Here is a 115343-nt window from a genome sequence, read left to right as displayed (position 1 = left end):
AGGTAGTCCGTGAGCAGACCATATCAAACGATAAATCGTTCGAGCAGACCAAGATTGACGACAAACAGTACAGCGTGCCACAAAATAGGCTCCTTTCATATATGAGCGTGTAATATAAATTGCTTATTTCACATCATACGATCCATGTAGGATAAAAGTTCCAATTTTAAAAAACATGTAGAATAAATGCTTGTATTAGGGTAAGGACAAAGGTACGTCATTTTATTCCACTAAGGGGGATTTTACATGCGCGCCGTAACGTACCAAGGAACAAAAGATGTTCAAGTCAAACAAGTACAGGATCCATCGATTGATAAAAACGATGACATCATCGTAAAGATCACCTCGACTGCAATTTGTGGTTCGGATCTACACATTTATCAAGGGAATATGCCGGCTCACAAAGACTATGTCATTGGTCATGAACCGATGGGCATCGTTGAAGAAGTTGGACCAGGAGTGACGAAGGTCAAACGGGGAGACCGCGTCGTGTTACCGTTTAACGTTGCTTGCGGTCACTGTTTCTTTTGCGAACATGATATGGAAAGTCAATGTGATAACTCAAACGGAAATCCGCATGTCGATACAGGTGGATATTTTGGTTTTACAGAAGAGTTTGGTGGACATCCCGGTGGTCAGGCGGAATATTTAAAAGTACCATTTGGAAATTTCATGCCGCTCGTAATTCCTGAATCGTGTGAACTAGAAGATGAAGCGTTGTTGTTCTTATCTGACGTTTTACCTACAGCATATTGGAGTGTCCTGCATGCTGGTGTGAAAAAAGGGGACACGGTCGTCGTACTCGGATCGGGACCTGTCGGACTGATGACACAAAAATTCGCATGGATGCAAGGTGCGAAACGGGTCATTGCGGTGGATGATCAAGTCTATCGATTAAATCACGCCAAAGTGACGAATAAAGTCGAGACAGTGAACTTCTCGGACCACGCCGAAAGTGGTGCCTACATCAAAGAATTGACACAGGGTGGGGCAGACGTCGTCATTGATTGCGTCGGTTTTGACGGAAAGATGTCCGCCGTAGAAAAAATTGAACAAAAGATTGGTCTGCAAGGGGGAACGTTGAGCGCCATTGATATTGCGAAGGATGCTGTCCGGAAGTTTGGTACCGTACAGTTGACGGGTGTCTATGCAAAAAAATATAATCAATTTCCACTCGGCGACTTTTTCACTCGGAATATCACACTGAAAATGGGACAAGCACCCGTCGTCCATTTGATGCCGGAACTGTTCCAGAAAATCATCAATAAGGAATTTGATCCGACGGACATCGTGACGCATCGAGTGGCACTCGATGATGCTGCTGCAGCCTATCAAACCTTCAATGATCGAACAGATGGATGCATCAAGGTCGTTCTAAAACCATAAGTCACTTCACATGCAAACAACCCATCCAAAATCGGATGGGTTGTTTGCATTAAAAGAAGAAAACTGGCCACAAGATACCTACAGCTAAACCGAGTAAGAGACCAACGAATACTTGAAACTCAGTGTGACCGACGAGTTCATTCAGAAGAGGGGTCTCATGACGAATTCCCTTAAAATAATCATTGAGTAATTTTGCCTGAACACCAACAGCTTGTCTGACACCCGTCGCGTCATACATGATGATTGTGGCAAATATGGCAGCTAGTGCGAAGAGCGAAGATGAGAAGCCTTCCTGAAAACCGATGACCACGGCTAACGCGACGACAGTCGAGCTATGTGAACTAGGCATACCACCGGAAGCAAACATGATCTCCAGGTCGAACTTTCGGGTCCGTACCAAACTCGTAACAAGCTTCGCTGCTTGAGCGATGAACCATGCCGTGATGGCTGCAAAAAGGGGATGATTCCATTCCATACATTTTACCTCCTACGATTGACGATATGTATTGATTCCCCATTTTTATCGCTTTTACACGAATGATCAAGAGGGATTCATCGTCTCCTTTAAAGATTATGTAAAGAAACAGCAGAAAGATTTGTGATTTTCCAGTAAAAGTCGGTAAGATGAAGACAGACGAAGCGGATTCCACGGAATTCCTCATTCGAAAGAACGAAACTTGAGGGGGATGCAAGGTTTGAAAGATAAAATTATCGTGGTAGATGATGAATTGTCGATTGCAACACTATTGAAGTTTAATTTAGAGCAGGCTGGTTTTGTCGTCGAAACGGCACATGATGGAATGTCAGGTTTGAAATTAGCGGAAAAACAAGATGCCGCACTGATCGTACTGGATCTTATGTTGCCGGAACTCGATGGTCTGGAAGTATGTAAACGACTACGTCAACAGAAAATCAATACACCGATCTTGATGCTGACGGCAAAGGATGATGAGTTTGATAAGGTGCTCGGTCTAGAACTCGGTGCGGACGATTACCTGACAAAACCGTTTAGCCCACGCGAAGTCGTTGCCCGTGTAAAAGCGATTTTACGACGGATGAGTCATCAGACAGCATCCCCGGATGAGGTCACGGACGGAACGATTCTGATTGGTGACGTCAAAATCGTTCCGGATAACTACGAAGCTTTCAAAGCAGAAGAACGTCTTGAACTTACTCCTAAGGAATTCGAATTGCTCGTATATCTCGCTAAAAATAAAGGACGTGTCTTGACACGAGATCAACTGTTATCCGCGATTTGGAATTACGATTTCGTCGGCGATACGCGTATCGTGGATGTGCATATCAGTCACGTCCGTGAAAAAATCGAACCGAATACGAAAAAACCGATTTATATCAAAACGATTCGCGGTCTCGGGTATAAGATGGAGGAGCCGAAACCAGAATGAGTAAGTATCGGAAACGGTTCATCTTTAAAATGATTTCTTTCATTAGTTTGGTGCTTGTTGCACTCGGTTTTCTACTTGGACAATCATTTAAGGAATTCTATGTTCAAAATGAAAAAGAAAAACTGATGGATGAAACCTCGCTTGTCGAGACGATCCTACAAGGGCGCGAAGTTTCTGATATGGCACAGTACGTGAATCAATTGTATGCCGAATCCAACTTTGACATGATCTTATTTAACGGACGTGGGGAAATCATCGCAGGTACCCCTGTTGATGTCACGAAACTGAAAGTAGCAACGCTCAATTTCTCAGCGATTCCCAAAGATGGCACGTTTGAATCGAAGACGGATGACAGTGTCGTCCAGTTCACGAAGCCTGTTCCAACAGCAGATGGTGGAGAAGTGTACGTCAGTTTCATTCGTTATGCTAAAGATTTGAATATTATCTATTCACGGATTTGGACGGTCATTTTCTTCTCACTCCTTGCTTCGCTCGTAATCATCTTTTTGACAATCTATCGATCAACGAAACGGTTCCTACGACCAATCGCGGAGGCGACCGATGTGTTGCACGAACTGTCACATGGGAATTACAAGTCACGCGTCTACGAGTTAGCGGCGCCAGATGAATCACGTGATTTAGGACGCTCGATCAATCTCCTCGCACGAAATCTAGAGAATGCATCATCCGGTGAAGCGATGCAACGGGCACGACTCGAATCCTTGATCGAATATATGGGAGCCGGTCTCATGCTGATTGATGAAAAGGGTTATGTACTACTTGTTAACCGTACCTATCGGGAGATGTTCCATATTCACGAACCATCTAGTGGAAAATTATATTACCGTGTGCTTCCGAACGAAAAGATGAGTCAGGTGATTGAAGATGTCTATCTGACAGAAAAACCGAATCGCAAACAATCGAGTGTCCGTTTCGGCATCAACAGCCGGACGTTTATGGTCAGTGCCGCACCGATTTTTGATAAGAACGGTCGCGTGCAAGGAACGACCGTTGTCTTCAACGATATTACGGAAATTAAAAAGCTGGAACAGATGCGCAAAGACTTCGTTGCGAATGTCAGCCACGAATTAAAAACACCACTGACGTCCATCAAGGGGTTTGCAGAAACGTTACTCGATGGTGCGCAAGATGTTCCGGAAATCCGGGAACAATTTTTGCGGATCATTCATGATGAATCAGAACGAATGCAGTCATTGGTCGAAGACTTGCTCGAACTATCGCGACTGGAACAAGACAACTATCAGCTTGAGACAGCAATCGTTGATGTGACGAGTCTCGTTCGCGAAACCGCAGAGCTGTTGCATCGACGAGCAGCGGAAAAAGAGATGATGATTCATATCGAAACGGAAGAGGAAGTCTTCATCCGGGCAGATTTGAATCGGTTGAAACAAGTCGTAGTCAACTTAGTTGCGAATGCGTTAAACTACACGCCGAACGGTGGTAACGTCTGGATTCAACTCGAGGATGGAGAAGAGTCTGTCCAACTCATCATCAAAGATGATGGGATTGGTATTCATCCGAAGGAGACGCAGCGTATCTTCGAACGGTTCTATCGTGTCGATAAGGCGCGAAGCCGTAATTCAGGTGGAACGGGTCTCGGGCTGGCCATTGTTAAACACATCGTTGATCTTCACCATGGAGAAATTGATGTCGAATCGGCGGAGCAACAAGGAACGACGTTTACGATTCGTTTACCAAAACATGGCTGAATTTCACAGTGGATTCACAATTCCTTAATAGGTGTATCTTATGATGAAAGTACCTTCTTCATCATCTGTATGGCGACTGGATCAGCTCCCATGTCGTCATGCCCTTGGCGGTTGACTCTCCGTGAGTCAATCGTCTTTTTTTGGTCATTTTTAGCGAACAAATGTGTGCAGAGTGATACAATAGGGACAGAAAATCGATTAAAGGGGCGTAGATGATGGAAAATAAATTGTTATTGATTGATGGGAACTCATTGACTTATCGGGCGTTTTTCGCTTTACCACCAATGACGGACGCGCAAGGACGAAATACGAACGCAGCCTATGGCTTTACGATGATGTTATTGAAGTTGCTTGAAGAAGAACAACCGACACATATGCTCGTTGCCTTTGATGCTTCGAGTGAAACGTTCCGTCACGATGTCTATCAGGAGTATAAAGGAAGTCGAGAAAAGACACCGTCCGAACTACGGGAACAATTCCCGATCGTCCGAGACATCTGTGAAGCACTCGGTATTCAAATGATGGAACTCCATCGCTATGAGGCAGATGATTTGATTGGTACGCTCGCACGGACGATGCCAACGGATCGGACGCGGATTGTCACAGGAGACAAAGATTTACTTCAACTTGTCACGGATAAGGTCGAAGTCTTGATCACGAAGCGTGGGATCACGGACGTCCAGTGCATGACAGAGGAACTGTTTGCTGAGACGTATGGTGGTCTAAAGCCGATTCAAATGATTGATTTGAAGGGGTTGATGGGTGATAAATCGGATAATATTCCAGGGATTCCTGGGATTGGTGAAAAGACGGCTGTTAAATTGATTTCGGCATATGGTTCTGTTGAAGGACTGTACGAACATGTCGAGGATTTAAAAGGGAAGCAGAAAGAAAAAGTCATCGCGAACGAAGAGCTCGCACGACTGTCGAAAGAACTCGCGACAATCAAGGTGGATGTCCCGCTTGAGACGACGCTAGATGATTTGCAAATTCGCAATGTCGATACCCAAGTTCCTTATTCGTTGTTCCAGTCACTTGGCTTCAAGTCATTGACGAATCGATTCGCCCCTGTCGTCAAAGAAGAGGATAAAGAACAATTAAACGTCGTGACGATCACTTCACTTCCTAAAGACGTCACGGATGCCGTATTGATTGCAGAACAGCTTCGAGAAGATTACATGGAAGAAGACATCATTGGATTTGCGATAGCAACGCCTGACACGATCTATGTTGCTGCTCCGACGCTCGTCGAGGATCCAGCATTCCGTCAATGGATCGAGTCGGAACATCAAAAGATTTGTCTCGATGCGAAACAAGTCGCATTTGCATTGCGTAAACACGGCTTGACATTGAACGGGTACGAAGATCTGTTATTAGCAGGCTATTTGTTAAACTTAAGTGGCGGTACAACACTCGCTTCGATCGCTGGTCATTATGCATTAATGGCGCCGAATGAGGAAGCAGTACTCGGTAAGGGGGCGAAACGTCTCGCGCCAGAAGATGAAGCTCTTCATCCTTATTTAGCTGAGAAAGCACGGATGGTTGAATTGCTGTTCCCAAAAGTCCGAGAAGAACTGAAGGCGAATCAACAATACGAGTTATATGAAACGTTAGAGCGTCCACTATCAGGTGTCCTCGCTGAGATGGAATGGACTGGGATTCGCGTAGACGTCGCGACGCTCCAAGAGATGCAAGCGGATCTTGCTGGGCGTTTAACAGAACTTGAGACATTGGTCTTTGAAGCAGCAGGTGAGTCGTTCAATATTAATTCTCCGAAACAACTCGGTGTAATTTTGTTTGAAAAACTCGAACTCCCTGCCTTTAAGAAAACAAAGACGGGCTACTCGACTGCCGCAGATGTCCTTGAAAAACTGCGCCCGCTGCACCCAGTCATCGATCACATCATGCTTTATCGAGAACTGCAAAAGTTGCAGTCGACGTATGTTGAAGGATTGCAAAAAGTCATCAAGGAAGATGGAAAAATCCATACTCGTTTTGCTCAGACAATCGCTCAAACAGGTCGTTTAAGTTCGGTCAATCCGAACCTTCAGAATATCCCGATCCGGATTGAAGAAGGACGGAAGATTCGAAAAGCCTTCGTTCCGAGTCAAACAGGCTGGTCATTGTACGCTGCTGATTATTCACAAATTGAATTACGTGTCATGGCCGATATGTCGCAGGATCAGACGCTTGTCGATGCGTTCCTCCATGATGAGGATATTCATACTCAAACGGCAAGTAGTGTCTTCGGTGTCGAACCGGAAGATGTCACAGGAAACATGCGGCGTCAGGCGAAAGCCGTCAACTTTGGAATCATTTACGGAATCAGCGATTATGGATTGTCTCAAAACTTGAACATCACACGCAAAGAAGCGCAATCATTCATCGATCGTTATTTCGAGTTGTTCCCGCAAATCAAACAGTTCATGGATACAGCGATCGAGACGGCACGAGCAAATGGATTCGTCGAAACGTTGATGAACCGTCGCCGCAATATTCCGGATATCAATTCGAAAAACTTTAACTTACGCGGTTTTGCTGAACGTACTGCGATCAATACACCGATTCAAGGTTCGGCTGCAGATATCATTAAAAAAGCAATGCTTGATGTTCATGCTGCTTTGAAAGCATCTAATCTTAAGGCACGCTTGTTATTACAAGTACACGATGAATTAATTTTTGAAGCACCAGACGAAGAACTCGACGCTTTACAAGCACTTGTCAAACAAGCGATGGAGCAGACCGTCGAACTATCCGTACCGCTACGCGTCGATGGGGGCGCAGGGCATACGTGGTACGAAACGAAGTAAGCAAGGAGGAATAGATGTGCCTGAATTACCTGAAGTCGAGACCGTTCGCCGCAGTTTAGAACGTTCGGTCTCTGGAAAGACAGTCTCTTCCGTCAAAGTCTACCATCCGAAAATGATTCGGGGGATGGAAGTGGCGCCATTTGCAGATGCCTTACATCAAGAAAGGATTGAACGCGTCGAACGTCGCGGAAAGTTCCTGCTCTTTGATTTTGATCGTTTTTATCTCGTCAGCCATTTGCGGATGGAAGGAAAGTACTTCCCGTATCCACAACCGGTTGAACGGGATAAACATACGCATGTCGTCTTCCGTTTCACGGATGGTTCGGAACTTCACTATAATGATGTTCGGAAGTTCGGAACAATGGAATTACGTGATAAGGAAACAGCGATGCAGACTGCTCCACTGGCACAACTGGAGCGTGAACCATTTGATCCGGAATTTACAGCAGAAGTGTTAGCGGAGAATTTAATTCGTAAAAAGAGAAGTCCAATCAAAACGGCACTGCTCGACCAGTCCATCTTCCTTGGTCTCGGTAACATCTATGTCGATGAGACCCTTCATGCTGCACGCGTCCACCCGTTGACGAAAGCCGGCGCCTTGACACTCGACGATATCTCACGCATTCATCAAGCCGGTGTCAACGTTTTACGACAAGCGGTGGAAGCAGGGGGAAGTACGATCCGGAGTTATGTCTCGCCGTCAGGAAAAGGTGAATTCCAGCTTCAACTTGCGGTATATGGTCAAAAAGGGGAACCGTGTCCTCGTTGTGGTACAGCCATCGAAAAAATCAAAGTCGGTGGACGGGGAACACATTTCTGTCCGACGTGCCAACAGGTTGCCTTATGAGAGTCGGTCTGACAGGGAGTATCGCAACCGGTAAAAGTACGGTTTCTAGCTATTTAAAACAAAAAGGAATAGCGGTCATCGATGCGGATCTCATTGCGCGAGAAGTCGTTGAGCCGGGAGGGCGAGCATATGACGCAGTCCAACTGGCATTCCCAGAGGCGTTTGAAAAAGGACTTCTTGTCCGTCCAAAGCTCGGACAAATCATTTTTCAAGATAGTGAAAAACGACAACAATTGAATCAGTTGATGCACCCGAGTATTCGACAACAGATGCTCGAAGCAGCAGATGCCTATGAACGTTCAGGACATTCTCTTGTCGTATTTGATATTCCGTTACTGCTAGAAGGGGATTGGCGAAACCTGTTCGAACGCGTCGTTGTCGTCTATTGCCCAGAAGATATTCAGTTAAGAAGATTGATGCAACGTAATGATTTATCAGAAGCAGAAGCGTATGCACGTATCCATGCGCAACTCGGCATCGAACAGAAAAAAGAGCTTGCAGATGATGTATTCTTCAATGACGGTAGTATTGATTCGTTATACCAACAAATCGATGAGTGGTTAAGTCGGTATGGTGATTGATGCAAATGATGACAAGTTATGAAAAACATGAAGTGAGAGAAGTTTCCATCTTCTCTCACTTTTTTTAGAGAACATAATGAAATCGCTTACATTTCATGATATAGTTCTATCTGTAAACGGAGCTACATCCGTCACATTGAAGGGGGATCCGCACATGGGAGTCAAGGTGGCAGTCAATGGTTTTGGTCGAATTGGTCGAATGGTCTTTCGACGTCTGATCGCTGAGGGGAAAAGCGAAGTCGTAGCAATTAATGCGAGTTATCCAGTCGAAACACTCGCGCATTTAATCAAGTATGATACGGTACACGGAAAATTCAATTATCCGGTCGACATCATCGATGGGGCGTTGATAGTTGACGGAAAAGAGATTCAAATCGTCAGTGAACGCAATCCTGAGCTATTGCCGTGGGGGGAACTCGGCATCGATATCGTCGTCGAAGCAACAGGGAAGTTCAATTCGGATACGGGCGCTGCGAAGCATTTAGTGGCAGGAGCAAAAAAGGTCGTCATCACGGCACCTGCTAAAGGGGATGTTCGGACGATCGTCATGGGTGTCAATGATGACATGTATGATCATGAAACGGATGATATCGTTTCGAACGCATCGTGTACGACGAACTGTCTCGCACCTGTCGTACAAGTCATCGACCGTGCATTCGGAATCGAATCCGGTCTCGTCACGACGGTTCATGCGTTTACGAACGATCAAAATAACATTGATAACCCGCATAAGGATTTACGGCGCGCCCGGGCATGCGGCTCATCGATCATTCCGACGTCGACAGGCGCGGCAAAGGCGATTGCGCTCGTCTTGCCACATTTGGAAGGGAAATTAAATGGACTCGCGCTTCGTGTTCCGACACCGAACGTATCACTCGTCGATCTCGTCGTCGAAGTCAGTCGGGATACGACGGTTGCTGAAGTGAACGAAGCCTTCACGAAAGCAGCGGACGGTGCGCTTGAGGGCATTCTCGGAATGACGATGGAACCGCTCGTCTCAATCGACTTTAACGGAGAAGAACGTTCGACGGTCGTCGATGGGCTCTCGACGATGGTCATGGGTGGTCGTCAGGTGAAGGTCCTCGCTTGGTACGATAATGAGTGGGGTTACTCATGCCGCGTCGTCGATCTCGTACACCTCGTCTCGGCACACTTAGAGGCGATGGGAACCGTTGAAAAAGAACTTGAATTGAATTAATTATAACGGGCAGATCCCAGCAATGACGGGGGCTGTCCCGTTTTTTTTCTTAAAATATATTAATTTTTGAAATTTATCCTTGTGTATCTTTTTGATACTCGCTATAATTCAAATCGTGAACTTCAATCGGTCTGGCAATCGCAGCTTAAAGGGTTAGGACCTCTCTGGACTAACTTTCCCCCGTGGGTGCGAACGACTCAGGCGCAAAGTAAGTGATCAACTACTTTGAAGACCATTGAATGTAGGGGGGATCCACAAATGGATACTATGGGAAGACACATTATTGCAGAACTTTGGGATTGTAATCCTGAAAAATTGAACGACATGGAATTCGTTGAACGACTTTTCGTTGACGCAGCACTTCAAGCAGGTGCAGAAGTACGAGAAGTAGCATTCCACAAGTTTGCACCACACGGCGTCAGTGGCGTCGTCATTATCTCTGAATCGCACTTAACGATTCACAGTTTCCCAGAGCACGGGTATGCATCGGTTGATGTCTTTACTTGTGGGGATCGGATCGATCCAGCCATCGCAGCGAACTACATTGCTGAAAAGCTCGATGCGAAAATCCGTGAAAATGTCGAAATTCCACGTGGTATGGGACCTGTTCAAGTTCCAGCGGCTACTGTCCAGCACGTCAACTGACAATACACACGAATTCGTCAAGCCCTCGTCGTTCAGACGAGGGCTTTTTAATATGTCTGACGTCTGTTATTCTTAATAGTAGAAGAAACAAAGAAAAGAGGATGACCATGGGACTGAAGGAACGTTTGCAAAAACAGCTAGAGACATCCGATACACATAAAAACGAAAACCTACGCACACACTACTACGCAGCAACTGTGGAGATGTTATTTGCTGGTTTAAAAAATATCTTAAAGCAAGATGGCGGAACGGTTCGTCGTGTTGACGCGGAACGTGGAGAACTCGCTTTTACCTTAAAAGAAGTCGATGGACTTGCGACAGTCATCATGGTGGCAGGCGGACGTACTGCCGTCGATCTCTTCTTACACCGTGAAAGTCTTCTCGGACCTGATCTCGAGAAACAAATTGAGCGAATCTATGCATCACTTGATGCAGGGTATCGATTAAAGATGATTGGAACAAAAGAAATCACGTGAACGGAGGTACGGCATGCGCTGTCCAGCCTGTAATTTTAACGGAACAAAAGTACTGGATTCAAGACCAGTCCAGGATTTCGGTTCGATTCGAAGAAGACGTGAATGTGAGTCTTGTGGCTATCGTTTTACGACATTCGAAATGGTCGAGCAGACCCCTTTAATCATCGTAAAGAAAGACGGAACACGTGACGAGTTCAATCGCGAGAAAATTCTACGTGGATTAGTGCGTGCCTGTGAAAAACGACCGATTTCGATTGAACAGCTAGAAACAGTCGTCAGTCGGGTCGAAAAGGCATTACGAGCGACAGCTCAGCATGAGATTCCAAGTGAGCAGGTCGGACGTCTCGTATTAAATGAACTAGCATCCGTTGACGAAGTGGCATATGTCCGCTTTGCGAGTGTTTATAAACAATTTAAGGACATCAATGTCTTTTTCCAAGAGCTCTCTGAACTGATGGAGCGACATCAGGAAAATGACCGTGAGAATTGAACGTGATATAAGAGAGGTCGTCTGTCCGGTCAGCGCACCTCTCTTTTTCTCCCTAAGGAAAGGACGAGTCAGATGGTAGAACGTGAACTTTCCGGTACCGACCTTTGCTTAGTGATGAGCAATGGTGTCGTCGACCGTGAAGCTTATCAATCTTTATATTATTTATACCAGCCGATTATCGGTGTTAAAGCGCTTGGGCTCTATCAAACGTTTTGGAGTGAGATGATCCCAGGGAAAACGAAATCCCAGTATATTTCCCATGCGGAACTCGGAACACTACTCGGGTTTTCCGTCGATGAGTTCAAGGAAGAGTTATTTAAGCTAGAAGGGATCGGGTTGATTCGAACGTTCGAAGCGCGCCAAGCCGCTTATCGTTACATTTATCAAATCCGGGTTCCGCTCGCGCCGAACACCTTCTTGAATGACGGGGTGTTATCGAGTCTGCTGTTCTATCGCGTCGGTGAAATCCGGTTCCGGTCGTTACAGCATCGTTTTCGGACGGAGCCGCTTCCGAAGAACATTGTTGATCGGACGGTTCGATTTGATCAAGTGTTCGACGTAAAAGCTGGTCTTGCTTCCGCTCATCAGCCGAAAGCTTATGCGAAACAGGAACGTGCGGTATATGAATTCGACTATTCGTTTGATCTAGAAGAGATGAAGCGACAGACCGATCGTTTCCTGCCACGAACATTTTACTCAAAGGCAATCGATCATCTGCTCGTGAAGCTTGCTTACGTCACGCAGTCGAATGAAGCATTGATGGCGGAACTGTTGAATGCCCGTTTCCGTCACGAAGCGTATTTGCCGATGACCGATGCTGAGAAGCAAGAACGCTGCAAACAGATGATGTTGTCAGCGAAACAAAAACTCAGCCGGGAGAAAAAAGCGAAGGTCGCCTCACTAGACACGATCGAGGTCGGAGACATCGAAGCGACGGAGACGATGGAAAGCACCCATCCGAAGCATTATGTAGCGAAGTTGCGAAAGGTCAAAGCGTTGTCTGAACGGGATGAAGAATTGATCCAACAATTGATCATCGATTATGAGATGTCGTCTGGGATCGTCAATGCTGCGTACTACTATGCGCTCGTCATCAAAAAAGATAATCGCTTCAGCAAGAACTTCCTCTTATCGATCGTTGATGATTGGAAACAGAAGGGATACGTGACGGCATCCGAGGCACTAGCGAAGACGCAGGAGCAGGATGAGTTGATTTCAAAAAAGCAGGAGCAAAAACAAGAACGTGCGCGTCAAACTGTTGGTGGTCGCCGGGGACGGACAAGCAACACGAATGGCGGTCCGAATCCGAAGTGGTTGCAAGAAGAGAAAGCAAAACAGCAGCAGTACGAAGCCTCTAAAAAAGCGAGTTTCGAAGCAGATGTTCCAGATGATGAAGAAATGGAACGGATCTTACGAGAACTGAAGGGGAACTAAAGGAGTCGAGACATGGAACATATCCAATCATCTATCGAAAAAATATTAAGTCGACCGGACGTCGCAGAATCGGTTCGAGCGATTCAACAACGAGTGTTGTCTCATCCAGGTGTCATCATGTTCTTGCGGACACATCCGGAGATCGATCAACGGATGATCGAGCGGGGCATGCTCAAATTGAATGAATACGCGGAACAGATGGACGGAAATCGACTGATCGAAAGTAAGGCAGTCATCGAAGGGTACCAGCCGATCCTGCACGTCGAAAAAGGACAGATCGTCGTCTCGTATGAGAAGTCGCAAGCGTTAAAAGACCGAGAGGATGAACGCGCGCTTGAGAAGAAATTTAAGAGCCTGTTCCTGCCGGATGAAGTCCGCGATGCGAACTTCAGTGATTTTGACTTGTCGACGACGGACCGTAAGCTTGCCTTACGTGCGGCGTCTCAGTTCCTCAATCATCTCCGTTCGAAGGAGACGGTCAAGGGATTATACCTTCATGGTAGCTTTGGTGTCGGGAAAACATACCTTTTGGCTGCGATCGGGAATGCTTTGAAAAAAGAACGGATTGCAACGATTCTTGTCCATGCCCCGGGGTTTGTCGCTGAAGCGAAACGGCGGATTCGATCTGACTCATTCGATACATTCCTCGAAGGATTTCAAACGATTCCAGTCTTGTTGATTGACGATATCGGTGCTGAATCGATCAGTCCGTGGGTACGAGATGAATTGTTCGGGATCATTTTACAGTATCGCATGATGCATCGTCTGCCGACATTATTCAGCTCGAACTTATCTTATGATGAACTCGAGCTCCATTTCGGGATCACGAACGATCAAGGCGATAAATTAAAGGCTGCACGACTGATGGAACGGATCCGGACGACGACGCAACCAATCGAGTTCCTTGGTGAAAATCGACGTCGCTACTAATTTTCCTTGTCAAGGAAGCAACGGATTCGTTATACTAATGACACGTCAATAAACGATGCAACGATTGAGGATATGGAGTATGAAATGAACCAAACTAGCGAGAGAAGAACGGTGGAAGCTTCTCATGGCATCATTCATGTCTTTACTCCCTCATAGCACGAACGGGGCTAATCCGTTTGCGTCTCACGCCCGTTAACGCGTGTTCGAGCCGAACCAGTACATGGTCCGGGAACGAGGGTGGTACCACGAGATTAAGACTCGTCCCTTTTTAGGGATGAGTCTTTTTTATTTTGTAAAAGGGGGAAACAGTCATGTCAAACATCGCACTTACATTTCCAGACGGCGCCGTAAAGGAATTTGCAGCCGGCACGACAGCTGAAGAAGTGGCAGCTTCGATCAGCCCAGGTCTTCGTAAAAAAGCCTTTGCTGCTAAACTGAACGGGCACGCCATCGATTACCGTCGTCCAATCGAAGAGGACGGTACAATTGAATTGATCATGCCGGATTCAGAAGAAGGGCTCGACTTGATTCGTCACTCTTCAGCTCATTTGATGGCACAAGCCATCAAACGTCTGTATCCGGATGAAACGATTCATCTTGGAATTGGACCGACAATCGAGAATGGTTTTTACTATGACATCGATATGGAACGTCGTCTGACAGAAGAGGACCTTACAGAAATCGAGAAGATGATGAATAAAATCGCCGGTGAAAACTTGCCGATCGAACGAGAAGTCGTCTCGCGTGACGAGGCACTCGCCATCTATAAAGAACTCAATGATCCGTTGAAGATTGAATTGATCGAGTCGATTCCTGCTGATCAGGATTTGACGATTTACCGTCAAGGCGAATTCTTCGATCTCTGCCGTGGACCACACGTTCCAGCGACAGCGAAGCTACAAGTCTTCAAATTGATGAGCATTGCTGGTGCTTACTGGCGTGGTGATTCGAAAAACAAGATGTTACAACGGATTTACGGTACAGCATGGGCAACAAAAGATCAGTTGAAACAACACCTCCACTTCCTCGCTGAAGCAAAAGAACGGGATCACCGGAAACTCGGGAAGGAACTTGGTTTATTCTTCACTTCTCAAGAAGTCGGTCAAGGACTTCCGATGTGGTTACCAAAAGGAGCAGCCATCCGTCGGACAGTCGAGCGTTATATCGTCGATAAAGAACTCGAACTTGGGTATGAGCACGTCTATACACCGGTCCTCGGTTCAGTCGATCTATACAAGACATCGGGGCACTGGGATCACTATCAAGATGACATGTTCCCGAAAATGGAGATGGACAATGAAGAACTTGTTCTTCGCCCGATGAACTGTCCACACCATATGATGGTCTATAAGAACGAACCACGTTCGTACCGTGATTTACCACTTCGTGTCGCGGAGCTTGGTGGCATGCACCGTTACGAAATGTCTGGTGCCTTGACTGGTCTTCAACGCGTTCGTTACATGGTTCTTAACGATGGACATACGTTCGTCCGTCCTGACCAAATGAAAGATGAGTTTAAAGCCATCGTTCATCTCATTCAAGAAGTCTATGCTGATTTCGGGATCACAGATTACAAGTTCCGTCTTTCATACCGTGACCCAGCGGACAAAGAGAAGTACTTCGACAACGATGCGATCTGGGAAATGGCGCAACGTGAGTTGAAAGAAACAATGGATGAACTCGAACTCGAATACTTCGAAGCAGAAGGCGAAGCCGCATTCTACGGACCAAAGCTTGACGTTCAAGTTCGGACAGCGCTTGGTAAAGATGAGACGCTCTCAACAGTCCAACTCGACTTCCTCTTACCAGAGCGATTCGAATTGACATACAAAGGGAACGACGGACAAGATCACCGTCCAGTCGTCTTACACCGAGGTGTCGTATCAACGATGGAACGATTCGTTGCTTACTTGATCGAAGAATACAAAGGCGCATTCCCAACATGGCTCGCACCCGTTCAGGTGAAATTGATTCCGGTTTCCGGTGTTCATGAAGACTATGCCCGTGAAATCAAAGCGATCCTGTTGAAAAAGGGAATCCGCGTCGAAACAGATTTCCGTGACGAGAAACTCGGTTATCGTATTCGTGAAGCACAAGTCAATAAAGTACCGGTCATGCTCGTTTTAGGTGACAAAGAAGTTGAATCACGCGAAGTCAACATTCGTCGTTACGGTTCAAAAGACTCGAGTAATGCATCACTCGAACAATTCGTTGCAGATTTAGAGCAAGAAATCGCAAATCGTTCAAAATAATTCATGTATACAAAAACAATCCGCCCTGCTGATGTAGGGCGGATTGTTTTTGTGATGGGATGCTTGAAAGAAACCAATTTCATACCGATGAAACAGGTAGAACATCCAACTGAATCTATCTAAAATGACCAAATGTCATTTTTCCTTTAATTGGATAAATGCTATAATAGACCTTCAGTGGATGAAATGTTTTGAAGAATGGGAAGGAAGTTACAGATTGAAGAAAACAACCCTCGCTGTATTCATCGCTTCTTCACTTTTAATCGGTATTCATCCGAGCGAAGCGAAGGCGACAACGATTAAAAAAACATACCGGATTACACCGAAAACAGAAGCGATTGACCCAGCAATCCGTAAATATACGACCTATAATGCAAAGACACGCAATCATTATACGATGCGTTCTTATTTGGAACGACTTGAAAAAGAAGGGGGAGGCACCCTCGTTCTAACAAAGGGAACGTATCTGTCCCCGTTACGTGTTGGTATCCCGTCCAATACGACGGTGATCCTAGAGGATGGTGTCATCATCAAAAAGACGACAGAGACAGGGACGACAAAGATTAGTTCGACGACGAGTGTCTTTGATTTCGTTGCGCCATCGGTTTTGCGTCTGAATAAAAAAGTTGGCAAATATAACGGTTCACAGAACGTTAAACTCATCGGTAAGGGGAATGCACAGATCGACTTGAATCGATATGCGCGTGGTTCGGCTTTCGCTATTGCCCATAATCAAAACTTATATATCGGCGGCATCACAGTACGGAATCAAAAGGGTTCACATGCGATGGAACTTGATGCGACGAAGAAGGCAGTCATCGAAAACATGAAATTCGTCGATGCCGTCATGATACCGAATACAGGTCCGAATGAATCGATTAATCTCGATACCCCAGATCCAATCACGAAGGGCTTCAACTGGAAGTGGTCGAATCAAGATGGCACTCCAAATGAAGACATCACGATTCGTAATAACTTGTTCCGTAACATCAATGTGGCAATCGGCACACATCAATACACGGAAAACAAATTACACACGAATGTCCGGATTGAAAAAAACACGATTGACGGAACGAAGGATTATGCGATTTCGATGATGAACTGGGAGAATCCAACGGTCCGCTACAATACGATCCGAAACGTGCATCGAGCAGATGGAAAAGCGATGACGATTCTCGGTAGAGGAGTTGTCGGAGGGACAATTCGCTACAATCGATTGGAAGACGCGGATCGCGCGATTCAAATGCAACCGTTCCAAAGTAACGGCTATGCTCCAATCTATAATACGTTTACAGCAGATCAAAAACGGTACATGCAACAAAATACGGTCAAGCAGGTTGGACTCGACCAAATCGTCTTATTCAAAAAACTGAACGAGTTCACGTATAAAACGGCAGAGCGTTACGATTTTATTCCATACTAAGACACAAACAAGCACCCAAGACTAGTGTCGAGGGTGCTCGTTTTGCGTTATGAACGCATTTGTTGCAGGAACGGTTCGATATTGACTTGAAGCGCTTCTGATAGCTTCTGACCGAGTGATGCATCAGCACGATAGAAGTTACAGATTGCGAGCAGGACCGTATTTTCATGACGGACTTGCTGAAGGTCATTGACGAGGTTCTTCAAGAGAGCTGCTTGCTCTTCTTCTGTCAGGCGACGGTATACTTCTCCGGCTTGACCAAAGTTATTCGTCTTCTCGATTTCGAGACGACCGTGTTTATCATCAAGCAACGGTTGATTTTCTTCCGTATACTCGGGTGTTTCTTTTGGTTCTTCTTGATAACGGTTCGGTTCGTAGTTGACCGGACTCGTTTGCTGACCGACCGGCATTGCACCGTCACGTTGGTAGTTGTTCACTTGTGCAAACGGACAGTTGATTGGAAGTTGTTGATAATTCGTGCCAATACGGTAGCGTTGTGTATCTGAGTAAGAGAACAAGCGACCTTGTAGTAACTTATCTTCAGATGGCAACATCCCTGGAATCAAGACACCTGGGTTAAAACCAACCGATTCTGTTTCAGCAAAGTAGTTGTCGACATTTTTGTTCAATGTCATTGTACCAACGTGTTGGAACGGAATGACATCCTCAAACCAATCTTTTGTCGCGTCGAGCGGATCGAAATCGAACTGATCGACGTCAGCCGGATCAAGTACCTGTACGAACAGATCCCATTCCGGGTAATCGCCATCTTCAATCGCTTGGAACGTATCGTTTGAAGCATGGTTGAAATCTTTTCCTTGAATCTCTGTTGCTTCTTCAGCTGAGAGATTATGAACACCAGCTTTTGGTACCCAGCGTAGTTTCACATAAACCGTATTACCGTGTGCATTCACCCATTTGAACGAGTGAACGGAAGAACCACGCATTTTACGGTAGCTTGCAGGAATACCCTCATCCGTGAAAAGGTGCATGAGCATGTTCGTCGATTCCGGACGAAGTGTCATGAAGTCCCAGTAACGGTCAGGATCTTGAATATTCGTGCGTGGATCTGGTTTGAGAGAATGGACCATATCCGGGAATTTCATGGCGTCACGAATGAAGAAGACAGGAAGGTTGTTCCCGACGAAATCCCAGTTTCCTTCTTCTGTATAGAACTTGACAGAGAATCCACGTGGATCGCGGAGCGTCTCTGGAGAATGCGTGCCGTGAATAACAGTCGAGAAGCGGGCGAAAACAGGAACTTCTGTCCCTTCTTCTTGTAAAAACGCAGCTTTCGTGTACTTTTTCATCGAATTTTTGACAGTGAAGACACCGTGAGCACCAAAGCCACGAGCATGTACGACGCGCTCAGGTACACGTTCCCGATCGAAATGGGCCATCTTTTCAATTAATTGATAGTCTTCTAATAAAGTTGGTCCGCGACGTCCAGCCGTACGTGAATTCTGGTTGTCTCCGATTGGTACACCTTGATTGGTCGTTAATCGTTTTTCAGTCATCTGTTATTCTCCCCTTTATGTAAGATTAAATTAATTATAAAACAATAATCATTCTAAATAAACAGTTTTGCTTGCGAATGTTCTGAATCTTTTTTCATGTTATGAATGTACCCGTGAAAAACAGGTTAGAAACTTCTTGCTTATCCGTAAAAGGATTGCTATTATAATCAAGTATGTGAGCAACGTTCTGTAAGAACATAGAAAGCGGCTTGACATCACGGGAAAACAAGTGCTATGATAGCAAAGTGAAATGACAACAAAGCAGAAGCATCCCGCTTCTCACCATGTATGATAACTCGTACTGGTTCATCATGAAGATACGCAATGTATAGCAAATGCTGTGCCTTGGCGTTCCTTATGAGTGTGGGCGGGAAAAACTGCCGACGCTTTTTTTATAGCGTTTTCTATCATTCATTTTTCGTGCAATGCACGATGGAGGTGCTAACCATTAGCAAAGATCTGTTAATCAATGAAAGCATCCGTGCCCGGGAAGTTCGTCTTATCGGAGCGGATGGTGCTCAACTAGGTGTCCAATCACGCAACGAAGCGCTACGTCTCGCAGAGGAAGCGGAACTTGACCTCGTCATGGTCGCTCCACAAGCGACACCGCCAGTTTGTAAGATCATGGACTATGGTAAATACCGTTTCGAGATGCAAAAGAAGGACAAAGAAACTCGGAAGAATCAGAAAGTGATTCAGATGAAAGAAGTTCGTCTTAGCCCGACGATCGAGGAGAACGACTTCCAAACGAAATTCCGTAATGCGAAGAAATTCTTGGAGAATGGTAACAAAGTGAAAGCGAGTATTCGTTTCCGCGGTCGTGCCATCACTCACTCGGAAATCGGTAGACGCGTTCTCGAACGCCTCGCAACGGATTTAAGTGAGTTCGGTGTTGTGGAACAGAGACCGAAGATGGAAGGACGCAGCATGTTCCTCGTGCTTGCTCCTAAGAAAGAAGACTAATCGAATCGAAGTAGGAGGGAATCTCTCATGCCTAAAATGAAATCGCACCGCGGTGCTTCTAAACGTTTCAAACGTACTGCTTCTGGCAAATTGAAACGTGGTCGTGCTTACACAAGCCACTTGTTCGGTAACAAATCAACAAAAGCGAAACGTAAATTACGTAAAGCTAGCATGGTATCTACGGGTGACTTCAAACGCATCCGTCACATGATCGCGAAGTAATTTATCCAATCGTATACAGATTTAGGAGGGAATTTATATGCCACGCGTAAAAGGCGGATATACGACTCGTCAACGTCGTAAAAAACAACTCAAATTAGCTAAGGGCTACTACGGCTCGAAACATACACTCTTCAAGGTTGCGAAACAGCAAGTCATGAAATCTCTCATGTACGCTTACCGTGACCGTCGTCAAAAGAAACGTGACTTCCGTCGCCTCTGGATCACTCGGATCAATGCGGCAGCACGTATCAACGGTCTTTCTTACAGCCGCATGATGCATGGTCTTAAATTAGCAGGTATCGACGTTAACCGTAAGATGCTCGCTGACCTCGCAGTTACAGATGCAACTGCATTTGCTTCACTTGCTGACACAGCAAAAGCAAAATTGAACGCTTAAGTTCTACAATTCGTCGGGGAATTTAATTCTCCGACGTTTTTTTCGATTTAATGATAAAATAAGAAGGCACGTCGATGAGACGGTCATATGATTTTTTTAGATAGAAGGAGAATTAAAGATGGATTGGTTGACACTTTTTGAGATGCAAGAACAGTTGGATAAACGGATTCAGTCAGAACATCAATTAACAGGCAATCAATTCGACGAGCGTCTGCTTGCCTTATTGGTCGAACTCGGTGAACTTGCGAACGAGACACGTTGCTTTAAGTTCTGGTCGAACAAGGGACCATCCGCTCAAGTCACAATTCTTGAGGAATATGTCGATGGCGTCCATTTTCTACTCTCACTAGGTCTAGCGCTTGAGTACAAGAAGAGTCATTTTACAGAAGGTGACTTCTATTTGACAGCAACAGATGCTTTTTTAGACGTCTATAACAAAACGAACGTCTTTGCGATTTCGCGGACGGAACAAAGTTATGATGTTCTGATTGGTGCATACCTTGCATTAGGTGCTACACTAGGCTTTACACAGGATATGATTTTCAAGGCTTACATTTCTAAAAATGAAGCAAACCATGTGCGACAAGACAACGGTTACTAAGGAGGAAATCAGATGAACGAACAATTACATATGCTAAAACGTCTCACGGACGCAACAGGTGTACCGGGAAACGAAAAAGAAGTCCGGAGCCTCATGCGTGAATATTTAGAACCTCATGCAGAAGCATTCCACCAGGATGGTCTCGGTAGTCTGTTTGCTGAACATAAAGGCGCAGGCGAAGATGCACCACGTGTATTGATTGCTGGTCACATGGATGAAGTCGGATTCATGGTCACGAAGATCGATGAAAAAGGATTCCTTCGTTTCCAACCACTCGGCGGTTGGTGGGGTCAAGTCCTCTTGGCACAGCGTATGAACATTGTAACGTCATCTGGTGAAGTCATTCCAGGTGTAATCGGTGCAAAACCACCTCATGTTTTACCACCGGAAGCGCGCAATAAGCCGGTCGACATTAAAGATATGTTCATCGATATCGGTGCTTCATCAAAAGAAGAAGTCGACGGTTGGGGAATTCGTCCGGGTGATACGGTCGTTCCACATTGCGAATTTACTGTGATGAAAAATGAGAACTTCTTGATGGCAAAAGCGTGGGACAACCGGATTGGTTGTGCCATCGCAATCGAAGCAATCAAACGCTTAAAAGCAGACGGTCATCCGAACACGATTTTCGCAGGAGCGACTGTTCAGGAAGAAGTCGGGTTACGTGGGGCTCAAACCGTCGCACACCTGCTGAAACCATCAATCGCCTTTGCAGTCGATACAGGTATCCCAGGTGATACGCCAGGAATGACCGATCGTGAAGCATTGTCTAAATTAGGTGAAGGCGTTCAAGTCATCATGTTCGATGCAACGATGATCGCACATCGTGGATTGATCGATTTCGTGACGAAAGTCGCAACAGAAGAAAATATCAAGTATCAACTGGACTTAACGCCAGGTGGCGGAACGGATGCAGCAAAATTCCATTTGTCTAATACAGGTGTTCCATCACTTGCATTGACTGTACCGATCCGTTACTTGCACACGAACGTCTCAATCATGCATAAAGCCGATTTCGAGGCAGCCGTCGATTTAGTCGTTGCTGTCACAAAACGTCTTGATGCGGAGACCGTCCAAGCGATCTACGAGGGGTAATAAAATAATGAAGCACATCGCATCAGCAAAGAACGAAATCGTTAAACAATGGAAAAAACTCTTAACGAAAAAAGGACGTCTGCAGACGAACCGTTTCTTGATCGAAGGAGAACACTTGATTGAAGAGGCGGTTCGCGCTGGAATCGTCAAGGAATTGATCGTGCGTGAATCGTACCAAGTACCAGGTTCTTGGAAAAGAAATGCCGATGTCTTTACGATCGATGAAGCCGTCATCAAAGTACTGGCTGAGACGGAAACGTCGCAAGGCATCTTCGCTGTCTGTGAGATGAAACAAGCTTCGGCACAATTAGAACGAGGACGCTATTTGTTGCTCGATCGTCTACAAGATCCAGGGAACGTCGGGACGATGATTCGGACAGCTGACGCAGCTGGATTCGATGGTGTCGTCGTCGGACCGGGAACAGTTGACGTCTATAACGGAAAAGTCATCCGTGCGACCCAAGGATCGCTGTTCCACCTACCTGTCATCTCCATGCCGCTCGAAGAGGCAGTCAATGCACTGCACGAGCAAGGAATTGCGGTAATCGGCACGGCGTTAGAAGGAGCAACGTCTTATCAAACGATCGCACCGATGGATGCACTCGGTTTGATCATCGGGAACGAAGCACAAGGCGTTGCGCCAGAATTGCTCTCTTACTGTGATGAGCGTGCCTACATCCCGATCCGCGGTAAAGCGGAGTCATTGAATGCGGCAGTAGCGGCTGGCATTTTGCTCTATCATTTTGCAAGCGTGGATTGAAACCGACAAGCGTTCATGCTAAAGTGAACATCAGGAATACATCATGGACGTTGATGGAACAGAGTACGTTAGGGAATGATTCAATCAGGGAGAAGCGGTCGTAGACTGAAAACTGCTTCGTGAATCTGCTAACCGAATTCACTCCGGAGTCGCACGAGAGATCGTGACGGGATGCGCCCGTTATCGCGCAACTGGAGGACTTTTCGATTGAAAAGTCAAACAAGGGTGGTACCACGGTGTTTACATCGTCCCTTCGGCATTTGCCGGAGGGACGTTTTTTTATATCTTCAACTAAAGGAGTGGGAAAGATGCGCGAGCAATTAGAAGCATTACGCGATGAAGCGTTGACATTAGTCGATCAGGCAAGAACACAAAAAGATCTTAATGACGTCCGAGTCAAGTATCTCGGGAAAAAGGGACCAATTACGGAAGTATTACGAGGAATGGGAAAGTTATCAGCGGAAGAACGACCAGTCGTCGGTGAGATCGCTAATACGGTCCGTCAAGCGATCCAAGAGCAACTCGAACAACGTCTGACAGCTGTCAAACAACAAGAAATGGATGCGAAACTGGCAGCGGAAGCAATTGACGTCACTTTACCAGGTCGTCCGAAAAAGGTCGGTCATGCGCACCTCTTGCAACAAGTGACGGATGAGATCGAAGACATCTTTGTCGGACTCGGTTATACGATTGCTGAAGGACCAGAAGTCGAGCAAGATCTTTTCAACTTCGAGATGTTGAATCTGCCGAAGGATCACCCAGCACGTGATATGCAAGATTCATTCTACATCACGGAAGAAATCTTGATGCGAACGCATACGTCGCCGGTCCAAGCACGGACGATGCTCGCTTCTAAAGGTGAACCGATCCGCATTCTTTGCCCAGGTAAAGTCTATCGTCGAGACGAAGATGATGCGACGCACTCGCATCAATTCATGCAAGTCGAAGGACTAGTCGTCGGAGAATCGATTTCGATGGCAGACTTAAAAGGAACGCTTGAAGCCTTCGCGAAGCAGATGTTCGGTGAAGCACGTGAAGTCCGCTTACGTCCAAGTTTCTTCCCGTTCACGGAGCCGTCCGTCGAAGTCGACGTTTCGTGTTTCAAATGTGGCGGTAAAGGATGCAACATCTGTAAACAGACGGGTTGGATTGAAATTCTAGGTGCTGGAATGGTTCATCCTCACGTTCTCGAAATGGCCGAATATGATAGCACGAAAATGTCAGGTTTTGCATTCGGAATGGGCATCGAACGGATTGCCATGTTGAAATACGGTGTCGATGATATTCGCCACTTCTATACGAATGACGTTCGCTTCAGCGAACAGTTTTAAGGAGGAACGCAGATGTTAGTCTCAAAACAATGGTTGAACGAATATGTGGATGTCAGTCATACATCAGGACAAGACCTGGCTGATTTGATTACTAAGAGTGGAATCGAAGTCGAAGGCGTCGATGTCCGGGATGAAGCGTTAAACAACATCGTCGTCGGACGTGTGTTAACGAAAGAAAAACATCCAGAAGCAGATAAATTGAACGTCACGACGGTCGACATCGGACAAGACGAACCGGTCCAAATCGTATGTGGTGCACCGAACGTCGAAGCCGGACAAGATGTCATCGTCGCACGCGTTGGAGCTCGCTTACCGGGTATTAAGATTAAACGTGCCAAATTGCGCGGTGTCGTCTCGGAAGGGATGATCTGTTCACTTGAAGAACTCGGATTCGAAAAGAAATATATCCGAGAAGATGAGCAAGATGGTATCCATACGTTCCGTGAACCGGTCACACCAGGACAAGACGTCTTGGAATTACTCGGTCTTCGCGACGAAATCCTCGAACTTGGCTTAACACCGAACCGTTCGGACTGTCTCAGCATGTATGGTGTCGCACACGAAGTGGCCGCGCTTTATGACACGACACCGACTTTCCCGGTCGTTGAAGTCAACGAAGCAGAGCCAGCGACGACAGTAGAAGTGACGCTTGATTCAGAAGACTGCTCGTTCTACGCGGCACGAGAAATCCAAGGGGTGACGATTCAAGAATCACCGACTTGGTTAAAAAACCGCTTGATCGCGAACGGCATTCGTCCGATCAACAACGTCGTCGACGTCACGAACTTCGTTTTACTTGAAACAGGTCAGCCGCTTCATTCATTCGATGCCGAAAAACTCGGGAAACAAATCGTCGTGCGTCAAGCACGTGCAGGGGAGTCATTCACGACGCTCGACGAAGTCGAGCGGACACTTGATTCTTCGATGCTCGTCATCACAGACGGTGAACGCCCGGTCGCGCTTGCTGGAGTCATGGGTGGAGCAAATACCGAAGTGGACGGTAATACGACATCGATCATTTTAGAGTCTGCTTATTTCGCACCGATTTCTGTCCGGAAGACGAGCCGTGTTCTTGGACTCCGTTCTGACTCGAGTGCGCGTTTTGAAAAAGGTGTCGACCCACGTCGTGTCTTGTTAGCACTCGATCGTGCTGCAGCTTTGATTGCTGAACTCTCGGGTGGAACGGTTCAAGCCGGTGTCGCTCAAGCCGGAACGCTCGAGCTTGACGATCATTTGATTGAAGCGAGTGTCTCGTACATCAATCATCGTCTTGGTATGGAAATTGAAGGAACGGTCATGCAAACGTTACTCGAACGTCTTGGTCTCGGTGTTGAATTATCGGGGGATGCCTTGACGGTCAGCGTACCGACTCGCCGCCAAGATTTGAAAATTCCGGCTGATTTAGCGGAAGAGGTCGCACGTCTCTATGGATATGATGCACTGACTTCAAGCTTACCGTCTGAAGCGAGCCGTGGTTTCTTACCAAAACGGAACATCCATCGTCGTCATTTACGTCGGACATTGCAGGGAGCGGGTCTCTCACAAGCGATCACGTATTCATTGACGAGCGAGCAACGCGCGATGCAATTCAATGAACGGGAAGATCTGCATCCAGTCAAACTGGCGATGCCAATCAGTGAAGCACGTTCGACATTGCGGACATCACTCATTCCGGGACTCCTTGAAGTCGCACAACATAACGTCGCTCGACAGCATGCAGATGTCGCATTCTATGAACTCGGTAGTGTTTATCTACAACGAGATGCTTCACTTGAGACACTTCCAATCGAACAAGAAATGATTGGTGGCGTCGCAGTTGGTGTATCAGAACAACACCGTGCTCATGGCACACTTGTTAAAACAGATTTCTTCGTCATGAAAGGAATCGTCGAGACACTCGCATCTGCGTCTGGTATCACGTTGACGTTTGAGGCAGCGAGCATTCCATCGATGCACCCAGGGCGGACGGCACGTATTCTGTTTGATGGAGAAGCAATCGGATTCGTCGGTCAAGTGCATCCTGGTCTGTCAAAAGAACAGTATGGTCTAAAAGAAGTGTACGTCTTCGAGTTAGAGGCAATGGTATTGCGTTCGAAGGAAGAACAGGTCTACTCGGAAATCTCACGTTTCCCATCGATGACACGTGACTTAGCAATCGTCGTTGAGCGATCAGTGACGGCACAATCAATCGTCGATGTCATGACGGAGGCGGCCGGTCCACTTCTACAGGCAATCGAATTATTCGATGTCTATACGGGAGAGAACGTTGGAGAACATGAAAAATCGTTCGCCTTCTCTCTTCGTTACCAAAACAAAGAACGGACGCTCGTCGACGAAGAGATTACGACAGCGCAACAGCGAGTCGTTGATGCAGTGAAAGAAACTTTCAATGCGGAACTTCGTGCATAATCAGTTCGTGCATAATCAGAATGAAAAAAACAGCCGCTTTCCTCTTAGAGGAAGGTGGCTGTTTTCGTTTGACGAGATAGATTTAAGAAGCTAGTTCTTCTGCTTCAGATGATGTAGCTTGTCGTTTCGTAAAGATAAAGTACAGTAGACCACTTACGAGAACGATTAGACTACAGGATAAGAACATATTCGAATAGCCGATACCGCTTGCGACTGTGGCGAGAATCAAGGCACCGATTCCGAAGCCCGTGTCGTAAGCAAGGAAAAAGGTCGAGATGGCTTTCCCTTTCTGTGCGGGAGGTGCGAAATTCAAGAGGACGGTTTGAAGACCCGGGAAGATAGACGCCGAACCGACACCAATGATGACGGCAGCAGTCAATAAACCGGCAAAAGAAGGATACATGCCGAGAATGACAAAGCCAATCATATAAAGAACAAACGATGGCAATAACACGAATGCGGCACCCCGCTGGTCGAACAGTTTTCCGGCAATTGGTCGAATCCCGACCATTCCAAGAGCAACTAACGCATAAAAATAAGAAGCATATGCCACATGTCCGATCGAGTCCGTATACAGTGAAATGAACGCTGAAGTACTAGAAATTGCAACGCCTGCCAAAAGGGTCGCTACTAACAAAAGTGGACGCGATAAAAAGAGAGACTGGCTTAAACGAAATGCGGATGTGCTTGGAATATGTTGGCTTGTTAGTGGCAAACGCATCATTAACAATAAGGCGATGATGGCTAGGGCAGCAACCGTGACGAAATAAAGAGCAAAGGCTTTTTCTTGAATAAAGGTTAGACCGATGACAGGACCAAGAACGGATGCCAAGTTCATCGATAGTACAAAATATCCCATACCTTCGCCTTGACGTGTTTTTGGGATCAATGTCGTGACAGCGAGACTGATTGAAGAAGACAACATCCCAAAACTAAAACCATGAATGATACGGATGATGATCAAATAGAAGAATGATTCCAGTGGTAGGACGAGCAGGTAACAAATGCTCATCATTGTAAAGAGAGTCGCAGAGATCATCAAGACGCGCTTCAAATCGTAACGATCCAACCAGTGACCAATCAATGGACGAGAACAGACCGTTGCCAGGATGAAGCTAGTCACAATCCATCCGAGTGCTGAAGCAGAGACTGGAAACTGCTTAGCAGCCAGTAAAGGCAGTGAGGCATTGAGTAGGTAAAACGTGATGAAGAGCAATAGATTGATGACCAACGTCATGACGTAATGACGTGAAAATAATCGAGTGGTCATGAGGATTCCTCCTGTCGATGTAGAGTGAGTAAGTGTGTCATCCATTCACCGAGTTGTTGCTGATCGGCAAGGGGGAAGGTGGCAAGTAATCGTTGATGTGTCTCTTGGACAGCAGCGTCGATTTGGTCGAACCGTTCGATGGCTAAAGGTGTCAACGAGACGAAGTGTGTTCGTCCTTCTTTCGTTCGAGTGATGAATCCGAGTGTCTCAAGACGTGAAACGGTTTTTGTCACAGCTGGTTTTTCGATGATCAAATAATGTGCCAATTGAACTTGTGAAACAGGTTGGAATAACGCAACTGCTTTCAATAGCGCCCATTGACCCGTATGTAAGGAATATGGAGCTAAGGTAGCATCAACTTCTCGTTTGACGAGACGTGATACTTTGGATAATTGTCCGAGGACATCTTCTTGGGTATAAAGCATTTTTATTTCTCCTTTAGTTAACTAGTTAACCTTAAGAGTGTATCAAAGCTGGGTGAGAGGTGCAAGATGAAAAAACTTCGTGCATGTATTAACAGGAATGAGGTTCTTAAATGAAAAAGATTAAGCAATGCTCGAACGGGGTATGTTCCGTAAAAGGGTATTTGTTCAACTTAAAACATCGAGTGCTTACTCTTACGATAAGTTGACTGTACTATTTGGACATAGAGAGAAGAAAGGAAGAGTACATCATGAATCGACTAGCGAAGCTTCTGACTGAATTATTGCCAATTCCTATAAATGAAGCAATCAATCCATTGATCACGAATATCGCCACCGATTCACGTCAAATCAAACCGAATGGACTGTTTATTTGTATCAACGGTTACACCGTTGATGGTCATGATTATATCAATCAAGCAATCGAAAATGGAGCTGTGGCAATTTTGGCTGAACGGCCGTTTCCCGACTGTCCAGTTCCTATCATCATCGTATCGGATACAAAACGACTTGCGGGTCAAGTCGCGAATCGCTTTTATAATCAACCGAGTCAAAAAATGCGTGTTTATGGTGTAACAGGAACGAACGGAAAAACGACGACAACGAAATTAGCGTACGATCTCTTTCGGGCGACTGGTGTGAAAGCCGGCATGATCAGCACGGTCGGTGCACGGATCGATGAAGAACTCATCGAGACGCCAAATACGACGCCCGAAGCGATCATTCTGCATCGATTATTGTTCGAGATGGTTGAACAAGGCGTGACGGATTGTATTATTGAAGTGTCTTCTCATGCGCTCGCTGAAGGGAGAGTCGAGGGAGTTTCCTTCCATTCGGCAGCCTTTACGAATTTATCGCATGATCATCTTGATTATCATCATTCGATGGAAGAGTACGCCAAGACGAAAGCTTTGTTGTTTCAACAAGTTGCTGCGTCAAACGGACAGACCATCGTCTTAAATCGAGAAGACGGTTGGAGTCGTGTCATGCGAGATGCCGCACCTTTGCAACCAGTTATTTGGTATACGACGCAACCACACCGGACGTCACAAATCGCAGTCGAATGGCTGACCGACACCATCAATGTCCGGATCGATGAGACGACGACACGTGTACCGACAGCTTTACTTGGTGAATTCAATGCGGCGAATTTAGCGGCAGCAATGGGATTATTGCGGGCAGGCAATGCCAATCTGTATGCACTGATTCGTCATATTCCAGAACTGGAGTTACCGAAAGGACGACTTGAACGACTGGAATGGACTTCTTGCGAAATCTATCTCGATTATGCGCATACCCCAGATGGTCTAGAAAAATGTTTACAGGCACTTACTTATATAGGCGAGTCGCTATCGATTGTCTTGAGTGCAGCTGGAGAGCGTGACCGATCAAAACGAGCGGAGATGGGACGAATCGCAAGTAAATATTGCGAACATATCATAGCAACTGTTCATGATGCGAGATCAGAGGCTCCGAATCAGATCATCGATGAGTTAATTGTTGATGTTCCGAAAGAGCGGTTAATTGGGTGTCACACGTCTCGTCATGAAGCACTCGTACAAGCCGCGCATCTCGCGCATCGAGGGCAACGCGTCGTCATTGTCGGAAAAGGGCATGATGAGGTGGAACGAATCGGAACTAAAACGATTCCTTTTAATGAAAAACATATACTGCTTGCGGAACTAGAACGGCTGTCTGAAGGAGAATCCGTCATTTAAAAACCGACCATTCCGCAAGGGTCATGGTCGGTTTCGTTTCGTAGCTAATTGTTGTGCCTTTTTTGTATTCGCAAAATGAGCTTTCGTCCAGTCACGCAGTTTGTCAGAGCCATAACGTAAAATCAGTGAAGCCGCGACTTGGTCAACCTTGGCGCCAGCACCTTTAGGAATGACGACACCTGTTGACTCACTTAACTTGTCCATTTCCTTGAGAAAAATCGCACGAGCGATGATGGATGAAGCAGCGACGGCGACATGAAGTTGTTCCGCTTTAGTCGAGAAGTAGACATTTTCTCGAACAGGATTCACGACACCAGCTAGGTATTTATAATAGACACTTTTTTCGGCGAACTGATCAATTAAAATCGCTTCTGGTTTCGTCTCCAGTTGGTCAAGAAGCCGCTCGATTACATCATTATGCATCAGGGCAGTCATCTTTCCTTGAGTCATCGACCGTTGCATCTGATTGTATTCTGGATTATGTAGAATACGATATGTGTACGGAATAACAGCATGGAGATCGCGAGCAATTCGACGAATCTCGATATCGTTCAAATGTTTGGAGTCTCGGACACCGAGTTCGTGAAGAAGTGCAATCTGCTTTCGATCAACAAAGGAAGCGGCGACGACGAGTGGACCGAAGAAATCGCCTTTCCCGACTTCGTCACTACCAACGACGGACCATTCCGAAAAACCATTCGGTAACGTTGAAACAAGTGGTTCTTTCGACTTAGTCGGCGAAGCCGTACCGAAACGTGTAGCGATAGCTTCGGCTTGCGGTCCTTGAAACATCACTTTTCCAGAATTATAAATCGTGATGACACAACCAGGAATCTTAGCAGCAAAACGGGCATACGGAGGAGACTTCGTCTCGTTCTGTTTGAAGTTCTGTATGACTAAGTCCTGTTTTTCTTTAGATAAGCGTAAAACGGTCGTTCCCATAGGCTAACCTCCCTTTCCGGGATTAAGCATACCATCCTTAAGACCGATGGGGGACTTCTTTTCCTAAAACGAAAATGATGGTACTATATGAAAGAAGCAAAGTATGAGGAGGACAGAAAAATGGCTGATTCAGAAGGGTTGAACCGGACGACGATTCATATCGCAGGCAATGATTATACGATTGTCGGAACGGAGTCGCCAGAACACGTACGCGAAGTGGGTCTCCTCGTAGATACGAAGATTCGAGAAATCCGAGAACAAGCACCACAACTCGACGTTCGTCAAATCGCCGTCCTAGCGGCGCTTAATATTGGTAGTGATTATGTAAAAATTAAAAAGAATTTGGGTGAACTATAAACTATGATTTCTCTCGTTATCTTATTACTTCTCGCCTTAGGTGTCATGACAGGGGTCCGAAGGGGAGTTGTGTTGCAGGCCGGTCATTTGCTCAGCCTGATCATTTCCTTCATCGTTGCACTGTCGTTCTATGAGGAACTGGCTACGAAATTCCGATTGTGGGTACCATATCCGTCTACACTGGATGATGCGGGAATCGATTTGACGATGTTCGCGATTCCAAGTTCAGCACGACTCGATGAGGTGTTCTACAAAGCCTTTTGGTTCGTCGTCCTGTTCTTCGGTACAAAAATCATCTTATCGATCTTATTGTCGATGTTTGATTCGTTGACGAATGTCCCGATTCTAAAACAAGTCAAAGGGTTGTTAGGTGGCGTCTTTGGTTTCATCGAGATGTACATCTTCATCTTCCTGCTCTTGTTCTTAGCGGCATTCGTTCCAATCCAATCGATACAGGATGCGATCGCGGACTCGAGTTTAGCAAGCTTCATTATCCAGCACACCCCGCTTCTTGCGAACTGGCTGATGGATCAAGTTGGATTGATAAAATAAACAGGCTCCCACGATTGGGAGCTTTTTTTGAGGGGAGAACTGCACATGCGTACGATTCAAGATGCGATGCGTCATTTGGAACGGATATCGGTCTACCTAGAGGTCAAAGGGGAAAATCCATTTAAGATTAATGCTTTTCGGAAAGCAGCAAGTATTCTCGAAGCATCCGATGCTGACTTCATGGCGATCGAGGATTTCACGGCGATGAAGGGGATCGGGAAAGGAACGGCTGCTGTTCTAGAGGAATATCGGGAAACGGGAACGAGCACGGCACTGACAGAACTCGAACAAGAAGTGCCAGAAGGATTGATCGCCTTATTGAAGATTCCGGGTCTTGGTGGGAAAAAGCTCGCTAAACTGCATGAAGTCGGCGTCATTGATGCAGATTCCTTTGCAGAGAAATTAGTAGATGGTACAGTCGAAGCGATGCCTGGATTCGGCAAGAAGACGGTCGAGAAGTACGTTAAAGCACTTGAAACGTTTGAAACACGACCGGAGCGATTACCATACGGTGTCATGCGAAAGATCGTCGCTGAATTGAATCAGACACTTGCATCATTTGAGGCAATCATTCGTTTTGAAGTTGGAGGAAGTTTCCGTCGAGCAGAAGAGACGTGTAAGGACCTTGATTTCATTCTCTCAACGGATGAACCGGAACGAATCAAGGAGCAGCTCCTAGAACTGTCGCTCATCGATGAAGTCATCGCAGCTGGCAGCACGAAAGTATCGCTCATCTTAAAACGAGACGTTCATTATATCGCGGTTGATTTCCGAATCGTGGATGATGCGGCGTATGCATCCACATTACATCACTTTACGGGTTCGAAGGATCACAACGTCCGGATGCGCCAACTCGCAAAAGAGCGAGGAGAGAGTATTTCTGAATATGGTGTCGAGACCGAGCAAGGATTAGTGCAACCGAACACAGAAGAAGAATTGTTTGCGCGATATGATTTACCGTTCATCGCGCCTGAATTACGAGCGGGACGTCATGAATTCGAGCAAGATTTATCACGTCTCTTGACGGAACAAGATATTCAAGCCGATGTTCATATGCATACGACATGGTCAGATGGTACGTTGTCTGTTGAAGAACTAGTCGATGCCTGTGCTGCACGCGGATATACATGGATGGCGATCACGGATCATAGTAAATATATGAAATTCGTCAATGGATTAACGGAAGAACGTCTGCGTGCACAACGTATTGAAATCGAAGCGGCACGCGAGAAACATCCCGATATGACAATTTTATGTGGTGTCGAGATGGATATCTTGCCCGATGGATCACTTGATTATGAAGATGAGTTCTTAAAAGAAATGGACTATGTCATCGCCTCGATCCACTCGAAGTTCGATCAGACGGAAGAAGAGATCATGCAGCGGCTCGAGAATGCTTGTCGTAATCCTTATGTTTCCTTGATTGCTCATCCGACGGGACGAATCATTGGAAGACGAGAAGGATACGCCGTCAATGTCGATCGATTGATCGAACTAGCAGCGGAGACAGGAACAGCGCTTGAGATGAACGCGAATCCAGCACGTTTTGATTTAACGGCAAGTTCGCTTGCGAAAGCGAAGGCTGCCGGCGTGAAGATTTTAATTAATACGGATACACACCGACCAGAAATGTTAGAAGATATGAAACTTGGAGTCCTCCATGCTCGTAAAGCTTATTTGGAGGCGTCTGATGTCATCAATACGTGGTCTGCTGAAGAAGCACTCGAATTCTTCGGTCGAAAACGTTTAGGAGTGGATTAAATGAATGCCAACGCATTACGCGTTTTAGAATATGAGAAGTTAAAAGAAAACATGCTCGCCTTCACGGCTAGTTCACTCGGAGCACAGTTCGTCCGGGCAATGCGTCCGGCGGAAGACTTCGAGCAGGTCAAGGAACTGTTAGCTGTCACGACGGAAGCAACGACGGTCTACCGGTTGCGTGACCGTTATCCGTTTGGTGGATTGACGGACGTCCGAAGTGAAGTCAAACGGGCAGAGATTGGCTCTGTCCTCTCGACGAGTGAACTTCTAGCCGTCGCAGACGTCGTCTACTCGGGACGTCAAGTGAAGGCGTTCCAAGAACGGCTACACGAAGACCATGCGGATCTACGATTACCGCGTCTTGATAGTCGAATCGAGCAAATCACGAAGCTCGTCGAGATCGAACAGGGGATTCGCCATGCCATCGACGATCAAGGGACTGTCCAAGACTCAGCGAGTGATAAATTACGAGCGTTACGCAGTCAGTTACGCTCGCTCGAAGGACAAGTTCGTTCAAAAATCGATAACGTCTTACGTAGTAAAGCAAAGATGCTGTCTGACGCCATCGTGACGATGCGAAACGATCGTTATTGTGTACCGGTCAAACAAGAATATCGTCAAGCGTTCGGCGGAATCGTCCATGATCAGTCCGCTTCTGGAGCAACGTTGTTCATCGAACCGCAAGCTGTCGTCTCTGCGAACAACGAAATTCAAGAAGCACGTTTGAAAGAACGGGCGGAAATCGAACGAATTCTTGCACAACTATCGGCACTTGTCGGTAGCGTTGGTGATTCGCTACGCATCAATCTGGATGTACTAGCAGAACTTGATTTCATCATGGCGAAAGCATTATACGGTCATCAGATTGGAGCGGTCGAACCACGCTTGAACGAAAACCGCCATATCATTCTGAAGGAAGCACGGCATCCGTTCATCCCGAAAGAGGAAGTCGTACCAATTACCGTGTCACTGGGTGGGGATTTTACGTCACTCGTCATCACCGGTCCGAACACCGGCGGTAAAACAGTTACCTTAAAGACGATCGGTCTTTTGCAATTGATGGTGCAATCGGGACTATACGTGCCAGCTGCAGATGAGACGGAGCTCAGTGTCTTTGATGCGATTTATGCCGATATCGGGGATGAACAGTCGATTGAACAAAACTTATCGACGTTTAGTTCACACATGACGAACATCGTCTCAATGATGGAAAAAATCGATTTTATGAGTCTAGTACTGTTCGATGAGTTAGGTGCGGGAACGGATCCGACAGAAGGGGCTGCCCTAGCAATCGCGATTCTTGATGAAGTGAAGCGACGCGGAGCACGTGTGGCAGCGACGACGCACTATTCAGAATTAAAAGCGTACGGCTATAACCGAGAAGGGGTCGTCAATGCGTCGATGGAATTCGATGTCGAATCACTCAGTCCGACCTATCGCTTACTGATTGGTGTACCTGGACGCTCGAATGCGTTCGAGATTTCAAAACGTCTTGGACTCGAAGACCGGATCATCGACGCGGCACGTGGTCAGATCGGTAGCGACGCACAGTCTGTCGAGACGATGATCGAACGATTAGAAGAAGCGAAACAGCGGGCTGAAACGTTAGAGGCACAGTTGTTAGAAGAGAAAAAACGACTTGTCGAAGAGAGAGAGCAGTTCGAGCAAGAACAAGCTGAGATCCAGGAAGAGAAAAACGAAATTCTGGCAAAAGCGGAAGAAAAAGCAACACGTGCGGTCGAACGCGCTCAAAAAGAAGCAGAAGGCGTCATCAAACGTCTGAAGGAATTACGAGACGCTGGTGCCGTCAAAGAGCATGAACTGATCGAGGCGCGGAAGCGACTCGAAGACGCGAAGCCGAGTCTGCAAGAGAAGCGGATAGCTAAAGTAAAAGCAAAATACAACCAAACGCCGCGATTTGATAAAGGCGAAGAAGTTAAAGTCACGACCTTCAATCAAAAAGGCTACATTATCAACCAACAGGCGAACGGCGAGTATACCGTCCAAGTCGGCATCATGAAGGTGAACGTCAAACCGGAAGATCTCGCGAAGATTGGCAGTACACCAAAACGTCCACAAACGAAAGGGCGCTCTGGTGGAACGAGTGTGACGAAACAATCGACACCTTCGGCTGAACTGGATTTACGTGGCGTGCGTGTCGAAGAAGGGTTGTCGAAGCTCGAACGCTTCATGGACCAAGCCTTGTTATCGAACTACGACCACATCCGTGTCATTCATGGCTTGGGTACGGGAGCGATGCGACAAGGTGTCCAAGAATTCTTGAAAGGTCATCGTCATGTCAAAGGTCACCGGTTAGGTGGTCAAGGTGAAGGCGGACACGGTGTGACGATCATCGAACTGAAATGAGGAAAGCAAGATGAACATTTTTGAGAACGTCTATGTCTATACGACAGCGCTCTATTCGGTCGCGGGATTACTGATCATTTTGGGGCTTGCACTTTTTGAGTTGACAACCCGGTATAAAAACTGGGAACATATCAAGAGTGGCAACATCGCCGTTGCGTTAGCAACAGGTGGAAAAATCATCGGACTCGCCAATATCGTTCATTTCGCTGTTCAAGGGGAAGAACGAGTCGGGTCGATATTTCTTGAAAGTGCCTTTGGCTTCTTATTGTTGATATCGACATATTGGATCTTTGAATTCCTGACACCGAATTTGCCGGTAGACCGTGAAATCGAGAATGGCAACATTGCTGTCGGTATCATTTCATGCGCTTTATCGATCGGCATGTCCTACGTCATCGGATCAGCGTTAGTGGGGTGAATCCGTGTTAGAACGTTTAGCGAAAATCATGTTCGGGGTTTCGATCGCCTTTTTGGTTGTCGGTATCCTCTGGATTGTATTTAATTAAAAGAACCGGTCTTACCGTGTGATCATTCCGTACTGACATCGTTTCAGTACGGAATTTTTATTGAGCCACGCCTAATCAAAAAAGGAGGAACGCATATGAACGTACGAAAAACATCAACAACGACAGAAACGAGACGCCGTGCTTTTGAGGCGATGCAATTGATTTCTTGGAAGGACATCTTCTGGGTTATCATCGGGTCGTCGATTCTCGCATTTGGAATCAACTACTTTACGATTCCAAATGATCTCTCAGAAGGTGGATTGATTGGGATCACGGTCATTTTCTACTATCTTTACGGTTGGGATACGGGACTTGTCTCCTTGCTTGCGAACGCTTTGCTGTTCGTTGTCGGTTATCGATTCCTTAGCCGGAAGACGATGCTTTACTCAGTCATCTCAGTCGCCGTCACATCGTTTGTCCTCTCTTCGACAGCAAACCTTGCGACATCATCGGATAGCCGTTTGATTGGTACGGTCTATGCGGGTATTTTGATTGGTGTCGGAATCGGACTCGTCATTCGTGCGGGAGGAACGACGGGCGGTGGTGTCATTATCGCTCGACTGATGAATAAATACTTGAATCTCAGTATCGCAGTCTCGATGTTCATCATCGATGTCGCCGTTGTCGGTGCGTCAGGTTTTCTATTTGGAGAAGAGACGATGCTGTACACGTTAATTGCGATTATCATCGGTTCGTATTTGATTGATCTCGTCAGTGAAGGATTGAATGTCCGCGAAGCGGTCACGATCATTAGCCATCGCCAAGAAGAAATCGCGACGATTCTGACGGAGACGCTCGGACGTAGCGCAACTGTCATCCACAGTCATGGTCATTTCACGAAACAAAAGAATGACATGTTGTATATGATCGTCGATAAACGACAACTGGCACCGTTGAAACAAATCGTCGAAGCAGCGGATCCCCGCGCCTTCGTCGTCATTCATAAAGTGCGAGAAGTCATCGGGGAAGGATTCACATATCCCTCCCGGTAATATGGATTCAAAAGTAGCACCTCTCTTTTTCGGAAATCGAGAAAGGGAGGTGCTGCTTTTTTAGTATTAAAATTTTGATTGAAATAACCAAAAAAACAAGCAGATTCAATTTCTTTTTTTGGATTTTACTGGCATGTCGAATTCAAATCAACGTATAATGAAAATGAATAGTAATTCATTATCAGGGAGGGAAACGTATGGAATCCGTTTGGTTATCTGATTATCCAAAGCAAGTACCCGTATCGATTGATTACCGAGAAATACCTCTTTATCAGGCACTTGATGAGGCAGCGACTGATTTTCCAGAACAACGTGCCTTAAGTTTCTTAGGGAAACGTATGACGTTTCGTGAAGTGTGCGACGAAGCACATGCACTCGGAAGTTTACTTCAAGAGCATGGCCTCAAAAAAGGAGATCGTGTCGGACTGATGTTACCGAACTGTCCCCAGTATATGATCAGTTATTATGCTGTCCTCTATGCTGGTGGAATCGTCGTGCAGGTGAATCCGCTCTATACGGACCGTGAACTCGAACAGATCCTCATCGATTCAGGTGCACATCTGCTCGTGACCCTCGACCTACTTTATCCGAAAGCATCTCGCGTCAAAGCGGCGACGGCACTCAAAACGGTCGTGACAACAAGCATCGCGGATTATCTTCCCTTCCCTAAAAATAAACTGTATCCCATTAAAGCACGGAAAGATAACAACATCGTCATCGATACGACGGGTTCGATTCCATTTTTATCGCTACGTGGTTATGAACCGATTACACCGGTTGCGATTCAACCGAAAGAAGATGTCGCGGTTCTTCAATATACGGGTGGAACGACAGGTGCTCCAAAAGGTGTCATGCTGACGCACTATAACCTGAGTGCGAATGTCGAGCAAATCGACAAATGGTTTTATAAATATGAGCGGGGAGATGGACGAAAACTGTTAGCTGTCGTTCCGTATTTCCATGTCTATGGCATGACATGTAACCTCAATTTCGGTATTTTTAATGCCTATGAGCAAATCATCGTTCCAAAATTCGACATCGAACAAGTATTGAAAATGATTCATAAGGAAAAACCAAATCTGTTCCCTGGTGCACCGACGATGTATGTCGGTCTGTTGAACCATCCGAAGCTAAAGAAATATGATCTGTCTTCAATCGAAGCTTGTATTTCAGGTTCAGCTCCACTGCCGGTCGAAGTCCAGGAAAAATTCGAAGCATTAACGGGCGGACGAATCGTTGAAGGATATGGTTTGTCTGAGACGAGTCCGGTGACTCATACGAACTGTATCTGGGATCGCCGGATTCCTGGAACGGTTGGTATTCCGGTACCCGATACGCAAGCGAAAATCGTCCAAGCGGATGGAGAGACACCCGCAACTCCTGGTGAGATCGGTGAGATCATCGTCACAGGTCCGCAAGTCATGAAAGGATACTGGAAACGACCAGAAGAGACGCAAGCTGTTCTTCGAAACGGTTGGTTGCACACGGGAGACCTTGGCTATATCGGCGAAGATCATTACTTCCGGATCGTTGATCGGAAAAAGGATTTAATCATTGCTTCCGGATTTAATATTTATCCACGTGAAGTCGAAGAAATCTTGTACGAGCATCCGGCCGTCAAGGAAGCCGTCGTCATCGGTGTTCCGGATGCCTATCGTGGAGAGACCGTCAAGGCGTTCATCGTCGTCAAGGATGAGATGACGGTCACAGAAGAAGAGCTTGATCAATTCTGTCGTAAACAGTTAGCGTCATTTAAAGTGCCAAAGCAGTACGAATTCCGACAAGAGTTACCGAAGACGTTCGTCGGGAAGATTCTCCGTCGTGTTCTTGTTGAAGAAGAACGTGCCAAACAACTCGAAGAAAGCAGTTGACAGGACAAAATGGCATGATAGAATAAATATGAATGAACCATCATTCATTTTATGCGTTAGGAGATAGTGGAATGAAACGAACAATGTCAAAGAGTGACCGCATCATTGATGCCGCCGTAAAAGTCATCGCTAAAAACGGCTACCATGGAGCGAAGGTGACCGCCATCGCAAAGGAAGCCGGTGTTGCGGATGGAACGATCTATCTGTACTTCAAGAATAAAGAACACCTGCTGATTTCGCTATTCCAAGCGAAAATGGGAAGCTTCATCGAATATTCCGAAGGACAAATCGCGAATCACACGTCAGCGACAGAACAATTGGCCGCATTGATCGAGGCACATCTTGAGCAATTATCCGTTGATTATGATTTGGCTGTCGTCACGCAAATCGAGCTACGTCAATCCAATCAAGACATGCGCCAAAACATTGCCGCCGTCTTGAAACCGTACCTGCATCTGATTGACCGTGTCATCAAGCACGGGATGACGACAGGCGAGTTTTCAAACGAACTCGATTATCGATTAGCGCGTCAGATGATCTTCGGAACAATCGATGAGGTCGTGACGAGCTGGATGGCAAGTGGATTCAAATATGAGTTGCTTGAGACACGCGACGGGATCCATCGGATGTTGATCAAAGGGCTGAGTTAAGCCCTTTTCATGACAACAATTATGTAAGCGGATACAAAGAATGATGGTGAATAGACGATAAGGGGGAGCATGAGATGGAAATCTATGTACTGTTGAAACGCACATTCGATACGGAAGAAGCAATCCAACTCGAAAATGGTCAAATCGATGAGGATGGGGCTGAGTTCATCATTAACCCATATGATGAATATGCGGTAGAAGAGGCGATTCGTGTCCGTGATGCACAAGGGGGAACGGTGACGATCGTGACGGTCGGTCCGGAAGACGCGGACAAGGAATTACGAACAGCACTCGCAATGGGAGCGGATCAAGCAGTACGCATCTCGATTGAGGATGACATCGAAGAGGCGGATCATTTCACGATTTCTGAAGTACTTGCTGGTTATTTAAAAGAACAGACAGTCGATCTTATCATCGCTGGAAACGTCGCAGTTGATGGCGGAAGTGGTCAAGTGGCACCACGCGTCGCAGAATTGCTCGATATTCCTTACGTGACGACGATCACGAAACTCGAACTTGACGGCACGAAGGCTGTCGTGACACGTGACGCTGAAGGGGATACAGAAACGATTGAAACAACACTTCCGTTACTCGTGACTGCGCAGCAAGGACTGAATGAGCCGCGCTATCCAAGTCTTCCGGGGATCATGAAAGCAAAAAAGAAGCCGCTTGAAGAACTCGAACTCGATGATCTCGAACTCGATGAAGATGAACTCGCACCACGTCTAGAGACGATTGAACGTTTCTTACCACCGAACAAAGCAGCCGGTAAGATTCTCGAAGGTGAACTAAACGAGCAAGTCGCACAGCTTGCATCATTATTACGCAACGAAGCAAAAGTGGTCTAAGGGGGAGAAACGAATGACAAAAGCATTAGTACTCGCAGAATCACGGGATGGCAGTTTACGGAATGTGTCGTTTGAGGCTATCGCAGCAGCGCGACGTGTCGCAGATGAAGTCATCGCAGTCCTGATTGGACACGATGTCGCTAAGGATGCCGACGTACTAGCGTCACGCGGAGCGGATCAAGTCCTCGTCGTCGAGGATGAGCGTCTTCTACACTACACGCCAGACGGTTATGGACAAGTCTTCCTTGAGTTGATGAACCGGACGTCACCTGACGTGCTCGTCTTCGGTCATACGTCGCTCGGCAAGGATTTATCACCGAAGATCGCGGCAAAACTGCAAGCCGGTCTAATCAGTGATGTGACGGCGATTGAAGGGGAAGGCACGGAAGCAACTTTCATTCGACCGATCTATTCAGGGAAAGCATTCGAGAAAGTCAAAGTCGCAGAAGGCAAGACACTCTTTACGGTCCGTCCGAATAACATCGATCCGCTCGAAACGGGGAGTTCACAAGGAACGGTCGAGTCGGTTACGGTTGAACTGAAGGATTTACGGACGATCGTCGCAGACGTTGTACGTAAAGCAACAGGTGGTGTTGATTTATCAGAGGCAAAAGTCATCGTTGCGGGTGGGCGCGGTGTCAAGAGTTCAGACGGCTTCGCACCGTTACAAGAACTAGCGGATGTCCTTGGAGGAGCAGTGGGTGCTTCGCGTGGTGCTTGTGATGCAGATTACTGCGACTATGCGCTTCAAATCGGTCAGACGGGGAAAGTCGTTACACCAGACTTGTATATCGCGTGCGGGATTTCGGGTGCGATTCAACACTTAGCGGGGATGTCGAATGCCAAAGTGATCGTTGCGATCAATAAGGATCCAGAAGCGAATATCTTCTCTGTCGCGGACTATGGCATCGTCGGAGATTTGTTTGACGTCGTGCCGTTATTGACAGCTGAATTCAAAAAAATGCTTGTTCACGGATGAGTGAGTGTACCGGTACCATGTAGATGGTACCGGTTATTTTTTACGAATTCTTCACGTGAGCAGTTTCGTTTGTTGGAAGAGACTGCTATGATATACTCGAATCAATAAAGAGATCACCCATTTTTTTAACGGGTTGATCTACTCATTAGGAGGTTATGATCAATGGCAATCGTACACGCAACTAGCCAATCATTTAAAGAAGAAACACAAGAAGGACTCGTCCTTGTTGATTTTTGGGCAACATGGTGTGGACCATGTCGTATGCTCGCACCAGTTCTTGAAGAACTCGATGCTGACATGCAAGATGTAAAAATCGTTAAAGTTGACGTAGATGCAAACCCAGAAGTAGCTGGAGCATTCCAAGTTCAAAGTATCCCGACACTCGTTCTCTTCAAGGATGGACAACCTGTCAACAAAACAATGGGCTTCATGCCAAAAGACGCACTTAAAGAATTCGTTGAAACATCTAACTAATTCTTTCCTGCATATCAAAACAGACCGTTCTGCACAGGCAGAACGGTCTGTTTTTTTTAGATTACATTGGCGTACAAAGTTCAATCAAGTGACCATCCGGATCAAGCACGTACGCAACGACTTGCCCCCATGGTTTTTCAACAGGCGTGAGTACGGTCTTGTATCCGGCAGCTTCCACCTTTTGAAAAAGCGTAGGGACGTCATCCGTGACGAAACCAATCTCTAACGTCTGCTGCGCTTTTCCGCTTGGGATCGTGTAATCCGGAATCAACTGTTGCACGTCTTCACGAGTATTGAAGGCAAGTGTTGTCTGACCGGTCTCGAACTCAATGTAGCTTCCGTGCTCCGCTTTGACGGATAAGCCAAGAACGTCTCGATAGAATGTCAGCGTCCGTGCAGTGTCTTCAACGTATAAAATCGTATAGCCGTATTGAATCATCAAAAAGTCTCCTATCAATCCTCGAATAACGAAGCAATGTCTGAAGCAGGTGTCGGGTAAGCAAATCCAGTCTGTTGCATCGAAGTACTAGGGATCCGGTGTTGCATCGCAAACGAGAAATAGTTTGCGAGTTCCGCCGCATTGACACCAATGAAGTGTGCGCCTAGTACTTGATCATCTTCCCCAACGAGCACTTTCGCCCGAGCAAAATTATCCTTGATGCGTGCGTTCGTTTGCCAAGAGGACGTATCAATCAAGCGACCACGGTACGGAATACCTGCTTTTTTTAAGGAAACTTCCGTTTCACCGACGAGGGCAAGGTTCGGCGCAGTGAATACGACGCTAGGTACAGGGAGCAGTTCCAGTTTCCGGTTATTCCCTTCGAGCATGTTATCGGCAGCGAGTCGTCCTTCGGTTCCAGCAAACGGCGTCAACGCGGGATTCCCGCTGACAGCGACATCTCCTGCGGCATAGATATGTTCGACAGAAGACTGCAGGTACGCATTGACATGGATTCCTTTTTCATTATGGGAAACACCGATTTCTTCGAGTCCGAGTTGGTCGATACTTGCGACACGTCCAGTCGCATTCAAAACGACGTCCGTCTTCAACACGTCACCGTTCGATAAACGAAGTGATTCCTCTTCGTAAGCGACGACCTCTGCTTCTTTGATGATCGAGATGCCAAGTGCTTGCGTAGCATCGAGTAAGACATCGACGAGTTCACTCTCGAATTGTTTTAAGGGGTTAGAACGTAAAACAATCGTGACGTCTGCACCAGCAATCCGAGCAAGATGCGCGAACTCGAACGAGATGTACCCGCCACCAATACAGACGAGTCGACGTGGGAGGTCTTTTAGTTCCAAAAACTCATTACTCGTTATAAAACGTTCACTACCGGGTACAGATAACTCGCGAGGGCGTAAACCAGTTGCGATCAGGAATTGTTTCCCTTCGATTTCTTCTTCACCAATTTGGAGACGGTGTGAAGAGACGAAGCGGGGTTCGCCGTGGAAATAGTCGATGTCCGTTTCCTCGTATCGTTTTCGTGTTTGTTCCGGAATGGCGCGCGTGTATTCATTCTTGCGCTCCATCAACTGGCGCCAATCGATTGAAATTAATCCCTTTACGCCATATCCGAGCAAGCGCTCGACCGCATCCTTCGTCTCACTACCCGTCAGCAGAATTTTTTTAGCGTCACACCCACGTTGGGCACATGTGCCCCCTGGCGTGAAATTTTCAACGATAGCAACACGTAGTCCTTTTTCAGCAAATTTATAAGCCGCTTGATTTCCAGCGGAACCTGTTCCAATCACAATGCAATCATATGTACGCATTTTTCATCCTCCGTATGTCATAATCAATGTATGGTATTTACCCGAACGAATAAAACTAAAAACGGTGAAAGGAGACATTTATTTGGGACATCAAGAACATATCAAAGCGAAATTATCCCTTTTGCCTGATGAGCCGGGATGTTATCTACACAAAAATGAATTTGGTGAAGTCATTTATGTCGGAAAAGCAAAAAATCTCAAGAACCGTGTCCGTTCCTATTTCACAGGAGCACATGATATCAAGACGGAACGCCTCGTTGCGGAAGTTCGTGATTTTGAATACATTATTACAGCGAGTGAACTAGAAGCGTTGTTGCTTGAGATGACGCTTATTAAGAAACATGATCCGAAGTACAATATCATGTTGAAGGATGACAAATCCTATCCTTACCTGAAGATTACGAATGAGACATATCCGCGCTTGATTACGACGCGTAAGTTGAAAAAGGATGGCGGACATTATTTTGGTCCTTACCCGAATGCATATGCAGCGAACGAAACGAAACGTCTGTTAGATCGTTTATATCCGCTACGCAAATGCCAGCCGATGCCGAAGAAGCTCTGTCTGTATTACCATATCGGTCAGTGTCTCGGTCCATGCGAAATCCCGAATCTCGAGTCGGAACAAAAAGCGCTCGTTTCAGAAATTCGACGTTTTTTGTCCGGAGACACGAAGGAACTCGTCGAAAGCTTGAAGCACAAGATGGCGGAAGCAGCTGAGACGATGGAATTCGAGCGTGCCGGAGAATTACGGGATCAGGTCCGAGCCATTGAGTCGATCATGAACAAGCAAAACATGATTACAGCAGATTTGACATCACGCGATGTATTCGGGATCCACGTTGATAAAGGCTGGATGTGTGTCCAAGTCTTCTTCCTCCGCGGCGGAAAGATGATTGAACGCGATGTCTCGCTTTTCCCGATCTACGGGACACCAGCAGAGGAACTCGAGAGTTTCATCGTCCAGTTCTATGAGAAGAACATCAAACCAAGTGAACTGTATGTACCACCACTCGTTAACCAACTTCTGCTCAAAGAGGCGCTCTCGATCAAAATTCATGTTCCGGTCCGAGGATCAAAACGGAAATTACTTGATTTAGCAACGAAAAATGCTGAAAACGCGATTTCGGAACGTTTCGAACTACTCGCGCGGGATGAGAAACGGACCGTTCAGGCAGTAGAAGAACTCGCTGATGCGATCGATGTTCATCCATTGTCCCGAATCGAGATCATCGATAATGCGAACATCCAAGGAGCGGATGCCGTTTCGGCGCTCGTCGTCTTTGAAGACGGTAAACCACTGAAAAAAGAATACCGGAAGTTCAAGATTCGGACGGTTCAAGGACCGGATGACTATGAATCGATGCGGGAAATCGTTCGTCGGCGTTATCGACGCTTGTTACTTGAGGGAGCGCGCCTTCCGGACCTCGTCCTGATTGACGGAGGAGTCGGACAGTTGAATGCTGCTTTAGAAGTCATTCAAGATGAACTCGGCCTATCCCTGCCGGTCGGCTCATTAAAAAAAGATGACAAACACCGGACGAGTCAGTTGTTGTTTGGAGAAGATGCGCGATTGATCGAACTCAGCCCTCGCTCAAGTGCATTTTATTTACTTCAGCGTATGCAAGATGAGGTCCACCGATTCGCGATCACATTCCACCGCTCGCTTCGTTCGAAAGGGATGACCCGTTCCTTGCTCGATGAGATACCAGGAGTCGGACCAAAACGACGCCAACAGCTGATCCGTCATTTCGGGTCGATGCGTAGTCTAAGACGTGCGACGATCGAACAGTTGGCTGAGGCAGGATTGCCTGTGAAATTAGCGGAAACCGTTGCTGAGTATTTAAGCCAAGCGAATGAAGAATGAAAAAAGGCCGTCCTCGTGAAGAGAGCGGCTTTTTTTATGGCATTAGTTGTTGATGTACTTCTCGTAGTACGAACCGAAATCACGCTGGTTCCACTGATGGTAGTGACCTTGAAGCCACTCGAAGGATTGTTCAGACAACTCCTTGAATGTTTGCGGAACATTCATGTCGCCTTGGCGAAGACCACCGAGAATCGTGACCGAATGATTTAATGAGCTATTCGCGAACTCGAGCATCTTTTGTCCTTCGTATTGTTTTTCAGCGATGGCAAGTAATGTCTTATACAGATCCTTTACATGCTCCAGTTGTTTTTTATCAACGTCGATCGAATAATGTTTGCCACCGATTTCGAACTTGATCTCGACATCGAGGTCGACTGTTCCGGCCGTTTCGAACATGACGTGGCGAATTGGATAATGTGCATATGGATAGCGGTAGAGTACACGTTTTGAACTGACAGCACTTTCTCCATCAAGGTGAATCAAGGCTAAGTTCGTAAAGCAATACTCGTCAGATTTGGACTTGATCAAGAAATAGATTTTTTCGCCGTCTTCATGTAAAACATAATCGTCAGCGGCTGCCTTGTCGAAATCATCAGGATGAATGACTTGTCCGATATCACTGAATCCCGTTAAATCTGCTGCTAGTTTTTTGAACATGTAAAGTTCCTCCTCGCAATTTGTGTACGCATGATTTTACGATCACTTGCTACAAAAAGTTTCATGAATCTATTTCGATGTTGAAAATAAAGATTCCTGTCACATTCTATGTAAAGTTCAACCGATTGGTTCGAGTGGATCTTTTGGATCAATTTGGACCGTGATTTGAACAAACTCTTTACTCGTCTCAGCATATCCTTCCGCAACACATCCGTTAAAACGAGAAAACTGTTCAGCGAGGAAACCGGCTTCGAGTTGAAAGTAGCCTTGTGGCCGTTCATCTCTCGTCGTATCAGGAGGAGACAGTACGAACGAGATGACCGTTCCTTTACGTTTCTTGATTTCGAGCATTCCCCAACCGGCTTGTTCAAAGAATGAGGCCAATTCAGATTCATCCACGACAGGGAATTGACGCGCGAGACGTTTACCTGCCCAGTAGATGACTTGCCGATAATCCGATCCTAGAAGATCGGTTAACACATAATCCCGGATCAGTTCGATTCCGAAAAGTGGTGTTTGGTTTGGTGTAACATCCATCATGATTCACTCCTATCTGCCAACCATTATACCGAGATGATTCTAGCAGGTCATTGTTTTCCTGAAAAAATTTGCAGTTAAATGCAACGGCTCGGGTTGTCTTCTAAAAAGGACAGGAGTAGAATAAGTGATGAAAAGACGAATTTCCTTATGAAAGCGCTTTTCTACCAAAATGCGCCAACGGTTGATTGGCAAACAAAAGGGGGGATTTGGATGGCGAATCATCGTGATTTCGTGAGTCGTAAAATACACTCACTGCTCGGCGTCATTCCAATCGGGTTATTTTTACTTTCGCACTTAACGACGAACTACTTCATCGTACGTGGTGAGGAAGACTTCAATAAGGCCGCGGAATTTGTGGGGAGCGTTCCGTATCGATTGTTCTTAGAGATCTTTGTCATCTTCATTCCAATCATCTTGCATGGTGTCTACGGTGTTTACATCGCATTCACGGGTTCTGCGAACACAGGACGATATACATATTTCCGGAACTGGATGTATGTCTTGCAACGGTTTAGCGGAGTGTTCCTCGTCGTGTTCATCACATGGCACGTTTGGGAGACTCGGATTGCCGCTGCGATGGGAACAGAAGTTGATGCGAGCATGATGCAGAACATCGTCGATAACGGATTCATGTTAGCGTTCTATATCGTCGGGATCTTGGCAACGACATTCCACCTCGCGAACGGACTATGGACGTTCTGTATTACTTGGGGAATCACGCAGTCACCAGCATCTCAACGGGCGATGTCTTACGTGGCAGCACTCGTATTCATCGGTTTATCGTTTGTAGGCGTACGCTCGATCTTAACGTTTGCAGGCGTGTTGTAAGGAAAGGGGAACTGACAACATGGCGAACAAGAATCTTGTCATCATCGGCGGAGGGCTTGCCGGTCTGATGGCTACGATAAAAGCAGCAGAGCAAGGCGTACCAGTTAAGTTATTCTCACTCGTACCCGTCAAACGCTCACACTCTGTTTGTGCACAAGGTGGCATCAACGGAGCAGTCAATACGAAAGGGGAAGGGGATTCACCATATCAGCATTTCGATGACACGGTATACGGTGGAGACTTCCTCGCAAATCAACCACCTGTTCAAAAAATGGCGGAAGCAGCACCGAAGATCATCCATATGTTCGACCGCATGGGTGTCATGTTCAACCGGACACCGGAAGGGTTACTCGACTTCCGACGCTTCGGAGGAACGTTGCATCACCGGACGGCATACGCTGGAGCGACGACGGGGCAACAGTTATTGTACGCATTAGATGAACAGGTTCGTAAGTTCGAAGCGCAAGGTTTGGTAGAAAAATATGAAGGATGGGAATTCCTTCGTGCCATCATCGATGACAATGGCATCTGTCGTGGAGCGGTTTGTCAAAACCTCCGGACGATGGAAATCGAGGCATTTGCCGCGGATTCTGTCATCCTCGCGACAGGTGGTCCTGGGGTCATCTTCGGAAAATCGACGAACTCGGTTATCAACACAGGACAAGCGGCAGCAGCTGTCTATCGTCAAGGTGCGATCTATGCGAACGGTGAGTTCATCCAGATTCACCCGACAGCGATTCCTGGGGATGATAAATTACGTCTCATGAGTGAATCAGCACGTGGTGAGGGCGGTCGCGTCTGGACGTATAAAGACGGTAAACCTTGGTACTTCCTTGAAGAGAAATATCCGGCATACGGAAACCTTGTCCCACGAGATATCGCGACACGCGAGATTTTTGACGTCTGTGTCAATCAAAAACTCGGCGTCAATGGGGAGAACATGGTTTATCTTGATCTATCACATAAAGACGCAAAAGAACTCGACGTCAAACTCGGTGGAATCCTTGAAATCTACGAAAAGTTCGTCGGTGATGATCCACGAAAAGTACCGATGAAAATTTTCCCGGCTGTTCACTATTCAATGGGTGGACTATGGGTCGACTACGATCAGATGACGAATATTCCTGGACTATTTGCAGCAGGCGAATGTGATTATTCGATGCACGGAGGAAACCGTCTCGGAGCGAATTCACTTCTTTCTGCGGTATATGGCGGAATGGTCGCCGGACCGTCAGCGATCGCGTATATGAATGAACTTGAGACATCGGTTCATGAGATGAGCGAAGACGTCGTCGAAGCGCATAAGATCGAAGAAATCAATCGTTTTAACGATATCTTATCGATGGAAGGTACAGAAAACGCGTATCAGATCCACCGTGAACTTGGAGAAATCATGACGGATAATGTCACGGTCGTCCGTTATAACGATAAGCTCGAAGAGACACTCACGAAAATCAAGGAACTTCGTGATCGGTTCACGCGCATTTCGGCAACGGACACAGCGCGTTGGAGTAACCAAGGAGCGTCGTTCATCCGTCAGCTCGATCACATGCTCGACCTAGCCGAAGCAATTACGCTCGGTGCCTTAAAACGTGACGAGAGTCGCGGGGCGCACTACAAACCGGACTTCCCGGAACGTAATGATGAACAGTTCTTGAAGACAACGATGGCTCGTTATACGAATGGTCATCCAGAAATCTTCTATGAAGATGTCGACACGTCGTTGATTCCACCGCGGAAACGCGACTACAGTAAGAAGTCGAAGAAAGAGGTGAAAGCATAATGGCGACACCACTCGAATCATCTACTACGCAAAAATCGGTTCAATTCATCGTTCAACGTCAAGATGGACCTGATGGTAAACCGTATGATGAAGCGTTTGAAATTCCGTACCGTCCGAACATGAACGTCATCTCTGCTTTAATGGAGATTCGTCGTAATCCTGTGAATGCAGCCGGTGAAAAAACGACACCGATCAACTGGGATATGGGTTGTCTAGAAGAAGTATGTGGCGCTTGTTCCATGGTCATCAACGGTACACCACGTCAATCGTGTACGGCACTCGTCGATAAACTCGAACAACCGATCCGCCTTCAACCGATGCAGACATTCCCAATCGTTCGTGACCTTCAAGTCGACCGTCAGCGCATGTTTGATGCGTTGAAAAAGGTTAAAGCATGGGTCCCGATCGATGGAACGTACGACTTAGGTCCAGGACCACGGATGCCAGAGAACAAACGTCAATGGGCATATGAGTTATCGAAATGTATGACATGTGGCGTGTGTCTCGAAGCATGTCCGAACGTCAACGATCGTTCGACGTTCATCGGGCCAGCATCGATCTCACAAGTTCGTCTATTCAACTCGCATCCAACAGGTGCCTTCCATAAGGAAGAACGTCTTGAAGCGTTGATGGAAGATGGCGGGATCATGCAGTGTGGTAATGCTCAAAACTGTGTCGAGGTTTGTCCGAAAGGCATTCCGCTGACGACTTCGATCGCAGCGATGAACCGTCAGACGACACTTCACTCATTCAAGAAGTTCTTCGGTAGTGACGAAGGACGGACAGGTGAAGCGGTTAGTTCATAAGTTATTAAAGAAGGAGCTTGCTCCTTCTTTTTTCATTCAGACAGGAGGAACCGATTGTGCGCGTACCAGCTTATATTCCAGAACTCGAATCATGGCTTGAACAAATGAAACATGGAACACGACTCGACGTCGCTGTTCGTTTTGCAGAGACGGATGCCTATGGTCATATGAATAACCGGGTACCGTTCGTCTATTTCGAGGACGTTCGGACATTGATGTTAGAGGAGACCGGATACTCGCTTGCAGAAGACGGGATCATCGTCGTTGCGGATGCCCAGTGTAATTACATTCGCCAAGTGTATCCACGGACACGTCTCGCCGTCTATGCGTACCCAGTACATGTCGGAAGTGCATCGTGTGACGTCCATTATGCGGCATTTGATGAGCAGGGTGAACTGATGTTCACAGGACGGACATCGATGGTACAAATCAATCGTGCCGGGAAAGCATTCCCATGGAGTGAGACATATAAAAATTCCTTGCAGAATCGATTCGAATCCGTTATCATTTGATAATGAGTTCACATATTCGAAAACGACTCACTAGTACGTTATTAGTGAAGGGAGATTTCTTAATCATGGAAAAAACATTCAAAGTCATCGCGGATTCAGGCATTCACGCTCGTCCCGCTACTCAGCTCGTCAACACAGCATCTAAATTCCAATCAGACATCAACTTGGAATACAACGGAAAGACTGTCAACTTGAAGTCAATCATGGGTGTTCTTTCACTCGGAATCGCGAAAGATTCAGATATCAAAATCGTTGCAAACGGTGACGATGCTTCTGAAGCAATCACGACTCTTTCAGATATGCTGACTAGCGAAGGTCTTGCTCAGTAATCCTGTAATCGTACATTCTCGGACGCCGGTCTTGCACCGTCGTCCTTTTTTGTTACCATAAGATTGAGAGAAAGAGGTGGAGAAGAGTGAATCGAGCGATTGGAGTACTGGATTCCGGAGTCGGTGGATTGACGGTCGCACGTGAATTGATGCGACAGTTGCCCCATGAGCGAATCATCTATGTCGGGGATACACTACGTTGTCCGTATGGTCCGCGTCCAGAAGAAGAGATTCGTGAGTTTACGTGGGAGATGATTGATTATCTCGTACAACAAGATGTGAAATTGATCGTGATCGCCTGTAATACAGCTACGGCTGTCGTCTTAAAAGAAGCGCGAGAACGTTTAAATATACCTGTCATCGGTGTCATCGATCCGGGTGCCCGTGCAGCAGTCAAGGTGACACGTACGAAACGAATCGGTGTCATCGGAACGAAAATGACGATTACAAGTAATTCCTACGAGAAGGCGTTACGACATGTCGAAGGACAAGTTGTCGTTGAATCGTTAGCGTGCCCGCCATTCGTTCCGCTCGTCGAGTCGATGCAAACGGATGGCGCATACGTCGAACGTGTCGTTGCGAATACGCTACGACCTTTAATGAATTACGATATGGATACACTAATACTCGGGTGCACCCATTATCCGCTCTTAGCAGATGTCATTGGACGGGTCATCGGACCAGGCGTTCAACTCATCTCTTCAGGGGATGAAACCGCACTCGAAGTAGCAGCACTACTTGACTACAACACGATTTCAGCAGATGTGACACAAACACCAGAACATCGTTATTACGCGACAGGCGATATCCGCTCATTCGACCAAATTGCAACGGACTGGCTCGATCAGCCCATTCATGCGGAGCGCATCGTCCTTGGAACGGAGGAAGATTAAATGCGGACAGACCAACGAACGGCGGACGATCTCCGTCCAGTACAGTTATCAGTTGACATCAATAAACACGCGGAAGGTTCGATTTTGATTGAACTGGGTGATACGAAAGTCCTCTGCACGGCGACCGTCGAGGAAAGGGTACCACCATTTCTACGTGGAAAACGCCAAGGCTGGATCAATGCGGAATATTCGATGTTACCGCGGGCAACCGCTCAGCGGACTGCACGAGAAGCCGTTCGCGGCAAACAAACGGGACGGACGATGGAAATCCAACGTCTCATTAGCCGATCGCTTCGAGCGGTCGTCGATTTAGAAAAACTTGGTGAACGGACGATCTGGATCGATTGTGACGTCATTCAAGCTGATGGCGGAACACGAACAGCATCGATCACCGGTGGATTTTTAGCACTCGTTCGAGCTATCGATCAACTGATTCAAGCGGGAAAACTGACCGATACACCAATCAAAGAGGGCATCGCCGCCATCTCAGTTGGAATTGTCGAATCGAATGCCTTACTTGATTTATGCTACGAAGAGGATGCTGCAGCTGAAGTCGACTTCAATCTCGTCATGACCTCATCCGGTAAAATCGTCGAGATGCAAGCAACAGGAGAAGAGTCGACCTTTTCCCGTCAAGAGATGCTCGAAATGCTCGAACTTGGGGAAAAAGGTATTAAGGAACTGATTGAAGCCGGTCGCGAGGCACTCGGTGTTTCGTGGTGGTATGTAGGAGAAGAAGTGGGGGAACATAAATGAAAGTCATCGTCGCAACACATAACGCTGGTAAAGTGAAGGAACTCGAAAGCATGCTTGGGCGTCTCGGCTATACAGTCGAGTCGTTACTCGATCATTCGGATGCTAAAGAAACGGATGAGACAGGTGAAACATTCGAGGAGAATGCACTCTTAAAAGCAACAGAAGCAGCAGCCTACTTTGGTCACGCAGTACTTGCTGACGATTCAGGTCTTGAAGTCGATGCTTTAGATGGCGCTCCAGGTGTCTACTCGGCACGCTTCGCGGGTCTTGAAAAGTCGGATGCAGCGAACAACGCTCTACTACTTGAAAAGTTAGAAGGTGTTCCGGAAGAGGAGCGGACGGCACGCTTCGTTTGTGTACTCGCGCTAGCAAAACCAACAGGCGAAACATTGACGGTACGAGGAACAATGGAAGGGCGAATCGGTTTTGAAGCAACGGGATCGAACGGTTTCGGTTATGACCCATTGTTCGTCACGGCAAGTGGACAAACGGCTGCTGAGTTGACGAAAGAAGAAAAAGCGATGATCAGTCATCGTGGCAATGCATTGCGCAAGCTCGAACAGGACTTAACTACTTTCCTAGGAGTGTGATGAAAATGAGAGCGTTGATCGTTAGTGATAGCCATGGACTAGAACAAGAACTGCTTACGATATTCGAACGGCATCAGGACGTGGATTTGGCTTTTCATTGTGGAGACTCTCAATTGACACGCGACATTGAATCGTTATATCCATATCGTGTTGTACGGGGGAACTGTGATTATGGACACGATTTCCCGGAAGAAGTCACGTCGGAAATGGACGAGCATAAGGTCCTCTGTGTCCACGGACATCGTCAGGACGTCAAATATAGCCTAGATGTCTTGCAACATCATGCGAACGAAAAGCAAGCTGATATCGTTTTGTATGGTCATTCTCATGTTGCGAAGGCGGAGTATCGGGATGGTGTGTTATTCATCAATCCAGGATCGATTCGGATGCCACGCCATCGCCCAGACAAGACGTATGCGATTCTTGAAGTAGAACAAGACCGCTATTCTGTCGATTTTCTTGACATGAACGGGGATCGCGTCAATGCACTTCACCTCGACGGAACATTTTTGTAATAAAATAAATGCAATCTTTGTAATGTGATTGACACGAAAGAATTGTTCTAGTATAGTTTATTCGTGTTGACACGTCCCAATAGCTCAGCAGGATAGAGCAACGGCCTTCTAAGCCGTCGGTCGGGGGTTCGAATCCCTCTTGGGACGCTATAATTAAAATAGAGACTGCCCTTACGAGGGCGGTCTCTTTTTTTTATTTCAATTTTCGTTTATAATTAAGGTATCATGAACTCGAAAGGGATGAAAGCGATGTGGAAGAAAGTTGGTACAGTCCTGTTACTCAGTACGTTTCTTGTAGGGTGTAGTGAGATTTCAAATACAGTTGATGATGCAAAACAACAGGTCAACGATGTGAAAAATAGTGTCGATTATGCTGGAGAACTTCAAGGGATTGCGAAAGATACGGCACAAGTCACGTCAGACTTATCTTCTTCTTTGAATGAAGCGGCTGCGAAAGCACGCGAATCCACGAATCCGGAGCAAGCGCTCGACCAACAAGTCGAAAAGTTAAAGGAAAACGGAACGATTGATCAGTTCAATCAAGAGCTGGACCAAATCGACCAACGATTGGCGGGACTTGAAAATCCACCGCAAGAGTTACAAAATTTAAGTGCAAAGCTCGAGCAGTTCGTGAATCAATCAGAAGATATCACACGACTTCTTGAAACAGACGTCTCTCTCGATACATTAAATCGTCTTGGCATCGAACAAGCAGGGAAATTACAAGAGGCGATCACGAACTGGACATCATTGCTTGATCCATTCACAAACTGAACAGTGAATTAAAAGGAGTGTCGGAAAATGGGGACATCCCGCTGGATGGAACACGAATTAGAAGCGGAACGAGTGCGCATCCTCCGTTTGCCCGCATCTGAACAGGAACGGCTGGTCAAGGAATTAGAGACTGACCAATTGACAGGAGAAGACGTATTATACCGACTCTATGTCATTCAACCGCTATTACTGCATGACCGTGAACGATACGAAACTGTAGCAGAACGTTTTCTTGAAGTCGAGGGTGTGGAGCAAGTGCTCGCACTCTTTCTTTATGAACTCGGAGAACGGTATCCAATGAAGCTCGCTCTACGCTCGGCGTCACCGTATCTGCCGTATGGACTTGCGCTTCGGTTAGACGAGATCAAACAGCGGATGACGGTGCGAGAACAAAAGACGACACCGGTTCAAAAAAACAATGTTACTCAGAGTACTGTAACTTCCGGAACGGCGTTGATGCATGTGTTGCAACATGGAAGCTGGGTCGAACAAATGCGCCATTTGGCTGGTGCTGAATTCGAACGGACACCTGCGCTCTTTGACTACATCACACACAAGTATCTTCGTGCTCAGGATACAGAACATCAAAGCCTACTCGTCATCGATCAGTTATTAGGAAGTGTGATTGAGCATCTGTCCTATCCGGCAGACATTTATGTGCCACATTTAGATGTACACTGGACGATCTCGACGCGTCAAGATTTAGAAGAAGTGCTGATTGCGCATCAACAGGAACAACAAGCGTTACTCGCATCGATGCATACATTAGAAAAAATGGATCCTTTTCGAGCCTTGCTCGTCTTACGTTCGGACCAGTTGATTCATCTTGAAGAACGAGAAGCAATCGGGTCGGATATGGAGAAGTGGCTTCTCGCATGCGAAGAACTAGCCGGTCTGTCGTTTGAAAAAGAAGAGCCGGAACGTGACTTGAGTCCGCTAGCGAAGCGATTATATCAGGGGGTGCATATCCTCTATCCGGAAGTCATCGCATTCGAGCAGATTTACTTCGATTGAGACATCTGGAAACGATTCGTTCAACAGTGGTAATCGTCAGAACGATTGTGCTATAATGTGACTTGTTGTACACACATGTACGCTAATTGACAATTTTGGAGGGACTCAGCATGACTGCAAAATGGGAAAAACAATCAGGTAGCCTCGGCGTCCTCACGTATGAAGCGCCTGCTGAAGCATTTGATAAAGCGGTAGACCAAGCGTTCAAGAAAGTCGTTAAGACTTTGAACACACCAGGTTTCCGTAAAGGAAAAATGCCACGCGCAATGTTCAACAAAATGTACGGTGAAGAAGCACTGTACCAAGATGCACTCGATATCCTTTATAAGGACACAATCGAAGGTGCAGTCGTCGAATCAGGAATCGAGCCAATCGCGCTTGAAAACATCGACGTTGAAACACTCGAAAAAGGCAAGCCAGTCGAATTCAAAATCACGTTCGTCATCGAGCCAGAAGCTACACTCGGTGAGTACAAAGGTCTTGAGTACACAGCAGTTGAAACGAACGTTACTGACGAAGACGTCGACGCTGAACTCAAAACATTGCAAGAACGCGGTGCAGAACTCGTCGTTAAAGAAGATGGCGTCATCGAGAATGGCGATACAGTCGTATTCGACTTCGCAGGTTTCGATGGGGAAAACCAATTCGACGGCGGAACTGCTGAGAACTACTCACTCGTCATCGGTTCTGGAAACTTCATTCCTGGATTCGAAGAGCAAATGATCGGTTTAAAAACTGGCGAGCAAAAAGATCTTGAAGTGACATTCCCAGAGGAATACCACGAAGCATCACTCGCTGGAAAACCAGTTACATTCAAAGTAACAATCCATGAAGTCAAAGCGCAAGAGCTCCCTGAATTGACAGATGAGTTCGCAAAAGAGATGGATGAAGAAGTTTCTTCACTCGACGAGTTGAAAACAAAAATCCGTACGCGTCTCGAAAACACACGCAAACAAGAAGCTGATGCTTCAATGCGCGATGAGTTAGTCGAAGCGGCTACGAAAAACGCGACAGTTGATCTTCCAGAAGTCATGGTCGAAAACGAAGTCGAGCGTATGGTTCAAGAGTTCACACAACGTATTCAATCACAAGGCATCGACCTCAACATGTACTTCCAGTTGACTGGAACGACAGAAGAGGCAATGCGTTCTGAAATGAAAGAGCAAGCGGAAGAGCGCGTTAAGGCACGTCTCGTCCTTAAGCAAATCGTTGCTGACGAAAAAATCGAAGTAACAGATGAGGAAACACAAACTGAACTTCAATCAATGTCAGAACTCTACAACATCCCTGCAGATCAACTTGAAACGATGCTTGCACCACAAGGTGGTCTTGAAACGCTTAAAGGCGACCTTCAATTCCGTAAAGCTATCGATGTTCTCGTCGACAACGCAAAAGCAAAATAAGCCATTTCATGGTTTTCGATCGACTTCAAGCCCAATTTCTGGTCTTGGAGTCGATTTTTTTGTACGATAGGTCAAACAAGGACAAACAATCCTTGGTTCAGGACATCAAACTGTAAATCGTTCGTCCAGGATTTGAAAGACTTTCCTTGTTCATGCTACAATCATAAATAGTAAAACGTGAGACGGGATGCTACAGGCGTCCATACAATTTCCACGTTAAAGGGGTGGACCTTTATGTTTAAATTCAACGAAGAAAAAGGTCAGCTAAAATGTTCTTTCTGTGGAAAGACACAAGAACAAGTACGCAAACTTGTTGCTGGACCTGGCGTTTACATTTGCGACGAGTGTATCGAACTCTGCAATGAAATCGTAGAGGAAGAACTCGGTACAGAAGAAGAAGTCGAGCTGAAGAATGTTCCAAAACCGCATGAAATTCGTACGACACTTGACGATTATGTCATCGGTCAAGAAAAAGCGAAAAAATCGTTATCTGTAGCGATGTATAATCACTACAAACGAATCAATGCTGGTGGTCGCGCAGATGATGTCGAGCTCTCAAAATCAAACATCGTCATGATCGGTCCAACAGGTAGCGGTAAGACACTTCTTGCCCAAACGATGGCACGTATCTTAAACGTACCGTTTGCGATTGCAGATGCAACAAGTTTGACGGAAGCCGGTTATGTCGGTGAAGACGTCGAGAACATCCTGTTGAAACTCATCCAAGCAGCGGACTATGATGTCGAGAAGGCTGAAAAAGGAATCATCTACATTGATGAGATCGATAAGATCGCTCGTAAATCAGAAAATCCGTCAATTACACGTGATGTTTCTGGTGAGGGTGTTCAACAAGCCTTGCTGAAGATTTTGGAAGGAACTGTTGCAAGTGTACCGCCACAAGGTGGACGCAAACATCCGCATCAAGAATTCATCCAAATCGATACGACGAATATCTTGTTCATCGTTGGTGGAGCATTCGATGGTATCGATCAGTCGATCAAACGTCGTCTCGGTAAAAAAGTCATCGGCTTCGGAAACGATTCAGAGAACCGTAACCTCACACAAAAAGAAATTCTAGCAGCCGCATTGCCAGAAGATCTTCAAAAGTTTGGTTTGATTCCTGAGTTCATCGGTCGTTTGCCAGTCATGGCAACACTCGAGCCACTCGATGAAGAGGCACTCGTTCAAATCTTGACGAAACCGAAAAACGCCCTCGTGAAACAATATAAGAAAATGCTTCAACTTGATGATGTCGAACTCGACTTCACGGAAGATGCACTTCTTGAGATTGCGAAGCTCGCAATCGAACGTAAAACAGGTGCGCGTGGTCTTCGTTCAATCATCGAAGAAACTATGCTAGATATCATGTTCGAAATTCCATCGCGTGAAGACATCGCGAAAGTCATCATTACAGCAGAAACGTTGACTGGTAAGCGCGGTCCAACGCTTGAGTTGAAAGATGGTACAATTGAACATGGGAAAGAAAAAGAAACGGCGTAACACCGTGACAAATCGGCTCGGAGGCTACTTGTACGCCTTTCCGAGTCTTTTTGTTTAGGAGGAATTCGAATGAAGAAAAAACAATATCCACTTTTACCGTTACGCGGTGTCGTCGCGTATCCGTTGATCGGATTGACGATTGATGTCGGGCGTCCGGTATCCTTAAAAGCCTTACTTGCATCAAAGGAACACGAGATCGATCTCGTCGTCGTCACGCAACGTGATCCAGAAGCAGAGCCGTCTGTCGACGGGTTGCATCAGGTCGGTACACTTGTTCAAATCGCGAAGATGAGTGAACTTGGGAATGATACAGTTCGTGTTCGTGTTATCGGGAAGGAACGCGTCCGGATTGAAAACGTTGAGGAGACGGACGAAGGATATCAAGCAGTCATCGAACCAATCGAGAAGATGGACATCAAAGGGGCGAAACAAGAAGCGCTCGTTCGTCTAATTAAAGAACAGTTCGGTCAACTCGTCTCTCGTATCAAAGGCATCGGAACAGATGAGCGTCGTCGGTTCGAGACCTATGAACGTCTCGACTCATTGACGGACTATATCACGTCGAAGTTACCGATCGATATCTCGAAGAAACAGGAGTTCCTCGAACAACAGGATCCGGTCGAACGGGGATTGATGTTGCTTGACGTCATGAAACATGAATATGAAGTCGTCGAACTCGAACGTGAGATGCGTGAACGGACGAAGAAGACGATTGAACAATCGCAACGCGAGTATTACTTGCGGGAACAATTGAAGACGATTCAACAAGAACTCGGTGGCGAGTCGGCATCCGTTGAAAGCGATGCGACGAAATACCGGGAGCAACTGTCCATGCTTGATTTACCGGAAACGACGGTTGCGAACGTCGAGAAGGAAATCAGTCGTTTAGCTGTCGTACCGGCGACAAGTCCGGAACATGGTGTCATCCGCAACTATCTCGAGTGGTTCTTCTCGTTACCGTGGAACGAAGCAACCGATGATTTCTTGAACGTTTCAGCAGCTTCGGAACAGCTCGAAAAGGATCATTACGGTCTAGAAAAGGTCAAAGAACGAATTCTTGAGTATCTCGCTGTTCGTCAATTGACGGATTCGCTACGGGGTCCGATTCTCTGTCTTTCTGGTCCTCCGGGGGTCGGGAAAACGTCGCTTGCTCGCTCCATCGCAACAGCGCTCGAGCGGAAGTTTGTCCGCGTCTCACTTGGTGGCGTGCGCGATGAAGCGGAGATCCGTGGACATCGCCGGACGTATATCGGTGCGATGCCAGGTCGAATCATCCGCGGTTTAAAACAAGCAGGAACGAACAACCCGGTCTTCTTACTGGATGAGATTGATAAGATGTCAAATGACTTCCGTGGTGACCCATCGTCCGCGATGCTTGAAGTTCTTGATCCGGAACAAAACAACAGCTTCTCCGATCACTACATCGAAGAACCGTTCGATTTATCAAATGTCCTCTTCATTGCGACAGCAAATGATGTCTCGAACATCCCAGGACCGTTGCTCGACCGAATGGAACTGATTCAGATTGGTGGCTATACGGAACAAGAGAAGACGGAAATTGCCGTTCGTCATCTATTATCGAAGCAACTTGCTGAACACGGTCTGAAAAAGAGTCAATTGACGGTCAAAGCAGACGCGCTAGAAGAAGTAGTTCGTCGTTATACACGAGAAGCCGGTGTCCGTAATCTTGAACGTGTCCTCGGCTCACTTTGCCGGAAAGCAGCAAAACAAATCGCGATGGGTGAGAAGAAGCGGGTGACGGTAACGAAGCGTAATCTAGATGATTTCCTAGGTAAACCGATCTACCGTTATGGTCAAGGCGAGCTAGAAGATATGATTGGCGCAGTGACTGGTTTAGCGTATACTGCTTTTGGGGGCGATACGTTGACGATCGAAGTCAGTCTTGCTCCGGGTAAAGGGAAACTGCAGTTAACCGGGAAACTCGGTGACGTCATGCAAGAGTCCGCTCAGACTGCGTACAGCTTCGTCCGAGCAAATGCGACGTCCCTTGGCATCGAACCGAACTTCTACGAAACGCAAGACATCCACATCCACGTCCCTGAAGGTGCAGTACCAAAAGATGGTCCATCTGCTGGTATCACACTGGCAACAGCACTGATTTCCGCCTTGACGAAGCGTCCAGTTCGCCGGGACGTCGGGATGACAGGTGAAATCACACTACGTGGACGGGTCTTACCGATCGGTGGACTAAAGGAAAAGTCACTCGCAGCACATCGTGCGGGCTTGACGACCGTTCTTCTACCACAAGATAATACGCGGGACATCGATGATATCCCGGAAAGCGTCCGCGCAGGAATGGAATTCATTCCGGTCGCGACGATGGAGCAAGTGCTCGAACATGCATTAAAAGGAGAGTAACATGAAAATTTATAAAGCTGATTTTATTACGAGTGGCGTAAACCCGGAACATTATCCGGAGCCATTGTTGCCAGAAGTGGCACTCGCAGGGCGATCGAATGTCGGAAAGTCCTCTTTCATCAATAAACTGGTTCAGCGAAAAGCACTCGCGCGGACATCTTCGAAACCAGGTAAAACGCAAACTTTGAACTTCTTTAACATCAATGATGAAGTCATGTTCGTCGATGTACCGGGTTACGGGTATGCGAAAGTCTCGAAGACGGAGCGTGAAGCGTGGGGCAAGATGATGGAGAAGTACTTCACACAACGTGAAATCCTCAAAGGTGTCGTACAGCTCGTCGACATCCGACATGATCCGTCTGCGGATGACGTGACGATGTACGATTTCTTGAAGTATTACGATCTACCGGTCATCGTCGTTGCGACAAAACTCGATAAAATCAAAAAGAGTCAACGTGATAAACATATCGCGGCAATCAAACGTAAATTGCAATTTGATGGTCAAGATACCTTAATTCCTTTCTCATCTGAGACAGGAGAAGGCGTCGATGCCGCATGGGAAGCGATTTATCGTCTTCTGTAAAAAATGAAACGTTTTGTTCTCCTACAATAGGAGAGCAGGACGTTTTTTTTATGAGGGTTTAAAGTAATCTAAAAATAGTATCTAATTATTTCCTTACAACATTTTTGATTTCCATTATATGAACATCATTTGATTCACGTTACAATGATAGGAACAAATTGTTCTAGTGGGAGGCTATGCCAATATGAGGCGTTATAAATGGACGTTCGCAATCGTCGTCTTACTCGTTCTGACACCATTTGCCATTTGGTTCTTGAAGCAGGAAAAGACATTAAACATTGCGCTATTTGATTACACGAACGGAACGGAAGAGCGAGAGCATGCCGGAACGACGTGGTTATTGAATCACTTAAAGATCCGAAATACGCAAGGGCAAGATTATACGTATTCGGACTACATCAACCGTTATGATGGTACACAAGGTAAAAAAATGTTACGACAAGCCTCTAAAGCAGATGTGCTGTTGTTTACGGATACGTACGGAAAATCATATGACGTCAACGGGAAAAAAGAACATCGTGGTGGCTTGACGACAGAAGACGTCGAGCTCGCAACTGAAGCGATTTCGAAAGGGAAAACCGTCGTGGCGGAATTTAATACAGCAGCAAGTCCGACGTCAGTCGAGCGGTCCAATGCGTTTCGACAATTATTCGGGACGGCTTGGACAGGATGGATCGGTCGATTTTTCCCAGATTTAACAAAACTGCAAGGTCTTGAGAAAAACGTCGTAGCTCAATTAAAAACACAAGCGAAAGAAAAAGAGTTCAAACTATCAGGTCCGGGTTATGTTTTTATTAATGATTCGACCGAAAAAGCTTTTTTCGTCAATGATGACACTCCTTTACTTTACAAGTGGGATCAAAATAAGGGGAATGCAAAAGATGAGGTCCGTTATAACTACTGGTTCGAGATTCTTGAACTAGATGGCGGGAAACAACAAGCGCATTTCTCTTGGAACCCTTCGAAACAGACACAAGCAATGCTTCGAAAATACCAGTTGCCGCTTGAGTTTCCAGCGTATGTCACGCAAGGAAGTGGTCACTATTTTGCTGGTGATTATACGGACGTCGCGGATATCCCACGTTATTATCGATACAGTGGTCTCGATTGGTTCCGCAAACAGTTCATCCTCGATAGCGCGGAAAGTGAATCGGCGTTCTTCTGGAAGATTTACGCCCCGACGCTGACGCGGATTCTTGAGGATACGAAACGGATCTCGACACAAACTGCGAAAGTCAAACCACTTTCAAAAACGAAGGTCGGTAACCAAGAGTTGCGGACCCGAGCTCGTGAAGGACAGGACACACTTGAGATGTATCTAGATGGTGAATGGAAGCCGTACTTCGTTAAGGGTGTCAACATTGGACTTGGTCGACCAGGTGCATTTCCTGGGGAACATGCCATCAGCCGAAACGAATATGATCGTTGGTTGAAGGAAATCGGAGCGATGGGGGTCAATACGATTCGTGTGTACACGTTGCACCCTCCTGCTTTTTACGATGCATTAAAAGCTTACAACGAACAGGCGAAACAACCGATTTATCTCATGCAAGGCATGTGGGTCGAAGAGAAGCCGTTCGAGGAACTAAAAAATGCATTCGATCCAAAGTTCATGAAGATGACAGATACGGAAGCAAAACGAATGGTTGATGTCATTCATGGAAACGCAGTCGTTAAAGAAGTTGTTGGTCATGCTTCCGGAACATACACTTCAGACGTCTCACAATACGTTTCAGCATTCGTCTTCGGAATCGAATGGTTACCGGAAGCTGTCGTTGAAACAAATAAAAAGAACAAAGGAACACGTTTCGAAGGACAATACGTAACGACGACGAAAGAAGCGTCTCCTTTCGAATCGTGGTTAGCAGGTCGGATGGATACGGCGACTGCACACGAAATCAAAGAGTACGGTACAACACGACCAATCGGTTCGACGAACTGGCCGACGACGGATCCGTTGAAACACCCAAAAGAGATTGAGGAAGAACAGGACCTCGTTTCCATTGATTTCAATCACTTAAAAGCAACGAAGGATTTCCCGGGTGGCTTGTTCGCGTCTTACCACATCTATCCATACTATCCTTCGTTCATCAAGGAAGAGTACAGTCAAAAAACGGACAAAGGATCTGAATCGTATGCCCGTTACTTGAAGAAGATGAAGGATTATCATGATATGCCGCTACTTGTATCAGAATTCGGAATTCCGAGTTCTCGCGGGAAGACGCACCTCGGACCAAATGGTTTCGATCAAGGGCATGTCAGTGAGAAGAAACAAGGCGAACTCGTCGCACAACTCTATCAAGACATTAAAGACGTCAAAACAGCCGGTGGACTCGTCTTCATCTGGCAAGATGAATGGTTCAAGCGGACGTGGAACACGATGGATTATGATGATGCCAATACGCGTCCCCGTTGGTCGAATGTCCAGACGAGCGAACAACATTTCGGTATGCTTGGTTTCCTGCGTTCAGATATCGTCATTGACGGGAAATTGGATGATTGGAAAGGGTATGCACCAGTCGCTGAAAATAAGGATCAAGCGATATATATGACATCCGACGAAGCCTATCTCTATTTGCGTATCGACCGGAAAAAAGCAGAGCCGACGACACTTGCGCTATCGACGAAACCAAACGATGGGAATACGAAAGTCGGTCCGTTGATGCTTGATGAAGGAGCGGAATATCGCCTGACGATCGATCAGAAGGCGCGCATCGATGTCGATGCTCGTTATGATATCTTCCGTTATCACTATGGTCTCAAGATGCCGTTTGAGATGGTAAAACCACCGTCTGATCAAAAAGACAGCGGTAAGTTCGTTCCAATTTATCAAATGCTCGATTATGCAAGACGCGACCCGGTGACGAAAAAAATCGTCAAACCAGCCGTAAAGTGGGACACGGGTGTTCTACATGAAGGAGAACCAGACGATATCTTGACAGATATCTCAGATATCACGAAACCAACCGTAGAGCTCCGTATTCCATGGATGGTCTTGAATATGCGAGACCCTAGTAAACATGAAATCATCGGTGACTTCTGGAAAGATGGATTAGAAGCGAAGATGATTACGGAAGGAATCGAAGTCACAGGTCAAGTCGGTGAGACACGTATCCCTGAAAAAGATCGTGGTTTCTACAACTGGGCAGAGTGGACGAATCCGCAACAGCGAGAAGAACTGAAACCTGTCTATCGGACGATGAAAAAAGCATTCACTGAGGGAGGAAATTAAATGCGACGTGAAGAGATGTGGAAATTAATCAATCAGTCGTTTGAATCAACAAGTCAAGATCGTGAGGTCAGTTCGACGATTGAATGGACGGAAGAAACCGTCCGGCAATCGTCGACGAATACCTTGTTCGTGCACACAGTCGGACAAATGCCGGAGGCGGTCAACGGATTGATTGAAGAGGGATGGTGCGTGCGGACGGACATTTCTTATGCCGATGTCGTTCTCGCAAGCGAACCTGTCATCGAGGAACGAATTCCCGTCGTGTATTTTAATACAGAGACTTCTTTCTATGGTTTAGAAAATGCGCGAGAAATTCTACCGGCGACACTATCGCGGGAGCTTGTCCTTGACCGGCTAGCGCGTTATAAAAAAATCCATCATATCGCGGATGTCGTCGTCGTAACGGAAGATCCGCATATCCGTCGGATGATGGAACGGGAACTGACGGAACGCTTCGAACGGTTCGTAACATTCGAACGAGCAGAGACATTCCTTGACGAGTACGTAGCATCCCGTCCGTACTTACTCGTGTTTACGTCAGCATTACCACGAGCAGATGGGCTGGAATTACTACTGCGAGCAAAACATCAGAGTGTCGCACCGTTCCAATCGATGATGATTTCGATGTACAACCGTGAACGCGATCATGTTCTTGCGATTGACCGAGGTGTTGATTACATTATGACCCTTCCGTTAAAAATCGAAGAATTCCGCGCGTGGATCCGAAAAGTTGAGGATGGCCGATGATGCAGGCGATTCTAGTATTTATCGTTGTACTCGTTTTCTTACAAGTTGGAGCATTGGTCTATCTCGTCGTTCAAAAACGAAAACGTGCCAACCGCGAGCATGCCCGTAGCGATTGGCAACTTGTCTTTCGAGATGACATCTACGACTATGCGACAGGTGAACGTCAGGACATGCCGACGGTTCAAAAAGGAAACGAGGATTTAGCTGAGCTTGAACTCTTCGCACTATCCAACTTAACAGCAACACCGGCACATCTCGAACGAGTGCAAGCTTTTGTCGCTGCTAATATGCATGCCTATTACGAACAACAATTGAAGCATCGCCGGATTGACCGTCGCTTGAACGCTTATGAGGCCGTCTCTCAATTCCGTTTGGTAGCAGTCGCACCGATGATTCATGCGCGTTGGGGAAACACGATTGAAAAAGAAGAGAGCGATGTCATCGTTCGGACCCTCGTCTCACTATCACCGCAAGATGCGATCGCCATCGCCAAGCAAGAAAATGGGATTAGTTTCTTCGGTGCGATTCTTGCGGTCGGTCGTAGTCAAGACTTAGAGGAATGGGTGGCTGCGTTTGAAGAATTGACACTGTCCTTTAAGTTAGCGATCCTTCAGTTGATCTTTGATCGCGATGAGACACGTTATATCGCACTCGTTCGTGACAAGACGACAGATGAAAATCCGGAAATCCGAAAACGTGCCCTTCGTGCGCTCACGCGAATCGGGCTTGAGGAGGACTGGAAGTTATATGTGCCTTACTTGGAAGAAGAATCAAGTTGGGTTGAGCAAATGCTTGCCCTTCGTTTCCTAGAACATGTCGTTCCAGCCGATGCGATACCAGCGATCTTACCGTTTGTCGGTAGTCGATCGTGGTGGGTCCGGACGGCTGCCTTTGATGCGCTGCTTGCTTGTGGCGGGATCGAACAATTGGCAAAGGTATCAAGTACACACCCCGACCGCTATGCGCGTCAAAAAGCTACAGAACGGTTGGCAAAGGAGATGAAACATCATGTCGTCTGAGACAATCCAAGCCATTATTGAAGTCCTTTCATGGACAGTGTTGATTTATATGTTACTCGTCATCGTGTTCTATTCGATGCTTTACCTGATTTCAGCTCAAATGGTGCGACGGCAACGCTTCCGTCGGAAAGAGAGCTCTTACTTGCCACTGATGCGCTCTCTCTATACACGGCCGGTCAGTATCCTTGTACCAGCGTACAATGAGGAATATACGATCGTCTCGAGTGTCCAAGCTTTGCTAGCACTTGACTATCCGGAGCATGAAGTCATCGTCATCAATGATGGTTCAAAGGACGGAACGATGGACGAATTGTTCCGATCGTATGAGCTGGAGAAGGAAATCCGCTATCCGAGGATTCTAATTGGTTCGAAGCCGGTCAAACAAGTCTACCGTTCGCGGATCGATAGTCGTTTGATCGTTATCGATAAAGAGAATGGTGGAAAGGCGGATGCCTTGAATGCCGGTATCGACCATTCCAGTTATCCGTATTTCTGCTCGCTTGACGCGGATTCGATTTTAGAGCGGGATGCCCTATTAAAAGTCATGAAACCGATCGTCGAGTCCGACGAAGAGGTCGTCGCGACATGCGGTTCAATCTTCCTCGTCAATGGCTGTACGATTGAAGGTGGTGAAATCGTCGAGATTCGGACACCAAAACAACGGATCGTCTTGATGCAGATGATTGAATATTTCCGAGCATTCTTATTTGGTCGCCTTGGACTTAGCCGTTTCAACATTTTATTGATTGTCTCTGGTGCGTTCGGTCTGTTCCAAAAGAACATCGTTGTCCAGGCAGGTGGATACAAGGAAGGACTTGTCGGCGAGGACATGGAACTTGTCGTTCGTTTGCACCGATACATGAAGGAAAATAAACTCGATAAACGCATCGAGTACGTTCCGGCACCAGTCTGCTGGACGCAAGCTCCGGAGTCAATGGAAGTATTACGGTCACAACGAACACGTTGGCACCGTGGGCTAGCTGAGACGCTCTGGACCCATAAGCGCATGATCGGTAATCCGAAGTATGGTTCTGTTGGTGGCGTTTCGATGCTATATTTCTTTTTGATTGAATTACTCGGACCTATCGTTGAACTGATCGGATATTTCATTATTCCGCTCAACCTGCTCGTCGGGACGCTTAACTTTGAATTTGGTATCGTCTTATTGGTCGTCGCTTTACTCTATGGTTCCTTATTATCAGCAGGTGCCGTATTATTGGAAGAGTGGACGATGCACCGATTCAAGAACGTCAAAGAATTGATTCGGTTGTATTTATGGTCCTTGACCGAGTCGTTCTGGTACCGTCCGATTTTAGTCTTCTTCAAACTAGGTGGATTGATTCAATTCTTGACTGGTCGAGGAAACTGGGGACAGATGGAGCGCCAACGTCTCGAAGACGTCACCGAGGAAAAAGTCGGCTGACGAATAGGTATGAGGAGGATATGCTAGGTGGATTTGTTACGAAACAAATGGTTTAAAGCATTAATTTGGGTATTAGTGATTTTTCTTGTCATCTGGGTCGGTACAAAGATCTCATTTTTATTCCAGCCGATAAAAGTCATGCTGGCATTGATCTTCCCACCGCTCATTATTGCGGGTATTTTCTATTACTTCACGCTTGGGATCGTAGATGCGTTGCAAAAACGAGTCAAGAAACGTGGTCTTGCCGTGTTGATCGTTTTACTTGGTTTCATCACGATCCTGACGATCGCCGTCGCTTCAATCGGACCGATCTTAGTTGAGCAGGTGACAGATTTTGCAACGAGCATTCCGACGCTCGTCATCGAATTGCGTGATCAAACGTTAAATTTACGCGATCAGCTGATGGACAATCGTTTTATCTCGACCTGGGTACATGAGAATACAGATTTATTTGATAAGTGGACGAATGAAGCAACATCGTATGTCGGTACCGTCTTCAAGTCCGTCTCGACGTCCGTTGGAACGATTTTCGGTGTCATCTCTTCGACGGTCTTAATCATCGTCTTAGTGCCGTTCATCTTAGTGTATATGTTGCTTGACGGGTATAAATTCCCTGACTCCGTCGTGAAATTGTTACCGCGTAGCTACGAAACGGAAACGCGTAAAATTCTGCACGACATGCACGTGACAGTGAAGCATTACGTCAACGGACAGGTCATCGTCTCAATCTGCGTCGGTGTGATGTCCTTGATCGGCTTTTTCATTGCTGACATTCAATATGCGTTATTACTTGCCTTATTCTGTACGGTGACGAACATCATCCCGTATCTTGGACCTTACATCGGTGCCGTCCCGGCAGTCATTGTCGGATTCATTGATGATCCGATCAAAGCGGTCTATGCGATCATCACGATCGTCGTCGCGCAACAAATCGAATCGAACTTGATTTCTCCTTACGTTCAAGGAAAAACACTCAAGGTCCATCCCTTGACGATCATCATCGTTTTGCTCGTTGCCGGGAAAATCGGTGGCATCATCGGTGTCATCTTGGCAGTTCCGACCTATGCGGTCTCAAAAGTCGTCATTCAGAACATCGCTCGGATTTATCGTTTACGTCAGCAACGTCTCGACGTACCGGACGTGACGGTATCACCTGAATCGTTGAAGTAAAGTGTAACCCTCTGCTCTTTTTAGGAGCAGAGGGTTTGTGATTTTTACGGGAGAGGGATAAGGTAGAAGAAGAGAAAAAATGAAGAAGATTTCACAACTTCGACTCATTTTAGTTTATAAATTGATTGGAATCTTTTTTATAATGGTTATAATGTAGGATAGAGAACGAAAAGATAGATCGGAACGAAATCTTTGGACGTAAGGGGTAGAGCGCATGCATATCGTAGTGGTCGGCTTGAATAACAAAACAGCGCCTGTATCAATACGCGAACAAGTCTCATTTGGGGAGCATGAGATGAAGGGAGCGGTCGTCGCATTGCGCGATGAAAAAAGTATCTTTGAAAGTGTCATCGTCTCGACATGTAACCGGACGGAACTGTACGTCGTGACGGATCAGCCACATACAGGACGGTATTATACAAAACGTTTCCTTTCAAACTGGTTTGGTTTGACGATGGAAGAGCTCGAGCCGTATCTCTTCATCCATGAAGGATTCGATGCGATGAAACATCTGTTCCGCGTGACAAGTGGTCTTGATTCAATGATCGTCGGTGAAACGCAAATCCTTGGTCAGGTCAAGACAAGCTTCTTCATGGCACAGAAGCTTGAAACGACAGGAACGGTCTTTAACAAACTCTTCAAAGAAGCGGTCACGCTCGCCAAACGGGCTCACGCAGAAACTGGAATCGGTGAAAATGCCGTTTCTGTCAGTGCTGCTGCCGTCACGCTTGCCGAACAGTTACTCGGATCGCTTGAAGATAAATCGATTGTCGTCATCGGTGCGGGAGAAACTGGCGAATTGACGACGCTCAACTTATATGAAGCAGGAGCTCGTGACATCACGGTCTTTAACCGGACGCTCGCCAAAGCAGAAGAGGTCGCGAATCGGTTCGAGGGATCAGCGCATTCGATTAACGAGATGCAGTGCGGTTTGCTTCGGGCAGACATCGTCATTTCTTCAACAGGTGCAAAACGTGCCATCATCAAACGGGAAGACATCGCAGCAGCACAGCTGTTCCGTCACGATCGTCCATTCTTGTTGATTGACATCGCAGTACCGCGCGACATCGAACCGACCGTTGGTGACTTGCCAGGCGTTCATTTATATGATGTCGATGATCTGACATCGATCGTCCAGCAAAACATGGCGGAACGGATGAAGGAAGCGGCGAAAATCGAACAACGAATCGAAGCGGCAATCGCTGAGTTCGAAGGGTGGATGACGACACTTGGTGTCGTGCCGATCATCACGGAATTACGAGACCAAGCATTGCGGATTCAACAAGAGACAATGCAAAGCTTGGAACGGAAATTACCGGAGATGTCAAAACGTGAAAAAACCGTCATTGGTAAACACATGAAATCCATCATCAATCAATTGTTGCGTGAACCGCTATCTTACATCAAAGATGCGGCAGCGAAACCGGATGCTGATGAGCGGATTGCGCAGTTCATGGATACGTTCGCATTAAACGAAGACTTGTTTGATGGGCTCGAAGATGAAATCGTGACGTCAGAAGAGACGACACCTTCAGCAAAAGCTGTGAACCGGTGAACAAAGTACGATTTGTGTTACAATAGAAAATGCATGGGGCGGACTTGTGCCGCCCCTTTATCATTGTACAGGGGGATTTTAGCATGCGAAAAATCATTGTTGGATCGCGAAGCTCGAAGCTAGCGATGACACAGACGAAATGGGTCATTGACCAGTTGAAACAAGCCGGCGCGCCGTATGAGTTCGAAATCAAGAACATCATCACAAAAGGAGACCGCATTTTGGATGTGACGCTCTCAAAAGTCGGTGGTAAAGGGTTATTCGTAAAAGAGATCGAACAGCAGATGATTGACGAAGAAATCGATTTTGCTGTTCACAGCATGAAGGATTTACCGTCTGAACTACCGGATGGTCTCATCATCGGTGCCACACCGGCACGTGTCGATGCGCGTGATGCCTTGATCACGAAAACAGGAGAAGGTCTTGCTTCCTTGCCAGAAGGTGCGGTTGTCGGCACGAGCAGCTTACGTCGTGGATCACAATTGCTAAAACTCCGCCCTGATTTAAAAATCGAATCGATTCGCGGGAACATCGATACACGACTTGATAAATTAAAAAATGGTCCGTTTGACGGGATTCTGCTTGCAGCAGCTGGTTTAAAACGGATGGGTTGGTCTGAAGATGTCGTATCGGAATATCTTTCAACAGAAGACATGATTCCAGCTGTCGGTCAAGGAATCCTCGGTATCGAATGTCGCGAACATGATCAAGAAGTACGTGATCTCCTGCACCTGATCCATGATCAGATGACAGAAAAAGTGGCATACGCAGAACGCGCTTTCCTAGCAGCCATCGAAGGTAGCTGTCACGTTCCTGTCGGTGGATTCGCGACGATTAACGAAGACATGTCAACGACACTTGTCGGATTCATCGGATCCGTCGATGGGGAGCAAATTCTAATCGAGCGCGAATCAGGTCTTGACCCGATGCATCTCGGTCAAGACGTTGCCGAACGTCTGCTTGCTTCGGGCGGTCGTGAGATTCTCGCAACACTTCCGGATGACTTGTAAGCAGGTATTGTTCACGGGAAGTCGACCACCGACGAACGAGCAGATGGCGCGACTGCGTGACGTCGCAATCGAGTCGGTGCATTATCCGGTCATTGAAACGCGACCTGTTTCGTTTACGTTGCCGAAGGGAATTGATTGGCTCATCGTGACGAGTCCGAATGGCGTCCACCGGGTTGCTGATGCATTGCCTGAATTAGCAGAAACGCGTATCGCGGTCGTTGGACGAAAGACAGCAGATGCACTTGCGAAGTATGGTCGAACAGCCGACTTTTGTCCGTCAACCTTTACAGGAGACGCACTCGTCGCGGAACTGGGACCACACTTGTCTGACGGCGATCATATCGTTTTTGCGCGAGGGAACCGATCGCGGCAAGCACCGGTCGATCAGTTACGAAAACTGAATCGATATACGATCGAGGATATCATCACCTATGAAACCGTCACCCGTCGACTACCTGAAGCTCTTATCAGAAATGCCACCTATATTGGACTGCAGAGTCCTTCCGCTGTCGAAGCGATTGCTCCGCTAGACCTGAAGACGACCTTCATCGTCATCGGGACGATCACGGAGCAAGCAGCAAAAGCAGCCGGACTTCAACCGATTCATGTCGCCCGTGAATTCACGGTGGACGGCATGATTGATCGTATCATTGAGGAGGAATCAGCATGAACACATTAGAATACGCACGTCACCGTCGTTTACGTCATACCGCATCACTCCGGTCACTCGTCCGCGAGAACCAGTTGCATAAATCGGATTTGATTTATCCGATCTTCGTTGCTGAAGGCGAAGATATTAAACGCGAAGTCAGTTCGATGCCAGGCGTCTTCAACTTATCACTCGATCATCTGACGGCTGAGATTGAAGAAGTCGTCGCACTCGGAATCGAATCCGTCATCTTATTCGGTGTCCCGCACGACCACTTAAAAGACGAGCAAGGATCAGGTGCGTTTCACGATCACGGGATCGTTCAAGAGGCAACACGTCTCGTCAAAAAAGTTGCTCCGCAGCTAACGGTCATTGCCGACACATGCTTATGTGAATATACGTCGACAGGTCACTGTGGAATCGTCGCGGACGGAACGGTCGATAATGATGCGTCATTACCGCTTCACGTCAAAACAGCCATCTCACAAGCTCAGGCGGGTGCCGATGTCATCGCTCCATCATCAATGATGGACGGATTCGTCGCAGCGATTCGTCAAGGGTTGGACGAGAACGGCTTCAGCCATATTCCGGTCATGAGCTATGGCGTTAAATATGCATCTGCTTATTACGGTCCATTCCGTGACGCGGCAAACTCGGCACCAGGAGAAGGCGACCGGAAAGGCTACCAAATGGACCCAGCAAACCGTCGCGAAGCGTTCCGAGAAGCAACAGCGGACGTCGATCAAGGAGCTGACTTCATGATCGTCAAACCTGCGCTTGCGTTCATGGACATCATTCGTGATGTGCGCGAGCGGATTGATCTACCAATCGTTGCGTATAACGTATCGGGTGAGTATGCGATGGTCAAAGCTGCAGCCCTGAACGGCTGGATCGACGAAGAACGAATCGTCCTTGAGACGATGCTTGGCTTTAAACGAGCAGGAGCTGATTTAATTATCACCTATTTCGCAAAAGACATTTGTCGTTACCTGGAGGGGTCGAAATGAGCTTAATTAACCAGAACTCAAAATCAAAAGCAGCGTTCGAGCGGGCACTCCCGCTCATGCCGGGTGGTGTCAACAGCCCAGTCCGTGCTTATAAATCAGTTGGGATGACACCAATTTTCGCAGATCATGCGAAAGGATCAAAGCTCTATGATATCGACGGAAAAGAGTATATCGATTACGTCCTGTCATGGGGACCGATGATTCTCGGTCATGCCGATCCAATCGTCACATCAGCGATTCAAGAACAAGCGACGCGTGGCTGGAGTTACGGGACACCAACAGAAATCGAATCAGCGATGGCGGAAGTCGTCATCAGTCGTGTACCGTCGGTCGAAGTCGTCCGGATGGTCAATTCGGGTACAGAAGCGACGATGGCTGCCCTTCGTCTCGCACGCGGCTATACAGGTCGGACAAAAATCTTGAAGTTCGAAGGCTGTTACCACGGTCATGGGGACTCACTCTTGATTAAAGCAGGTTCAGGTGTCGCGACACTTGGACTACCGGATTCACCAGGCGTTCCAGCGCAAATTGCGAGCATGACACTGACGGTTCCTTACAACGATTTGGATGCTGTCCGGATCGCGTTTGAAAAACACGGCGACGATATCGCTGGTGTCATCGTCGAACCGGCTGCTGGGAACATGGGCTTCGTGCCACCAGAACCAGGATTCCTTGAAGGCTTACGGGAAATCACATCAGAAAACGGTGCGTTATTGATTTTTGACGAAGTCATGACCGGTTTCCGTGTCGGATTCCACTGTGCGCAAGGACACTTCGGTGTCACGCCGGATATCACGTGTCTTGGTAAAGTCATCGGCGGCGGAATGCCAGTCGGTGCTTATGGCGGACGTCGTGACATCATGGAACAGATCGCACCACAAGGTCCAATTTATCAAGCAGGTACGTTATCTGGGAACCCACTTGCGATGGCAGCGGGTCTAGCGACACTGACGCAATTGAAACCAGAGCACTATGAAGAGTTCGACCGGAAAGCGAGCCGTCTGTCTGAAGGCTACCTGAATGCTGCGGCGAAATATAACATTCCACTGACGACGAACCGTGCGGGTGCGATGTTTGGTGTTTTCTTCACGGATGAACGTGTCACGAACTTCGAAAAAGCGAAAACATCGAACCTTGAGATGTTCCGTTCGTATTATCAAAAGATGGCGGCGCGTGGTGTCTTCTTACCACCATCACAATTCGAAGGTCTCTTCCTCTCGATTGCCCATACGGACGAAGACATCGAACAGACGATTGAAGCCGTCGAATTGACGTTCAAGGAACTCCAAGTTGAGTTCGATCGTTAAGCAGTCTTGACGATTGCTTGAACTCTCGGCTAAAATGAATAAAGAAGAAAATGGCAACAGCGATGACGGGAAGAGTAATCCTGTATTCGTACCGGCGTAGAGAACACATCCTTGGCTGAAAGATGTGACGGACGAACAGGAGGAAGGTCACCCCACGAGCTGGTATCGTGAGTCTTACGAGCGATATCCGTCCTCCACACGTTACGTGGCTCGAGGGCATCCGATGTTGGATGAACTAAGGTGGTACCGCGGAAAAAAGCAACGGCTTTCTTTCGTCCTTAGCATAGGACGAGAGAAGCCGTTTTTATTATGGACAAAAAGGGAGCGATCAGGATGCAGGAATTATCAATGCCAACGAAATATGATCCGCAGGCAACGGAAGAAAAATGGCACGACTTTTGGTTAAAGGGAGAGTACTTTAAAGCTGATCAAGATCCGGAGAAAGAGCCGTACACGATCGTCATTCCACCACCGAACGTCACAGGTAAATTACACCTTGGTCACGCTTGGGACACAACATTACAAGATATGCTGACGCGGATGAAACGGATGCAAGGGTTCGACGTCCTGTATCTACCGGGAATGGACCATGCTGGAATTGCGACGCAAGCAAAAGTCGAACAAAAACTGCGAGCAGAAGGGAAATCACGTCTTGAAATGGGTCGTGAGAAATTCCTCGAGCAATCTTGGGCATGGAAAGAAGAGTATGCGTCAACGATCCGTGCACAATGGGCAAAACTCGGTCTTGGACTCGATTACTCGCGTGAACGCTTCACGCTCGACGAAGGGTTGTCAGAAGCAGTTCAAGAAGTCTTCGTTAAACTTTACGAAAAAGGCTTGATCTATCGTGGCGAATACATCGTTAACTGGGACCCAGCGACGAAAACAGCGATCTCGGATATCGAAGTCATCTACAAGGATATCGAAGGGGCGTTTTACCACCTCAGCTATCCACTGACGGACGGTTCAGGTCATGTTGAACTAGCGACGACACGTCCTGAGACGATGCTTGGTGATACAGCGATTGCCGTGAACCCGAAGGATGAGCGTTACGCTCACCTCGTCGGAAAAACGATCACGTTACCAATTGTTGGTCGCGAGATTCCGATTGTTGCGGATGAATATGTCGACATGGAGTTCGGTACAGGTGTCGTGAAGATTACACCTGCACACGACCCGAACGACTTCGAAGTCGGTAACCGCCACGAATTACCACGTGTCCTCGTCATGAATGAAGATGGAACGATGAACGAGAATGCAGGTAAATACGAAGGCATGGATCGTTTCGAATGCCGGAAACAAATCGTTGAAGATTTAAAAGCAGAAGGTGTTCTAATCAAAATCGAACCACACTTGCACTCTGTTGGTCACTCGGAACGTTCAGATGCAATCGTCGAGCCGTATCTCTCATTACAATGGTTCGTCAAAATGGAACCACTCGCGCAAAAAGCACTCGAGGAACAACAAGGACCAGACAAGGTCAACTTCGTTCCACAACGCTTTGAAAACACATACGTACGCTGGATGGAAAATATCCGTGACTGGTGTGTTAGCCGTCAACTGTGGTGGGGACACCGGATTCCGGCTTGGTACCATAAAGAAACAGGCGAAGTATACGTTGGCAAGGAAGCACCAGCCGATCTCGAGAACTGGGAGCAAGACAACGATGTTCTCGATACATGGTTCTCTTCAGCCCTTTGGCCGTTCTCAACGATGGGTTGGCCGAATACGGACGCAGCAGATTATCAGAAATACTTCCCGACATCGACACTGGTTACGGGATACGACATCATCGCCTTCTGGGTATCACGGATGATCTTCCAATCGTATGAATTCACGGGACAACGTCCATTCCAAGACGTCTTGATCCACGGATTGATTCGTGATTCGGAAGGACGCAAAATGTCGAAATCCCTCGGAAATGGGATTGATCCGATGGATGTCATCGAGAAATACGGTGCTGATTCACTGCGTTGGTTCTTAACGACTGGATCGACACCAGGCAACGACCTCCGCTTCTACTGGGAAAAGATTGAAGCAACGTGGAACTTCTCGAACAAACTATGGAACGCAAGCCGTTTTGCCTTGATGAACATGGACGATTTAACGTTTGATCAGATTGATTTGACAGGCGAAAAATCACTCGCAGATAAGTGGATCCTGACACGTTTACAGACAACGATTGATGACGTGACACGTCTATCGGATAAATATGAGTTTGGTGAAGCAGGACGTATTCTCTATCACTTCATCTGGGAAGACTTCTGTAACTGGTATATCGAGATGGCGAAGTTGCCGCTCAATGGAGAAGACGAAACAGCGAAACAAACGACGCGTTCGGTTCTTGCCTATACACTCGACCGGATCATGCGCTTGATGCATCCATTCATGCCGTTCATCACGGAAGAAATCTGGCAACACTTACCGCATGAAGGTGAGACGATCACACGTGCCGCATGGCCGACACGCGAAGCGTCACTCGACTTCCCGGAAGCTGTTCCAGCATTTGAAGCGGTTCAGAACGTCATCCGTTCGGTTCGTAACATCCGCGCGGAAGTGAACGCACCGATGTCGAAACAGATCCAACTATTCATCTCGACGAATGACGCACGTGTTCAAGACGACTTGTCATCAAACAGCTCGTACTTGCAAAAGTTCACGAACGCGTCTGAACTCCGGATTGAAGAGCAAATGCCAGCGCCAGAAAAAGCGATGAGTGCGATCGTAACGGGAGCAGAATTGTTCATCCCGCTCGCAGACTTGATCAACATCGAGGAAGAAATCGCGCGCTTGAATAAAGAACTCGTCAAGTATACGAAAGAAGTCGAACGGGTCGAGAAAAAACTCAACAACCCTGGCTTCGTCGGCAAAGCACCAGCACATGTCATTGATGAAGAAAAAGCGAAAGCACTTGATTATACGGAAAAACGTCAAGCTGTCGAAGCACGCATCAACGAACTCTCACACTAATTACAGCAGTGGCTCAAGTCTCCTTGAGCCACTTTTTTTAAAGGAGCGAACAGCATGAGGACGCGAGAAGATGTATTGGATTGGTTATCGAGCTTACTAGCATTCGGCGTCAAACCAGGTCTTGAACGGATGCAAGCGATGTTACTGGAATTACAGATTGACCCGGACGCGATTCCGACGATTCATGTCGCCGGAACGAACGGAAAAGGATCGACGGTTGCGTTCTTGCGTGAGATGGGGGTTGCGGAAGGATTGCAAATTGGGACATTTACGTCACCGTACATCATTCAGTTTGAGGAACGGATCATGTTGAATGGGGTACCGATCGCAGAAGACGATCTTGTTACAGCTGCCATCGCGGTTCAAGATGCCATCAGGCACATCGATCCGACACTCGGTACAGTCACTGAGTTCGAAGCATTAACAGGACTTGCTTTCTATTATTTTGATCAGATCCGTCCGGATTTCGTCATCTATGAGGTCGGTCTCGGTGGACTGTATGACTCAACGAACGTCTTTAAAAAGCCGGTCGCAGCAATCATCACATCAATCGGTCACGATCATCAAGCGATTCTCGGAGATACGCTCCAAGAGATCGCCTTACAGAAGTTCGGCATCATCAAACAAGGGACACCGGTCATCGCCGGGAAACTGCAAGAAGAACTGACGGTGCCGTTGATGGCATATTGCGGCGACCGAAATGCAACGTTGAAATGGAGTCAGGAAGCCATCATCCGTTACCGCTTAAAAGAGACGGGGACTTGGGCAACGTACGATGGGATTCCAGAGACCCGCTTAGGTCTTGAAGGCCATCATCAAGTTCATAATGCGGCGAACGCCGTCATTTGTGCGCGACGTCTCGGATGGTCGAAAGCGGCGATCCGAAAAGGGCTACGAGAAGCGAAACATCCAGGTCGATTTGAAACCATCTCACGCAAACCACGAATCATTCTCGATGGTGCGCATAATCCGGAAGGCATAACGGCACTCGTTGAACGGTTAAAGGAAGAATCAAAACCTGTGACGTTGCTCTGTTCGATTTTGCGTGACAAAGACCGGTCGGCGATGCTTGCGCAGTTAAGCAACGTTACACCAGATATTTACGAGACGACATTCGATTTCCCACGAGCAAGGACACTCGATGAGTTAAAACAAGACGGGGCTAATGTAACGACGGTCGAAGAGTTCTTCGATCAATTAGAGATGGACCGGACATACGTCGTGACGGGATCACTTTATTTCATCAGTGAAGTGCGTCATTATTACGCTTCCGTTTTTACAAAATAGGGAAAATCCTGATTCTCTCGTTATAATGAAATGGGGGAGTATAGTCCCATATTTCAATGATACGATGAGGAGACGATAAATGATGAAACAGTGGGTCCGTCTAGCCTTAGCTACCTTACTGATTTTTTCAAGTTTTACGTATATACAGGAGCCACATTCAAAAGCCGCAACGGGTGAAAAGTTTAAGGTTTTAGAGATTCGTGATGAATGGTCAACGACGAATCGGATTGATCCGGGAACCAAAATCACTTCGTTATTGACCGGACTTGATTCAGCGCGTTTTGATGTTAAGAAGATGACCGTCAAGGAACTTAACGCTTCACGTTTTCCGTTAGATGGAGCGTTTGATGCAATCGTTTTTGATCCTTCAATCAATAGTAATGATCAAGAGAAATATTCAATTAAATTATCTGAGTTTGATAAAAGAAATCATAATACAAGTAAAATCGAAAATGATATTACACGACTAAAAAGTAATGAAATCCTCAATGCATATGTTCGAAAAGGACTACCAGTGTATCTGCATAAAGATATCTTCACGCATGATCAAAGTAATTTCTCAAAGGTCTTGAAGAACTATGTGTCGACGCAAGCAACTGTTTCTTACGAAAATATCAATGATGTCATTAACTCATTGAAGCAAAAAATCAATGTGCGTCCCCGTATCTCGAATGTGACAGTAAAGCAAGCAGGTAACACATTGTCGTCTATCGGTTCGATAGCGGTTCCGAATCGACCAATTGAGTTTAGTTATACTCTTGATCAGTCGATAACTGATACTATAGCGACACTTTATATCGATTTTGACAGTAATGATCAGTTCGATGAATCAGAAAAAGTTGATGAATTACCAGCCGCAGCTAATGGGAAACTTACCTATACATTTGACGTTCCGAGTTATACAGGACCACGACAGTGGATGATTCGAATCAATAAAAGCAATGGATTGTCAGACTATAAGACAGGTAGTTTTTTAATGAAAGATCAATTAGCTGAAGCAAAAGTACTTCAGGTTCTTGGAACGAGAGGAACTGGTTCTCTTCTAGATAATCTAAAAGGAGAAAATTTAAGTAAAAATGATTTTTATAATTTTAATTTAAATGTCATAGATTCAGCTAAATTTTCGAGTGAAGTAACTTCAAAAGATTTAAATGCTTCATATGATATGTTGATTTTCGGATTCCAAGATTCTTATGGTACTGCTAGTCTTACTGACCTGGCATTTGATAAAGTTAAGTCATTTACGAATACGGGACAGGGACTCATGTTGACACACGATACCATCTTTAGATCAAATGTAAAAAATGCGCCAACTCGCTGGGAAGCAGACTACGCTACAGCATCGGGTCAAACCTACTATACAAATATGGGGTTTGCAGCACCTAAAAAATCCACGAAAGCCATTCGACAAAATGAAGGGCAAATGACATCATTTCCTTTTGCGTTAGACAATGAGATTTCGATTGCGCAAACACACAATCAATATTTTGCTCTTGATTTAGAACAACCGGATTTAATACCTTGGTATAATATCAAGGAAACAGAAGCAAATACGGAGACTGGTAGGACGGTAGGAGATGCTCGAAATCACTACTATATGTACACCAAGGGAAACATCACATATTCAGGTGCTGGACATACCTCTTCTTTTACAAATGTAGGGGAGCAGAATCTATTTACCAACACGATGTATCGTGCCTTTATCGGTGCGAATCATAAACCTTTAATCAAAAGTCTTTTACCATATGACAAATCAAGTTATCTTGAAAATGAGCCTTTAGCAATCTCATACCAAATAAACGACTACGATCTACAAGATCGTGAGTTGAAGACGCGCATCTATATTGATGATGAGAAAGTGTTTGAAAACAATAAGTTGAAAAACAACTCATTCGTCAGTCAATCGTTTGAATCGAAACTTAAAGGAAAAACGAGCGTGACGATCCGAATTGAAGCAGAAGATCAACGGGGAGCAAAAACGATTGAGACACGGACCATCCAAGTCGTGCGTCCGGCTGCATCCGCACCATTCGTCCTGTCCCGTTCGATTGATCCAGCAACGATTCCGAAAGGGGAAACAGCCGATATCACCTATACCGTCAAAATGTCTCCGATGATGCAAAAGGATGCCATCGGAAACAATGGATACATCATGGGTCAGTTCTCGGTGACGATGGAAAATATTCTGTTTAACGAACAATTCCCGAGTAACCTTGAAATCTTATCGGCGACGGGGCTGACTGGGACGAATATTACCGGTCAGACGATCAAAGGAAATCTTCCGGACATCGAATATGATGAGGCAATTGAAGGCGTTCATAAAGGGGAATGGATCGCGAATCAATCGGAAGTGACGTTTACTGTCAAAGTACGTGCGAAAGATGCCGCAGGAGTTCATTTACTTGATAAAAAAGACAACACGTTGACATCAATAAAAAATATATATCGTGATAAAAAGAATGGGAAAGATAAATCGACGACCGTCGCAAATGATCCACAAGCTTTTCCGACGATTGGTTATGCACTGACACCATCCTTTGCGACAAGTGTGAAGATTCCATCCGTTAAGATGGATATCACGACACCATCTTATAAAGTCTTGCCAGAAATTAATCCTTCAGGCAGTCAATATGGCGCATTAAAATGGTCGATTGTGGATTCGGAAATCGCATCGATTGATGAAGCCGGTGTCATCAAACCGAAAAAAGTCGGAACGACACAGATTAAACTCGTCGTACCAGTCGGAAACGGAAAAGAGTTGACAGCGACTTCAGAACTCGTCATCAATGATGTATTTGGAGGATTAACCGTTCAAAATATACCGGATACATTATATGTGGGAGAGACAAAATCAATGTCAGGAATTGCTTCGATGGTATCAGGACGAAACACACCGATTCAATGGATCATCACGAACGATTCTCGTGTGACGACGAATGGCTTAACTAAAAATACGTTGGAGCTGACAGGAAAGACGCCAGGAATGGTCACGGTCAAAGCGGTTGTACCTGCAACAGCCGGAAGCTCAACTTATCTTGCTCAGTCACAAGAGTACACGATCCAAGTCAAGTTACCGGAACTATCGGTCTCCCCAAATAATCTGGAACTGTGGGTCGGATCAAATCAAGACGTGACAGCGACGTTTAAACCAAGCTATCTATTACCATTTACGACTTCGACTGTAAGTGGTGCGATTGAGTTGAAACAGACGGCGTCAGGTTATACGATCATAGGTAAATCCGGTACACCAAATGGACCGGTCGAAGCGTTACTCACGTTAACTGATTTCCCGGATACAGTCGCGAAGACACTCGTTCGGGTACGCGAGAACCCACTCGATCTGACAGCTGATGATATCGCAATGACGATGAAAGATGATAAAAAATCACCGGTTCTGCGCTGGTTCCCAGTGACGGCGACGGAGCGATTCTATCGCTTGGAAGTCCTTCAAGGTAAGGAATACGTCAAAATTGATGCAACAGGGCAAGCATTGCAACCGTTGCGTCCAGGTGTGGCACGTATCAAGGTAACGGCATTAAAAGAGCATAAAGAGGTACTCGAAGTCATGAAAGATAATCAAAAAACACCACTAACGACGACGTTCAAGGTAACAATTGGTTCTGAATCAGGAACATCAGACTTGGATGGAGATGTTTACTAAGAAGTGGGGACGCGAGATATGAAACGCAAACGAATCATTGCCGTTCTCTTGATTTTGATCATCATTGGAGTTGGGGGAACGGTATACGTCACAAAAGCGAATCAACACGCAGCACTTGAACAAGGACTACGTTCAGAAAAGCCAGAACGACTTGCTACAGCGTTAAAGGATGCCTCTTTATCGACAAAGGAGAAAAATCGTTACATTCGTCGATTCCAAGAAACACTCGCCTTTGACAAGGCGAAGCTTCTCCTTGACGAACAGACCGTCCAAAATAAAGCGAACTGGTTTTATGCAGCGCAATTCACACCGCGTAGTACGGTAGCTGAATGGTTGGCACAAGGTGCAAAAATCAGTCAACTGAATGCGCAAGGTCAGTCGGTCCTTCATGTCGCGACAAGTGTGAATCGATCGATTGATGTCTATACGCTTCTCGTGAAAAAAGCTTCAAAAAAAGAAATCAATCGGATCGATGACTTCGGACATACACCACTCTTTTATGCCACACTGGATCAAAACGATGCGGCGATTAAACTGTTATTGCAAGCAGGAGCTGATCCGAATCGTGGGAAAGAGAAACCAGTCTATGAAACGGTTAAACAAAATCGAAAAGATTTGTATGTGATGTTACAACAGAATGGTGCAACGGTAGAAAAGAACAAGGTGAAAAAGCTTGTTAAACAATACCGAGCAACGAAATTTTAATCAAAAAAAGAGTCGTTCGTCGCTGACGAATGACTCTTTTTCATGCTCCTTATGGTTGAATACGTTTTGGTGTTTCAACATACAATTGGACGGCTCGGTTGAGTGGAAGTAGTGCAGTAGGGTTTTTCAATACTGTCGCATCATACGCCATGCGTAGACGGGAAGCTTCGAAGTCCGGTGATTTGTTGGCGACCATCAGTTTTTCGAGCTCCGTCACGTTTGCAGGGAACGCATTTTCAGGTAAATTCAGTTTCCCACGGTAAGCATTGACTTCGAGTTCTCCTTTCGTGAAGATTCCTCCACGTACATTCATCGTCGAACCAACAGAATAAATCGTATTTTTTTGATCGTCGTCACTATATAGAAACGCATTTAAATCAGGTGTAGTCGTCTGAGGCGTCGAAAATTTATTGACGCGGTTAATGACAAGATTTCCTTTACTAAGTAAAATCAATGTATTTTGTTTCGCAGTTGAAGTCAGACCTTGAATGTTTGCGTCATCTAGACGACTCGTTCCAGTCGCATAAATCGTCGTTGCAAATCCAACATTTCCTCGAATCAGTAAGTTGCCAAGAACAACGAGAGGACGCTTGATCTCGAGCGGCTGTGTCAATGGATTCAAGGAAGAAATCGTTAAATTGCCGTTAATGATTAAAGGTTCGAGTGTTTCTTGAACAAGATCATCTGTCAATGTCACAGTATTGTCTGTATTCAATGCTGGACTGATCATTTGTCGCTTCGTATCAAGTTCTGTTAAAAATGGTCCCTTTAATATAGATTGTGGAATTGAAGAATTTTTTAATGCAGAAGCCACTTGCGTAAAAGGCGTATTCACTGGTAATTTCAAGAAATCGTTCAACGCATAGTCGAAATCGAACGGAACTAATGTTTCTTTCGTTGATACTAGCTCCGTTGCACCTTTCGGATCAAAAATCGTTTTATCACACACGAGGTAATCCCTACACTTTAATAATGGCTGAGTCTTCTCTTGGAAAACGCGTACCTGACCTGCGATGTAGGGAAGTGCTTTAGTATTAGTGAAGGTACCATCCTCATTATTGTATTTGAATATCGGGGTCGCAGTTGCTTGCAGGGCGTTGCGAGAAAAAATATTACCTTCGATCAAGGGAGCACCATTTAAGATGACTTGATCATCTGAGCCTAACGTATAGTACAAAAAACTAGGAATGGCAGATAAATAGACACGTTGTCGATACGTTTTTTTTATTGTCGGCTGGTCGCCTTTTTGTTTTGAAACTGTCGCTGTTAAATCAAACGCTTTGACCCGGACATTTGATGCGGTTTCATTCAGCTTGACGGTCACGTTCGGAACAATTGTTTTTAAGGGTAAAACGATAGAATTATCGAGATTCTCAAACAATGCTTGAGAAGAAGTCGTTGGTGAAGTCCCGGTCGTCTTAGAGACGATGTTTTGCAGGGAGGCGACTGCTAAATCAAGATCATTTTGTGTCGTCGTCTCGACATCGATATCTGTCTCACGGATTTCAGTTAAGCGATTCGACTGTAAGCTGATACCGATCGTCGCAACAGCGAGAACGGACAGGACTGTTAAAGTCACAAGAACGAAAAGTAATGTATAGCCTTCTTCGGATTTACGCATACCGTGTTCCTTTCTGAGTTAAAATCCAATCGTACTCGTGAAGGTCTGAACTTCCTCATGATCTGTCGATTGAATTGTAGTTGTAATCGTTAAAATACCGTGAATAACGTAGCGACCCGGATACGTTCCTGATGTAATGGTTTGATACTCCGGACTCGATAACTTGAAAGTCTGTAGTAATTCAGTTTGGTCGTCGATTGACTGTGTCGCTGATTCATACGTTAGTTCGGTACTGTCCAATGTTTGTTCTGCAAATGTATAACGGACTGGTCTCGCTTTCTCTTCTGAAGAAGATGATTCTTCTGTTGCGTCAAAAGGTTCGAATCCACTGGCGCGTTCAAGTAATCCAGTATCGGCGTTCAAGACAGGAAGTGATCTTTTATAAAACGATAATTGTTTTGCTTCATCGACCCGAATTGCATCAAATCCACTGATTTCATTTAAGATGATACCGACTCGACTATCAGCTTCACTGCGTAGTTCACTGATGATCCCAGTTGCCCGAAAGCTTTTCGTACCCGAAATGAATACGGTCAAAATGACCGCACTAAAGATCGAGGCAATGACGATCGCAACAAGCAATTCGACAAGTGAGAATCCATCATTTTGTTGTCGGAAAACTTTGATTGAGCGTCGCATTCGTAATCGATCCTTTCAATGACGTAATCGGTTCAGATGTACCTTCTATATAGACGAATACATGTAGGTCAAGAAGATTTGGATTAACGACTCCTTCTATCTTCCGAGGTGTCACACTGTATTTGACGTCAAAGGCAATATTATTGATTTCAGGATTAGTAAAGATTGATGTACATATAGCCGATAGTCCACAAGAAGGAGACGTGGGCTCGGGAATGACATAGTTTCCATTTAGATAAGTGGCTTTGTCTGCTTGTGTAGATAGAGAACTAAAAGCGAATGGTTCGTCACGTGTCGCTTCTAAAGCTTCTCGCTTGATATAAGATGTTGCATTTTTTGCCAGATAATTCGCGAACGTCAACTCTGTACTGTCACGCGAAGCAGCCAGGGACTGAGAAAAAATACTGATAAGAGATACCGATATGATAGATAAAATCGTAATACTGACTAGTACTTCGATTAGCGAAAAACCGCCTTGCTCGCGATGCATGGATTCACCTCTACTTCATGATAGATGAGAATGAAAGGTCCTCAATGATTTTTCTAGAAAATCAAAAACAGCACCTATTCACAGATCATGAAAGGATTTGTCAGGATAGGACTTATGTTTCATCATAATATTCATTATAATGGAAATACTAGGCACCTGAAATGATTAAATTCATACAGAAAGGAAACAGATGATGATTAATCCAAAGCGTTTTGTTATACATACACTCTTATTACTTGTACTTGTAGCCCTGATTTACGTACCATCGTTTGCCTTGATTTCCTTTACCGGTAAAGCAACGGCACCTACGACATTTTCTGAGACAGCACGTATTGGATCGGTTCCAGTCAGTGGCATGGATCGAAAGGAAGCACAATCGAAAGTCGAGAAAGCGATTACGGAGTGGACGAAGAAAACGCCGCTGTCAACTGGAACAGGAGAAGAGACGACACCGATTCCAACAGAAGTCGTGAAAATCAACGCTGATGACTCTGTAAAAAAAGCTTCTTTGAAAAAAGGCGGAGACTTGATGGTTGCGGTAGACGAAGCGGCGCTTGAGAACTTTCTGGCGTCACAGCCAATCAGTTACTCGGATGAGCAACGCCTTGCTTTTAAGACATGGTTAATTGATACGAGTAAAACGTTACAGGAAGAGAACTTTGATCCTGCTCAATCGGAAGCTGCAGTCGATCCGGCAGGTGAGGTCGTATCGACAGTATCATTCTCGACGCGGTCTGCCGCTGAAGAACAGATGATCACGGCGATGATGAATGTGGAGATCAAGCCGGGACAATTAATGAATGTCAAGACGTACGGTATGGATGCGGTCGCGGGATCATATGTTGGCAGTAAGTTATACGAACTGTTCGCAAAGACTCCATTTGAAATCGTCGAACGGATGCCACATACGTCATTACCAGACGGCATCACACTAGGATATGACGTCAAAATTGATGAGAAAACAGATTTTGCCGTTCGTAATACACAAGCATCGATCTATCGTGTCGTTGCGACACAAAACGGAAGTGATGTCACACTTGAATTGCAAGGCACGCCGTTCAAAGAAACGGTTACGACCGTCCTTGAAGGCGAAAAATCGATTCCGTTCCGGACGATTACACGTTATTCTGCAACGCTTACGGCAGGAACGACAAGTGATACTCAAGCGGGAGAGGACGGAAAGTCAATCGAAGTCTATCGCGTGACGAAGACGACTCAAGGTGAGAAAAAGCAGTTATTATCCCTTGATTTCTATGCAGCAATCCCAGCAATCATCACAAAGAGTAGTCAAGAAGAACAAGCACCTGTCGTCGTACCTGAACCGGAAGACGACACGAACTCTGATGATTCGACGGATACGAATGATTCCAATGATTCAACGAATACAGATGAGACAGACGATCAAACGACGGATGAACCGCAGACGGACGGAGTTGAGACACCGGATACACCAACGTCTCCGACAAGTCCGACGACACCCGACACACCGGATAGTAATGAAACGGGTGACCCTGCTTCACCAGTAGAAGGTGAAACAACAGGGGAACCTGTCGGATAAGAAGGAGGAGAAGAGATGAACTGGACGACGATAGCAATTGAACTCGGTATCATTATCGGTCTAGCGACGATCATCTGTGGACTGATGTTTGCGGTGACGATTCCTTATGTGACGACGGTGACGACGAAAGCGATTTTATCTGTTGCGGCGATTTTGATCGTGACGTTGATCTATTTCAGTATTCAACTCGACTGGATCACGAACCCACTCGTTCTCACGGGGATTGTCGTCTTATGTCTGTTGACGGCAGTCGTGACAAGTGTAGTTGATGAAAAACATCAAAAACCGGATGTGTTAGAGGAAGAAGAAACATGGCACGCGGAAGGATGACTCGTTAAATGGCAATGAAACGAAAACGTTTAGGGGAAATGTTGATCGAAGAAAGCCTTGTGACGGAACAGCAAGTCGAAGAGGCGTTGACGGTCAAACGATCGACCGAAAAACTCGGCGATGCACTGCTTCGACTCGGGCACTTGACGGAACAACAACTATTAGAAGCACTGCACCATCAATTGAAGATTCCGATCATCCAGCTATACAACTATCCAGTTGACGTAGCTGTCACGAAACTAATTTCAAAAGACTTGGCACAGCGGCACACGCTCGTTCCGGTTTATCGGGAAGGGAACCGTTTATTTATTGCCATGGCAGACCCAATGGATTTAATCGCGATCGATGATTTACGTATGCAGACCGGTTTATCGATTGATGTCGGAATCGCGACACGTGACGAAATCAGACGAACGATCCTGAAGTATTATGACATTGATTCGTCGTTACGGGAGCTACTCGAATCCGATGACATGATGGAGTCGGATCAATCCCGTGATGTCGTGACACGCGAAGATGCACCCATCATCCGGCTCGTCAATCAAATTCTAGAGAACGCGATTGCTCAGCGTGCATCGGATATTCATATGGATCCGCAGGAAACGTCGATGACGATCCGGATTCGGATTGATGGAGAACTACGAACGGAGAACAATTATCCGAAGCAGATCCAAAGCATTCTGACGACCCGGATCAAAGTCATGAGTGAACTTGATATCACTGAGTCACGCTTGCCACAGGATGGACGGATTAAATATGTCTTTAACGGATTACCATATGATTTCCGTGTCTCGACCTTGCCAACTGTTTACGGTGAGAAGGTCGTTATCCGGATTCTTGACAGCTCGAACTCGAACATCTCGATTTCAAAAATCGGTTTTAGTTCGCGGAATGAATCACAGTTCCGGGAGATGCTGAAGCGCCCGAACGGCATCATCTTGATCACCGGTCCGACTGGGTCCGGGAAATCATCGACGTTGTATGCCGCGTTAAATGAGTTGAATGACGAGTCACGCAACATCATCACTGTTGAAGATCCGGTCGAGTATCAAGTCGATGGAATCAACCAAGTTCAAGTCAACGCGAAGATTGGGTTGACGTTTGCGAGTGGTCTTCGCTCGATTCTTCGTCAGGATCCGAACGTCGTCATGGTCGGGGAGATTCGCGACATCGAGACGGCTGAGATTTCGATTCGTGCTTCGCTAACAGGACACTTGGTTCTTTCGACTTTGCACACGAACTCTGCCGTTAGTTCGATCACGCGATTGATTGACATGGGGGTCGAACCGTTCCTTGTTGCTGCTTCTGTCAGTGGATTGATTGCACAACGACTTGTTCGCCGTGTCTGCCGTGATTGTGGCGAAGTCCATCCGATTTCGAAACGAGAACAAGAGTTATTTGATCAAGAGAGAATCGAAGCGACGACGGTCATGCGTGGACGTGGTTGCTCGTCTTGTAATATGACGGGGTACCGTGGACGGGTTGCGATTCAAGAGGTCATCATGGTCGATGAAGTGTTACGCCGGATGATCATGAACCAATCGACGGAAAGTGATATCACAGCGTACGTCAAGGAACAAGGTCAACGGTTCCTGCTTGCAGATGGTCTATCAAAGGTCGCAGAAGGGATCACGACGACAGAAGAGATTTTACGGACGGTGATTTCAGAATGAATAGTACGATGGAACGAGCACAAATCGAAGATATCTTACGTTCGTCGAAAGAACGAGGAGCGTCCGATGTTCACTTGACGGCGGGATCACCACCCGTCTTTCGAATCAACGGAACGTTGACACCGTTTGGGACAGAGAAGATGAAACCGATCATCATTGATGGATTTGTCAGGTCTTTGATTACAGAAGAGATGTACCAACAGCTGAAACAGGACCGAGACATCGACTTTTCATTCGGTGTGACCGGTGTTGCCCGGTACCGGGTCAATTGTTTTTATCAACGGGGCGCTTTGTCAATGGCGTTTCGGACGATTCCGACAGAAGTACCGACACTTGAACAACTGGCGCTTCCGCCTGTCTTAAAACGATTCTTAACGAAACCACACGGGTTGATTCTCGTCACGGGTCCGACGGGTTCTGGAAAATCGACAACGCTTGCAGCGATGATTAATGAAATCAATCAGACGATGTATAAACGGATTATTACGCTCGAAGATCCGATTGAATACTTACATAGTCATCATAAAAGCCTGATCGATCAGCGAGAAATCGGGATTGATGCGCCACGCTTTGCAACCGGCTTACGTTCAGCGCTCCGTCAAGATCCAGATGTCATTTTGCTTGGGGAGATGCGGGACCTTGAGACGATTGCGACCGCCGTGACGGCAGCGGAGACGGGTCACCTCGTCTTTGCAACGGTCCATACGTCGACGGCTGCCTCAACGGTTAGCCGAATCATCGATGTTTTCCCGTCAGAGCAACAAGATCAGATTCGAGCTCAACTGGCGAACGTCCTTGCGGGTGTCATCTCGCAACGCTTGATGCCGCGTTCGGATGGAACAGGTCGCGTCGCAGCCCTCGAAATCATGGTCGATACACCAGCTGTCTCGAACTTGATTCGGACCGGTAAGGAATATCAGATTCAATCCGTCCTGCAGACGGGTAAACAATACGGCATGCAGACGATGCAGATGGCATTGCAGGATCTCGTCAGTCGGGGATTGATTCCGGCTTCTGCTGCATCACCGTACATATCGGGGTGAACACATGGCAGTATTCATTTATGAAGGTCGGACGATGGCCGGCAAACGAAAGAAAGGCAAGATTACAGCACTGACGAAACGAGAAGCCGCAGAACGGTTGCGGACGGATCAGATTGCTGTGACTTCGCTTCAAAAGCAAGAGTCAAAAGGATTAAACACCGAGATTACGTTTCTCAGTGCAAAACCGAAAATTGAACATCTCGTCATGTATGCCCGTCAGTTCGCGACACTTGTGCGGTCCGGTGTCTCAATCGTCAAGGCGACGGAAATTCTGCGGAAGCAGACGGAGTCGAAACCACTCGAACGGGCGCTCGTTGAGGTCGAAGATGACTTACGGAGTGGGATTCAGTTTTCGCAAGCGATTGAAAAACACCCACGGGTCTTTGATACATTCTTCGTCAGCATGGCGATGGCGGGAGAAGCGAGTGGGAATCTCGAGGAAGCACTTGATAACATCGTCACCCAACTTGAAAAACAATATGAAATCAAACGGAAAGTCATCTCGGCATTGATCTACCCAGCGGTCGTTTCACTCGTTGCCGTGGGGGTAGTCGTCTTCTTGATGATGAACGTCGTACCAACGTTTGCATCGATCTTTGATCAGCTTGGTAGTGAGTTGCCTTTGATCACGAAGCTCGTCGTCGCCGTATCGGATTTCTTCGTCGCGTACTGGTGGGTCATGTTGTTAATTGCTTTTGGATTAATTGGATTACTGTACTTTAATTTAAAAAACGAACGCCAACGACTATTTTTCGATCGCTTTTTATTAAGTATTCCCGTTTTTGGTCCCCTGATCCAAAAGTCGCAGATTGCCTTGATGACCCGGGGGCTGTCCGTCCTGCTTAATGCTTCCGTCCCAATTTTAGCCTCACTCGACATCACGGAGCGAATCGTCACGAATCGGATCATCCGGAAAGGGATTGCGGGCGCCAACGAAGCGATGGCACGTGGCATTCCGATGCACGAACCACTTGAGAAAAACAAATATTTTCCACCTCTCGTCACGCAGATGATTGCGATCGGGGAAGAGTCAGGACGTCTTGATACGATGCTGACGGAAGTCGCGAACTTCTATGAGACAGAAGTCGAGACGACGACAGACCGTTTAAAGTCAATTATTGAGCCACTCTTGATCGTTGTCTTAGCAGCAATCGTTGGTGTCATCGTCATTGCCGTCGTCGTACCGATGTTTAAAATTTACTCGGATATACAAGCGAGTTGACAATTGTAAAAACATTTACCTGATGTGAAAAAAAGACATATTCTACAAAAAATATGGTGCTACTATAATAGTATTCATCTGGATAGTATTACCTACTAACCAAGAACAGTGAAAAAGTACTAGGGAGGCATAAAGAAAATGGTAGAACGGTTAAAAGAAATCTGGTTAGATGCAAAACAAATGCGCGATGAGCGTGGATTGACGTTGATCGAGTTACTCGTCGTCGTCGTTATCTTAGGAATCATTGCAGCAATCGCTGTCGTCGCAATCGGTGGGTTGATCGAGAACTCACGTAAGGATGCCGTTGTTTCCGATGCGAAGCAATTAGTTGCAGCAGCAAAACTTTATACATCTTCAAATCCTGTCCAACCAGGTGAAACAGTGAAAGTTGGAGTTAATGACAATAACAACGCTATCGAGGCTAATGATGTTTCTAAAGGTACTGCAGCAGCACCGCGTACTGACACTTTGAAAAAATATATTGATGATATGAAAGATGCATTAAACTCAGATGAAGATTACAAAAATTCATATGTAGTCGTCACTGAGAAAAATGGTTCTTACACATATGCAGTTACGTTAACTAGTAAATCAACAGATTATACTTATTTCAATGCTTCAGCTCCTTCAGCATTGAAGCGCGGTGGAGTACAAGAAAAGAAATAATTACCACCCCCTCCTCGGGGGTTTTTTTCTGAACTTTTTTGAAAGGGAGGTCGTGTCATGACGATCGTCTTCACGGTTTATTTTTTCTTGTTAGGCTTACTCATCACGTCGTTTACGAACGTCGTCGGTCTGCGCGTCCCGGTCGGGGAGTCGATCGTTCATCCGCGCTCCCATTGTCCGACGTGTGGACATGTCTTAGGACCGCTCGAACTAACACCGGTACTCGGTTATGCTGTACTTGGTGGGAAGTGCCGCTCTTGCGGACAATCGATTTCAATCAAGTATCCAGCGCTTGAATTACTCGGAGGTATTCTTTACGCGTATGCCTTTTGGCAGTTCGGCTGGTCGATGGAACTGGCGTTGACGCTCGTCCTGACGAGCTTGTTATTTATCCTGACGATGTCCGACTTAGCCTACATGCTGATTCCAAATAAAATTTTACTCATCTTTTTGCCGATTGCCTTGATTGTGCGCTACCTTTCTCCACTCGAAAACTGGTATAATCCAATTATTGGTGGAATCGTTGGGTTCGTTCTATTATTCGTCATCTTTCTTGCTTCCCGTCGTGGTATGGGAGCAGGGGATGTCAAACTGTTCGGACTGCTCGGAATCTTCCTTGGACCGCTTCACGTCGTCATTGCCTTGTTCGTCTCGGCATTCGTTGGTTCCGTTCTTGGCTTAACATTACTTGGACTCGGACGCGTGAAACGGAAACAACCCATTCCCTTCGTTCCGTCGATTGCCGTCGGAACATTACTGACATATTATTTTGCGGATGATTGGGTATCGTGGTACCTCGATTTACTGCTTTAAGAAAGGAAGAACGTACATATGGCGCAACGGCGTAAAGGGACTTATATCTACTTTAATTTTACCGACGTCGCAATCTTCGGTGCGGTCGTCAAAAAAGGCGTCATCAAGCGCCGGGCAGTCGTCGCGCTGCCGCCAGGAACACTGCAAGGAGGCTGGTTACAGCCGGAAGCCTCGCTTGATTTCATCTTTGACGGGTTACTGACGAAACTAAAAGTACCGCGTGGTTCGCAAGCGGTGCTCGCGCTCGATGGTTCACTCGTTCTCGCCCGGAAACTTGATATTCCGGAGACGATCGAGACGAATCAAATCCGTGGCTATTTGTTTATGGAGATCGGACATAGTATCGTCTTACCGTTTGAAGAACCATATTTTGATTACACGGTTCTTGAAGAAGACGGCAAGCGGGAAATCATGCTCTATGCCGCGCCAAACGAGGCGCTCAAGCAATACACACAACTGTTCAAACAAAAGCATTTGCGACTGGTCGCAGCTGAACCACAACCGCTTGCGACCTACTTCGGGATTGAAGCCCATCATCCGGTCGCGACGGAAGCTGATACGTTATTGATCTGGAATGCGAATGCGACGAATCACCAGCTGATCATCATCGAAGATCACGTGCCACGTCTGATTCGCTCGGTCGACACGTTTGCGGCTGACGCGTGGGATGTTGATGTCATCGATGATCAATTGCATTATCGTTACCGCTCGGATGATCCGACGGTCGAACTCATCTTAGATGAGATGTTGCTCGAGTTCTCGCGTGTACTCGATTTCTATCGATTTTCGCTCGCGCGCGAAGGACGAGAAATCACGAATGTCGTCCTTGCCGGGGACTTCCCGTTCCGTGATGAACTGGCAACACGTTTCCGGTCGAACTTTGATTTAAGTCTCGATGAAATTCCAGATATGATGACGATCGACGGACAGTCAATTCCACGAGCGTACTTACCGCTCGCTGGTCTTGCTTCACCGCGAAAAGACCGCATCAACTTATTACCGGAAAACGACGAAGCACCGAAATATCCGCTTGTCGCTTCACTCATTCTGTTGTTGTTCGGCGGACTCGCTGGTGGTTATCTCTACTGGCAAACCGATCAATTCGCGGATCGCGTCGAATCGACGAACGATCAAATCCAGATCGTCCGTCAGTTGCAGTCGGAATCGGACCAATCGGCAAAGCAGGAAGTTGCGCAACTCAAACAGACGGTCGAAGGACTCGAGACGACGCCGCGCCCTGCCGTACCGACGCTTGAACGGATTACCCGTTATCTCCCGGAACGCGGTTATATTCTTCAATTCGCCTATGGGGCAGATCATGCCGTGACGATGACGACCCAATTCGAGACGCTTGATGAACTAAACGATTTTTATCGTGAATTGTTGACGGATAAAGTCTTCTCGGGAACGAATCTTGCGAGTGTGACGACTCGGACGATGAATGAAAAGGCGGATGTCGTTACGACGACGACGGTTGATCCGACGACCGGGCAAGAAATTCCGACGACGGAAATTACACCGTCGGATGATGCGAAATCTGAAGAACCACGTTATATCGGACAATTCTCGTTGAACGTCAACCCGACGGAAGTCGTCAAAGGCGAAACGAACGAAGCTGATCCGGCAGTACCAAAAGAAGATCAGCCGTCTGAATCGGAAACGGATAGCTCGACGGAAGCGACTCCTTCAACCGATCCGACGACGGAGACGACTGATCCGAATGTAACGACTGAAATCGAGGAGGTGCCGGACAATTGAAACGTTATAGTAGCTTCATCCTCCTCGGTCTAACGATCTTAATCGTTCTCGGTGCGGTCGGTTACTTCGGTTATACGACCTATACGACACACCAAACGTTGCAAGAAAAAGAAGCGACGTTGAAACGGGAACAGATGGTGCTCGAGCAAGCGAAAGCGAACGAACAGAAAGTCGACGTCGCTGAGTCGAGCTTCCTGCAACAAAAAGTCCCGGTGACGGCAGCGAACGATGACGTCATCGATGCGATTAACGCGTCGAGTCAGATTGCCGGTGTCAAAGTCCAGTCGATCACGTTTGGTCAGGCGACCACAACGCCAACGCCACAGTCACCGGTGACATCAACGCCTGCCGTTGACGGAGCAATGGCGACGGAGTCTGATCAAGATCAAGCGACAACAGCTGCGGCGACAGGAACGACCACAGCGAATGCGACGCCACTTCCGGCATCATTGACGGTTGAAGCCCCGTCGTATCTTGAATTGATGGCATTCTTAAAACAAATCGAGCGGACGGATCGAATCACGGTCTTACGCCAAATCCAGTTATCGGGACCGGAAGAACCGGGTCCAAGTAGTGGGACGCTTTTGCTTGAGGATGAGATGCTTTCATTCACAGTCGAGATTGAATCGTATTATCGTCCGGACCTGACAAAGTTGACGCCGGATAAGCAAACGCCACTCGAGGAGAAGACACCGAAGTCGGATCCATTTGTCGATGTGACAGGAAATTAAAAGAAAACAAGCGGTTCCTATGCTGTTAGGGACCGCTTGTTTTTTGTTAGACTATTCGATGACTCGAATTATCCGATTCGAAATTAATGGGAAAGAACGTGATACTAATGATAACGCAACCACACTTGATTCTCGCCTCAGCTTCACCGCGCCGGACGGAACTCTTGCAACAAATCGGAATCGTTCACGCAGTCGTACCAGCGAATGTCGTCGAAGAAGCGCCGTACCCGATGTCCCCGCATGAATACGTCCGTCATCTATCGCAAAAGAAAGCGCGAGCGATTACAGCGGACGGTGTCATTCTGGCAGCTGATACAGTCGTTGCAATTGACGATATGATTCTCGAGAAGCCGGCAGATAGGGGAGAGGCACGGGCAATGCTTGCCCGTCTATCGGGACGCGCACATGAAGTCGTGACAGGAGTAACGATTCGCTTTGGTGAGAAGGAAGAGACATTCGACGTGACGACACACGTTCATTTTGGTGCATTGCCAAACGAATGGATCGAAGGCTATATTGCGACGAATGAACCCTATGATAAAGCGGGTGGGTACGGTATTCAAGCGATGGGTGGTCTGTTCGTCGAAGCGATCGAGGGTGATTACTATAATGTCGTCGGATTGCCGATCCACGAGATCACGAAACGTTTCGCGTCCTTTGCGATCAAGCCGATGTTTGCGTAATCCTGAAACAGAGAGGTCGGATGCTGTGATTGAATGGCCGAAGGATATGGTTCAGTTGAAAGGCTTAGCACAAGCGACGACAGTCGAGTTGCTGGCATGTCTTGTCCGAAGCGGAACGCGCGACCGGACACCGCTCGAAATCGCGGAAGAATTACTGCACATCTATCCTTCACTGATTGAACTCGAGGCAGCTGGAGTCGGTGGACTCGAGAAAGCACCAGGTGTCGGGAAGGCAAAGGCGTTGCAAATCATGGCGGGACTGGAACTCGGTCGCCGTCTCGTCACGGAACCGAAGTGGATTCGACCGACGATCCGTTCACCGGAAGACGCCGCGGAGCTGTTGTTAGAAGAGATGCGCCTCTATCAACAGGAACATTTCATCTGCCTGTATTTGAATACGAAAAATGAGGTTGTTTCGAAAAAGACGTTATTCATTGGAGGATTGAACACGTCAATCGTCCACCCGCGAGACGTTTTCCGGGAAGCGATTCGCTGCTCGGCTGCGAACTTCATTGCCGTCCATAATCATCCGTCCGGTGATCCGACGCCAAGTCGGGAAGATATCGAGGTATCCGAGCGACTTGTTGAGGCAGGACGACTCATTGGAATCAGTTGTCTTGACCACATCATCATCGGGCATGGACAATTTATTAGTATGAAACAGCGCGGATTTATGTAAGAATAACGTCTGAAGGGAAAGTTTCGTTTCTTTCCGTCAGACGTTTTTTTGTGTGTTTTCTAAGGCGAACTGTAAACAAGCTGTAACGTTTTAACGCTTTCCAATGAAGGCTTTTCCGTTATAATTAGTGAAGTGTATTCTCAGAGAGGGGTTTTTTGAATAATGTTTGGATCATTCAGCCGTGAAATCGGCATTGACTTAGGTACGGCTAACACGCTCGTGTATGTAAAGGGGCAAGGAATCGTCGTCCGTGAACCGTCCGTCGTTGCTTTCCGTACGGATACAGGGAAAATTGAGGCAGTTGGTAATGCAGCAAAAAACATGATCGGTCGTACGCCGGGTAACGTGACTGCACGACGCCCGATGAAAGACGGGGTTATCGCGGATTATGAAACAACCGCTACGATGATCAAATATTTCATGGATCAAGCTTCAAAGAAAAAAGGCTTGTTCTCTTCTAAGACGAACGTCATGATCTGTGTACCAAGCGGTATTACATCGGTCGAAAAACGTGCGGTTGAAGATGCAGCGAAACTTGCGGGTGCGCGTGAAGCATATACAATCGAAGAGCCATTCGCAGCAGCAATCGGTGCAGGTCTTCCGGTTTCAGAACCAACAGGCTCGATGGTCGTCGACATCGGTGGTGGTACGACAGAAGTTGCTGTCATCTCACTCGGTGGTATCGTCACAAGCCAATCGATCCGTGTCGGTGGTGATGAGATGGATGAGTCTATCATTCGTTACATCAAATCGAAATACAACTTGATGATTGGGGAACGGACAGCTGAGACGTTGAAAATGACGATCGGTTATGCTCGCATCGATGAAGAATCAGAGAACGAAACGATGGAAATCCGTGGACGCGACCTCGTCACAGGTCTTCCGAAACAGATCGAAGTCACAAGTGCTGAAATTTGTGACGCACTTTCAGATACGGTCGAAGCGATTCTTGCAGGTGTTAAGCACACGCTTGAGCAGACACCTCCTGAATTATCAGCAGACGTCATGGACCGCGGTATCGTCCTGACAGGTGGTGGGGCGCTCTTGAAGAACCTTGATGCTGTCATCGAAGACGAAACACGTATTTTGACACTCGTTGCAGAAAACGCACTTGATTGTGTCGCAATCGGTACAGGAAAATCACTCGAGATGATGAATGTCCTTCGTTCGAAATCAGGCATCTCGCAAAAAAGATAAGGACGGGATGAGCGATGAAGCGATTTTTAAATAATCGAAAACTGCTCATCACACTCCTTAGTTTTCTCCTTTTGGTGATCTTAATCGGGATTTCGCTGCAAGGGCGTAACCAATCCCACTGGTATCAAAGCTTCGTGCGTGATACCGTGGGCGTCGGTCAACGCCTTTTCGCGACACCGATTGGCTGGATTGATGATACGGTCACTTCGATTAAAGAAGTGCGTGACGTGTACAAAGAAAATGAACACTTGAAATCACGATTGAACGACTATGCCGGCAATGCCGTTAAAGTCCGTGATCTTGAGCGTGAGAATAAAGAATTAAAAGACATGCTCGACCTCAAAGGTTCGATTCGCGACTATAAACTGTTACCGGCAGAGATGATCGGGCGGACATCGTCCGAATGGCAACGGTTCGTGACGATTAACATCGGCGAACAAAAAGGGGTCAAACCGAACATGGCCGTCGTAACAGCAGATGGATTGATCGGTCGCGTCATCCAGGCGAGCGCTTATACGTCCCTTGTGCAGTTGATGTCGGATACGAGTCGGACGAATAACGTTTCGGCAACGGCAGACGACACGAAAGGAAAAGGAGTCTTCGGAACGATTGAAGGCTTCGATGAAGAGACGAAACTACTCAAGTTCACGAAAATTCCGAACGACGCGAAGCTGAAAAAAGGGCAGACCGTCACGACGTCCGGTCTTGGTGGAAAGTATCCGAGCGGGATCGTCATCGGAAAAATCGAAGAAGTGAAATCCGATCAGTATGGGGCTTCGAAAATCGCATACGTCAAACCGGCAGCAGACTTCGAACAGTTCGGTCATGTCTTCGTGATTGAACGCGAAGCGAAGGAACCTTTCGCTGAGACCGATAAGGGAGGGGACACTCGTGAATAACGTTAAGTTGTTTTTCGCCGTGTTCCTTCTTTTTATCTTAGAAGGAACGTTGTTCGCGGGACCGCTTGGAGATGGTTCGCCGTATGTCATTCATACGACCTTGATCGGTCTGATGTTCCTCGGTCGGTACGGGAAGCTTGAACAAGCACTCGGATTCGGACTCGTTTTCGGATTGCTCTATGATTTCGTGTACTCGGATATTATCGGAATTTACTTATTTGCGTTATCCGCCATTCCGCTTTTTAGTAGCTTCGTGCTAAAATATGTAAAGGAGAACGTATTGACGATTCTCGTCACGTTCACGTTCAGTGCCATTTTGTATGAACTCGATATATATTTCTTCACGGCTTCGGTCGTTGGTGTCGGGGTTTCCTTCCAAGAACTCGCGACACAGATCATTCCAAGGAGTTTGGTTGCCCAGTTGATCGGGATCATCATCCTGTATTATCCGATGACCCGACTCGTGCAGTCGACCCTTGACGAGAAAAGAGGATGAGTCATGATTGAGCGTAAACGTTATGTAACGATGAAAGGCCATCGTGGTGGCCTCGCCGTCTATGTGAATGAAAGGTGCAGTGTGGATGAATTTCTTGACGATTTAGAGTTGACGCTTGCGGACAAATCCGTCGAGAACGGACGCGCCGTACCCATCACCTTCTTCTTCGGTCGACGTTATGTCGATGAAGGGGTGTTGACGGCCGTCGAATCTATCGTCGCGCGACATGATTCCTTCTCTTTCAAAGGCTATGACAGTGAATGCATCACGAAAGACGAGGCAAAAGCCTTGTACGGAGAGCGGACGTTCCATTATTTTGGTGGCACGGCACGCAGTGGGCACGTATTAGACGTTGAAGGTTCGATCGTCATCATCGGAGATATCAATCCGGGGGCGGTCGTACATGCGACAGGAAGTATCTATTGTCTCGGAGCTTTGCGTGGTACCGTTCATGCAGGTAAAGGTGGTAATACGGAAGCAGTCATCGCTGCAAGTGTGTTGCAACCGAAATGGGTCGCGGTCGCTGGAACCGTCCATGAGGAGCCGGATGACGCACCGATTCCTGCTCTCGATATGGGCTGTGCATTTTTAGGCGAAGACGGGGTGGAATTCTCCCGCCTTCAAACCGTTCCGCTTGCGCGGATGGATCAGTTTGCGATTGATAGTGAAAGAGGGTGACGGATATGGAACAAGTGAAAGAACAGGTACATATGGAGGCGAAGACGAATATGGGACGCGCCATCGTCGTCACATCCGGTAAAGGCGGCGTCGGTAAGACAACGACGACGGCGAACATCGGAACAGCACTTGCATTGATGGGGCATTCGGTTTGTCTCGTCGATACAGATATCGGGTTACGCAATCTGGATATCGTGCTTGGTCTCGATAACCGGAGTATCTATAACATCGTTGACGTCGTAACGGGACAATGTAAATTGCACCAAGCGCTCGTCCGCGATAAGCGTTTTGAAGAGATGTATCTGTTGCCTGCTGCTCAATCAAAGGATAAGTCCTCCGTCACACCCGAACAGGTGAAGGCAATCATCGACACGCTGAAACTTGAATACGATTTTGTATTGATTGACTGCCCGGCAGGAATCGAACAAGGATTCATGAATGCGATCGCTGGAGCGGATGAAGCCGTGGTCGTAACGACACCGGAAAAAGCAGCCGTCCAAGATGCGGACCGGATCATCGGGATGCTCGAACGCTCAGAACGAAACATCGTTCCAAAACTCGTCATCAATCGGGTGCGTTCGCACATGATGGCATCAGGTGATATGCTCGATATCGATGAGATTATGCGTATTCTTTCAATCGATCTGCTTGGTCTGATCATCGATGATGAAGAAGTCATCGCCGCTTCGCACCGTGGTGTTCCCGTAACGATGAATCCGGATAACCGGGCTGGACTCGGATACCGAAACATCGCGCGTCGGATTCTTGGGGAGTCCGTACCACTACTTGATTTAAATGAACAACCGCAAAAAGGTTTCTTCGTCAAATTGAAGAAGATGCTTGGGATGAAATAAGAATGGGAAATTAGACTAGGACGACATCGTCGCGCCTAGTCTAATTTTTTTGGAGGGATCAGTATGCGATGGATTAGTGAACAGACCGCTTCACTCGAACGATTGGCATTGGTCGAAGGCGGTCGATTGATTGAATATCATGAACGGATGCGTGACGAGATCCGGGTCGGAACGTTCGTCTATGCCAAGGTCGACCGGTTGCATCCGACGCTCGGAGCAGCCTTTTTGATCGCGACTGACGGTACGCCGCTTTACTTACCGCTTAATGAAACGGTGGAAGCACTTCGTCGCTATCCGGACGTGCCAACGATCGGACAAGCCGTCCAGGTCGGGCAGACATTGCTCGTTCAGGTCGTCAAGGAAGGGGTCGCACCGAAGCAACACAAGGTGACGCAGAACATCACTTATGGTGGACGTTATCTTGTCTATTTCCCGTATGGTCGCCGCGTCCGTTTCAGTCGGAAGCTGGATCTCGTCGTCCAGCGTCAACTGGCGGAGCAATTGACGACGACGGAAGAAGAAGGGATTCTTTACCGGACGGAGGCAGCGAAAGCATCAATCGACGAATTGAAACAAGAGTTACAGTCATTACGGATACGGCATAAAGAACTCATGCAGGCGCCGCGTCTTGAGCAAGACGAGGCATTGATCGTCCAGGAAGCGAAGCGACTTCCGCATGTCACCGATGCGCTCGTCATGACGCGTCAGGAAAAGGAACGACTCGAATTACTCGGTCTGTCTGTCGAACGCTCGCTACGAAAAGGGCGCTTACCTGAGATGGAAGCCATTGATGGGGCAATCGAAAAAGCGATGCAACGGGTCGTCTGGCTTGACGGTGGAGCGTATCTTTTAATTGAGGAAGTCGAGACGATGACCGTCATCGACGTCAACAGTGGAAAGACGATTTCCGTCAAGGAACAAAAGCGGACGTTTGACCAGATCAACGAAGCGGCTGCCGTCGAAGTCATGCGGCAATTACGGTTACGTAATATCAGTGGGATGATTGCGATCGATTTTTTACGTGGCTCAAGTAAGGGTCAGACACGGGTGACCCAACTTCTCAAAGAACGAGCCGCACTCGAGACGAAACAAATCGAAGTCTATGGGTTTACGAAGATGGGCTTATGCGAACTGACGCGACAACGACATGGAAAATCATTGCAGGAACGATCGCAGGAATCCGGTCAATGGACACGATTAAGCGTCTATCGGTTGATTGAACCGAAATTGCTTGAGATTGCGACCTATGCGGAAGCGGTCGTGATTCGCGCGCCGCGTCACTTGTTACAAGACGAATTCATCTCTCGCCAACCACTCGAGGTGCACGTGTTAGAAGGCGATCCAGCCGTCCTATTCACTGGGTCGTCACAGGACTGTCTCGATTTCATCAAGCGATCAGAATAATCCTTCAGAACAGCATTGACAAGGTGGAAGAACGTTTGGTATTCTGAATAACGTTAGTTCGTTTGGAAGCACCCAAATGACTACAACCGCACAGACCGGGTTTTAAAGCATCTGCTGCCCGTGATGGCGAGTCTGAGTTCCTAAGAGGAGGTGCACGTAATGTACGCAATTATCAAAACTGGTGGTAAACAAGTCAAAGTCGAAGCTGGCCAAGAAATCTACGTTGAGAAATTAAACGCAGACGTCGACAGCACAGTTGAATTTGGTGAAGTATTGATCCTTGGTGGTGACGATGTTAAAGTCGGCGCTCCACTCGTAGAAGGTGCGAAGGTCGTAGCAACGGTCATCAAACACGCTCGCGCGAAAAAGATCACTGTCTTCAAAATGAAAGCGAAAAAGAACTACCGTCGTAAGCAAGGTCACCGTCAACCTTACACGAAGGTCCGCATCGAGAAAATCGAAGCGTAAGCCATGATACGTGTCAAGATTCGACGAGATGAAGCGGAACTCGTCCGCTCCATCGAAGTGACAGGACATGCCGAGTTTGCAGAACCAGGTCTCGACCTTGTCTGTGCCGGCGTATCGTCGGTGATCTTCGGGGCATACAATGCCATAGAAGCATTACTCGGGCAGGTCCTGCTCCTTGAAATGGCAGAACAACAAGAAGGTGGCTACTTTTATGTAGAACCGTATGCTGACTTAGCACCGGATGTCAGTGAACGCACCCAATTGTTACTGGAGGCGACTTTGGTCCAGCTTGGTACCATCGCTGAAAGTTACGGTGAGTTTATCCAACTTGAACAAGTATAGGAGGTGGATTCCACATGTTGAAACTTAATCTTCAGTTCTTCGCATCGAAAAAAGGGGTAGGTTCGACAAAGAACGGTCGTGACTCGCAATCGAAACGCCTTGGGGCGAAACGTGCAGACGGTCAAACTGTTTCTGCTGGTTCAATCCTCTACCGTCAACGCGGTACGAAGATTCACCCAGGTATGAACGTCGGACGTGGTGGCGATGATACACTTTTCGCAACTGCAACTGGTGTCGTTCGTTTCGAACGTCTCGGACGCGACAAGAAACAAGTCAGCGTTTACCCAGCATAAGGATCGACGAAGCAGACTCTAGCCACTTTCGAGGGTTAGGGTCTGTTTTTTTTAGGAGGGAACGACCGATGGAGGAACAACAGGTACTTGATCTTTTAAAGACTCTTCGTCACGAGTGGTTGAACCGGATACAACTCGTCCGTTCGTATGGCGCGATCGGAGACGAACAAGCAGTCGAGTCGATCTGTTCGGCATACCGGGATCAAGCATCTCGGGAAGGACGTCTAGCGCAAATCGGATTGCCGAAAACCGCACTGGCGTTATTGCAAGCTGAATGGTCAGGCAAAACTGTGACGTATGATGTCATCGGAGCACCCCACATGGAAGATGAGCGGCTGAAGCAACTCGTCGAAGCAGCCATCACCATGATTGATGTAGGAGTAGGAGAAGTATCCGTGACCTTTCACGAGGGCGTGACCATCGAGATCTATCGGGATCTACTAGATATGTCGCGCCTTGAAGATCTAGTGACGCCGATGGAAATCGAGTCGCAGACGGAAAATGAGTGTGTGATTGAGATTGAAAGTCTTCCGTTTGAGGAAGAGAAGTAAGAGGAGGGATCCGACATGTTTGTCGATCAGGTAAATATTTATGTAAAAGCAGGTGACGGAGGACGTGGACAAGTAGCGTTCCGTCGCGAGAAATACGTTCCAGACGGTGGACCAGCCGGCGGTGACGGTGGTCACGGAGCTCACGTCGTCCTCGAAGTCGACGAAGGACTTCGGACATTGATGGACTTCCGTTACAAACGTCACTTTAAAGCAGTTCAAGGTGAAAACGGAATGTCAAAAGGCATGCACGGTCGTAAAGCCGAGCATTTAATCGTCAAGGTTCCACCGGGCACAGTCGTCTACGATGATGATACGGATGCGGTCATCGCTGACCTCGTCCATCACGGACAACAAGCAATCGTCGCAAAAGGCGGACGTGGCGGACGTGGGAATACACGTTTTGCGACACCAGCCAACCCAGCTCCAGAGCACGCAGAAAACGGTGAGCCAGGAGAAGAGAAGTACTTGAAGCTTGAACTGAAGATGCTAGCAGACGTTGGTCTCGTCGGCTTCCCAAGCGTCGGGAAATCAACGATGTTATCGGTCGTTTCAGCAGCACGTCCGAAAATCGGAGCATATCACTTCACGACGATCACGCCAAACATCGGTGTCGTCGAAACGGAAGATAGCCGTAGCTTCGTCATGGCTGACTTGCCAGGATTGATCGAAGGTGCAAGTGAAGGTGTCGGACTCGGTCACCAGTTCCTCCGTCACGTCGAGCGGACGAAAGTGATCGTCCACGTCATCGACATGAGTGGGATGGAAGGACGCGATCCAATCGAAGACTACAACATCATCAATAAAGAGCTCGCAGACTATAACCTTCGTTTGACAGAGCGTCCACAAGTCGTCGTCGCGAACAAGATGGATATGCCGGATGCGGCAGAACATCTCGAAGCCTTCAAAGAAGCTTTCCCAGAGCTTGAAGTATTCGAGATTTCAGCAGCAACACGCCAAGGATTACGTGATCTGTTATTCCGAATCGCTGACCTCGTTGATGCGACGCCAGAATTCGGTCTTGAGGAACTCGAAGAGAAAACAGCGACACCACGTGTCGTCTACGGTTATGAAGCACCTGAAGCCGGCTTTACGATTTCGAAAGATGAAGACGACTGCTTCGTCATCAAAGGACCACGAATCGAAAAACTCTTCACTATGACGAACTTCATGCGTGAAGAATCGATTAAACGTTTCGCTCGGACACTGCGTCAAATGGGTGTCGACGAAGAGTTACGTCGTCTTGGTGCAATCGACGGCGATGTCGTTCGAATCCGTGATTTCGAATTTGAATTCGTTGAGTCATCCTTCTAAGCGGTTCATTCCATTAAGAAACGGAGTGTGAAAGCATCGTGGACCCATTGCCCATGATTTCATTCGTTTGGTTAATTCCGATTCTCATCTTATCCGCGTTCTTTTCCTCAGCCGAGACAGCACTCGCGAGTGTCAATCGGTTGCGGTTGTTGCACCAGTCTGAAGCAGGGGACGCGCGTGCGTCCCGTGTGTTTCGGTTGCTTCAACGTTATGAGGAGACATTGACGTCGATTTTGATCGGGAATACGCTCGTCAATGTCGGCTTCATCTTGTTTGGCGGCTGGTGGATCATCCAGTTCGCCGAGACGATCGCAACGCAGACCATTGCCTTTCTTGGGCTGTTCTTTCTGTTGCTGTTGTTCGGGGAATTGATTCCGAAATCGTATGCCCGTGAGCATACGGAACGTTACGTGTTATTGATCGGACGTCCACTGCGCTTCTTCTTACTGTGCTTTCGACCGCTTGTCTTCCTGTTACTCCGCTTACGCCAGTTTGCGCTTCGATTGATTGGAGCCGATCCGAAAGGGCCACTCGTGACCGAACAGGAACTCAAGGCACTCGTCGATATCAGTCAGGAAGAGGGAATCATGGGAATCGCTGAAGCTGAACTTGTCCACCAGGCGGTTGATTTTCAACATGCAACGGTAGAGAATGCTTTGACGCCACGCATGGATATTCAAGCGATCGATATCGATGCGCGGCTCGAAGACATCCTTGCAGAGGTCCAGAAGGGTGGCTATTCTCGTCTACCGGTCTATAAAGATTCGATTGATCACGTCATTGGTGTCTTATCGGAGCGGGACTTTCTGCGTGCATACGTGAAGAATGGTTCCGTCGATATCCGGGAATGGATTCGACCGGTATCGTTCGTCGTACCACAGACACGATTGATGGATTTATTGCCGGAACTCAAAGTCAAGCAGTCCCATATGGCAGTCGTACTCGATGAGTTCGGAGGGACGGCAGGTCTGATCACCCTTGAGGATATTTTAGAAGAAATCGTCGGGGAGATTTGGGATGAACACGATGAATCATTGGAATACACGAAACGGATTGGTCCAGAACAATTCGAATGTCTAGCGGAGTATGACATTGAAGACTTCTGTCAGCAATTTCAATTGACGATGCCGGACACCGATGCCCAGTCACTCGGGGGATGGATCATGGAAGAGAGCGGACAGCTGCCGGACGTCGGAACGGCGATGCGTTATGAACGTGTCACGTTGACGGTCTTGCATATCGAGAACCGCCGCGTCCGGAAAGTCTTAGCGACGTTTGATCCTCCCGCTATGATGCCAGAGCTACCGCTTGAATCGATGTAACAATAAAAACCGCTCATTCCTTAGGAATAGGCGGTTTTTTAATGTTCAGACATCGAGTTCCGAAACGAGAATTCCGAGACGATCGAGTTTCGCAATAGCGGCTTCCAGTGCGTCTTCATGATCCGCCTCAAGCGTATGAATATGGACTCCGTCGGTCAGGCTCGACAGTGGAGTAGCTTGTGTCTCCTCTAGCTGTTCAAGCAGTACACGGACATCTCGGCGGCTTTTTAGCATCAACTCACCTGTAATGAAGCCGTAGACAGGATGCTCGATGATGACATCCCGGATGACGACCCCTTCATCAACGATGGCGTCACACTCATCCTTTAATTGATCGATGCCGTGGCGACAGACGATCTTGCGGCGTAATTTCGAACCGTCGATTTCAGGGTCATTGATCAAATACCCACGAGCTGTCGCGATGACGGGATATCCTTTTGCTTTTAACAATGATAAATCCTGCACGATCACTTGGCGGCTGACGCCTGCTTGTTTCGCCAGTGCTGTTCCCGTAACAGGTTGTTCACTTTCCTCAATCATACGAAGTAATGATTTCCGGCGTTCTTCTCCGGAGATGCGTTTCCCCATGATGTCTCCTACCTTTCTCCAGTGTCATGAGATCGTGTTCAACACATCAATGCACTGTTCGATTTCTTCGTTCGTCGTGTGTCTTCCAAAACTGAGTCGGATCAATCCATGAGCCGCCGATTCATCGAAGCCGATGGCGCGTAATGTCGCATTCGGACCATTTTCTCCAGCCCGACAGGCACTACCGGCGGAAACGGCGATTCCAGCACGATTCAAGGCGAGCAACGCGTATTGACCGTCCCGTTGTTTCGTATGGATGGCACAGATGGAAGCCAGTTGCGTTGGAGATTCAACGATCAGATAACGAGACGAAGACAATGTTTTTTTTAGCATACCACGAAATACCTGACTGGATGCCTGGATTCCTGGATTTTCTAAGCGCGACGCCTCACAGGCAGCGATGAAGGCGGCAATTCCCGGAACATCGACTGTGCCTGGGCGAATCCCGAACTCATGATGTCCTTCGTAGTAGGGACTAAAGAGCGGTCGTCGCAAATACAGGGCACCTAACCCTTTAGGACCGTAGACTTTATGGCTACTCATCGTGTAAGCGTCAAAGGAGTCGATGGTAATATCATCTTTTAAAAATCCTTGAACCCCATCGCAATGAAACAGAACCCCGCGCGATTGACAATATACTGCAATTCGTTCGACTGGGAACCGAAAACCGGTATCCGAATTGACGTGTTGAATCGAGACGACACCAACCTCTTCCGTACAAGCCGTAACGAATCGATCCCAGTCGAACGTTCCGTCCGGCAGTAGAGAAAGATGACGTGTTTCTTGTGCCCAGCGCGCAAGTGGAAGCAAGACCGAGTCGTGTTCACACTGAAGTGTTAAGACAACTGATTTGTTACTCTGTCGTATCAAGTGTGTCAAAGCGATGTAATTTGCTTCTGAACCGCTTCCTGTAAAGATGATAGATCCTTCTTTTTGATCTAATTGTTGCATCAGATACTGTCGTGCTCGTTGAAGCAGGCGTTCTGCATCCCCACCGATGTCATGAAGAGAAGAACTGTTGCCGTAGAACGACTGAGCGGCTTGTTTATAATGATCGAGTGCTTGTGGATGCAGCGGAGTAGTAGCTGCGTAATCGAGATAGATCATGAAAAAATCCTGTCCTTTCGTCTTGTCACTCAGCTAAAAGTATGCCAAACTTATTGTCAAGTCAATAGTAAACATTTAGATATAGAGGTGTAAAACATATGTCTTTACATAAAAGACTTGAGACGGATGTGTTGATCATTGGAACAGGGCTTGCCGCGATTTCGGTCGCCTTGCATCTTCCGCCTGGAACTGAAGCGTTGCTTGTCACAAAAGGCACGCGATTTGAGACCAACTCTGTCCGAGCACAAGGTGGGATTGCTTCTGCTTATGCGGAAGTTGATCATCGTGGTCATTTTGAAGATACGTGTCAGGCGGCAAAAGGGCGCATCAATTTGTCAGCTGTTGATTATGTGACCCGATCAGGAGCCGAGGCAATGGAATTCTTGTTACGACAAGGTGTCCTGTTTGATCAATCCGAGGGAGAGTTCTTGCTCGGTCGAGAAGGTGCGCACCGTTTGCCGCGGATTTATCACTCTGGCGGGGACGAGACCGGCAAACGAATCATGGAGACGTTAATGCCGCGAGTGCCTTTTCCGATTCTTGAGCAGACGTGTATCACGGAATTGATTCAAGCAAATGGACAGGTTGTAGGTGCAGTTGGATATATCCTTGGAGAACCGATCGAGATTGTAGCGCGAGCAACGATTCTCGCGACTGGTGGAGTTGGTGGAATATTCGCGTCGTCGACGAATGATCCATCGATTCAAGGAAATGGGATTGCACTCGCTTTTGAAGCAGGGGCGAGGATTCGTGATCTCGGCTATATCCAGCACCATCCGACGGTACTTGTTCATGCAGGTCGCTCAGAAGGTTTGATTACGGAAGCACTACGCGGTGCAGGAGCGACACTTGTGACGAAAAGCGGTGACCGGATCATGGCAGATCATCCTATGCAAGATTTAGCGGCGCGCGATGAAGTCGCAAAACGAATCCATGAGGTGCGAAAACACGAACCGGTCTATCTCGACACGTCAAAAGTCGTTGATCGAACAAAACGGTTTCCAACGTTTGTCGAAAAATGTGAAAAACTGAACATAAATCCGGATCTCGTTGAAATCGCACCAGGCATTCATTTCTTAATGGGTGGAATCGAGACCGATCTGACAGGGCAGACGAATGTCGAAGGACTTTACGCGGTCGGCGAGACAGCATCGATCGGACTGCACGGTCGAAATCGTCTGGCGTCGAACTCGCTTCTTGAGTGTGTCGTCATGGGGAAAGCAGTAGCAGAACAGCTCGAGTTGTTACCGGGACCATCAGTAAAACAAGTGAAACGACGTCCAGGAACACTTCGTTCCGTAACAGACCGTCTATCGCAGGTCATCGGTGTCGAAATGGATATTAGGCAGGTACAAGAATGTCTGGATGCGTTAAAAGGCTGGACATTAGAAGAATCCGGACAGGAAGCAGAAGAAAATCGATTACGTTACGTGACAGCATGTCTATTGCTTGAAGGGGCGCGAAGTCGGTTGACAGGAGAGGATGAGAACATTGAACAAGTGGCAGTTACGGCAACAACTGGAGGCATTTTTAATCGAGGACATCGGACAGTGGGATATCACGAGTGAAGGATGTCTGACGGGACAAGAACGCGGAACCGGTCGTTTTTTAGCAAAGGAAGACGGTGTCTTCTGTGGAGTAGACGTTATTCGTGAGATGGCGCATCTGTTACAAGTCAACGTGACGATTCATATAGCGGAAGGGACGGTCGTCACGCGAGGAACGCTTCTTGCTGAGTGGTCTGGTTCGTTACAGGATATTTTAAGCGGAGAACGGGTCGCTTTGAACCTTGTGCAACGCTTATCTGGGATTGCGACGCAGACACGTCAAGCGGTCGAGGTAGTAGCAGGACGAATCCGAATCACGGATACACGGAAGACGACTCCTGGATTACGGATGCTAGAAAAACACGCCGTTCGCGTCGGTGGTGGCTATAGTCATCGCGGGCGACTCGATGACGCGGTCATGATCAAAGATAACCACATCACGGTCGCGGGATCGATTACGGAAGCGGTGATGCGAGCAAAACGAGTTGCAGGTCATACGACACCAATCGAAGTCGAAGTTGAGACGGAAGCGGAAGTGCTTGAGGCAGTGGCTGCAAAAGTCGACATCATCATGCTCGATAACCGGACACCAGCAGAAATCAAACAGCTCCGGCAATTGATTCCACCACATATCACGGTCGAACTATCCGGCGGGATTACGATAGACACGTTATCAGACTTCGTGGATAGCGGAGCAGACGTCATCTCACTCGGTGCATTGACGCATTCAGCAACAGCACTTGATATTAGTATGAAAATCGAAGGAGGAAAAAAAGATGTCATTTGATCTATTACGTCACGAAGGGATTCCGGCGTCATACTTACAGCAATCAGAAGCAGAATTGATTGCGATCATCGAAGGGGTCAAAGCACGGATGGGCAGTCGCTTGTTCTTACCCGCCCACCACTATCAAAAAGACGAAGTCGTCCAGTTCGCGGATGCGACGGGAGATTCGCTCCAGCTTGCACAAGTCGCGAAGCAGATGACAGAAGCCGAATATACGGTCTTTTGCGGTGTTCATTTTATGGCGGAGACGGCAGATATGCTGACCGATGCGTCACATACGGTCGTTTTGCCTGACATGCGCGCTGGCTGTTCGATGGCAGATATGGCGAATGATATACAAACGGAGCGTGCCTTTACGATCTTGACGGAACGGTTCGGAGATTCGATCTTACCATTGACGTATGTCAATTCGACAGCAGCCATCAAAGCATTCGTCGGTCGTCACGGTGGGGCGACGGTGACATCATCGAACGCTGTCCAGATGGTCGAGTGGGCACTTGCTGAACGAGACATCTTATTCTTCCTGCCGGATCAACATCTCGGTCGCAATACAGCACATGCGCTCGGAATTCCGTTAGAGCAGATGGCGATTTGGGATCCGATTCGCGACGAACTCGTTTTTGACGGGGAGGACCAAGACGTCCGCGTCATCTTATGGAAAGGGCACTGCTCGGTGCATGAGAAATTCACAGTCGGTCAAATTGAACAGTTCCGCAAGACGGATCCGGAGCGAAAGATTCTCGTTCACCCGGAATGTTCGCATGAAGTCGTAGTAGCTTCTGATTTAAATGGATCAACTGCGTATATCATTCAACAAATCGAACAGGCTGCTCCTGGAACGAAGTGGGCGATCGGAACAGAGATGAACCTCGTCAATCGACTCGCGACGACTCATCCGGATCTCGACATCGTGTCGCTCAATCCGTTCATGTGCCCGTGTCTGACGATGAACCGGATCGACTTGCCGCATTTAGCGTGGGCGCTCGAACAAGTCGAAGCAGGTGAGCCGGTCAACGTCATTAAAGTTGACGCAGAGACGACGCGGCATGCCGTGTTGGCGCTCGAACGGATGCTTGAGCGTTCGTAAAATAGAGAGTGAGAGCGTGGTCGTGCAAACGATCACGCTTTTTGTCTTCTGATTGAGAGAGCGAACGTATGTATTGATTTTTGCTGAAGAACGCTTTGAAGCCAAACGAAGATGTATGCTACAATAACACGAGAGTTTGTTTAAGGATGGGAGCGTTCCACATTGATAGAATTCGTACGCGGCGAAGTCGCTTATGTCTGTGCGGAATTCGTGACGGTAGAAGTTGGCGGGATTGGCTACAAGATCGTAGCACCGAACCCGTTTTTTTATCGGACCGGAGACGAACAGATCATCGTATATACGTATCACTATGTCCGTGAGGACCAAGAAGTCTTATTCGGATTCCGTTCCCGGCGTGAGCGTGCCTTGTTCACGAAGTTGCTCGGTGTGACAGGGATCGGACCAAAAGGAGCGCTTGCAATCGTCGCATCAGGGAATGTCGATGCGCTTGTTGAAGCGATCGAACAAGAAAAGGAAAGTTATCTCGTCAAGTTCCCAGGTGTCGGCAAAAAGACAGCAAAACAAATGACACTCGACCTAAAAGGAAAGTTAGCAGAGCTCGCGCCAGACTACGTACCGAGCGAAGGCTTGTTCGCACAAGGTAACGCAGAGCTGAACGAAGCCTGTGAAGCTCTGACGGCGCTCGGTTACAGTGATCGAGAAGTCGAAAAAGTCAAAAAAGCGTTGCAGGCAGAAGTCCTGTCAACGGATCAATATGTTAAACGGGCACTCCAGTTGTTATTGAATGTGAGGTGAGGACATGGAAGAGCGCATTTTGTCAGAATCCGCCCATGCGGAAGATCAAGAAGAGTGGAGTCTGCGTCCTCAGACGCTCGAGCAATATATCGGGCAGGAGAAAGCAAAAGGAAACTTAAGTGTCTTCATCGAGGCGGCAAAAATTCGTCAGGAAACACTCGATCACGTTCTTCTCTACGGTCCTCCAGGTCTTGGTAAGACGACGCTTGCGACAATCATCGCAAACGAGATGGGGGTCGGCATCAAGACGACAGCCGGTCCTGCGATCGAACGACCAGGTGATCTGGCGGCAATTCTCTCATCACTTGAGCCGGGAGACGTCCTGTTCATAGATGAGATTCATCGGTTGAGTCGATCGATCGAAGAGATTCTATATCCGGCAATGGAAGACTATTGTCTCGATATCGTCATCGGTCAAGGGGAACTCGCGCGTAGCGTTCGGATCGACTTGCCACCATTTACACTCGTCGGTGCGACGACGCGTGCCGGGATGCTGTCGGCACCGCTACGTGATCGTTTTGGCGTGACGCTGAAGCTTGAATATTATACGATGTCAGAGTTGTCTGCCATTGTGACCCGGACGTCACGGTTGTTTGGATTCGAAGCGGATCGTCTCGCAGCAGAAGCGATCGCCCTTCGTTCACGCGGAACACCACGTGTCGCGAACCGGTTGTTACGGCGTGTCCGTGACTTCGCTCAAGTTGCTCATCAAACTGAGATCGATGCCTCGCTTGCGACAAGTGCACTTGATCGCTTGCATGTCGATGCGCTCGGACTCGACGATGTCGACCATCGTTTACTACGATCGCTTGCAGAACGGTTTGCCGGTGGTCCGGTCGGTCTTGAGACGATTGCAGCGACAATCGGAGAAGATGCGCAGACGATCGAAGATGTGTATGAACCATATCTGTTACAACAAGGCTTTTTACAACGTACCCCGCGCGGACGTGTCTTAACACCGTTCGCCCGCCAACATTTAGGACTGAAAGAAGGAAATTGAACCAATGGATGTAAACTTATTTGATTTTCATTTACCAGAAGAACAAATTGCTCAAGTGCCATTGCTCGACCGGACGAGTTCGAAATTGATGGTCCTCGACCGGGAGACAGGTGCGATTCAGCATCAACACTTCCATGATATCGTCGACCACTTCCGGGAAGGCGATACACTCGTCATCAACGATACGAAAGTCTTACCGGCACGTCTTTTTGGTGTGAAGGAAGAGACAGGTGGAAAAATCGAATTGTTGCTCTTGAAGCAGACGAGTGACGATGTTTGGGAAACGCTAGCAAAACCAGCAAAACGAGTCAAACCAGGTACAATTCTGTCGTTTGGTGACGGATTACTCCGTGCTGAGTGTGTCGAAGCACTTGAAGACGGGGGACGGATTCTGAAGTTTTTCTACGACGGGATTTTCTACGAAGTGCTCGATCAACTTGGAACGATGCCATTGCCACCGTACATTCATGAACAACTGGAAGATCAAGATCGTTACCAGACGGTCTACGCTCGCGAACGTGGGAGCGCCGCGGCACCAACAGCGGGTCTTCACTTCACACCGGAATTGCTCGAAGCGCTTCAAGCGAAAGGTGTCCGGATCGCACCGTTGACGTTACATGTCGGACTTGGCACATTCCGTCCTGTTTCGGTCGACGACGTCGATAGTCACAAGATGCATAGTGAGTACTACGAATTGCCGGAAAGTTCAGCGGCACTGCTACGCGAAACACGGAAACAAGGCGGACGGATCATCGCGGTTGGTACGACATCGACGCGAACGCTTGAAACGGTCATCCGTGATCACGGTGACTTCATCGAAGCAACAGGTTGGACAGACATCTTCATTTTCCCAGGTCAGGAAGTCAAAGGGATCGATGGATTGATCACGAA

General features: G+C 47.1%; 107 protein-coding genes, 1 tRNA gene and 2 other annotated features (1 of these 110 running past the window's edge). Of the genes, 94 read left to right on the top strand and 14 right to left on the bottom strand.

The genetic code is table 11. The features are described 5' to 3' along the window. Window positions 1-246: 246 nt before the first annotated feature. Window positions 247-1386 (top strand): zinc-dependent alcohol dehydrogenase, encoded by a 1140-nt coding sequence (locus B2U10_RS02190; protein ID WP_290785340.1) that lies wholly within the window; start codon window positions 247-249, stop codon window positions 1384-1386. A gap of 49 nt (window positions 1387-1435) precedes the next feature. Here B2U10_RS02190 and B2U10_RS02185 read toward each other — a convergent pair whose 3' ends face one another. After that, a complete protein-coding gene (locus B2U10_RS02185; RefSeq protein ID WP_035406299.1) occupies window positions 1436-1861 on the bottom strand; it encodes a divergent PAP2 family protein in 426 nt (141 codons plus the stop codon). Window positions 1862-2072: 211 nt separating this feature from the next. On the opposite strand from B2U10_RS02185, the gene B2U10_RS02180 reads away from it, so the two are divergent. The 13 genes from B2U10_RS02180 (at window position 2073) to B2U10_RS02120 (ending at window position 17608) form a co-directional block, all read left to right on the top strand. Continuing rightward, complete coding sequence (locus B2U10_RS02180) at window positions 2073-2792, top strand: response regulator (RefSeq protein WP_369792024.1); 720 nt, start codon at window positions 2073-2075, stop codon at window positions 2790-2792. Beyond that, window positions 2789-4522, top strand: coding sequence for a two-component system histidine kinase PnpS (pnpS, locus tag B2U10_RS02175; RefSeq protein WP_290785337.1), 1734 nt, complete (start codon window positions 2789-2791; stop codon window positions 4520-4522). The genes B2U10_RS02180 and pnpS overlap by 4 nt, the downstream gene beginning before the upstream one ends. 212 nt (window positions 4523-4734) lie before the next feature. Beyond that, window positions 4735-7332 (top strand): DNA polymerase I, encoded by a 2598-nt coding sequence (polA, locus tag B2U10_RS02170; RefSeq protein ID WP_035406304.1) that lies wholly within the window; start codon window positions 4735-4737, stop codon window positions 7330-7332. Window positions 7333-7348: 16 nt separating this feature from the next. Next, window positions 7349-8179, top strand: a complete 831-nt coding sequence (mutM, locus tag B2U10_RS02165) for a DNA-formamidopyrimidine glycosylase (protein ID WP_290785334.1) — start codon at window positions 7349-7351, stop codon at window positions 8177-8179. Continuing rightward, window positions 8176-8760 (top strand): dephospho-CoA kinase, encoded by a 585-nt coding sequence (gene coaE, locus B2U10_RS02160; protein ID WP_290785331.1) that lies wholly within the window; start codon window positions 8176-8178, stop codon window positions 8758-8760. The genes mutM and coaE overlap by 4 nt, the downstream gene beginning before the upstream one ends. A gap of 154 nt (window positions 8761-8914) precedes the next feature. After that, complete coding sequence (locus B2U10_RS02155) at window positions 8915-9958, top strand: glyceraldehyde-3-phosphate dehydrogenase (protein ID WP_290785328.1); 1044 nt, start codon at window positions 8915-8917, stop codon at window positions 9956-9958. A 258-nt stretch (window positions 9959-10216) separates the two neighbouring features. After that, window positions 10217-10603, top strand: a complete 387-nt coding sequence (speD, locus tag B2U10_RS02150; protein ID WP_023469024.1) for an adenosylmethionine decarboxylase — start codon at window positions 10217-10219, stop codon at window positions 10601-10603. 107 nt (window positions 10604-10710) lie between these two features. Continuing rightward, window positions 10711-11079, top strand: a complete 369-nt coding sequence (locus B2U10_RS02145; protein ID WP_290785325.1) for a hypothetical protein — start codon at window positions 10711-10713, stop codon at window positions 11077-11079. Window positions 11080-11092: 13 nt separating this feature from the next. After that, the gene (nrdR, locus tag B2U10_RS02140; protein WP_035406313.1) at window positions 11093-11569 is read left to right on the top strand and encodes a transcriptional regulator NrdR; all 477 of its coding nucleotides are present in this window, start codon (window positions 11093-11095) and stop codon (window positions 11567-11569) included. A gap of 72 nt (window positions 11570-11641) precedes the next feature. Then, window positions 11642-13003 carry a replication initiation and membrane attachment family protein gene (locus tag B2U10_RS02135; RefSeq protein WP_056062648.1) on the top strand — a complete coding sequence of 454 codons (1362 nt, stop codon included), beginning with the start codon at window positions 11642-11644 and terminating at the stop codon, window positions 13001-13003. 12 nt (window positions 13004-13015) lie between these two features. Beyond that, window positions 13016-13933: a primosomal protein DnaI gene (gene dnaI, locus B2U10_RS02130; protein ID WP_290785322.1), complete on the top strand. Its 918-nt coding sequence runs from the start codon at window positions 13016-13018 to the stop codon at window positions 13931-13933. Between the two features lie 311 nt (window positions 13934-14244). Next, entirely contained in the window at window positions 14245-16185 is a 1941-nt protein-coding gene (gene thrS / locus B2U10_RS02125; RefSeq protein ID WP_290785319.1) for a threonine--tRNA ligase, read from the top strand. 217 nt (window positions 16186-16402) lie between these two features. Continuing rightward, on the top strand, window positions 16403-17608 hold the full coding sequence (locus B2U10_RS02120) for a right-handed parallel beta-helix repeat-containing protein (protein WP_290785316.1): 1206 nt from the start codon (window positions 16403-16405) through the stop codon (window positions 17606-17608). A 47-nt stretch (window positions 17609-17655) separates the two neighbouring features. On the opposite strand, the gene B2U10_RS02115 is transcribed toward B2U10_RS02120, so the two are convergent. Continuing rightward, window positions 17656-19125 (bottom strand): catalase, encoded by a 1470-nt coding sequence (locus B2U10_RS02115; RefSeq protein WP_035406325.1) that lies wholly within the window; start codon window positions 19123-19125, stop codon window positions 17656-17658. 432 nt (window positions 19126-19557) lie between these two features. Between B2U10_RS02115 and infC the strand changes: the two genes are divergently transcribed. From infC to pheT, 8 genes are all read left to right on the top strand, one after another. Continuing rightward, a complete protein-coding gene (infC, locus tag B2U10_RS02110; RefSeq protein ID WP_035406328.1) occupies window positions 19558-20088 on the top strand; it encodes a translation initiation factor IF-3 in 531 nt (176 codons plus the stop codon). 27 nt (window positions 20089-20115) lie between these two features. Further along, window positions 20116-20310, top strand: coding sequence for a 50S ribosomal protein L35 (rpmI, locus tag B2U10_RS02105; RefSeq protein WP_023469015.1), 195 nt, complete (start codon window positions 20116-20118; stop codon window positions 20308-20310). A 37-nt stretch (window positions 20311-20347) separates the two neighbouring features. Then, window positions 20348-20707: a 50S ribosomal protein L20 gene (gene rplT, locus B2U10_RS02100; protein WP_012371057.1), complete on the top strand. Its 360-nt coding sequence runs from the start codon at window positions 20348-20350 to the stop codon at window positions 20705-20707. A 118-nt stretch (window positions 20708-20825) separates the two neighbouring features. Further along, window positions 20826-21308: a dUTP diphosphatase gene (locus B2U10_RS02095; RefSeq protein WP_035406331.1), complete on the top strand. Its 483-nt coding sequence runs from the start codon at window positions 20826-20828 to the stop codon at window positions 21306-21308. A gap of 12 nt (window positions 21309-21320) precedes the next feature. Next, complete coding sequence (locus B2U10_RS02090; protein WP_029342316.1) at window positions 21321-22403, top strand: M42 family metallopeptidase; 1083 nt, start codon at window positions 21321-21323, stop codon at window positions 22401-22403. Between the two features lie 7 nt (window positions 22404-22410). Continuing rightward, the gene (locus B2U10_RS02085; protein ID WP_050677644.1) at window positions 22411-23163 is read left to right on the top strand and encodes a TrmH family RNA methyltransferase; all 753 of its coding nucleotides are present in this window, start codon (window positions 22411-22413) and stop codon (window positions 23161-23163) included. Between the two features lie 308 nt (window positions 23164-23471). Then, complete coding sequence (pheS, locus tag B2U10_RS02080) at window positions 23472-24494, top strand: phenylalanine--tRNA ligase subunit alpha (RefSeq protein WP_290785314.1); 1023 nt, start codon at window positions 23472-23474, stop codon at window positions 24492-24494. Window positions 24495-24506: 12 nt separating this feature from the next. Then, a complete protein-coding gene (gene pheT, locus B2U10_RS02075; protein ID WP_290785311.1) occupies window positions 24507-26903 on the top strand; it encodes a phenylalanine--tRNA ligase subunit beta in 2397 nt (798 codons plus the stop codon). Between the two features lie 82 nt (window positions 26904-26985). Here pheT and B2U10_RS02070 read toward each other — a convergent pair whose 3' ends face one another. Continuing rightward, a complete protein-coding gene (locus B2U10_RS02070) occupies window positions 26986-28173 on the bottom strand; it encodes an MFS transporter (protein WP_035406338.1) in 1188 nt (395 codons plus the stop codon). Next, window positions 28170-28598, bottom strand: coding sequence for a MarR family winged helix-turn-helix transcriptional regulator (locus tag B2U10_RS02065; protein ID WP_290785308.1), 429 nt, complete (start codon window positions 28596-28598; stop codon window positions 28170-28172). Before B2U10_RS02065 ends, B2U10_RS02070 begins: the two co-directional genes overlap by 4 nt. Before the next feature lie 248 nt (window positions 28599-28846). On the opposite strand from B2U10_RS02065, the gene B2U10_RS02060 reads away from it, so the two are divergent. Beyond that, on the top strand, window positions 28847-30313 hold the full coding sequence (locus B2U10_RS02060) for a UDP-N-acetylmuramoyl-L-alanyl-D-glutamate--2,6-diaminopimelate ligase (protein WP_052018984.1): 1467 nt from the start codon (window positions 28847-28849) through the stop codon (window positions 30311-30313). Window positions 30314-30334: 21 nt separating this feature from the next. On the opposite strand, the gene rnhC is transcribed toward B2U10_RS02060, so the two are convergent. Next, window positions 30335-31255 (bottom strand): ribonuclease HIII, encoded by a 921-nt coding sequence (gene rnhC / locus B2U10_RS02055; protein WP_290785301.1) that lies wholly within the window; start codon window positions 31253-31255, stop codon window positions 30335-30337. A 120-nt stretch (window positions 31256-31375) separates the two neighbouring features. Between rnhC and zapA the strand changes: the two genes are divergently transcribed. The 11 genes from zapA (at window position 31376) to trxA (ending at window position 42612) form a co-directional block, all read left to right on the top strand. After that, a complete protein-coding gene (gene zapA, locus B2U10_RS02050; protein WP_029342308.1) occupies window positions 31376-31612 on the top strand; it encodes a cell division protein ZapA in 237 nt (78 codons plus the stop codon). Between the two features lie 3 nt (window positions 31613-31615). Beyond that, window positions 31616-32164, top strand: a complete 549-nt coding sequence (locus B2U10_RS02045) for a CvpA family protein (protein WP_035406349.1) — start codon at window positions 31616-31618, stop codon at window positions 32162-32164. A gap of 45 nt (window positions 32165-32209) precedes the next feature. Next, a complete protein-coding gene (gene polX / locus B2U10_RS02040; protein WP_290785298.1) occupies window positions 32210-33925 on the top strand; it encodes a DNA polymerase/3'-5' exonuclease PolX in 1716 nt (571 codons plus the stop codon). Then, complete coding sequence (locus B2U10_RS02035) at window positions 33926-36292, top strand: endonuclease MutS2 (RefSeq protein WP_290785295.1); 2367 nt, start codon at window positions 33926-33928, stop codon at window positions 36290-36292. Window positions 36293-36302: 10 nt separating this feature from the next. Beyond that, window positions 36303-36710 (top strand): DUF350 domain-containing protein, encoded by a 408-nt coding sequence (locus tag B2U10_RS02030; RefSeq protein ID WP_023469001.1) that lies wholly within the window; start codon window positions 36303-36305, stop codon window positions 36708-36710. Window positions 36711-36893: 183 nt separating this feature from the next. Beyond that, on the top strand, window positions 36894-37790 hold the full coding sequence (locus B2U10_RS02025; RefSeq protein ID WP_035406360.1) for a YitT family protein: 897 nt from the start codon (window positions 36894-36896) through the stop codon (window positions 37788-37790). A gap of 197 nt (window positions 37791-37987) precedes the next feature. Next, a complete protein-coding gene (locus B2U10_RS02020; RefSeq protein WP_056062630.1) occupies window positions 37988-39661 on the top strand; it encodes an AMP-binding protein in 1674 nt (557 codons plus the stop codon). A 71-nt stretch (window positions 39662-39732) separates the two neighbouring features. After that, window positions 39733-40311, top strand: coding sequence for a TetR/AcrR family transcriptional regulator (locus B2U10_RS02015; RefSeq protein ID WP_052018985.1), 579 nt, complete (start codon window positions 39733-39735; stop codon window positions 40309-40311). Between the two features lie 74 nt (window positions 40312-40385). Beyond that, window positions 40386-41159, top strand: coding sequence for an electron transfer flavoprotein subunit beta/FixA family protein (locus tag B2U10_RS02010; protein WP_035406369.1), 774 nt, complete (start codon window positions 40386-40388; stop codon window positions 41157-41159). Window positions 41160-41172: 13 nt separating this feature from the next. After that, window positions 41173-42138: an electron transfer flavoprotein subunit alpha/FixB family protein gene (locus B2U10_RS02005; RefSeq protein WP_290785292.1), complete on the top strand. Its 966-nt coding sequence runs from the start codon at window positions 41173-41175 to the stop codon at window positions 42136-42138. A 162-nt stretch (window positions 42139-42300) separates the two neighbouring features. Further along, window positions 42301-42612, top strand: coding sequence for a thioredoxin (gene trxA / locus B2U10_RS02000; protein WP_023468994.1), 312 nt, complete (start codon window positions 42301-42303; stop codon window positions 42610-42612). 61 nt (window positions 42613-42673) lie between these two features. Here trxA and B2U10_RS01995 read toward each other — a convergent pair whose 3' ends face one another. Together B2U10_RS01995 and B2U10_RS01990 are read right to left on the bottom strand one after the other, a co-directional pair. Then, window positions 42674-43054 (bottom strand): VOC family protein, encoded by a 381-nt coding sequence (locus B2U10_RS01995; protein WP_396216008.1) that lies wholly within the window; start codon window positions 43052-43054, stop codon window positions 42674-42676. A gap of 11 nt (window positions 43055-43065) precedes the next feature. Continuing rightward, the gene (locus tag B2U10_RS01990) at window positions 43066-44388 is read right to left on the bottom strand and encodes a dihydrolipoyl dehydrogenase family protein (RefSeq protein WP_290785286.1); all 1323 of its coding nucleotides are present in this window, start codon (window positions 44386-44388) and stop codon (window positions 43066-43068) included. An 82-nt stretch (window positions 44389-44470) separates the two neighbouring features. Here B2U10_RS01990 and uvrC point away from each other — a divergent pair, with 82 nt between their 5' ends. After that, window positions 44471-46255 carry an excinuclease ABC subunit UvrC gene (uvrC, locus tag B2U10_RS01985; protein WP_290785283.1) on the top strand — a complete coding sequence of 595 codons (1785 nt, stop codon included), beginning with the start codon at window positions 44471-44473 and terminating at the stop codon, window positions 46253-46255. Between the two features lie 42 nt (window positions 46256-46297). Here uvrC and B2U10_RS01980 read toward each other — a convergent pair whose 3' ends face one another. Together B2U10_RS01980 and B2U10_RS01975 are read right to left on the bottom strand one after the other, a co-directional pair. Continuing rightward, a complete protein-coding gene (locus tag B2U10_RS01980) occupies window positions 46298-46912 on the bottom strand; it encodes a PH domain-containing protein (RefSeq protein WP_023468990.1) in 615 nt (204 codons plus the stop codon). Between the two features lie 117 nt (window positions 46913-47029). Then, window positions 47030-47449: a YslB family protein gene (locus B2U10_RS01975; protein WP_056062616.1), complete on the bottom strand. Its 420-nt coding sequence runs from the start codon at window positions 47447-47449 to the stop codon at window positions 47030-47032. A gap of 213 nt (window positions 47450-47662) precedes the next feature. Between B2U10_RS01975 and B2U10_RS01970 the strand changes: the two genes are divergently transcribed. The 30 genes from B2U10_RS01970 to B2U10_RS01825 all read left to right on the top strand — a co-directional run bounded on the left by B2U10_RS01970 (window position 47663) and on the right by B2U10_RS01825 (window position 83859). Further along, window positions 47663-48280, top strand: a complete 618-nt coding sequence (locus B2U10_RS01970; protein WP_035406385.1) for a succinate dehydrogenase cytochrome b558 subunit — start codon at window positions 47663-47665, stop codon at window positions 48278-48280. A gap of 19 nt (window positions 48281-48299) precedes the next feature. Further along, a complete protein-coding gene (sdhA, locus tag B2U10_RS01965; protein WP_023468987.1) occupies window positions 48300-50063 on the top strand; it encodes a succinate dehydrogenase flavoprotein subunit in 1764 nt (587 codons plus the stop codon). Then, on the top strand, window positions 50063-50869 hold the full coding sequence (gene sdhB, locus B2U10_RS01960; protein ID WP_023468986.1) for a succinate dehydrogenase iron-sulfur subunit: 807 nt from the start codon (window positions 50063-50065) through the stop codon (window positions 50867-50869). The genes sdhA and sdhB overlap by 1 nt, the downstream gene beginning before the upstream one ends. Before the next feature lie 56 nt (window positions 50870-50925). Next, window positions 50926-51381: an acyl-CoA thioesterase gene (locus B2U10_RS01955; protein ID WP_035406388.1), complete on the top strand. Its 456-nt coding sequence runs from the start codon at window positions 50926-50928 to the stop codon at window positions 51379-51381. A gap of 65 nt (window positions 51382-51446) precedes the next feature. Next, the gene (locus B2U10_RS01950; RefSeq protein ID WP_012371023.1) at window positions 51447-51710 is read left to right on the top strand and encodes a phosphocarrier protein HPr; all 264 of its coding nucleotides are present in this window, start codon (window positions 51447-51449) and stop codon (window positions 51708-51710) included. An 86-nt stretch (window positions 51711-51796) separates the two neighbouring features. Then, on the top strand, window positions 51797-52603 hold the full coding sequence (gene racE, locus B2U10_RS01945; protein WP_035406391.1) for a glutamate racemase: 807 nt from the start codon (window positions 51797-51799) through the stop codon (window positions 52601-52603). Next, window positions 52604-53359 carry a ribonuclease PH gene (gene rph / locus B2U10_RS01940; RefSeq protein ID WP_035406394.1) on the top strand — a complete coding sequence of 252 codons (756 nt, stop codon included), beginning with the start codon at window positions 52604-52606 and terminating at the stop codon, window positions 53357-53359. Next, window positions 53356-53949 carry an XTP/dITP diphosphatase gene (locus tag B2U10_RS01935; protein WP_056062611.1) on the top strand — a complete coding sequence of 198 codons (594 nt, stop codon included), beginning with the start codon at window positions 53356-53358 and terminating at the stop codon, window positions 53947-53949. The genes rph and B2U10_RS01935 overlap by 4 nt, the downstream gene beginning before the upstream one ends. Window positions 53950-53954: 5 nt before the next feature. Further along, complete coding sequence (locus tag B2U10_RS01930) at window positions 53955-54464, top strand: metallophosphoesterase family protein (RefSeq protein WP_214852973.1); 510 nt, start codon at window positions 53955-53957, stop codon at window positions 54462-54464. 73 nt (window positions 54465-54537) lie between these two features. Further along, window positions 54538-54611 (top strand) — tRNA-Arg (locus B2U10_RS01925). 102 nt (window positions 54612-54713) lie between these two features. Further along, window positions 54714-55238, top strand: a complete 525-nt coding sequence (locus tag B2U10_RS01920; RefSeq protein ID WP_231496831.1) for a hypothetical protein — start codon at window positions 54714-54716, stop codon at window positions 55236-55238. A gap of 27 nt (window positions 55239-55265) precedes the next feature. Then, a complete protein-coding gene (locus B2U10_RS01915; RefSeq protein WP_056062604.1) occupies window positions 55266-56252 on the top strand; it encodes a hypothetical protein in 987 nt (328 codons plus the stop codon). Window positions 56253-56362: 110 nt separating this feature from the next. Further along, window positions 56363-57655 (top strand): trigger factor, encoded by a 1293-nt coding sequence (gene tig, locus B2U10_RS01910; protein ID WP_290772025.1) that lies wholly within the window; start codon window positions 56363-56365, stop codon window positions 57653-57655. 234 nt (window positions 57656-57889) lie between these two features. After that, complete coding sequence (clpX, locus tag B2U10_RS01905; protein ID WP_023468977.1) at window positions 57890-59155, top strand: ATP-dependent protease ATP-binding subunit ClpX; 1266 nt, start codon at window positions 57890-57892, stop codon at window positions 59153-59155. A 69-nt stretch (window positions 59156-59224) separates the two neighbouring features. Then, the gene (gene lon, locus B2U10_RS01900) at window positions 59225-61534 is read left to right on the top strand and encodes an endopeptidase La (RefSeq protein ID WP_035406409.1); all 2310 of its coding nucleotides are present in this window, start codon (window positions 59225-59227) and stop codon (window positions 61532-61534) included. 1 nt (window position 61535) lies between these two features. Beyond that, window positions 61536-62117: a ribosome biogenesis GTP-binding protein YihA/YsxC gene (gene yihA, locus B2U10_RS01895; RefSeq protein ID WP_023468975.1), complete on the top strand. Its 582-nt coding sequence runs from the start codon at window positions 61536-61538 to the stop codon at window positions 62115-62117. 184 nt (window positions 62118-62301) lie between these two features. Continuing rightward, entirely contained in the window at window positions 62302-65349 is a 3048-nt protein-coding gene (locus B2U10_RS01890) for a hypothetical protein (protein ID WP_290785278.1), read from the top strand. Continuing rightward, window positions 65350-66096 carry a response regulator gene (locus B2U10_RS01885; protein WP_035406415.1) on the top strand — a complete coding sequence of 249 codons (747 nt, stop codon included), beginning with the start codon at window positions 65350-65352 and terminating at the stop codon, window positions 66094-66096. Then, the gene (locus B2U10_RS01880) at window positions 66093-67115 is read left to right on the top strand and encodes a HEAT repeat domain-containing protein (RefSeq protein ID WP_290785275.1); all 1023 of its coding nucleotides are present in this window, start codon (window positions 66093-66095) and stop codon (window positions 67113-67115) included. The genes B2U10_RS01885 and B2U10_RS01880 overlap by 4 nt, the downstream gene beginning before the upstream one ends. Next, on the top strand, window positions 67105-68538 hold the full coding sequence (locus B2U10_RS01875; RefSeq protein WP_056062594.1) for a glycosyltransferase family 2 protein: 1434 nt from the start codon (window positions 67105-67107) through the stop codon (window positions 68536-68538). Before B2U10_RS01880 ends, B2U10_RS01875 begins: the two co-directional genes overlap by 11 nt. A gap of 27 nt (window positions 68539-68565) precedes the next feature. Then, the gene (locus tag B2U10_RS01870; protein ID WP_052018986.1) at window positions 68566-69708 is read left to right on the top strand and encodes an AI-2E family transporter; all 1143 of its coding nucleotides are present in this window, start codon (window positions 68566-68568) and stop codon (window positions 69706-69708) included. Window positions 69709-69922: 214 nt separating this feature from the next. Further along, entirely contained in the window at window positions 69923-71263 is a 1341-nt protein-coding gene (gene hemA / locus B2U10_RS01865; protein WP_290785271.1) for a glutamyl-tRNA reductase, read from the top strand. Between the two features lie 83 nt (window positions 71264-71346). Further along, on the top strand, window positions 71347-72273 hold the full coding sequence (gene hemC, locus B2U10_RS01860; protein WP_056062591.1) for a hydroxymethylbilane synthase: 927 nt from the start codon (window positions 71347-71349) through the stop codon (window positions 72271-72273). Next, window positions 72239-72943 carry a uroporphyrinogen-III synthase gene (locus tag B2U10_RS01855; protein WP_290785268.1) on the top strand — a complete coding sequence of 235 codons (705 nt, stop codon included), beginning with the start codon at window positions 72239-72241 and terminating at the stop codon, window positions 72941-72943. The genes hemC and B2U10_RS01855 overlap by 35 nt, the downstream gene beginning before the upstream one ends. Continuing rightward, the gene (hemB, locus tag B2U10_RS01850) at window positions 72940-73929 is read left to right on the top strand and encodes a porphobilinogen synthase (RefSeq protein WP_035406433.1); all 990 of its coding nucleotides are present in this window, start codon (window positions 72940-72942) and stop codon (window positions 73927-73929) included. The genes B2U10_RS01855 and hemB overlap by 4 nt, the downstream gene beginning before the upstream one ends. Beyond that, window positions 73926-75236: a glutamate-1-semialdehyde 2,1-aminomutase gene (gene hemL, locus B2U10_RS01845; RefSeq protein WP_290785265.1), complete on the top strand. Its 1311-nt coding sequence runs from the start codon at window positions 73926-73928 to the stop codon at window positions 75234-75236. Before hemB ends, hemL begins: the two co-directional genes overlap by 4 nt. Before the next feature lie 53 nt (window positions 75237-75289). Next, window positions 75290-75519, top strand: a binding site (T-box leader). 50 nt (window positions 75520-75569) lie between these two features. Next, window positions 75570-78206, top strand: coding sequence for a valine--tRNA ligase (locus tag B2U10_RS01840; RefSeq protein WP_396216306.1), 2637 nt, complete (start codon window positions 75570-75572; stop codon window positions 78204-78206). A 54-nt stretch (window positions 78207-78260) separates the two neighbouring features. Beyond that, window positions 78261-79493 (top strand): bifunctional folylpolyglutamate synthase/dihydrofolate synthase, encoded by a 1233-nt coding sequence (locus B2U10_RS01835; protein ID WP_290785262.1) that lies wholly within the window; start codon window positions 78261-78263, stop codon window positions 79491-79493. A 79-nt stretch (window positions 79494-79572) separates the two neighbouring features. After that, window positions 79573-83154: a DUF5057 domain-containing protein gene (locus B2U10_RS01830; RefSeq protein ID WP_290751852.1), complete on the top strand. Its 3582-nt coding sequence runs from the start codon at window positions 79573-79575 to the stop codon at window positions 83152-83154. An 18-nt stretch (window positions 83155-83172) separates the two neighbouring features. Continuing rightward, a complete protein-coding gene (locus B2U10_RS01825) occupies window positions 83173-83859 on the top strand; it encodes an ankyrin repeat domain-containing protein (protein WP_290751850.1) in 687 nt (228 codons plus the stop codon). A 49-nt stretch (window positions 83860-83908) separates the two neighbouring features. On the opposite strand, the gene B2U10_RS01820 is transcribed toward B2U10_RS01825, so the two are convergent. Genes B2U10_RS01820 through B2U10_RS01810 form a run of 3 tightly spaced genes read right to left on the bottom strand, consistent with a single transcriptional unit; the run spans window position 83909 to window position 86609 of the window. Further along, on the bottom strand, window positions 83909-85480 hold the full coding sequence (locus tag B2U10_RS01820; protein ID WP_290751847.1) for a type II secretion system protein: 1572 nt from the start codon (window positions 85478-85480) through the stop codon (window positions 83909-83911). Window positions 85481-85498: 18 nt separating this feature from the next. Continuing rightward, entirely contained in the window at window positions 85499-86119 is a 621-nt protein-coding gene (locus B2U10_RS01815) for a PilW family protein (RefSeq protein ID WP_056062568.1), read from the bottom strand. Then, window positions 86082-86609, bottom strand: coding sequence for a prepilin-type N-terminal cleavage/methylation domain-containing protein (locus B2U10_RS01810; protein WP_035406451.1), 528 nt, complete (start codon window positions 86607-86609; stop codon window positions 86082-86084). Before B2U10_RS01810 ends, B2U10_RS01815 begins: the two co-directional genes overlap by 38 nt. 193 nt (window positions 86610-86802) lie before the next feature. Between B2U10_RS01810 and B2U10_RS01805 the strand changes: the two genes are divergently transcribed. From B2U10_RS01805 to B2U10_RS01695, 23 genes are all read left to right on the top strand, one after another. Beyond that, a complete protein-coding gene (locus tag B2U10_RS01805; RefSeq protein ID WP_290785259.1) occupies window positions 86803-88167 on the top strand; it encodes a G5 domain-containing protein in 1365 nt (454 codons plus the stop codon). Between the two features lie 15 nt (window positions 88168-88182). After that, a complete protein-coding gene (locus tag B2U10_RS01800; protein WP_035406455.1) occupies window positions 88183-88497 on the top strand; it encodes a hypothetical protein in 315 nt (104 codons plus the stop codon). Between the two features lie 8 nt (window positions 88498-88505). Beyond that, on the top strand, window positions 88506-90170 hold the full coding sequence (locus tag B2U10_RS01795; RefSeq protein ID WP_290785256.1) for a GspE/PulE family protein: 1665 nt from the start codon (window positions 88506-88508) through the stop codon (window positions 90168-90170). An 8-nt stretch (window positions 90171-90178) separates the two neighbouring features. Then, the gene (locus tag B2U10_RS01790) at window positions 90179-91213 is read left to right on the top strand and encodes a type IV pilus twitching motility protein PilT (RefSeq protein WP_251137796.1); all 1035 of its coding nucleotides are present in this window, start codon (window positions 90179-90181) and stop codon (window positions 91211-91213) included. Window positions 91214-91217: 4 nt separating this feature from the next. Next, the gene (locus B2U10_RS01785; protein ID WP_290785251.1) at window positions 91218-92435 is read left to right on the top strand and encodes a type II secretion system F family protein; all 1218 of its coding nucleotides are present in this window, start codon (window positions 91218-91220) and stop codon (window positions 92433-92435) included. A 138-nt stretch (window positions 92436-92573) separates the two neighbouring features. Then, window positions 92574-93101, top strand: a complete 528-nt coding sequence (locus B2U10_RS01780; protein ID WP_056062556.1) for a type II secretion system protein — start codon at window positions 92574-92576, stop codon at window positions 93099-93101. A gap of 57 nt (window positions 93102-93158) precedes the next feature. Then, complete coding sequence (locus tag B2U10_RS01775) at window positions 93159-93914, top strand: prepilin peptidase (protein WP_035406466.1); 756 nt, start codon at window positions 93159-93161, stop codon at window positions 93912-93914. A gap of 18 nt (window positions 93915-93932) precedes the next feature. Beyond that, complete coding sequence (locus B2U10_RS01770; RefSeq protein ID WP_290785245.1) at window positions 93933-95672, top strand: fimbrial assembly protein; 1740 nt, start codon at window positions 93933-93935, stop codon at window positions 95670-95672. After that, window positions 95669-96403: a hypothetical protein gene (locus B2U10_RS01765; RefSeq protein WP_290751819.1), complete on the top strand. Its 735-nt coding sequence runs from the start codon at window positions 95669-95671 to the stop codon at window positions 96401-96403. Before B2U10_RS01770 ends, B2U10_RS01765 begins: the two co-directional genes overlap by 4 nt. Window positions 96404-96510: 107 nt before the next feature. Next, window positions 96511-97086, top strand: coding sequence for a Maf family protein (locus tag B2U10_RS01760; protein ID WP_290785242.1), 576 nt, complete (start codon window positions 96511-96513; stop codon window positions 97084-97086). Window positions 97087-97132: 46 nt separating this feature from the next. Then, window positions 97133-97765 carry a RadC family protein gene (gene radC / locus B2U10_RS01755; protein WP_290785805.1) on the top strand — a complete coding sequence of 211 codons (633 nt, stop codon included), beginning with the start codon at window positions 97133-97135 and terminating at the stop codon, window positions 97763-97765. A 162-nt stretch (window positions 97766-97927) separates the two neighbouring features. Then, window positions 97928-98962, top strand: a complete 1035-nt coding sequence (locus tag B2U10_RS01750; RefSeq protein WP_029342258.1) for a rod shape-determining protein — start codon at window positions 97928-97930, stop codon at window positions 98960-98962. 14 nt (window positions 98963-98976) lie between these two features. After that, window positions 98977-99861, top strand: coding sequence for a rod shape-determining protein MreC (gene mreC / locus B2U10_RS01745; protein ID WP_056062539.1), 885 nt, complete (start codon window positions 98977-98979; stop codon window positions 99859-99861). Next, on the top strand, window positions 99854-100357 hold the full coding sequence (gene mreD, locus B2U10_RS01740) for a rod shape-determining protein MreD (protein ID WP_035406481.1): 504 nt from the start codon (window positions 99854-99856) through the stop codon (window positions 100355-100357). Before mreC ends, mreD begins: the two co-directional genes overlap by 8 nt. A 3-nt stretch (window positions 100358-100360) precedes the next feature. Beyond that, window positions 100361-101035, top strand: coding sequence for a septum site-determining protein MinC (locus B2U10_RS01735; RefSeq protein ID WP_035406484.1), 675 nt, complete (start codon window positions 100361-100363; stop codon window positions 101033-101035). A 50-nt stretch (window positions 101036-101085) separates the two neighbouring features. Next, the gene (minD, locus tag B2U10_RS01730) at window positions 101086-101889 is read left to right on the top strand and encodes a septum site-determining protein MinD (protein ID WP_029342255.1); all 804 of its coding nucleotides are present in this window, start codon (window positions 101086-101088) and stop codon (window positions 101887-101889) included. Window positions 101890-101952: 63 nt separating this feature from the next. After that, a complete protein-coding gene (locus B2U10_RS01725; protein ID WP_290751810.1) occupies window positions 101953-103293 on the top strand; it encodes a ribonuclease E/G in 1341 nt (446 codons plus the stop codon). Window positions 103294-103367: 74 nt separating this feature from the next. Continuing rightward, window positions 103368-103437: a sequence feature (ribosomal protein L21 leader region), on the top strand. A 15-nt stretch (window positions 103438-103452) separates the two neighbouring features. After that, the gene (rplU, locus tag B2U10_RS01720) at window positions 103453-103761 is read left to right on the top strand and encodes a 50S ribosomal protein L21 (RefSeq protein ID WP_012370978.1); all 309 of its coding nucleotides are present in this window, start codon (window positions 103453-103455) and stop codon (window positions 103759-103761) included. Window positions 103762-103764: 3 nt separating this feature from the next. Beyond that, window positions 103765-104103, top strand: a complete 339-nt coding sequence (locus tag B2U10_RS01715) for a ribosomal-processing cysteine protease Prp (protein ID WP_023468945.1) — start codon at window positions 103765-103767, stop codon at window positions 104101-104103. Between the two features lie 14 nt (window positions 104104-104117). Next, window positions 104118-104396 (top strand): 50S ribosomal protein L27, encoded by a 279-nt coding sequence (gene rpmA, locus B2U10_RS01710; RefSeq protein ID WP_012370976.1) that lies wholly within the window; start codon window positions 104118-104120, stop codon window positions 104394-104396. Between the two features lie 68 nt (window positions 104397-104464). Next, window positions 104465-104947 (top strand): Spo0B domain-containing protein, encoded by a 483-nt coding sequence (locus tag B2U10_RS01705; protein ID WP_035406489.1) that lies wholly within the window; start codon window positions 104465-104467, stop codon window positions 104945-104947. Window positions 104948-104962: 15 nt separating this feature from the next. After that, the gene (obgE, locus tag B2U10_RS01700) at window positions 104963-106258 is read left to right on the top strand and encodes a GTPase ObgE (RefSeq protein WP_035406491.1); all 1296 of its coding nucleotides are present in this window, start codon (window positions 104963-104965) and stop codon (window positions 106256-106258) included. 53 nt (window positions 106259-106311) lie between these two features. Further along, window positions 106312-107580, top strand: a complete 1269-nt coding sequence (locus B2U10_RS01695) for a hemolysin family protein (RefSeq protein ID WP_069201482.1) — start codon at window positions 106312-106314, stop codon at window positions 107578-107580. Between the two features lie 45 nt (window positions 107581-107625). On the opposite strand, the gene B2U10_RS01690 is transcribed toward B2U10_RS01695, so the two are convergent. After that, window positions 107626-108168 (bottom strand): transcription repressor NadR, encoded by a 543-nt coding sequence (locus tag B2U10_RS01690; RefSeq protein ID WP_035406494.1) that lies wholly within the window; start codon window positions 108166-108168, stop codon window positions 107626-107628. 24 nt (window positions 108169-108192) lie between these two features. Further along, the gene (locus B2U10_RS01685) at window positions 108193-109275 is read right to left on the bottom strand and encodes a cysteine desulfurase family protein (RefSeq protein ID WP_035406497.1); all 1083 of its coding nucleotides are present in this window, start codon (window positions 109273-109275) and stop codon (window positions 108193-108195) included. A gap of 98 nt (window positions 109276-109373) precedes the next feature. Here B2U10_RS01685 and B2U10_RS01680 point away from each other — a divergent pair, with 98 nt between their 5' ends. The 6 genes from B2U10_RS01680 to queA form a co-directional block, all read left to right on the top strand. Further along, window positions 109374-110843, top strand: a complete 1470-nt coding sequence (locus B2U10_RS01680; RefSeq protein WP_290785236.1) for an L-aspartate oxidase — start codon at window positions 109374-109376, stop codon at window positions 110841-110843. Then, entirely contained in the window at window positions 110758-111609 is an 852-nt protein-coding gene (gene nadC / locus B2U10_RS01675; protein WP_349677886.1) for a carboxylating nicotinate-nucleotide diphosphorylase, read from the top strand. Before B2U10_RS01680 ends, nadC begins: the two co-directional genes overlap by 86 nt. Further along, window positions 111599-112696, top strand: a complete 1098-nt coding sequence (gene nadA, locus B2U10_RS01670; RefSeq protein ID WP_290751790.1) for a quinolinate synthase NadA — start codon at window positions 111599-111601, stop codon at window positions 112694-112696. Before nadC ends, nadA begins: the two co-directional genes overlap by 11 nt. Window positions 112697-112858: 162 nt before the next feature. Further along, entirely contained in the window at window positions 112859-113452 is a 594-nt protein-coding gene (gene ruvA / locus B2U10_RS01665; protein ID WP_023468936.1) for a Holliday junction branch migration protein RuvA, read from the top strand. Window positions 113453-113456: 4 nt separating this feature from the next. Then, entirely contained in the window at window positions 113457-114452 is a 996-nt protein-coding gene (gene ruvB, locus B2U10_RS01660; protein ID WP_035406506.1) for a Holliday junction branch migration DNA helicase RuvB, read from the top strand. A gap of 4 nt (window positions 114453-114456) precedes the next feature. After that, window positions 114457-115343, top strand: the 5' portion of a protein-coding gene (gene queA, locus B2U10_RS01655; protein WP_290751785.1) for a tRNA preQ1(34) S-adenosylmethionine ribosyltransferase-isomerase QueA. The gene runs 154 nt beyond the window's last position; only the first 887 of its 1041 coding nucleotides appear in the window; it begins with the start codon at window positions 114457-114459; its stop codon lies off the right edge, out of view.

The organism is Exiguobacterium sp. UBA7533, assembly GCF_002479335.1.
Taxonomy (GTDB): domain Bacteria; phylum Bacillota; class Bacilli; order Exiguobacteriales; family Exiguobacteriaceae; genus Exiguobacterium_A.
The sequence above is the reverse complement of the archived record's forward strand: the minus strand, read 5'-3'. Positions and strand labels throughout refer to the sequence as shown.

Coding starts and splice junctions, on each gene's coding strand:
- B2U10_RS02190 (WP_290785340.1), top strand. CDS start 247: ATGCGCGCCGTAACGTACCAAGGAACAAAAGATGTTCAAGTCAAACAA.
- B2U10_RS02185 (WP_035406299.1), bottom strand. CDS start 1,861: ATGGAATGGAATCATCCCCTTTTTGCAGCCATCACGGCATGGTTCATC.
- B2U10_RS02180 (WP_369792024.1), top strand. CDS start 2,073: ATGCAAGGTTTGAAAGATAAAATTATCGTGGTAGATGATGAATTGTCG.
- pnpS (WP_290785337.1), top strand. CDS start 2,789: ATGAGTAAGTATCGGAAACGGTTCATCTTTAAAATGATTTCTTTCATT.
- polA (WP_035406304.1), top strand. CDS start 4,735: ATGATGGAAAATAAATTGTTATTGATTGATGGGAACTCATTGACTTAT.
- coaE (WP_290785331.1), top strand. CDS start 8,176: ATGAGAGTCGGTCTGACAGGGAGTATCGCAACCGGTAAAAGTACGGTT.
- B2U10_RS02155 (WP_290785328.1), top strand. CDS start 8,915: ATGGGAGTCAAGGTGGCAGTCAATGGTTTTGGTCGAATTGGTCGAATG.
- speD (WP_023469024.1), top strand. CDS start 10,217: ATGGATACTATGGGAAGACACATTATTGCAGAACTTTGGGATTGTAAT.
- B2U10_RS02145 (WP_290785325.1), top strand. CDS start 10,711: ATGGGACTGAAGGAACGTTTGCAAAAACAGCTAGAGACATCCGATACA.
- nrdR (WP_035406313.1), top strand. CDS start 11,093: ATGCGCTGTCCAGCCTGTAATTTTAACGGAACAAAAGTACTGGATTCA.
- B2U10_RS02135 (WP_056062648.1), top strand. CDS start 11,642: ATGGTAGAACGTGAACTTTCCGGTACCGACCTTTGCTTAGTGATGAGC.
- dnaI (WP_290785322.1), top strand. CDS start 13,016: ATGGAACATATCCAATCATCTATCGAAAAAATATTAAGTCGACCGGAC.
- thrS (WP_290785319.1), top strand. CDS start 14,245: ATGTCAAACATCGCACTTACATTTCCAGACGGCGCCGTAAAGGAATTT.
- B2U10_RS02115 (WP_035406325.1), bottom strand. CDS start 19,125: ATGACTGAAAAACGATTAACGACCAATCAAGGTGTACCAATCGGAGAC.
- infC (WP_035406328.1), top strand. CDS start 19,558: ATGGAGGTGCTAACCATTAGCAAAGATCTGTTAATCAATGAAAGCATC.
- rpmI (WP_023469015.1), top strand. CDS start 20,116: ATGCCTAAAATGAAATCGCACCGCGGTGCTTCTAAACGTTTCAAACGT.
- rplT (WP_012371057.1), top strand. CDS start 20,348: ATGCCACGCGTAAAAGGCGGATATACGACTCGTCAACGTCGTAAAAAA.
- B2U10_RS02095 (WP_035406331.1), top strand. CDS start 20,826: ATGGATTGGTTGACACTTTTTGAGATGCAAGAACAGTTGGATAAACGG.
- B2U10_RS02090 (WP_029342316.1), top strand. CDS start 21,321: ATGAACGAACAATTACATATGCTAAAACGTCTCACGGACGCAACAGGT.
- B2U10_RS02085 (WP_050677644.1), top strand. CDS start 22,411: ATGAAGCACATCGCATCAGCAAAGAACGAAATCGTTAAACAATGGAAA.
- pheS (WP_290785314.1), top strand. CDS start 23,472: ATGCGCGAGCAATTAGAAGCATTACGCGATGAAGCGTTGACATTAGTC.
- pheT (WP_290785311.1), top strand. CDS start 24,507: ATGTTAGTCTCAAAACAATGGTTGAACGAATATGTGGATGTCAGTCAT.
- B2U10_RS02070 (WP_035406338.1), bottom strand. CDS start 28,173: ATGACCACTCGATTATTTTCACGTCATTACGTCATGACGTTGGTCATC.
- B2U10_RS02065 (WP_290785308.1), bottom strand. CDS start 28,598: ATGCTTTATACCCAAGAAGATGTCCTCGGACAATTATCCAAAGTATCA.
- B2U10_RS02060 (WP_052018984.1), top strand. CDS start 28,847: ATGAATCGACTAGCGAAGCTTCTGACTGAATTATTGCCAATTCCTATA.
- rnhC (WP_290785301.1), bottom strand. CDS start 31,255: ATGGGAACGACCGTTTTACGCTTATCTAAAGAAAAACAGGACTTAGTC.
- zapA (WP_029342308.1), top strand. CDS start 31,376: ATGGCTGATTCAGAAGGGTTGAACCGGACGACGATTCATATCGCAGGC.
- B2U10_RS02045 (WP_035406349.1), top strand. CDS start 31,616: ATGATTTCTCTCGTTATCTTATTACTTCTCGCCTTAGGTGTCATGACA.
- polX (WP_290785298.1), top strand. CDS start 32,210: ATGCGTACGATTCAAGATGCGATGCGTCATTTGGAACGGATATCGGTC.
- B2U10_RS02035 (WP_290785295.1), top strand. CDS start 33,926: ATGAATGCCAACGCATTACGCGTTTTAGAATATGAGAAGTTAAAAGAA.
- B2U10_RS02030 (WP_023469001.1), top strand. CDS start 36,303: ATGAACATTTTTGAGAACGTCTATGTCTATACGACAGCGCTCTATTCG.
- B2U10_RS02025 (WP_035406360.1), top strand. CDS start 36,894: ATGAACGTACGAAAAACATCAACAACGACAGAAACGAGACGCCGTGCT.
- B2U10_RS02020 (WP_056062630.1), top strand. CDS start 37,988: ATGGAATCCGTTTGGTTATCTGATTATCCAAAGCAAGTACCCGTATCG.
- B2U10_RS02015 (WP_052018985.1), top strand. CDS start 39,733: ATGAAACGAACAATGTCAAAGAGTGACCGCATCATTGATGCCGCCGTA.
- B2U10_RS02010 (WP_035406369.1), top strand. CDS start 40,386: ATGGAAATCTATGTACTGTTGAAACGCACATTCGATACGGAAGAAGCA.
- B2U10_RS02005 (WP_290785292.1), top strand. CDS start 41,173: ATGACAAAAGCATTAGTACTCGCAGAATCACGGGATGGCAGTTTACGG.
- trxA (WP_023468994.1), top strand. CDS start 42,301: ATGGCAATCGTACACGCAACTAGCCAATCATTTAAAGAAGAAACACAA.
- B2U10_RS01990 (WP_290785286.1), bottom strand. CDS start 44,388: ATGCGTACATATGATTGCATTGTGATTGGAACAGGTTCCGCTGGAAAT.
- B2U10_RS01980 (WP_023468990.1), bottom strand. CDS start 46,912: ATGTTCAAAAAACTAGCAGCAGATTTAACGGGATTCAGTGATATCGGA.
- B2U10_RS01975 (WP_056062616.1), bottom strand. CDS start 47,449: ATGGATGTTACACCAAACCAAACACCACTTTTCGGAATCGAACTGATC.
- B2U10_RS01970 (WP_035406385.1), top strand. CDS start 47,663: ATGGCGAATCATCGTGATTTCGTGAGTCGTAAAATACACTCACTGCTC.
- sdhA (WP_023468987.1), top strand. CDS start 48,300: ATGGCGAACAAGAATCTTGTCATCATCGGCGGAGGGCTTGCCGGTCTG.
- sdhB (WP_023468986.1), top strand. CDS start 50,063: ATGGCGACACCACTCGAATCATCTACTACGCAAAAATCGGTTCAATTC.
- B2U10_RS01950 (WP_012371023.1), top strand. CDS start 51,447: ATGGAAAAAACATTCAAAGTCATCGCGGATTCAGGCATTCACGCTCGT.
- rph (WP_035406394.1), top strand. CDS start 52,604: ATGCGGACAGACCAACGAACGGCGGACGATCTCCGTCCAGTACAGTTA.
- B2U10_RS01935 (WP_056062611.1), top strand. CDS start 53,356: ATGAAAGTCATCGTCGCAACACATAACGCTGGTAAAGTGAAGGAACTC.
- B2U10_RS01930 (WP_214852973.1), top strand. CDS start 53,955: ATGAGAGCGTTGATCGTTAGTGATAGCCATGGACTAGAACAAGAACTG.
- B2U10_RS01920 (WP_231496831.1), top strand. CDS start 54,714: ATGTGGAAGAAAGTTGGTACAGTCCTGTTACTCAGTACGTTTCTTGTA.
- B2U10_RS01915 (WP_056062604.1), top strand. CDS start 55,266: ATGGGGACATCCCGCTGGATGGAACACGAATTAGAAGCGGAACGAGTG.
- tig (WP_290772025.1), top strand. CDS start 56,363: ATGACTGCAAAATGGGAAAAACAATCAGGTAGCCTCGGCGTCCTCACG.
- clpX (WP_023468977.1), top strand. CDS start 57,890: ATGTTTAAATTCAACGAAGAAAAAGGTCAGCTAAAATGTTCTTTCTGT.
- lon (WP_035406409.1), top strand. CDS start 59,225: ATGAAGAAAAAACAATATCCACTTTTACCGTTACGCGGTGTCGTCGCG.
- yihA (WP_023468975.1), top strand. CDS start 61,536: ATGAAAATTTATAAAGCTGATTTTATTACGAGTGGCGTAAACCCGGAA.
- B2U10_RS01890 (WP_290785278.1), top strand. CDS start 62,302: ATGAGGCGTTATAAATGGACGTTCGCAATCGTCGTCTTACTCGTTCTG.
- B2U10_RS01885 (WP_035406415.1), top strand. CDS start 65,350: ATGCGACGTGAAGAGATGTGGAAATTAATCAATCAGTCGTTTGAATCA.
- B2U10_RS01880 (WP_290785275.1), top strand. CDS start 66,093: ATGATGCAGGCGATTCTAGTATTTATCGTTGTACTCGTTTTCTTACAA.
- B2U10_RS01875 (WP_056062594.1), top strand. CDS start 67,105: ATGTCGTCTGAGACAATCCAAGCCATTATTGAAGTCCTTTCATGGACA.
- hemA (WP_290785271.1), top strand. CDS start 69,923: ATGCATATCGTAGTGGTCGGCTTGAATAACAAAACAGCGCCTGTATCA.
- hemC (WP_056062591.1), top strand. CDS start 71,347: ATGCGAAAAATCATTGTTGGATCGCGAAGCTCGAAGCTAGCGATGACA.
- hemB (WP_035406433.1), top strand. CDS start 72,940: ATGAACACATTAGAATACGCACGTCACCGTCGTTTACGTCATACCGCA.
- hemL (WP_290785265.1), top strand. CDS start 73,926: ATGAGCTTAATTAACCAGAACTCAAAATCAAAAGCAGCGTTCGAGCGG.
- B2U10_RS01840 (WP_396216306.1), top strand. CDS start 75,570: ATGCAGGAATTATCAATGCCAACGAAATATGATCCGCAGGCAACGGAA.
- B2U10_RS01835 (WP_290785262.1), top strand. CDS start 78,261: ATGAGGACGCGAGAAGATGTATTGGATTGGTTATCGAGCTTACTAGCA.
- B2U10_RS01830 (WP_290751852.1), top strand. CDS start 79,573: ATGATGAAACAGTGGGTCCGTCTAGCCTTAGCTACCTTACTGATTTTT.
- B2U10_RS01825 (WP_290751850.1), top strand. CDS start 83,173: ATGAAACGCAAACGAATCATTGCCGTTCTCTTGATTTTGATCATCATT.
- B2U10_RS01820 (WP_290751847.1), bottom strand. CDS start 85,480: ATGCGTAAATCCGAAGAAGGCTATACATTACTTTTCGTTCTTGTGACT.
- B2U10_RS01815 (WP_056062568.1), bottom strand. CDS start 86,119: ATGCGACGCTCAATCAAAGTTTTCCGACAACAAAATGATGGATTCTCA.
- B2U10_RS01810 (WP_035406451.1), bottom strand. CDS start 86,609: ATGCATCGCGAGCAAGGCGGTTTTTCGCTAATCGAAGTACTAGTCAGT.
- B2U10_RS01805 (WP_290785259.1), top strand. CDS start 86,803: ATGATTAATCCAAAGCGTTTTGTTATACATACACTCTTATTACTTGTA.
- B2U10_RS01800 (WP_035406455.1), top strand. CDS start 88,183: ATGAACTGGACGACGATAGCAATTGAACTCGGTATCATTATCGGTCTA.
- B2U10_RS01795 (WP_290785256.1), top strand. CDS start 88,506: ATGGCAATGAAACGAAAACGTTTAGGGGAAATGTTGATCGAAGAAAGC.
- B2U10_RS01790 (WP_251137796.1), top strand. CDS start 90,179: ATGGAACGAGCACAAATCGAAGATATCTTACGTTCGTCGAAAGAACGA.
- B2U10_RS01785 (WP_290785251.1), top strand. CDS start 91,218: ATGGCAGTATTCATTTATGAAGGTCGGACGATGGCCGGCAAACGAAAG.
- B2U10_RS01780 (WP_056062556.1), top strand. CDS start 92,574: ATGGTAGAACGGTTAAAAGAAATCTGGTTAGATGCAAAACAAATGCGC.
- B2U10_RS01775 (WP_035406466.1), top strand. CDS start 93,159: ATGACGATCGTCTTCACGGTTTATTTTTTCTTGTTAGGCTTACTCATC.
- B2U10_RS01770 (WP_290785245.1), top strand. CDS start 93,933: ATGGCGCAACGGCGTAAAGGGACTTATATCTACTTTAATTTTACCGAC.
- B2U10_RS01760 (WP_290785242.1), top strand. CDS start 96,511: ATGATAACGCAACCACACTTGATTCTCGCCTCAGCTTCACCGCGCCGG.
- radC (WP_290785805.1), top strand. CDS start 97,133: ATGGTTCAGTTGAAAGGCTTAGCACAAGCGACGACAGTCGAGTTGCTG.
- B2U10_RS01750 (WP_029342258.1), top strand. CDS start 97,928: ATGTTTGGATCATTCAGCCGTGAAATCGGCATTGACTTAGGTACGGCT.
- mreC (WP_056062539.1), top strand. CDS start 98,977: ATGAAGCGATTTTTAAATAATCGAAAACTGCTCATCACACTCCTTAGT.
- B2U10_RS01735 (WP_035406484.1), top strand. CDS start 100,361: ATGATTGAGCGTAAACGTTATGTAACGATGAAAGGCCATCGTGGTGGC.
- minD (WP_029342255.1), top strand. CDS start 101,086: ATGGGACGCGCCATCGTCGTCACATCCGGTAAAGGCGGCGTCGGTAAG.
- B2U10_RS01725 (WP_290751810.1), top strand. CDS start 101,953: ATGCGATGGATTAGTGAACAGACCGCTTCACTCGAACGATTGGCATTG.
- rplU (WP_012370978.1), top strand. CDS start 103,453: ATGTACGCAATTATCAAAACTGGTGGTAAACAAGTCAAAGTCGAAGCT.
- B2U10_RS01715 (WP_023468945.1), top strand. CDS start 103,765: ATGATACGTGTCAAGATTCGACGAGATGAAGCGGAACTCGTCCGCTCC.
- rpmA (WP_012370976.1), top strand. CDS start 104,118: ATGTTGAAACTTAATCTTCAGTTCTTCGCATCGAAAAAAGGGGTAGGT.
- B2U10_RS01705 (WP_035406489.1), top strand. CDS start 104,465: ATGGAGGAACAACAGGTACTTGATCTTTTAAAGACTCTTCGTCACGAG.
- obgE (WP_035406491.1), top strand. CDS start 104,963: ATGTTTGTCGATCAGGTAAATATTTATGTAAAAGCAGGTGACGGAGGA.
- B2U10_RS01695 (WP_069201482.1), top strand. CDS start 106,312: ATGATTTCATTCGTTTGGTTAATTCCGATTCTCATCTTATCCGCGTTC.
- B2U10_RS01690 (WP_035406494.1), bottom strand. CDS start 108,168: ATGGGGAAACGCATCTCCGGAGAAGAACGCCGGAAATCATTACTTCGT.
- B2U10_RS01685 (WP_035406497.1), bottom strand. CDS start 109,275: ATGATCTATCTCGATTACGCAGCTACTACTCCGCTGCATCCACAAGCA.
- B2U10_RS01680 (WP_290785236.1), top strand. CDS start 109,374: ATGTCTTTACATAAAAGACTTGAGACGGATGTGTTGATCATTGGAACA.
- nadC (WP_349677886.1), top strand. CDS start 110,758: ATGAGAACATTGAACAAGTGGCAGTTACGGCAACAACTGGAGGCATTT.
- nadA (WP_290751790.1), top strand. CDS start 111,599: ATGTCATTTGATCTATTACGTCACGAAGGGATTCCGGCGTCATACTTA.
- ruvB (WP_035406506.1), top strand. CDS start 113,457: ATGGAAGAGCGCATTTTGTCAGAATCCGCCCATGCGGAAGATCAAGAA.